The organism is Pantoea sp. Z09, from assembly GCF_022394795.1.
Classification (GTDB): Bacteria; Pseudomonadota; Gammaproteobacteria; order Enterobacterales; family Enterobacteriaceae; genus Pantoea; species Pantoea latae.
The window spans coordinates 1866115-1979079 of the sequence record NZ_CP092373.1 but is presented as its reverse complement, the minus strand read 5'-3'; the positions used below and the strand labels follow the sequence as shown (position 1 = coordinate 1979079).

107 protein-coding genes and 2 pseudogenes (2 of these 109 cut by a window edge) are annotated in these 112965 nt (G+C 60.6%); 57 read left to right on the top strand and 52 right to left on the bottom strand.

Annotated elements, in window-relative coordinates; translation table 11 throughout:
• Nucleotides 1–526, bottom strand: the 5' portion of a protein-coding gene (locus MC269_RS09450; protein ID WP_239952205.1) for an MFS transporter. 794 nt of this gene lie to the left of the window's left edge; the window shows 526 of its 1320 coding nt (coding positions 1–526); it begins with the start codon at nt 524–526; the stop codon falls past the left edge of the window.
• A 433-nt stretch (nt 527–959) separates the two neighbouring features.
• Between MC269_RS09450 and MC269_RS09445 the strand changes: the two are divergent.
• A pseudogene (locus tag MC269_RS09445) lies at nt 960–3315 on the top strand (membrane-bound PQQ-dependent dehydrogenase, glucose/quinate/shikimate family).
• Between the two features lie 145 nt (nt 3316–3460).
• On the opposite strand, the gene MC269_RS09440 reads toward MC269_RS09445, so the two are convergent.
• A complete protein-coding gene (locus MC269_RS09440; protein ID WP_081137571.1) occupies nt 3461–4201 on the bottom strand; it encodes a nitroreductase family protein in 741 nt (246 codons plus the stop codon).
• 285 nt (nt 4202–4486) lie between these two features.
• Here MC269_RS09440 and MC269_RS09435 point away from each other — a divergent pair, with 285 nt between their 5' ends.
• From MC269_RS09435 to MC269_RS09425, 3 genes are all read left to right on the top strand, one after another.
• Nucleotides 4487–5617 (top strand): beta-propeller fold lactonase family protein, encoded by a 1131-nt coding sequence (locus MC269_RS09435; protein WP_239952203.1) that lies wholly within the window; start codon nt 4487–4489, stop codon nt 5615–5617.
• A gap of 118 nt (nt 5618–5735) precedes the next feature.
• Complete coding sequence (locus MC269_RS09430) at nt 5736–6152, top strand: Exc2 family lipoprotein (protein WP_239952202.1); 417 nt, start codon at nt 5736–5738, stop codon at nt 6150–6152.
• A gap of 347 nt (nt 6153–6499) precedes the next feature.
• Nucleotides 6500–7948, top strand: a complete 1449-nt coding sequence (locus tag MC269_RS09425; RefSeq protein ID WP_239952201.1) for an MFS transporter — start codon at nt 6500–6502, stop codon at nt 7946–7948.
• 40 nt (nt 7949–7988) lie between these two features.
• Here MC269_RS09425 and MC269_RS09420 read toward each other — a convergent pair whose 3' ends face one another.
• The 3 genes from MC269_RS09420 to MC269_RS09410 are packed head-to-tail and all read right to left on the bottom strand — an operon-like array spanning nt 7989 to nt 10835.
• Nucleotides 7989–8558, bottom strand: coding sequence for an NTP transferase domain-containing protein (locus MC269_RS09420; protein ID WP_239952200.1), 570 nt, complete (start codon nt 8556–8558; stop codon nt 7989–7991).
• On the bottom strand, nt 8555–9571 hold the full coding sequence (locus tag MC269_RS09415) for an XdhC family protein (RefSeq protein ID WP_239952199.1): 1017 nt from the start codon (nt 9569–9571) through the stop codon (nt 8555–8557). The genes MC269_RS09420 and MC269_RS09415 overlap by 4 nt, the downstream gene beginning before the upstream one ends.
• A 49-nt stretch (nt 9572–9620) precedes the next feature.
• Complete coding sequence (locus tag MC269_RS09410; protein WP_239955042.1) at nt 9621–10835, bottom strand: MFS transporter; 1215 nt, start codon at nt 10833–10835, stop codon at nt 9621–9623.
• Nucleotides 10836–10948: 113 nt separating this feature from the next.
• Here MC269_RS09410 and MC269_RS09405 point away from each other — a divergent pair, with 113 nt between their 5' ends.
• The gene (locus MC269_RS09405; protein WP_239955041.1) at nt 10949–11827 is read left to right on the top strand and encodes a LysR family transcriptional regulator; all 879 of its coding nucleotides are present in this window, start codon (nt 10949–10951) and stop codon (nt 11825–11827) included.
• On the opposite strand, the gene MC269_RS09400 is transcribed toward MC269_RS09405, so the two are convergent.
• A complete protein-coding gene (locus tag MC269_RS09400; RefSeq protein WP_081137591.1) occupies nt 11824–12729 on the bottom strand; it encodes a LysR substrate-binding domain-containing protein in 906 nt (301 codons plus the stop codon). The two genes, MC269_RS09405 and MC269_RS09400, sit on opposite strands and share 4 nt — an antisense overlap.
• A gap of 196 nt (nt 12730–12925) precedes the next feature.
• Here MC269_RS09400 and MC269_RS09395 point away from each other — a divergent pair, with 196 nt between their 5' ends.
• The 7 genes from MC269_RS09395 to MC269_RS09365 all read left to right on the top strand — a co-directional run bounded on the left by MC269_RS09395 (nt 12926) and on the right by MC269_RS09365 (nt 20006).
• Complete coding sequence (locus tag MC269_RS09395) at nt 12926–13675, top strand: SDR family NAD(P)-dependent oxidoreductase (protein ID WP_239955040.1); 750 nt, start codon at nt 12926–12928, stop codon at nt 13673–13675.
• A gap of 54 nt (nt 13676–13729) precedes the next feature.
• Complete coding sequence (locus tag MC269_RS09390) at nt 13730–15028, top strand: MFS transporter (RefSeq protein WP_239955038.1); 1299 nt, start codon at nt 13730–13732, stop codon at nt 15026–15028.
• Nucleotides 15029–15040: 12 nt separating this feature from the next.
• Nucleotides 15041–15874, top strand: coding sequence for a transketolase (locus MC269_RS09385; protein WP_239955037.1), 834 nt, complete (start codon nt 15041–15043; stop codon nt 15872–15874).
• A gap of 1 nt (nt 15875) precedes the next feature.
• Complete coding sequence (locus tag MC269_RS09380) at nt 15876–16892, top strand: transketolase family protein (RefSeq protein ID WP_239955036.1); 1017 nt, start codon at nt 15876–15878, stop codon at nt 16890–16892.
• A 205-nt stretch (nt 16893–17097) separates the two neighbouring features.
• Nucleotides 17098–18168, top strand: a complete 1071-nt coding sequence (locus MC269_RS09375) for an ABC transporter substrate-binding protein (RefSeq protein WP_239955035.1) — start codon at nt 17098–17100, stop codon at nt 18166–18168.
• Nucleotides 18134–18868 (top strand): substrate-binding domain-containing protein, encoded by a 735-nt coding sequence (locus MC269_RS09370; protein ID WP_239955034.1) that lies wholly within the window; start codon nt 18134–18136, stop codon nt 18866–18868. Before MC269_RS09375 ends, MC269_RS09370 begins: the two co-directional genes overlap by 35 nt.
• A gap of 70 nt (nt 18869–18938) precedes the next feature.
• On the top strand, nt 18939–20006 hold the full coding sequence (locus MC269_RS09365) for a nitronate monooxygenase family protein (RefSeq protein WP_239955033.1): 1068 nt from the start codon (nt 18939–18941) through the stop codon (nt 20004–20006).
• On the opposite strand, the gene MC269_RS09360 is transcribed toward MC269_RS09365, so the two are convergent.
• The 3 genes from MC269_RS09360 to MC269_RS09350 all read right to left on the bottom strand — a co-directional run bounded on the left by MC269_RS09360 (nt 20003) and on the right by MC269_RS09350 (nt 21333).
• Nucleotides 20003–20548 carry an NUDIX domain-containing protein gene (locus MC269_RS09360; RefSeq protein WP_239955032.1) on the bottom strand — a complete coding sequence of 182 codons (546 nt, stop codon included), beginning with the start codon at nt 20546–20548 and terminating at the stop codon, nt 20003–20005. The genes MC269_RS09365 and MC269_RS09360 overlap by 4 nt on opposite strands.
• Nucleotides 20549–20578: 30 nt before the next feature.
• Nucleotides 20579–20911, bottom strand: coding sequence for an SMR family transporter (locus tag MC269_RS09355; protein ID WP_239955030.1), 333 nt, complete (start codon nt 20909–20911; stop codon nt 20579–20581).
• Between the two features lie 161 nt (nt 20912–21072).
• Complete coding sequence (locus MC269_RS09350; RefSeq protein WP_081137614.1) at nt 21073–21333, bottom strand: hypothetical protein; 261 nt, start codon at nt 21331–21333, stop codon at nt 21073–21075.
• A gap of 279 nt (nt 21334–21612) precedes the next feature.
• Between MC269_RS09350 and hpxO the strand changes: the two genes are divergently transcribed.
• Complete coding sequence (hpxO, locus tag MC269_RS09345) at nt 21613–22770, top strand: FAD-dependent urate hydroxylase HpxO (RefSeq protein WP_239955029.1); 1158 nt, start codon at nt 21613–21615, stop codon at nt 22768–22770.
• A gap of 28 nt (nt 22771–22798) precedes the next feature.
• Here the strand turns inward: hpxO and dcp are convergent, their stop codons facing one another.
• Nucleotides 22799–24847: a peptidyl-dipeptidase Dcp gene (dcp, locus tag MC269_RS09340; protein ID WP_239955028.1), complete on the bottom strand. Its 2049-nt coding sequence runs from the start codon at nt 24845–24847 to the stop codon at nt 22799–22801.
• A gap of 61 nt (nt 24848–24908) precedes the next feature.
• Nucleotides 24909–26207 carry a guanine deaminase gene (gene guaD / locus MC269_RS09335; protein ID WP_239955027.1) on the bottom strand — a complete coding sequence of 433 codons (1299 nt, stop codon included), beginning with the start codon at nt 26205–26207 and terminating at the stop codon, nt 24909–24911.
• A gap of 357 nt (nt 26208–26564) precedes the next feature.
• Here guaD and ydfG point away from each other — a divergent pair, with 357 nt between their 5' ends.
• A complete protein-coding gene (gene ydfG / locus MC269_RS09330; RefSeq protein ID WP_081137622.1) occupies nt 26565–27311 on the top strand; it encodes a bifunctional NADP-dependent 3-hydroxy acid dehydrogenase/3-hydroxypropionate dehydrogenase YdfG in 747 nt (248 codons plus the stop codon).
• A 31-nt stretch (nt 27312–27342) separates the two neighbouring features.
• Here ydfG and MC269_RS09325 read toward each other — a convergent pair whose 3' ends face one another.
• Nucleotides 27343–27672, bottom strand: coding sequence for a YnfA family protein (locus MC269_RS09325; RefSeq protein ID WP_174580890.1), 330 nt, complete (start codon nt 27670–27672; stop codon nt 27343–27345).
• Nucleotides 27673–27801: 129 nt separating this feature from the next.
• Here MC269_RS09325 and MC269_RS09320 point away from each other — a divergent pair, with 129 nt between their 5' ends.
• Nucleotides 27802–28137: a DUF1283 family protein gene (locus MC269_RS09320; protein ID WP_239955026.1), complete on the top strand. Its 336-nt coding sequence runs from the start codon at nt 27802–27804 to the stop codon at nt 28135–28137.
• Between the two features lie 55 nt (nt 28138–28192).
• On the top strand, nt 28193–28489 hold the full coding sequence (locus MC269_RS09315; protein ID WP_081137626.1) for a DUF1161 domain-containing protein: 297 nt from the start codon (nt 28193–28195) through the stop codon (nt 28487–28489).
• Nucleotides 28490–28517: 28 nt separating this feature from the next.
• Here MC269_RS09315 and MC269_RS09310 read toward each other — a convergent pair whose 3' ends face one another.
• On the bottom strand, nt 28518–29981 hold the full coding sequence (locus MC269_RS09310; RefSeq protein WP_239955025.1) for an MDR family MFS transporter: 1464 nt from the start codon (nt 29979–29981) through the stop codon (nt 28518–28520).
• Between the two features lie 309 nt (nt 29982–30290).
• Here MC269_RS09310 and osmY point away from each other — a divergent pair, with 309 nt between their 5' ends.
• The 4 genes from osmY to osmV are packed head-to-tail and all read left to right on the top strand — an operon-like array spanning nt 30291 to nt 33730.
• Nucleotides 30291–31004, top strand: a complete 714-nt coding sequence (gene osmY, locus MC269_RS09305) for an osmoprotectant ABC transporter permease OsmY (RefSeq protein ID WP_239955024.1) — start codon at nt 30291–30293, stop codon at nt 31002–31004.
• A 21-nt stretch (nt 31005–31025) separates the two neighbouring features.
• A complete protein-coding gene (locus tag MC269_RS09300) occupies nt 31026–31937 on the top strand; it encodes a glycine betaine ABC transporter substrate-binding protein (RefSeq protein ID WP_081137725.1) in 912 nt (303 codons plus the stop codon).
• 9 nt (nt 31938–31946) lie between these two features.
• On the top strand, nt 31947–32594 hold the full coding sequence (osmW, locus tag MC269_RS09295; protein WP_081137632.1) for an osmoprotectant ABC transporter permease OsmW: 648 nt from the start codon (nt 31947–31949) through the stop codon (nt 32592–32594).
• Nucleotides 32594–33730, top strand: a complete 1137-nt coding sequence (osmV, locus tag MC269_RS09290; protein WP_239955022.1) for an osmoprotectant ABC transporter ATP-binding protein OsmV — start codon at nt 32594–32596, stop codon at nt 33728–33730. The genes osmW and osmV overlap by 1 nt, the downstream gene beginning before the upstream one ends.
• Nucleotides 33731–33779: 49 nt before the next feature.
• Here osmV and MC269_RS09285 read toward each other — a convergent pair whose 3' ends face one another.
• The 4 genes from MC269_RS09285 to MC269_RS09270 form a co-directional block, all read right to left on the bottom strand.
• Nucleotides 33780–35156: a nucleobase:cation symporter-2 family protein gene (locus MC269_RS09285; RefSeq protein WP_239955020.1), complete on the bottom strand. Its 1377-nt coding sequence runs from the start codon at nt 35154–35156 to the stop codon at nt 33780–33782.
• A 183-nt stretch (nt 35157–35339) separates the two neighbouring features.
• Complete coding sequence (bioD, locus tag MC269_RS09280; RefSeq protein ID WP_239955019.1) at nt 35340–36038, bottom strand: dethiobiotin synthase; 699 nt, start codon at nt 36036–36038, stop codon at nt 35340–35342.
• 104 nt (nt 36039–36142) lie between these two features.
• A complete protein-coding gene (locus tag MC269_RS09275) occupies nt 36143–37360 on the bottom strand; it encodes an ROK family protein (protein ID WP_239955018.1) in 1218 nt (405 codons plus the stop codon).
• Nucleotides 37361–37496: 136 nt separating this feature from the next.
• Nucleotides 37497–38393 carry a LysR family transcriptional regulator gene (locus tag MC269_RS09270; RefSeq protein ID WP_239955017.1) on the bottom strand — a complete coding sequence of 299 codons (897 nt, stop codon included), beginning with the start codon at nt 38391–38393 and terminating at the stop codon, nt 37497–37499.
• 93 nt (nt 38394–38486) lie between these two features.
• Between MC269_RS09270 and MC269_RS09265 the strand changes: the two genes are divergently transcribed.
• From MC269_RS09265 to MC269_RS09250, 4 genes are all read left to right on the top strand, one after another.
• Entirely contained in the window at nt 38487–39746 is a 1260-nt protein-coding gene (locus MC269_RS09265; protein WP_081137643.1) for an MFS transporter, read from the top strand.
• A gap of 163 nt (nt 39747–39909) precedes the next feature.
• Nucleotides 39910–40167 (top strand): hypothetical protein, encoded by a 258-nt coding sequence (locus MC269_RS09260; protein WP_081137645.1) that lies wholly within the window; start codon nt 39910–39912, stop codon nt 40165–40167.
• 116 nt (nt 40168–40283) lie between these two features.
• Nucleotides 40284–40823 (top strand): cytochrome b561, encoded by a 540-nt coding sequence (gene cybB, locus MC269_RS09255; protein WP_239955016.1) that lies wholly within the window; start codon nt 40284–40286, stop codon nt 40821–40823.
• A gap of 178 nt (nt 40824–41001) precedes the next feature.
• Nucleotides 41002–42186 carry a sugar transporter gene (locus tag MC269_RS09250; protein ID WP_239955014.1) on the top strand — a complete coding sequence of 395 codons (1185 nt, stop codon included), beginning with the start codon at nt 41002–41004 and terminating at the stop codon, nt 42184–42186.
• Nucleotides 42187–42225: 39 nt separating this feature from the next.
• On the opposite strand, the gene MC269_RS09245 is transcribed toward MC269_RS09250, so the two are convergent.
• Both MC269_RS09245 and MC269_RS09240 read right to left on the bottom strand, forming a co-directional pair.
• Nucleotides 42226–42483: a hypothetical protein gene (locus tag MC269_RS09245; protein ID WP_239955012.1), complete on the bottom strand. Its 258-nt coding sequence runs from the start codon at nt 42481–42483 to the stop codon at nt 42226–42228.
• 32 nt (nt 42484–42515) lie between these two features.
• Nucleotides 42516–42773 (bottom strand): DUF1471 domain-containing protein, encoded by a 258-nt coding sequence (locus MC269_RS09240; protein WP_239955010.1) that lies wholly within the window; start codon nt 42771–42773, stop codon nt 42516–42518.
• A 293-nt stretch (nt 42774–43066) separates the two neighbouring features.
• Here MC269_RS09240 and MC269_RS09235 point away from each other — a divergent pair, with 293 nt between their 5' ends.
• Complete coding sequence (locus MC269_RS09235) at nt 43067–43717, top strand: TetR/AcrR family transcriptional regulator (RefSeq protein WP_239955008.1); 651 nt, start codon at nt 43067–43069, stop codon at nt 43715–43717.
• A gap of 63 nt (nt 43718–43780) precedes the next feature.
• Here MC269_RS09235 and rhaM read toward each other — a convergent pair whose 3' ends face one another.
• The 4 genes from rhaM to rhaB are packed head-to-tail and all read right to left on the bottom strand — an operon-like array spanning nt 43781 to nt 47658.
• A complete protein-coding gene (gene rhaM / locus MC269_RS09230; protein ID WP_081137655.1) occupies nt 43781–44095 on the bottom strand; it encodes an L-rhamnose mutarotase in 315 nt (104 codons plus the stop codon).
• Entirely contained in the window at nt 44085–44927 is an 843-nt protein-coding gene (gene rhaD / locus MC269_RS09225) for a rhamnulose-1-phosphate aldolase (RefSeq protein ID WP_081137656.1), read from the bottom strand. Before rhaD ends, rhaM begins: the two co-directional genes overlap by 11 nt.
• Before the next feature lie 9 nt (nt 44928–44936).
• Nucleotides 44937–46193: an L-rhamnose isomerase gene (locus MC269_RS09220; RefSeq protein WP_239955006.1), complete on the bottom strand. Its 1257-nt coding sequence runs from the start codon at nt 46191–46193 to the stop codon at nt 44937–44939.
• Nucleotides 46177–47658 (bottom strand): rhamnulokinase, encoded by a 1482-nt coding sequence (rhaB, locus tag MC269_RS09215; protein ID WP_239955005.1) that lies wholly within the window; start codon nt 47656–47658, stop codon nt 46177–46179. Before rhaB ends, MC269_RS09220 begins: the two co-directional genes overlap by 17 nt.
• Nucleotides 47659–47948: 290 nt before the next feature.
• On the opposite strand from rhaB, the gene rhaS reads away from it, so the two are divergent.
• Both rhaS and rhaR read left to right on the top strand, forming a co-directional pair.
• Nucleotides 47949–48770 carry an HTH-type transcriptional activator RhaS gene (rhaS, locus tag MC269_RS09210; protein WP_239955004.1) on the top strand — a complete coding sequence of 274 codons (822 nt, stop codon included), beginning with the start codon at nt 47949–47951 and terminating at the stop codon, nt 48768–48770.
• Nucleotides 48771–48782: 12 nt separating this feature from the next.
• Nucleotides 48783–49655: an HTH-type transcriptional activator RhaR gene (rhaR, locus tag MC269_RS09205; RefSeq protein ID WP_081137660.1), complete on the top strand. Its 873-nt coding sequence runs from the start codon at nt 48783–48785 to the stop codon at nt 49653–49655.
• Nucleotides 49656–49788: 133 nt separating this feature from the next.
• On the opposite strand, the gene rhaT is transcribed toward rhaR, so the two are convergent.
• Nucleotides 49789–50823 carry an L-rhamnose/proton symporter RhaT gene (gene rhaT, locus MC269_RS09200; protein ID WP_239955003.1) on the bottom strand — a complete coding sequence of 345 codons (1035 nt, stop codon included), beginning with the start codon at nt 50821–50823 and terminating at the stop codon, nt 49789–49791.
• Between the two features lie 65 nt (nt 50824–50888).
• Here rhaT and MC269_RS09195 point away from each other — a divergent pair, with 65 nt between their 5' ends.
• From MC269_RS09195 to MC269_RS09185, 3 genes are read left to right on the top strand one after another with little or no spacing between them, the layout of a single operon-like run.
• A complete protein-coding gene (locus MC269_RS09195; protein WP_239955002.1) occupies nt 50889–51155 on the top strand; it encodes a hypothetical protein in 267 nt (88 codons plus the stop codon).
• Between the two features lie 24 nt (nt 51156–51179).
• The gene (locus MC269_RS09190; protein WP_239955001.1) at nt 51180–51503 is read left to right on the top strand and encodes a hypothetical protein; all 324 of its coding nucleotides are present in this window, start codon (nt 51180–51182) and stop codon (nt 51501–51503) included.
• Between the two features lie 21 nt (nt 51504–51524).
• Entirely contained in the window at nt 51525–51623 is a 99-nt protein-coding gene (locus MC269_RS09185) for a YoaK family small membrane protein (protein ID WP_143806249.1), read from the top strand.
• Nucleotide 51624: 1 nt separating this feature from the next.
• Here MC269_RS09185 and MC269_RS09180 read toward each other — a convergent pair whose 3' ends face one another.
• Complete coding sequence (locus tag MC269_RS09180; RefSeq protein WP_081137663.1) at nt 51625–51891, bottom strand: DksA/TraR family C4-type zinc finger protein; 267 nt, start codon at nt 51889–51891, stop codon at nt 51625–51627.
• A gap of 237 nt (nt 51892–52128) precedes the next feature.
• Between MC269_RS09180 and aldA the strand changes: the two genes are divergently transcribed.
• Together aldA and MC269_RS09170 are read left to right on the top strand one after the other, a co-directional pair.
• Nucleotides 52129–53568 (top strand): aldehyde dehydrogenase, encoded by a 1440-nt coding sequence (gene aldA / locus MC269_RS09175; protein ID WP_239954999.1) that lies wholly within the window; start codon nt 52129–52131, stop codon nt 53566–53568.
• A 755-nt stretch (nt 53569–54323) separates the two neighbouring features.
• A complete protein-coding gene (locus tag MC269_RS09170) occupies nt 54324–54533 on the top strand; it encodes a hypothetical protein (protein ID WP_239954997.1) in 210 nt (69 codons plus the stop codon).
• Nucleotides 54534–54640: 107 nt separating this feature from the next.
• On the opposite strand, the gene MC269_RS09165 is transcribed toward MC269_RS09170, so the two are convergent.
• Nucleotides 54641–55915: an MFS transporter gene (locus MC269_RS09165; RefSeq protein WP_239954996.1), complete on the bottom strand. Its 1275-nt coding sequence runs from the start codon at nt 55913–55915 to the stop codon at nt 54641–54643.
• On the bottom strand, nt 55912–57333 hold the full coding sequence (locus MC269_RS09160) for a M20 family metallopeptidase (protein ID WP_239954995.1): 1422 nt from the start codon (nt 57331–57333) through the stop codon (nt 55912–55914). Before MC269_RS09160 ends, MC269_RS09165 begins: the two co-directional genes overlap by 4 nt.
• A 153-nt stretch (nt 57334–57486) precedes the next feature.
• Here MC269_RS09160 and MC269_RS09155 point away from each other — a divergent pair, with 153 nt between their 5' ends.
• Entirely contained in the window at nt 57487–58395 is a 909-nt protein-coding gene (locus tag MC269_RS09155; protein WP_239954994.1) for a LysR family transcriptional regulator, read from the top strand.
• On the opposite strand, the gene MC269_RS09150 is transcribed toward MC269_RS09155, so the two are convergent.
• The gene (locus MC269_RS09150) at nt 58396–59985 is read right to left on the bottom strand and encodes an ABC transporter substrate-binding protein (protein ID WP_081137727.1); all 1590 of its coding nucleotides are present in this window, start codon (nt 59983–59985) and stop codon (nt 58396–58398) included.
• 122 nt (nt 59986–60107) lie between these two features.
• Here MC269_RS09150 and pepT point away from each other — a divergent pair, with 122 nt between their 5' ends.
• Nucleotides 60108–61334, top strand: coding sequence for a peptidase T (gene pepT / locus MC269_RS09145; RefSeq protein WP_239954993.1), 1227 nt, complete (start codon nt 60108–60110; stop codon nt 61332–61334).
• Here the strand turns inward: pepT and ftrA are convergent.
• The 3 genes from ftrA to MC269_RS09130 all read right to left on the bottom strand — a co-directional run bounded on the left by ftrA (nt 61331) and on the right by MC269_RS09130 (nt 64512).
• Nucleotides 61331–62308: a transcriptional regulator FtrA gene (gene ftrA / locus MC269_RS09140; protein WP_239954992.1), complete on the bottom strand. Its 978-nt coding sequence runs from the start codon at nt 62306–62308 to the stop codon at nt 61331–61333. The two genes, pepT and ftrA, sit on opposite strands and share 4 nt — an antisense overlap.
• Nucleotides 62309–62554: 246 nt before the next feature.
• Nucleotides 62555–63334 (bottom strand): transporter substrate-binding domain-containing protein, encoded by a 780-nt coding sequence (locus MC269_RS09135; protein ID WP_239954991.1) that lies wholly within the window; start codon nt 63332–63334, stop codon nt 62555–62557.
• A 17-nt stretch (nt 63335–63351) separates the two neighbouring features.
• Nucleotides 63352–64512: a methionine aminotransferase gene (locus MC269_RS09130; RefSeq protein WP_239954990.1), complete on the bottom strand. Its 1161-nt coding sequence runs from the start codon at nt 64510–64512 to the stop codon at nt 63352–63354.
• A gap of 130 nt (nt 64513–64642) precedes the next feature.
• Here MC269_RS09130 and MC269_RS09125 point away from each other — a divergent pair, with 130 nt between their 5' ends.
• Nucleotides 64643–65482 carry a LysR substrate-binding domain-containing protein gene (locus MC269_RS09125; protein WP_239954989.1) on the top strand — a complete coding sequence of 280 codons (840 nt, stop codon included), beginning with the start codon at nt 64643–64645 and terminating at the stop codon, nt 65480–65482.
• Here MC269_RS09125 and MC269_RS09120 read toward each other — a convergent pair.
• The 4 genes from MC269_RS09120 to MC269_RS09105 form a co-directional block, all read right to left on the bottom strand.
• Nucleotides 65479–67134: a methyl-accepting chemotaxis protein gene (locus MC269_RS09120; protein WP_239954988.1), complete on the bottom strand. Its 1656-nt coding sequence runs from the start codon at nt 67132–67134 to the stop codon at nt 65479–65481. The two genes, MC269_RS09125 and MC269_RS09120, sit on opposite strands and share 4 nt — an antisense overlap.
• 210 nt (nt 67135–67344) lie before the next feature.
• On the bottom strand, nt 67345–68862 hold the full coding sequence (locus tag MC269_RS09115) for a carboxylesterase/lipase family protein (protein ID WP_239954986.1): 1518 nt from the start codon (nt 68860–68862) through the stop codon (nt 67345–67347).
• 98 nt (nt 68863–68960) lie between these two features.
• Nucleotides 68961–70304: a VOC family protein gene (locus MC269_RS09110; RefSeq protein WP_239954984.1), complete on the bottom strand. Its 1344-nt coding sequence runs from the start codon at nt 70302–70304 to the stop codon at nt 68961–68963.
• A gap of 67 nt (nt 70305–70371) precedes the next feature.
• A complete protein-coding gene (locus MC269_RS09105) occupies nt 70372–71706 on the bottom strand; it encodes an aromatic acid/H+ symport family MFS transporter (protein WP_239954983.1) in 1335 nt (444 codons plus the stop codon).
• A 323-nt stretch (nt 71707–72029) separates the two neighbouring features.
• On the opposite strand from MC269_RS09105, the gene MC269_RS09100 reads away from it, so the two are divergent.
• Nucleotides 72030–72950, top strand: a complete 921-nt coding sequence (locus MC269_RS09100) for a LysR substrate-binding domain-containing protein (protein ID WP_239954982.1) — start codon at nt 72030–72032, stop codon at nt 72948–72950.
• Here MC269_RS09100 and smrA read toward each other — a convergent pair.
• Nucleotides 72947–73513, bottom strand: a complete 567-nt coding sequence (gene smrA, locus MC269_RS09095; RefSeq protein WP_081137691.1) for a DNA endonuclease SmrA — start codon at nt 73511–73513, stop codon at nt 72947–72949. The two genes, MC269_RS09100 and smrA, sit on opposite strands and share 4 nt — an antisense overlap.
• 317 nt (nt 73514–73830) lie before the next feature.
• On the opposite strand from smrA, the gene MC269_RS09090 reads away from it, so the two are divergent.
• Together MC269_RS09090 and uspE are read left to right on the top strand one after the other, a co-directional pair.
• Nucleotides 73831–74583: an FNR family transcription factor gene (locus MC269_RS09090; RefSeq protein WP_081137693.1), complete on the top strand. Its 753-nt coding sequence runs from the start codon at nt 73831–73833 to the stop codon at nt 74581–74583.
• 174 nt (nt 74584–74757) lie between these two features.
• Nucleotides 74758–75720, top strand: coding sequence for a universal stress protein UspE (gene uspE, locus MC269_RS09085; protein ID WP_239954981.1), 963 nt, complete (start codon nt 74758–74760; stop codon nt 75718–75720).
• A 205-nt stretch (nt 75721–75925) separates the two neighbouring features.
• On the opposite strand, the gene pntB is transcribed toward uspE, so the two are convergent.
• A complete protein-coding gene (pntB, locus tag MC269_RS09080) occupies nt 75926–77314 on the bottom strand; it encodes a Re/Si-specific NAD(P)(+) transhydrogenase subunit beta (protein WP_239954980.1) in 1389 nt (462 codons plus the stop codon).
• Nucleotides 77315–77317: 3 nt separating this feature from the next.
• Nucleotides 77318–78850: a Re/Si-specific NAD(P)(+) transhydrogenase subunit alpha gene (pntA, locus tag MC269_RS09075; protein WP_239954979.1), complete on the bottom strand. Its 1533-nt coding sequence runs from the start codon at nt 78848–78850 to the stop codon at nt 77318–77320.
• A gap of 536 nt (nt 78851–79386) precedes the next feature.
• Here pntA and ydgH point away from each other — a divergent pair.
• Nucleotides 79387–80340: a DUF1471 family protein YdgH gene (ydgH, locus tag MC269_RS09070; protein WP_081141286.1), complete on the top strand. Its 954-nt coding sequence runs from the start codon at nt 79387–79389 to the stop codon at nt 80338–80340.
• A 203-nt stretch (nt 80341–80543) separates the two neighbouring features.
• Nucleotides 80544–81935 (top strand): basic amino acid/polyamine antiporter, encoded by a 1392-nt coding sequence (locus tag MC269_RS09065; protein ID WP_239954978.1) that lies wholly within the window; start codon nt 80544–80546, stop codon nt 81933–81935.
• On the opposite strand, the gene MC269_RS09060 is transcribed toward MC269_RS09065, so the two are convergent.
• The gene (locus MC269_RS09060; RefSeq protein ID WP_081141291.1) at nt 81932–82348 is read right to left on the bottom strand and encodes a hypothetical protein; all 417 of its coding nucleotides are present in this window, start codon (nt 82346–82348) and stop codon (nt 81932–81934) included. The genes MC269_RS09065 and MC269_RS09060 overlap by 4 nt on opposite strands.
• Nucleotides 82349–82523: 175 nt before the next feature.
• Here MC269_RS09060 and rstA point away from each other — a divergent pair, with 175 nt between their 5' ends.
• The 5 genes from rstA to MC269_RS09035 all read left to right on the top strand — a co-directional run bounded on the left by rstA (nt 82524) and on the right by MC269_RS09035 (nt 87763).
• A complete protein-coding gene (gene rstA / locus MC269_RS09055; RefSeq protein ID WP_081141294.1) occupies nt 82524–83255 on the top strand; it encodes a two-component system response regulator RstA in 732 nt (243 codons plus the stop codon).
• Entirely contained in the window at nt 83252–84553 is a 1302-nt protein-coding gene (rstB, locus tag MC269_RS09050; RefSeq protein ID WP_239954977.1) for a two-component system sensor histidine kinase RstB, read from the top strand. The genes rstA and rstB overlap by 4 nt, the downstream gene beginning before the upstream one ends.
• 20 nt (nt 84554–84573) lie before the next feature.
• Complete coding sequence (locus MC269_RS09045) at nt 84574–86061, top strand: carboxypeptidase M32 (RefSeq protein WP_239954976.1); 1488 nt, start codon at nt 84574–84576, stop codon at nt 86059–86061.
• Between the two features lie 155 nt (nt 86062–86216).
• Nucleotides 86217–86669 (top strand): acid resistance repetitive basic protein Asr, encoded by a 453-nt coding sequence (gene asr, locus MC269_RS09040; protein ID WP_081141375.1) that lies wholly within the window; start codon nt 86217–86219, stop codon nt 86667–86669.
• Between the two features lie 284 nt (nt 86670–86953).
• Nucleotides 86954–87763, top strand: coding sequence for a serine protease (locus MC269_RS09035; RefSeq protein ID WP_081141303.1), 810 nt, complete (start codon nt 86954–86956; stop codon nt 87761–87763).
• Nucleotides 87764–87843: 80 nt separating this feature from the next.
• On the opposite strand, the gene hrpA is transcribed toward MC269_RS09035, so the two are convergent.
• Nucleotides 87844–91746 (bottom strand): ATP-dependent RNA helicase HrpA, encoded by a 3903-nt coding sequence (gene hrpA / locus MC269_RS09030; protein WP_239954974.1) that lies wholly within the window; start codon nt 91744–91746, stop codon nt 87844–87846.
• A 256-nt stretch (nt 91747–92002) separates the two neighbouring features.
• On the opposite strand from hrpA, the gene MC269_RS09025 reads away from it, so the two are divergent.
• On the top strand, nt 92003–92602 hold the full coding sequence (locus tag MC269_RS09025; RefSeq protein ID WP_081141308.1) for an FMN-dependent NADH-azoreductase: 600 nt from the start codon (nt 92003–92005) through the stop codon (nt 92600–92602).
• A 58-nt stretch (nt 92603–92660) separates the two neighbouring features.
• On the opposite strand, the gene MC269_RS09020 is transcribed toward MC269_RS09025, so the two are convergent.
• From MC269_RS09020 to MC269_RS09010, 3 genes are read right to left on the bottom strand one after another with little or no spacing between them, the layout of a single operon-like run.
• On the bottom strand, nt 92661–92957 hold the full coding sequence (locus MC269_RS09020) for a YdbL family protein (RefSeq protein WP_094078534.1): 297 nt from the start codon (nt 92955–92957) through the stop codon (nt 92661–92663).
• A gap of 32 nt (nt 92958–92989) precedes the next feature.
• The gene (locus tag MC269_RS09015; protein WP_081141311.1) at nt 92990–93178 is read right to left on the bottom strand and encodes a YnbE family lipoprotein; all 189 of its coding nucleotides are present in this window, start codon (nt 93176–93178) and stop codon (nt 92990–92992) included.
• Complete coding sequence (locus MC269_RS09010) at nt 93175–95787, bottom strand: YdbH family protein (protein ID WP_239954972.1); 2613 nt, start codon at nt 95785–95787, stop codon at nt 93175–93177. Before MC269_RS09010 ends, MC269_RS09015 begins: the two co-directional genes overlap by 4 nt.
• A 143-nt stretch (nt 95788–95930) precedes the next feature.
• Between MC269_RS09010 and MC269_RS09005 the strand changes: the two genes are divergently transcribed.
• Nucleotides 95931–96923 (top strand): 2-hydroxyacid dehydrogenase, encoded by a 993-nt coding sequence (locus tag MC269_RS09005; protein WP_239954971.1) that lies wholly within the window; start codon nt 95931–95933, stop codon nt 96921–96923.
• 1 nt (nt 96924) lies between these two features.
• Here the strand turns inward: MC269_RS09005 and MC269_RS09000 are convergent, their stop codons facing one another.
• The 3 genes from MC269_RS09000 to MC269_RS08990 all read right to left on the bottom strand — a co-directional run bounded on the left by MC269_RS09000 (nt 96925) and on the right by MC269_RS08990 (nt 99980).
• Nucleotides 96925–97197, bottom strand: coding sequence for a DUF333 domain-containing protein (locus MC269_RS09000; RefSeq protein ID WP_081141319.1), 273 nt, complete (start codon nt 97195–97197; stop codon nt 96925–96927).
• A gap of 417 nt (nt 97198–97614) precedes the next feature.
• Nucleotides 97615–99741 (bottom strand): Fe(2+) transporter permease subunit FeoB, encoded by a 2127-nt coding sequence (feoB, locus tag MC269_RS08995; protein WP_239954970.1) that lies wholly within the window; start codon nt 99739–99741, stop codon nt 97615–97617.
• Nucleotides 99738–99980, bottom strand: a complete 243-nt coding sequence (locus MC269_RS08990; protein WP_239954969.1) for a FeoA domain-containing protein — start codon at nt 99978–99980, stop codon at nt 99738–99740. The genes feoB and MC269_RS08990 overlap by 4 nt, the downstream gene beginning before the upstream one ends.
• 200 nt (nt 99981–100180) lie before the next feature.
• Between MC269_RS08990 and MC269_RS08985 the strand changes: the two genes are divergently transcribed.
• Nucleotides 100181–100351, top strand: coding sequence for a hypothetical protein (locus MC269_RS08985; RefSeq protein WP_239954968.1), 171 nt, complete (start codon nt 100181–100183; stop codon nt 100349–100351).
• A 7-nt stretch (nt 100352–100358) separates the two neighbouring features.
• Here MC269_RS08985 and MC269_RS08980 read toward each other — a convergent pair whose 3' ends face one another.
• Together MC269_RS08980 and MC269_RS08975 are read right to left on the bottom strand one after the other, a co-directional pair.
• Nucleotides 100359–101315, bottom strand: a complete 957-nt coding sequence (locus MC269_RS08980) for a sensor domain-containing diguanylate cyclase (protein WP_239954967.1) — start codon at nt 101313–101315, stop codon at nt 100359–100361.
• 100 nt (nt 101316–101415) lie between these two features.
• Nucleotides 101416–101712: a hypothetical protein gene (locus MC269_RS08975; protein WP_239954966.1), complete on the bottom strand. Its 297-nt coding sequence runs from the start codon at nt 101710–101712 to the stop codon at nt 101416–101418.
• Between the two features lie 203 nt (nt 101713–101915).
• Here MC269_RS08975 and MC269_RS08970 point away from each other — a divergent pair, with 203 nt between their 5' ends.
• Nucleotides 101916–102455 (top strand): DUF2058 domain-containing protein, encoded by a 540-nt coding sequence (locus MC269_RS08970; protein ID WP_081141323.1) that lies wholly within the window; start codon nt 101916–101918, stop codon nt 102453–102455.
• A 17-nt stretch (nt 102456–102472) separates the two neighbouring features.
• Here the strand turns inward: MC269_RS08970 and MC269_RS08965 are convergent, their stop codons facing one another.
• Nucleotides 102473–103171: an RluA family pseudouridine synthase gene (locus tag MC269_RS08965; protein ID WP_239954965.1), complete on the bottom strand. Its 699-nt coding sequence runs from the start codon at nt 103169–103171 to the stop codon at nt 102473–102475.
• Between the two features lie 154 nt (nt 103172–103325).
• Entirely contained in the window at nt 103326–104645 is a 1320-nt protein-coding gene (locus tag MC269_RS08960; protein WP_239954963.1) for an MFS transporter, read from the bottom strand.
• Between the two features lie 410 nt (nt 104646–105055).
• Between MC269_RS08960 and MC269_RS08955 the strand changes: the two genes are divergently transcribed.
• The 6 genes and pseudogenes from MC269_RS08955 to MC269_RS08930 form a co-directional block, all read left to right on the top strand.
• On the top strand, nt 105056–105946 hold the full coding sequence (locus MC269_RS08955) for an oxidoreductase (RefSeq protein WP_239954962.1): 891 nt from the start codon (nt 105056–105058) through the stop codon (nt 105944–105946).
• A 228-nt stretch (nt 105947–106174) separates the two neighbouring features.
• The gene (gene dgoR / locus MC269_RS08950; RefSeq protein ID WP_081141331.1) at nt 106175–106864 is read left to right on the top strand and encodes a D-galactonate utilization transcriptional regulator DgoR; all 690 of its coding nucleotides are present in this window, start codon (nt 106175–106177) and stop codon (nt 106862–106864) included.
• Nucleotides 106861–107736, top strand: a complete 876-nt coding sequence (locus MC269_RS08945) for a 2-dehydro-3-deoxygalactonokinase (RefSeq protein WP_239954961.1) — start codon at nt 106861–106863, stop codon at nt 107734–107736. Before dgoR ends, MC269_RS08945 begins: the two co-directional genes overlap by 4 nt.
• Nucleotides 107720–108337 carry a 2-dehydro-3-deoxy-6-phosphogalactonate aldolase gene (locus MC269_RS08940; RefSeq protein ID WP_239954960.1) on the top strand — a complete coding sequence of 206 codons (618 nt, stop codon included), beginning with the start codon at nt 107720–107722 and terminating at the stop codon, nt 108335–108337. The genes MC269_RS08945 and MC269_RS08940 overlap by 17 nt, the downstream gene beginning before the upstream one ends.
• Nucleotides 108334–109482: a galactonate dehydratase gene (gene dgoD / locus MC269_RS08935; RefSeq protein ID WP_239954959.1), complete on the top strand. Its 1149-nt coding sequence runs from the start codon at nt 108334–108336 to the stop codon at nt 109480–109482. Before MC269_RS08940 ends, dgoD begins: the two co-directional genes overlap by 4 nt.
• 164 nt (nt 109483–109646) lie before the next feature.
• A pseudogene (locus MC269_RS08930) lies at nt 109647–109799 on the top strand (hypothetical protein); the annotation flags it as partial.
• On the opposite strand, the gene MC269_RS08925 reads toward MC269_RS08930, so the two are convergent.
• Nucleotides 109787–110692, bottom strand: a complete 906-nt coding sequence (locus tag MC269_RS08925) for a LysR family transcriptional regulator (protein WP_239954958.1) — start codon at nt 110690–110692, stop codon at nt 109787–109789. The pseudogene MC269_RS08930 and the gene MC269_RS08925 sit on opposite strands and share 13 nt — an antisense overlap.
• Nucleotides 110693–110801: 109 nt before the next feature.
• Between MC269_RS08925 and MC269_RS08920 the strand changes: the two genes are divergently transcribed.
• On the top strand, nt 110802–111095 hold the full coding sequence (locus tag MC269_RS08920) for a DUF1330 domain-containing protein (protein ID WP_239954957.1): 294 nt from the start codon (nt 110802–110804) through the stop codon (nt 111093–111095).
• 25 nt (nt 111096–111120) lie between these two features.
• On the opposite strand, the gene MC269_RS08915 is transcribed toward MC269_RS08920, so the two are convergent.
• Nucleotides 111121–112548, bottom strand: a complete 1428-nt coding sequence (locus MC269_RS08915) for a trehalose-6-phosphate synthase (protein WP_239954956.1) — start codon at nt 112546–112548, stop codon at nt 111121–111123.
• A 391-nt stretch (nt 112549–112939) separates the two neighbouring features.
• Between MC269_RS08915 and MC269_RS08910 the strand changes: the two genes are divergently transcribed.
• A protein-coding gene (locus MC269_RS08910) for a LysR family transcriptional regulator (protein WP_239954955.1) crosses the window boundary here: on the top strand, nt 112940–112965 show its beginning. 934 nt of this gene lie beyond the right edge of the window; 26 of the gene's 960 nt are visible here — the first part of the coding sequence; the start codon lies at nt 112940–112942; its stop codon lies beyond the right edge, outside the window.

Here is a 112965-nt window from a genome sequence, read left to right as displayed (position 1 = left end):
TCATGCGCCAGTCATGGGTCAGCAGCAGCAGCCCGACCGCAATCGGCGCGGTCAGCAGCGAGCCGACCTGCGTCGACAGCAGACCAATGCTCAGCGCAAAGCCGCGCTCGCGGTCCGGCGCCCAGTGGGCGATCGCCTTGTTCATCAGCGCGTAGGCCGGGCCTTCAGAGACGCCGAACAGAATGCGCAGGGCAGCGAAGCCCATAATCGCCGAGCCGCCAAACAGCGCGACGCCTAAATCGCCCGCCCAGGCGGTGGCGATCTCCAGTAAAGACCAGAGCACGCCCGCCATCAGCCACACCTTTCGGGTGCCGAGACGATCCGCCAGAAAGCCGCCGCACAGCGAACCAAAGAGATAGCCAAAGCCAAAATAGCCCAGCACCGCGCCCAGCTGCACTTTGCTGAAGTGGTACTCCTGCGAGATGGCGTTAGCGGCAAACGACAGCGCGCCGCGATCGATGTAGTTGATCAGCGCGACAAGGAATAACAGTGAAAAAATAACGTAACGATAGCGACTCGGCTGCATACGGCTTCTCCTGCAAGATGATGGTCAGTAACCGAGAAGCAAGAGTGGTGCCAGAAGAGAATAAGGGCGCGTTTAACCGGGCACTGGCCCAACGCATGGCAGAAATAAGCAGGCTAATGGTTCGCCTGCGCATCATTAAGGTGCAGCGGCGCCGGTGAAAGTGACATAAATGTGGCGTCATTGTCGGCGGCTTGAACAAAAGGTGCGGTAAATCAGAGTGATCTATTAGCTGCGGCAGACCATTGCGCGCCGAAATCTTACTCGATGTCGCGCTGCGCAGAGGATTATCCGCGCTGACACCAGCGCTATTCGTTAGCCTGGCTAAAGCCTGGATAGATAATGTGTTTTTACGAAAAATTTACCTAAGTTAAAATAACGTTGAAGTTATGTGTATTTATTTTATTTCGTCCCTTGAATGAGGAAAAGAAGGATCATGGTTAACAAGCTAACCAGTATCGTGATGGCGATTGTCGCCGTGGCGATGCTGTATATGGGCGGAAAGCTTCTGCTGCTGGGGGGGCAGCGCGTTTTATGCGCTGATGGCCGCAGGGTTACTGCTCACCGCGGTACTGCTGTTTCTGAATAAACGCAGCGCCTTAACGCTTTACGCGCTGCTGATGTGGATTACGCTCTTCTGGATAATCTGGGAAGCGGGCTTCGATAAATGGCAGTGGATCCCGCGCGGCGACCTGTTTGGTCTGATTGGCGTGTGGCTGGCGCTGCCCTGGGTGGTGCGCCCGCTTACCCAGCGTAAGTTCCATCCTTTCCTCGGCTCCACGGTGGTCATTATGATCGCCCTAGTGATCGGCCTCTGCTTTTACGATCCGCTGCCGCAGCAGGGCACCATCACCAATGCGCGCACGCAGTCCGCCTCAACCGGCGCCGGCAACGACTGGACGGCCTATGGCGGCTCCACTAACGCGCTGCGCTTCTCCTCGCTGAACCAGATCACCAAAGAGAACGTGAAAGATCTTGAGGTGGCCTGGACCTACCACACCGGCGATCTGCGTAAGAGCGACGACGCCACCGAGTACACCTTCGAGGCGACGCCGCTGAAGGCGAACGGCATGCTCTACTTCTGTACGCCGCATAACGAGGTGCACGCGCTCGATCCGGAAACCGGCGCGGTGAAGTGGAAGTACGCGCCGCCGCAGGATCGCTCCTATATGCAGCAGCATCAGACCTGTCGTGGCGTCAGCTTCTATGACGCCAGCAGCGCAGCGGCGGCCAACAGCGCCTCGCAGCCCGCGCTGTGCCGTAAGCGTATCTTTAACGCCACAACCGATGCGCAGCTAGTGGCGCTGGATGCCGACAGCGGCAAACCCTGCGCCGATTTCGGCCAGAACGGCGTGGTCGATCTCCATGCCAACATGGGCGAAGTCCGTCCGCACGCGCTGATGCAAACCTCTGCGCCGCTGGTGGCGGGCAATCTGGTGATTGTCGGCGGTTCGGTGATGGATAACGGCTTCAACCGCGGCAACCCGTCAGGCGTGATCCGCGCCTATGACGCCGTGACGGGCCGTCTGGTGTGGAACTTCGATCCCGCCACGCCTGACAACACCCAGCCGATTGCGGCGGATGCAACCTATCCGCAGGATACGCCGGTGGCCTGGGCGACGCTGAGCGCCGACCTGAAAAACGGCCTGGTCTACGTGCCGTTCGGCAACGCCTCGCCGGATGAAGTCGGTATCGAGCGCGATCCCAACAGCAACACGGAGAAATTCCGCGATGCGCTGGTGGCGCTGGATCTGAAAACCGGCGCCTTTAAATGGCGTTATCAGAGCGCCAACCACGATCTGTGGGACCGCGATAATCCGTCTCAGCCGTCGCTGGTGGATATCGACTATCAGGGCAACCCGCAGCCGGCGGTGATCCTGCCGACGAAAACCGGCAACCTGTTTGTGCTTAACCGTCTGACCGGTCAGCCGATCTATCCGGTTAACCAGGTTAAGGTGTCGACCGAAGGCGGCGTCGAGGGCGAAAAGTTTGCCGCGACCCAGCCGGTGTCCAGCCTGAACTTTATCCCACAGCCGCTGACGGAAAAATCGATGTGGGGCATTTCACCGTTCGATCAGATGAGCTGCCGTATCGGCTTCCGCGAGCTGCGCTACGACGGCAATCCGTGGACGCCGGCGACGGAGAAGGGCTCGCTGATTTTCCCGGGCAATATCGGCGTCTTTAACTGGGGTTCCGTTGCGGTTGATCCCGAGCGTCAGCTGCTGATCGCCGCGCCGGTGCGTCTGGCCTACAAGTACAACCTGATCAAACGTACGCCGGCCACCGCAACCGAGCGTATGTTCACCAAAGATGGCTCGCCCTACTGGAATGAAAACTTCCACGGCGACTACGCTATCCATATTCAGCAGTTCGCGTCTGAGCTGGGCATACCCTGCATCGCGCCGCCGTGGGGCCGTATGGTCGGCGTCGATCTGAAAACCGGCAAAACCGAATGGCTGCGCCGCGTCGGCACCACGAAAAACCTCAACACCAGCTTCCTGCCTGGCCGTTTCCCACTCGGTTTCCCAATGGGCATGGTGGCGCACGGCGGTCCGCTGGTGACGGCGGGCGATGTGGTGTTCCACGGCGCGACGGCGGATAACTTCTTCCGCGCCTATGACAGCACCACCGGCGCGCTGCTGTGGCAGACCGAGCTGAGCGCGGGCGCGCAGGCCACGCCGTCGACCTTTATGGGTAAAGATGGCAAGCAGTATGTGGTGATCGCTGCGGGCGGCCACGGCTCGCTCGGCACCAAAAGCGGCGACAGCGTGGTGGCGTTCCGCCTGAAATAACGCAAGCATGCGCCTCGCGCAGAAAGGAAAAGATAAAGCGCCCGGTTGGGCGCTTTTTTTTGCCGTGCATGGCGGCTATTCGCCTCCGCACTCTCAACGCGATAGCGAGCGGGCAAATATCTGCGGGCCGTCGCTCAGGCGGAGGTTATTTATCGTTGCCGAAGCCCTGTTTTTTCAGCGCGCCCAGCACGTGCGGGAAGTAGATATTTTGATAATAGCCGCTTACGCTTTCGCTCCAGCTTTCGCCGTCGGAACGGCCGATGTTCTGCCAGTGCTGCACCATCTCCTGATTGTAGGCGGCGATCTTCTCCTCCAGGCCTGCTGTGCGATAGGCCTCTTCGTGACGGAAGGTCTCCAGCGGCAGGCGCGGTTTCTGGTGCGACGGCTCATCGACATAGCCGATAACCACGCCCGCGACCGGGAAGGTATATTCCGGTAGTTCCAGCAGGCTAATCAGCGCCTCAGGATCGCGGCGGATGCCGCCGATCGGCACGATGCCCAGGCCTTCCGCGCGCGCGGCGGCCATCACCGAGCCCAGCGCGATACCCACATCGGTCGAACCGGATACGATGCTCTCAATGCTCTGCTGCGCGATTTGCTCGCGGCCGATCGCTTCCATCGCCACGCGGGATTTATGCATATCCAGCACGAAGGTAAGAAACACCGGCGCTTTGGCGATCCACGGCTGACCACCGGCAATCTGGGAGATTTCCTTGCGCTTTGCCGCGTCGCGCGTAACGACGACGGAAACCTGCTGCGAGTTGACAGAGGTCGGGGCGCGATACGCGGTGCTGATAATGCGATCCAGAATCGCATCGTCAACGGGCTGCTCGGTAAAGCTGCGTTCGCTTTTATGGCTGGTAAAAATATCAATTAGTGAATTCATGGATCCTCCAGATGTGGAGGCTAAGAGTAGCAGGTTAGGGCAGGACCAGATTTAACCGCATTGGTCATTGCTGATAATCTGATGCAGGTCAGCGCGTTAGCGGCGTCCTGCGCAGTGAGCCAGCCCGCATTTCTGCACAAATGATAAAAATAACAACTTTGTAACAATATGAATGCGCAGGCATTTTGGGCAAATCCACAACAGGCCTCAGGCAGCCACACATAACTCCGTCGCGTGCGGCCGCGTATACCTGAAGCGACAACACTTAACTTACTGAGGTAACACATGAATAACTCTCTGGCGCTGCGCCAGTCGATTCTCCTGCTCGGCATGGTTTTCAGCGGGTCGCTGCTGGCCCAGACCTTTGTCTACGTTTCGGCGGCGGAGGATGGCACTATCGCGCGCTACGCCTTAAACGACCAGACCGGCGCGCTGAAGCGGCTGGGCGACACGCCGGCGGGCGGCAAGGTGATGCCGATGGCCATCAGCCCCGATAAAAAAATGCTCTACGCCGCCGTGCGCAGCCAGCCGATGCGGCTGGTGAGCTGGTCCATCAACGGCAAAACCGGGGCGTTAACGCCGGCATCGGAGAGCGCAGCCGCCGCAAGCTATCCCTATATCAGCCTGGACAGGCAAGGGCGCTTTTTGCTGGCGGCGTCCTATGACAGCGGCGTGGTGCATGTTTATCGTTTAGGCGCTCACGGAAAAGTAACGACGCCGTTTGTCGAGGAGATACAGGCGGGGCACGCCGCGCACTCGGTGATTGTCGATGCGACAAATCGCTCCGCTTACGTCGGCGTGCTGGGCACCGATCGCATTCTGCAGCTGGCGCTGCATCAGGATGGTCAACTTACGCCGGTCGGCGATGGTTTCGTCGCGACGGCGGCGAAAAACGGGCCGCGTCACTCGGCGCTGTCGCCGGATAACCGCTTTCTTTATAACGTTGGTGAAATGAGCGGCGCCATCGTGCAGTTCGCGCGGCAGCCGGATGGCACGCTGACACAGATCGCTGACTATCCCAGCGCGGTCGCGCAGAAATATCATCTGCAGCACGGCGTTGAGCGCACCGCCAGCTACAGCGACAGCACGCCGCGCATCTGGGCGGCCGATATCAACATGACGCCTGATGGGCGCTTTCTCTATGTGACGGAGCGGACCAGCAGCACGGTTACGGGCTACCGCGTCAGTCAGCAGGATGGAAAACTGCAGCTGATTAACAGCTGGCCGGTAGAAAAGCAGCCGCGCGGCATCGCGATTACGCCTGACGGGCGCTGGCTGATTGCCAGCGGTGAAAAAAGCGGGGTGATTGGCAGTTACGCGATTGCGCAGGAGAGCGGAGCGCTGCAGCGCGTGGCGGAAGCGCCGGTTGGCCGCGATGCCAACTGGGTGAGTATCGTGAGTGTTAATCAGCCGTAGCGGAGCTTACCTGTTTTAACAGGCGTTTCAATTCTGAAGCGATTAAATTCTGCGCCTGTTTGCCGGGCGCTACACGCAGGGATATAGTTAGCGCTCGGAATGACATAAGGATATGAAAATGAATAAGTTAAAGGTTCCCGTTATGCTTGCGGCCGCGCTGCTGCTGACAGCCTGTGTCGGCCAGCAGACCAGCGTAGAGCGCAATGCCAGCCATACTGCTGCCAGACTCGACAGCATTCACTTTGATCCCAATACGCGTCAGCTCAGGGCGGATAATATTCGCTGGATGAAAACCTTTCTGAAACAGTTCTATGAATTGGGCAAGGCAGACCGTGCGAATGGCCTGACGCAGCAGCAGGCGGAACAGCGTGTGAAAAGGTTTAGCGACTGCGAAAATGGGCCATTTACGCCTGACGCTCAGCGAAGCTTTATCGCGTCACACGAGTACAGTGCCGACCGGCCGGAGCAGCAGAGTCAGATTATGCTGGAGAGCGCCACCGCGACATACTGGGATGGTTATTACGGCCGGCCGTAAAGTGAAGCAAGCGCCGGGCGATAGCGGCGCTTTTTTATTTAAACGTTTAGTTGCAGAAGGGAAGAGAACAGCAGTCAATATAACACCGGCTAGCTATGCCAGATATCTCATTTAACATAATATACATTATATGCACTCACATTATCCTGTTAAACCGGCATCCAGACACCCTGGCATTATCCAGCTCACCACGCAAAAAAACCTGAGTCTGGCCATCGGCATCAATCCTGATACTCACACGTAAAACCCTCTGTTCAAAAATGAACGCTGAACTAACAAAAATGGCAGTTCTCAGACAATCCTGTAAGAACCATCATGACTCTCACTACTTCCACGTGGAGTCTGCTATGACTTTATTAACTGTTACGCAACCCGAACCGCGCCGCTGGCTGATGTTCTCTCTCTTACTGGTTGGCGCATTTCTTCCGCCGCTCGATTTTTTTATTGTGAACGTGGCTTTGCCCTCAATCCAGGGTGAACTGGGCGCGTCCTCCTCAGCCGAACAACTGGTTATCTCATCCTATGCTGCCGTTTATGCGGTGATGTTGATGACTGGCGGTCGGCTGGGCGATCTCTATGGCCGGGGAAAAATGTTTTTTCTGGGGTTAATGGGTTTCGCCTGCGCCTCTCTGTTATGCGGCCTGGCAATTACTCCCGGGATGCTCATTGCAGGACGCATTCTGCAAGGCGCGACTGCCGCCATTATGGCGCCGCAGGCGCTGGCGTCGGTGCAGGCCCTTTTCCCTGAAAAAGAGAAGCCGTTAGCGCTCAGTTTATATGGCGCAGTGTTTGGTCTGGCCGCGGTTGTCGGCCAGGCGCTGGGCGGCACCCTGATCGCCCTGGACCTCTGTCATCTGGGCTGGCGCGCCATTTTCCTTATTAACCTGCCGGTCGCGCTGTTTGTCATTTTGTTTGGCGTGCGGTTATTAAAAGAAACCCGCGCGAAAAATGCCCGAAAACTCGATCCGGGCGGGATGCTGCTGGTGACGGCCACCCTGAGTGCGCTGATTATACCTCTGATTGAATGCCGGGAAACCGGCTGGACCTGGTGGATATGGCTACTCTTTCTCACCGTTCCTTTGCTGGCCTTTATGACGTGGCGCTATGAAACACGGCTGAGCCAGCAAGGCGGCGCGCCGCTGCTCGATCCTGGCGTGCTGGGCGCGCCAGGAATTGGTCTGGGACTGGTTATCGCACTGCTATTCTATTCACTCGCGGCATTCTTTCTCTTGTTTACGGTCTATCTGCAAAAAGCATTACATTTTGACGCGCTCAACGCAGGCCTGGTTTTCCTGCCCTTTGGCGCCGGCTTTCTGACTGGCCCGTTAACCACGCCTTATCTGCGACGCTTTGCCGGTAACTATCTGTGCAGCATCGGGATGGCATGCGAAGCCGCAGGATTAATCGGGCTGGTCGGGTTAATTAGTGCAACCACCGTAGAGGTTATGCCGCCGATGGCGCCAGCAGGCGCGCTGCTGTTTATCATTGGGTTTGGTCAGGGTCTGGCGATGCCAACACTGGTGCGCATGATTACCGGCCGCGTTGCGCCAGAATTTTCAGGCATGATTGCCGGCGTGACGACGTCGACTTTGCAGATCAGCACGGCGCTTGGCGTCGCGGTCATCGGCACCCTTTTCTACAATACGTTGGGAACCAGCGACGCCGAAAAGGATATCACCCACGCCTTTGTTATCGCGACGATGGCGATTGCCTGTTGCCTTGCCCTGGGCGCGGGCCTGAGCATCAGGCTGATTCGACAGCCGTTAGCGTTGAATACGATGGCGAACAGACTTTAAATCCCTTGACGCTCAGCCGGAAACCGCGCCGGCTGAACGGTTATTCAGCGCCCGTGCCACGCTGAAGATCAAGCGGTGTATCGATATCCAGCACGCAGCCCTTGTCCGCCAGTTTCACCCTTTGACAGGGCGCGCTGTTAAGCACCGCGCGGGCGCCGGTGTCGCCGCTCAGGCTGATAAGCGCGGGATAGAAAGCGCGCTGAAATCCTACCGGATGCCCCGGCTTGCCCGCGACTTCCGCACGCGCCAGCGGCGCATAATCCAGCGCACTGGCGACGGCCAGCAGACTTTCGCTGGTTAAAAACGGCATATCGCCCAGCGTAATCAGCCAGCCGTCATACGCCGCGCTGGCGCCTACGCCGGCGGCGATAGAGTCGCCGATGCCCTCGCTGCGGCAGATTACCGCGCGGCCTGCGGGGATAAGCGCCTGTATCGGCGCATCTTCAGGGCGCGTCACCACGAAAAAGTCGAGTCCCGTCGCGGCAACGTGCGCCAGCGTGTGCTGCAACACCGGTTTGCCGTTCAGTAACGCCAGCAGCTTATGCTCGCCGCCGCCTGCTTTAAAACGGCGGCTAAAACCGGCCGCCATCACCAGAACGGCGATCTTCATATCAGACTTCCCTGCTCCCACGCCTCTGCAAGGGGCGGCGCGACCGCCGCTACGCAGCCGTTTTTGTAGCGCACAATGTCCGCCATTACCGACAGCGCGATCTCGGACGGGGTTTTACTGCCGATATCCAGCCCGACCGGCGCGTGAATGCGGCTCACCTGATCAGGCTCGAGGTCGCCATACTGGCCCAGCCGCTCTTTTCTTCTGTGGCTGTTCTTTCTCGACCCCATGGCGCCGATATAGAACGCAGGCAGGTTCACCGCCTCCATCATGGTGAGGTCATCAATGCGCGGATCGTGCGTCAGCGACAGGATCGCCGTGCCGGCATGACACCCTTCCCGCTCCAGATAAACGGCGGGAAACTGCTTTATCAGCCTGACGTTGGCGTCCAGCAAGGCGGCCATGTTCTCCAGCGCCTCTTCCCGATGCTCGCAAACGATGGTTTCGAAACCGAGCGCGACGGCAAAGTTGGCGCAAAAAACCGCCACGCTGGAGAGCCCACCGATCACCAGCCGCGGCGCGGTCGAGAGCGTCAGGGTAATGGCGGCGCCATCGCGGTAGGTGATCGTGCTGTTGGTATAGGCGGCGGGCTCCAGCGCGTGACAGGCATGCGGCAAAATAAGCTTCTTTTTCACCGCCGTGGCGGCGGTCAGCGCATCAATCATTTTTTGCAAATAGGCGCGACTGGTTGCGCCGGGCGACAGCTTCTCCACCAGGATCTCCAGCACGCCGCCGCACGGCAGCGCCCTGTCCGGCTCAAAGCCGCCTTCGCCGTAGCGCACCACCTGGCTGGCGGCCGGAAACGCGTCCTGATTGATGCGTTCGATAAAACTCTCTTCTACGCAGCCACCTGAAAGCGAGCCGCAGTAGTAACCTTGTTGCCTGATGATCATCATCGCCCCTGGCGGACGTGGCGACGATCCATAGGTCGACAGCACCGTACAGAGCCAGACCTCATGCGTGTCAACCCACTGCAATCCCGCGTTCAATACCTGCATATCAAGGTTGTGCATGACCTGATGCCTCCGGCAACGGTTAAGCCAGGGCGTGCCCTGGCGATAATTAAGTCGGCGATGCCTCTGCTGATGCGGCATCGCTGTGAAGATAGCGTCGGCTTGCCAGTACGGCAAACAGCGCCGACAGGATCAGCAGCGCCAGGCCAAAGGCAAACGGACTCCACCAACCCACGGCGTCGAACAGCTCGCCACCCAGCGCGGCACCCAGGGTGATCGCCAGCTGGATCACCGCGACCATCAGGCCGCCGCCCGCCTCCGCGCTCTCCGGCAGCGCGCGGCTTAGCCAGAGTCCCCAGGCCACCGGCGCGGGCGTCGACACCAGTCCCCACGCGGCTAACAGCGCGCCGGTGATAAGCAACGAGTGCCCCTGCCAGATCAGCAGCGCCCCGATCGCCGCCATCGCCAACGGGATCAGGATCAGCCAGCGAAACAGATGGGTTTGCAGCAGCAGGCCGATTGACCAGGTTCCAGCCAGCCCGGCGGCGCCCAACAGCAGCAGAATAAACGAAAGCTCGCTGACGCTGGCGCCGGTTACCGACTCCATAAAGGGCCGCAGATAGGTGAAAATAGCGAACTGCCCCATAAACAGCGCCAGGATCGCCGCCATTCCCGCCGCGACGTGCGACAAGCCCAGCAGACGCAGCGGACTGGCGCGCTGGTTATCGCCCTGCGCCGGCAGCGACGGAAGCGCGCGCCACTGCCAGATAAACGCGGCGACGGCCAGCGGCACGACGATAAAAAACGCCCCACGCCAGCCGATATACTGGCCGAGAAAGCTTCCCAGCGGCGCGGCGATGGTGGCCGCCAGCGCGTTGCCGCCGTTGATCAGCGCCAGCCCTTTCGCCACCGCATGCGGCGGCGCAAGACGCATAATGGTCGCGGTGGACATCGACCAGAATCCGCCAATCGCCACGCCAAGCAGCGCGCGTCCGACAATAAAAATTAGTCCGTCTGGCGCGAATGTGACAGTCAGACCGGAAATTGTCAGCAAAAGCGTAAAGGCGATCAGCACCTTTTTGCGGTCGAAGCGGCCGGTAAGCGGCGTATTCAGCAGGCTGGTCAGCACGGCGAAAAACCCGCTGACGGAGATCGCCTGGCCCGCCTGTCCCTGGCTGATGCCCAGATCCTGCGCCACCGGCGTCAGCAGGCTGACGGGCATAAATTCCGAGGCGATCAGCACCACGACGCCCAGGGCCATCGAGAAGATAGCGCCCCAAGCGGCGTGGTGGCGCGATGCGGTGTGTGTTGAAAGAGTCGTCATAGGTTAATCCATAAGTTTCATGGCTGTAAGAGGCTACCTGAACTGCGGTATTGAATTAACCTGGATACATGGGATGTAATTGTGAATTAAAATCAGCAATCAGGCGGAAAAAGATGAATGACATTCAGGCGTTTATTGCGGTGGCCAGAGCGCAAAGCTTCACCCGCGCGGCGGCGGGTCTGGGCGTGAGTCCGTCGGCGCTCAGCCATACCATTCGCAATCTGGAAGAGCGCATCGGCGTGCGCCTGCTGGCGCGCACCACGCGTAACGTCGCCCCGACAGAGGCGGGCGAACGCCTGTTGCAGTCGGTCGCGCCGTTATTCGAACAGATCAACAGCGAAATCGCGCGTATCGGCGAATTACGCGACACCCCGGCCGGCAATATCCGCATCACCTGTTCCGACGACGCCGCCGAGAGCCTGCTGCGCCCTGCGCTGCCCGCTTTTTTCGCGCAATACCCCGATATCAGCGTGGAAATCTGCATCGACTACGGCTTTACCAATATCATCACCGAGCGTTTTGATGCCGGCATTCGGCTGGGTGAATCGATCAGCCGCGATATGATTGCGGTGCGGCTGGGGCCAGACTGGCGGCTGGCGGTGGTCGGCACGCCAGCCTATTTCCAGGCGCATTCCATTCCCTTGATCCCTCAGGATCTCACGGCGCACCGCTGTATTAATATCCGTCACTCCCCAGGCGGCAGCGTCTATGCGTGGGAATTTGAAAAAGCGGGCCGCAAACTCACTATTCGGGTGAACGGTCCGCTGTTATCCAACAGCATTATTCACGTGATGAACGGCGCGCTGGACGGCATCGGCCTGGCCTGTGTGCCGGAGCATATGGCGCGGCCCCATATCGAGGCAGGCCGCCTGATTGAGGTGTTGGCCGACTGGAGTCCGCTGTTCGAAGGGTTCCACCTCTATTATCCCAACCGACGCAACACCTCTTCCGCCTTTGCCGCCTTTGTCGAAGCGGTTCGATATCGTGGCTAATGCGGCTGCGCGTCCAGCTGTGCCTGGATCCACTGCAGAAAGTAGCTAACGCGTGGAAACTGCGCATAGCCACGCGGATAGACCAGGTGATGGGCGCTGACCGGCAAACTCAGTTCAGCGTCAAACACCTTCACCAGTTTGCCGCTGCGCAGGTAATCGGCGGCCAGCAGTTCGCTTTCGAAAATTAGCCCGTGGCCAAGCATCGCCGCTTCCAGGCTCATATAAGAACGGTCAAAGCGAAACAGCCACTCTTGGGTCGGCTGCGACAATTGCTGCATGGCGAACCACTGCGGCCACTGAATTAACGGCGACTCAGAGAGGATCAGCGCGTGGTTATTTAGCTCGGCCGGTTCACGCAGCGGATATTTCTCCAGATAAGCTGGCGACGCCAGCACCGACATTTTTTCATGACGGATGGTTTTTATTTCAAACGCTTTCCACTCGGGAAATCCATGGCGCACGGCAATATCGATGTTATCGCGGCTAAAGGATAAATTCTCATAGGAGCAGGAGAGCGTTACCTGTATTTCCGGATGAGCGTCGCGAAATTTATGAATGCGCGGCAGCAGCCACAGCAGTCCAAAGCTGGGCGCGCAGTGAATACGCAGCGCGCTGCGATCTTTTTCATCGCGAATACGCGACGTCGCCTGCGTCAGGCCGAGGATCAGCGGGCGGATCTCTTCTAAATAGCGCTCGCCCGCCAGAGTAAGCAGCACCCCTTTCGCTGAACGGTGAAACAAAATGCAGCCCAGCGCTTTTTCCAGTTTCGCCAGCTGGTGGCTCGCCGCTGACGGCGTAATATTTAATTTTTCTGCGGCCCGCGCCACATTTCCTGTTTGCGCCACCTCTTCAAATACGCGCAGCGCTTTTAAAGAAGGCAGTGGACTGACCGGCTTTTCCATACTCTCTCCATTGCTCGGTTTTGTGATTTATATCCGTTTTAACCTGCGAAAAATGTTAACTCCATCAAACCAACAGTTTCATTCAGCATCAAATGATTTTTTTTGCATTGCCACTCTGGCCGGCTTTTCTGATGCTGAGAGGGAACCCTGCCGGTAGCGATACCGAACCCTATAAAAAAAGAATCTGGAGCCACATATGTTGCTGAAAGATAAAGTTGCGATTATTACGGGCGCCGCCTCTGAGCGCGGTATCGGACGCGCCACGGCTGCCTGCTTCGCCCATCACGGCGCTCGCGTGGTGGTGCTCGATCTCGATGAGGCAGCGGCACAGCGCAGCGCGCTGGCGCTGGGATCTGGCCATCTGGGCCTCGCGGCCAACGTCACCGACGCCGAGGCGATTCAGCGCGCCGTCGCGCAGGTCATGAATGAGTATGGCCGTATCGACGTGCTGGTGAATAACGCGGGCATCACGCAGCCGGTTAAAACTCTGGAGATCGCCGCCGAAGATTATAACCGCATCCTCGATGTCAACCTGCGCGGCACGCTGCTGATGTCGCAGGCGGTGATCCCTGTCATGCAGCGTCAGGGCGGCGGCAGCATCGTCTGCCTCTCCTCGGTGTCGGCGCAGCGCGGCGGCGGCATCTTCGGCGGCCCGCACTATAGCGCCGCCAAGGCGGGCGTTCTCGGTCTGACCAAAGCGATGGCGCGCGAGTTCGGCCCGGATCGGATCCGCGTTAACGCGCTGACCCCTGGCCTGATCCAGACCGATATCACCGGCGGGCTGCTGCACGATGAACGGCGCCACGCCATTATCGATTCGATTCCCCTTGGACGCCTCGGCGCGGCTGACGACGTGGCCCACGCCGCGCTGTTTCTTGCCAGCGATCTCTCCAGCTACCTCACCGGCATCACCTTAGACGTGAACGGCGGCATGCTGATCCACTGATCGGCTCCTTTTCTCCAGCAGCCTGGCTGCTGGTTCACTGCAAGGGTGACTATCATGACCACGCTGAATATCAGTGCGGCTGTCGCTGCGCGCGACGGCGCCTATCGCAAAATCGCCTGGCGTCTGATGCCGTTTTTAATGCTGTGCTACCTCTGCGCCTATCTGGATCGCGTTAACGTTGGCTTCGCCAAGCTGCAGATGATGGACGATCTTTCGCTAAGCGAAACCGTCTACGGCCTCGGCGCCGGGATCTTTTTCCTCGGATACTTCTTTTTCGAGGTGCCGAGCAACCTGATCCTGCACCGCGTCGGCGCGCGCCGCTGGATCGCTCGCATTATGATCACCTGGGGGCTGATCTCCGGCGCCTTTGCCTTTGTCGAGAGCGCCTGGCAGTTCTATCTGCTGCGCTTTCTGCTTGGCGTCGCTGAAGCCGGGCTGGCGCCGGGCTTGCTGCTCTATCTCACCTACTGGTTTCCCGCGCATCGCCGGGCGCGCATGACGGTGCTCTGGTTCGTCGCGATTCCGCTCTCCGGCATGATCGGCGGCCCGCTGTCGGGCTGGATTATGGAGACCTTCGCTGGCTGGCACGGCTGGGCGGGCTGGCAGTGGATGTTTATGCTGGAGGCGATCCCGACCCTGGTGATGGGGCTGGTGGTGCTGGTGGTGCTGAAGGATCGCGTCGAACAGGCGAGCTGGCTCGATGAAGGCGAAAAGCGCATGGTGCGCGCCGATCTGGAAGAGGATAACCAGCAGAAGTCCCATCACGGCACCATCAAAGAGTTTGTGGCGGATAAGCGCCTCTGGACGCTGGCGGCGATCTACTTCTGCGTAGTGATGGGCCAGTACGCCCTGACCTTCTGGCTGCCGACGCTGGTGCGAAACGCCGGCATTCGCGAGCCGCTGCATATCGGCCTGCTCACCAGTCTGCCCTACCTCTGCGCCATCGTCTTTATGCTGATGGCGGGCCGCAGCGGCGATCGTCACCGCGAGCGACGCTGGCACCTGATTGTGCCGATGCTGCTCGGCATGGCGGGCCTGACGCTGGCGACCTCGCTGGGCCACAGCGTGGCGCTGTCGCTGTTCTTTCTTTGCCTCGCGGCGGCGGGCATTCTCTCCGCCTCATCGCTGTTCTGGATGCTGCCGACCAATCTGCTGGGCGGTGTCTCCGCCGCCGCCGGTATCGCGGCGGTCAACTGTATCGCCAATCTCGCCGGTTTCTTTTCGCCCTGGCTTATCGGCTCTATTACCACGCTGACCGGCTCGCCCGCGTCGGGCATGTACTTTATCGCTGCGGTTCTGCTGCTCGGCGCGCTCTGCGTGCTGCGCATCCGGGCGGCGGACGTCAATCGTTAATCAGGAGGTTCTATGCATACCCTTACTTCACCGCCGACGCTGCGCCAGCGCGCCACCCATATTCGCCGCCATGCGCTGCTGATGGGCCAGGTGCAGGGCCAGGGCTATATCGGGCAGGCGCTGGGCGCCGCCGATTTGCTCGCGGTCAGCTATTTCCATGCGCTGAACTATCGCGCAGAGGATCCTGAATGGGAAGGCCGCGATCGGTTCTATCTCTCTATCGGCCACTACGCTATCGCCCTTTACGCGGCGCTGCTGGAGGCGGGCGTCATCCCCGAAGCGGAGCGCGAAACCTACGGCAGCGACGAGAGCCGTTTGCCGATGTCAGGCATGGCGGCCTACACGCCCGGCATGGAGATTACCGGCGGCTCGCTCGGCCACGGCCTCGGCATTGCGGTCGGCGCCTGCCTCGGGCTGAAACGCAAGGGTTCAGCCTCGCGGGTCTACAACCTGCTGTCTGACGGCGAGCTGAACGAAGGCTCTACCTGGGAAGCCGCGATGTCGGCGTCGCACTGGCAGCTGGATAACCTGATCGCCATTATCGACGTCAATAATCAGCAGGCGGACGGCCACAGCAGCGAGATCCTGGCGTTCGAGCCAATAGTTGAGCGCTGGCAGGCCTTCGGCTGGTATGCGCAGCGTGTGGACGGCAACGATATTGCGGCACTGGTTGCCGCCTTTGACGCCGCACGCGACTGGCCGCAGCCGCAGCCGCGCGTGATTATTTGCGACACCCGCATGGGCAAAGGCGTGCCTTTCCTTGAAACCCGGGAAAAGACCCACTTTATTCGCGTCGACGCGGATGAATGGAGCAAAGCCCTTACTGCACTGGAACAGGGAGCATAAGATGAACAGTTCAACGCTAAAAAAACGGTTGACCACTTCGGCAATGATCGCCTCGATTGCCGCCGAGGGACAGCCGACGGAATCCGCGCCCTTTGGCCACGCGCTGGTCGAGCTGGCGCGCCAGCGTCAGGATATCGTCGGCCTGACCGCCGATCTGAGCAAATACACTGACCTGCACCTTTTCGCCGACGCCTTCCCCGAACGTTTCTATCAGATGGGCATGGCGGAGCAGCTGCTGATGAGCGCCGCCGCCGGCATGGCGCGCGAGGGATTTACCCCCTTCGTCACCACCTATGCGGTGTTCGCCTCACGCCGCGCCTACGACTTTATCTGCATGGCGATTGCCGAAGAGAACCTCAACGTGAAAATCGCCTGCGCCCTGCCCGGCCTGACCACCGGCTACGGGCCGAGCCATCAGGCGACGGACGATGTGGCGATTTTTCGCGGCATGCCCAACCTGATGATTATCGATCCCTGCGATTCGCGGGAAATCAGCCAGGTGGTGCCGGCTATCGCCGAGCATCAGGGACCGGTCTATATGCGTCTGCTGCGCGGCAAGGTGCCGCTTGTGCTGGATAAGTATGACTACCGCTACCAGCACGGCAAAGCGCAGCGTCTGCGCGCGGGCAAGCATGCGGTGATTATCAGCAGCGGCATAATGACGATGCGCGCGCTGGAGGCGGCGGAACAGCTGGAAAGACGCGGCATTGAGGTCGGCGTGGTGCACTCGCCGGTGATCAAGCCGCTGGACGAGGCGACGATACTGCGCGAAGCCGGTGAAGCGCTGAGCGCGCAACGGCTGGTGATCACGGCGGAAAACCACTCGATTACTGGCGGACTGGGCGAAGCCATTGCAGCGACGCTGCTGCGCCACGGCGTGGCGCCCCGCTTCCGTCAGATTGCCCTGCCCGACGCCTTTCTCGCCGCAGGCGCGCTGCCGACGCTGCACGACCGCTACGGCATCTCCACGCAGGCGATGGTGACGCAGATTACCGCGTGGCTGGAGCGTGGCGTCTGAGTCGCTGAAACTATCCGGAAGTTCTCTGCTTCCGGATCCCTAGGCCAGTCGCCTCTTTATCTGTAGAACCTTGGCTTTTAGCGCGGAGCTGATGTGATTTTTTACAACAAACGCTAAAGGTATGATGTAACTAATAGGCATAACGCTGTCATTGCTTGCTCTCTTCGCTATATAATCCGCGACATATCGAATTATGGAGTCCGTTATGTCCCGCTTCCTGCGTCATTCTTTTCTCGCTGCTCTGCTGACGCTTAGCGCGTTCAGCAGCCAGGCAAGCCGTGTGGTGATCGACCAGCTCGGCCGCCACGTTACCCTTCCCGACCGGGTCGACCGCGTGGTGGTGCTGCAGCATCAAACCCTGAATCTGCTGGTGCAGCTCAACGCCACCGATAAAATCGTTGGCATCCTCGCCAACTGGAAACAGCAGCTTGGCGACGGCTATGCGCAGCTGGCGCCGGAGCTGACGCAGAAAGCGATGCTCGGCGACCTCACCCACGTCGACACCGAACGTCTGGTGGCGCTTCATCCTCAGGTGGTGTTTGTCACTAACTATGCGCCGCAGGAGATGATCGACAGCATCTCCGCGCTGGGCATTCCGGTGATTGCCATTTCCCTGCGTCATGACGACGCGGGCGAGCAGGATAAAATCAATCCGGGCATGCAGGACGAGGAAAAGGCCTACAACCTCGGGCTGAAAGAAGGCATCACGCTGATTGGCGAGGTGGTGAACCGCCCGCAGCAGGCGAAGGCCCTGATTGACGCCGCCTTCGCTGGACGCAAGCTGGTCAGCGATCGCCTCCGCTCCCTGCCCCAGCAGCAGCGCGTGCGCGCCTATATGGCCAATCCGGCGCTGACCACCTATGGATCCGGCAAATATACCGGTCTGATGATGGCCCACGCTGGCGCGCTCAACGTGGCGGCCGCCAGCGTGCAGGGCTTTAAGCAGGTCAGCATGGAGCAGGTTATCGCCTGGAACCCGCAGGTGATATTCGTGCAGGACCGCTATCCCGAGGTGGTGAACGAAATCAAACAGGATGCGCGGTGGCAACCCATCGACGCGGTAAAAAACCATCGCGTCTGGCTGATGCCGGCCTACGCCAAAGCCTGGGGCTATCCGATGCCTGAGGCGACAGGTCTGGGCGAGCTGTGGATGGCGAAAAAGCTCTACCCGGAAAAATTCCGCGATATCGATACTCAGCAGCAGGCTGAACGCTGGTATCAACGCTTCTACCGCACTCACTATGTCGACGATGCTGCGCGTTCTGGCAGCCGGTAGCCTGCGGCCCGTCTGGCCGGCGCTGATGGCGGCGTTTAGTGCGCAAGGCGGCGCAGGCGCGGAAACGCGTTTCGGCCCTGCCGGGCTGCTGCGCCAGCGTATTGAACAGGGCGAGCCGTGCGCCCTCTTCGCCTCCGCCAGTCAGGCGCATGCCGACGCGCTGGTGCAGCAGGGGCTGGCGAGCGAAAGCGGCGCCTTCGCCGCAAACAGTCTCTGCCTGACCGCCAGAGCGGAGATAACAGGCAAAAACGACAGCTGGCTGACGCTGCTGCAGCGCCCGTCGCTGCGGCTGGCGACCTCAACGCCGCGCAGCGATCCCTCGGGCGATTACACCTGGCAGCTGTTTGCCGCGCTGGAGAGACGCTATCCCGGACTGGGCGCCGATCTCCGTCAGCGCGCGCAGAGGCTGGTCGGTGGCGCCGACAGCCTCGCCCTGCCCGACGGCGCGCTGGCGGCGCACTGGCTGCTGAGCAACGGTCACGCCGATCTGTTTATCGGCTACGCCAGCTATGCGCCGCGTCTGGCGGCGATCCCTGCCCTGAAGGTATTTGTCATTCCCGCCGCCGACAACGTGCTGGCTCGCTACGGCTACGCGGTGTGCCAGCCTGCCGCGCAGCCGCTGGCGCGCTTTCTGCACTCGCAGACGGCGCAGACGCTGCTGCGGCAGCATGGATTTTTGCTGCCTGCGCCGCAGAGTTGAGCGCTGGGGTTGTGTTTCAGGCGCGGCGCGGCGATGCTGGCTCTCGTTCTGTCCACCAGCAGGAGAGAAAATGGACAATCCACTCTGCCGCGCGTTATCTGTTGCATTTCCTTTGATTCAGGCGCCGATGGCGGGCGTCTCGACCCCTGAACTGGCCGCGGCGGTCAGCAACGCAGGCGCGCTGGGCTCGATTAGCCTCGGCGCGTCAGATCCCACGCAGGCCCGCGCCCTGCTTAGCCGCCTGCGCGAGCTGACCGCCGCGCCGGTGAATATCAATCTTTTCTGCCATGCGCCGCCGTCCCGCGATGACGAACGCGAGCGCGCCTGGCTGGCGCGCTTTGCGCCGCTGTTCAGACGCTACGGCGCAGCGCCACCGCTGTCGCTGACGGAAATCTACCCCACCTTTAACAGCGACTCTCCGCTGCTGCCGCTGATCCTTGACGCGGCGCCCGCCGCGGTCAGCTTTCATTTCGGCCTGCCAGATAAAGCGGTTATCGACCGGCTGAAAGGTCAGAGTATCGTGACGCTGGCGAGCGCGACCTCGGTTGAGGAGGCGCGTCAGGTCGCCGCCGCAGGTATCGATTTCGTGGTGGCGCAGGGCATTGAGGCGGGCGGTCATCGCGGCATGTTCGACCCTGAACAGCCGGATGCGCAGATGAGTACTCTGACGCTGGTGCAGGCGATCATCAGGCAGTGCGACTGTCCGGTGATTGCCGCAGGCGGCATGATGGACGGCAGCGGCATCGCCGCTATGATGACGCTGGGCGCGGCGGGCGTGCAGCTGGGTACGGCGTTTCTGCTCTGCCCGGAGTCCGCCGCGAACAGCGCTTATCGCGCGGCGCTGAAAAGCGATGCGGCCGCCCACACGGAGCTGACCGCCGCGATTTCCGGACGTCCGGCGCGCGCGCTCAGCAACGCCTTTTGCCATTTCGCACGCACTATCCCGCAGGAGGCGATCCCTGCCTATCCTCTCGCTTATTCGCTGGGCAAAGCGCTGGCCGCCGCGGCCGCCGCGCAGGGCGAAGCGGGTTTTGGCGCGCAGTGGGCGGGCCAGGGCGCAATGCTGGCGCGAGAAATGCCCGCGGCGCAGCTGGTCAGGACGTTAATCAAGGAGTATCACGACGCGCGGCGCGCTTAGCGCGTGGGATCCGCCAGCAGCAGCAGCAGCGGCACCAGCGAGAGCCCGTCGGGCATATCGCCGCTGGCGATCATCTGACGTATCGCGTCCAGCGAAAACCAGCCGGTGTCCATGACCTCATCCTGATCCTCCTCCATGCCGACGAATTCGAGATCGGTGGCCAGAAAGGTGATAAACAGCTGATCGCTGCTGCCGTAGGAGGGATGGTAGCGGATCAGCTCGCGCAGGTGCTTCGCCCGATAGCCGCTCTCCTCCACCAGCTCGCGGCGTGCGGCGCAAAGCGGCGTTTCGTCGGGATCCACGCCGCCCGACGGGATCGCCCAGACCACGCGATCGATCAGATAGCGATACTGTTTGATCAGCAGTATCTTCTCTTCCTGCATGGCGACGATACCGACAGCGGGACGGTCATGATGCACGGCATAGAAGTCGCGGCGCTGCGCTTCCCCCAGATCGATACTTGCCTTCTGCACGCTGAACCAGGGATTGCGGTAGAGCGTTTGTACCTCATCAATATCTGCTTCTTTAAGCGCCTTTTTCACCAGCATCTCCCGTTGATAAAGATAAAGGGGTTAGTGCCCTACCGTTTTAGAGAAAAGATTCACCACCAGCACGCCGGTAATGATCAAGCCGAGTCCGAGGATAGCAGGCAGATCGAGCTTCTGCTTGAACACCACCCAGCCCACGATGGAGATCAGCACGATCCCCACGCCTGACCAGATAGCGTAGGCGATGCCGGTCGGCATGGTGCGCAGCACCAGCGTCAGAAAGTAGAAGGCGATAACGTACCCGACCACGGTGATCACCGCTGGCCAGAGTCGGGTAAAGGATTCAGACGCCTTGAGGCTGCTGGTGGCGATTACTTCCGCCACAATGGCGATAAACAGATAGAGGTAGCTACTCATAACACCCTTAAGAAACACGTCACCGTGCCTGGCAGTAAAGCGGCTTTTGGTGAAGGAAAAATGACTATTCTACGTGATGCGGAAAAACAAAGGGAAACGGCGGCGGGTCAATTTGATCTCCATCATTAAACGGCAAACGTCAGGGTTTGCCGTTCTCTGCCTTATCTGCACTGGCTGGCGCAGTTCTGCACGCAAATTTGCGTCTGGCTGCTACAGGAGCCGTTGCCGCGCGTATTGCAGTGAGAACGCTCTACATAGCAGTTCTGCTGACAGCTGGCGAGATCGCACTTCGCCGCGACCGGCGTCAGCTGAGCGATGGGCGCCCGTCCGCTAAACAGCGCCTGGGATGCAACGGGCTGAGCGAGAGCGCTCTGCCCCAGCAGCAATGCGGTGAGCATCGCTATGATGTAACGCGTTTTCATTTTTACTCTCCCTGGGTTCGACACCGGCTAAGTATGGCTGGAGAACGGGCAAACGTCCTCGCCGCGGGCGTAAAAGCGTCAGGCGGTCACACTTCCGCCGCCGGATTGAAACGAAAGGTTCAGGCCACGTGTAAAGCACCAAAACAATGCATTCTCCCGGCTGAATTGCCTGCTTCTGGCGCGTCCTCGTCGCGCTTTTTCCCTGAGAGGCGCGTCAGACGGGCGCTGCGGGGTTGGTACAAAAGTTGCAGCGCTGTGCCTGTCTACAAGGAGACCTGTATGAAAGCGATTGTAATTGGCGGCGGCATTGGCGGCATGAGCGCGGCACTCGCGCTGGAAAAGGCGGGTATCGCCACTGAAGTCTATGAAGCGGTAAAAGAGATGAAGCCGGTGGGCGCGGCGATCTCGGTCTGGCCGAACGGCGTCAAATGCCTGAATGCGCTGGGGCTGAAGGCGCAGCTGCGCGCGCTGAGCGGCAATATGGCCTTTATGGCCTATCAGGATTTTGCCAGCGGCGCCACCCTGACGCGCTTCAGCATGGCGCCGCTGGTGCGCCAGGTGGGAGAATATCCCTCTCCGGTGGCGCGCGCTGAGCTGCAGGCGATGCTCATTGACGCCTATGGCCGTGAACGCGTCAGCTTCGGCAAGCGCGTGACGGAGGTTGAGCAGCACGAGAGCGGCGTCACCGCTCTCTTTGAAGACGGCACCCGCGCGCAGGGCGATCTGCTGATCGCCGCAGACGGCGCGCACTCGGTGATCCGTCACAGCGTGCTGGGGGAAAAGGTCGAGCGCCGCTACGCCGGCTATGTCAACTGGAACGGTCTGGTGGAGATGGATGCCTCGCTGGCGCCCGCCGATCAGTGGACCACCTTTGTCGGCGAAGGCAAACGCGTCTCCCTGATGCCGGTAAGCGGCAATCGCTTTTACTTCTTTTTTGACGTCCCTTTGCCGAAAGGGCTGGCGGAAGATCGCAGCAGCGTGAAAGCTGACCTGCGCCGCTACTTTCAGGGCTGGGCGCAGCCGGTGCAGCGGCTGATTGACGCTATCGATCCCGCCACCACCAACCGCGTCGAGATCCACGATATCGATCCCTTTAGCCGTTTCGTCAGCGGCCGCGTTGCGCTGCTGGGGGATGCGGCGCACAGCACCACGCCCGATATTGGTCAGGGCGGCTGCGCGGCGATGGAAGACGCGCTGGTGCTGGCCTCCTCGCTCGCCGCCCATTCGCTGGGTATTGAAGATGCGCTGCTGCGCTATGAAGCGCGGCGCGTCGAACGCACCCGCGATCTGGTGCTGAAAGCGCGCAAGCGCTGCGACGTGACGCACGGCAAAGATCCCGCCGCCACCGCCGCCTGGTATCAGGAACTGCGGCAGGAAACCGGGGAGCGCGTGCTGGCGGGTATGTGCGAAACCATCGAGGGTGGCCCGCTGGGATAAAAAAAGCGGGCGTGACGCCCGCTGAGGTTTAATCGGCCAGGCCGCGGTTTTTCAGCATCGGCTCCAGCTGCGGTTCGCCGCCGCGCCAGTTCTCATAGAGCTGCTTCAGGTCGCTGCTGTTGCCGCGCGACAGGATCATCTGCCGGAAGCGGTCGCCGTTCTCGCGTGACAGGCCGCCGTTCTCCACAAACCACTGATAGCCGTCGTCCGCCAGCATCTGCGTCCAGATATAGGCGTAGTAGCCTGCCGCATAGCCGCCGCCCCAGATATGCTGGAAATAGCTGGAGCGATAGCGCGGCGGAACGGCGGCCAGCGCCAGATTATAGCTCTGCAGCGCCTGCTGCTCAAAACCCGCTACCGACTGCGGCGTCTCGTCTGCGCTGATGCTGTGCCAGTGCAGATCCAGCAGCGCGGCGGCCAGTAGCTCGCTCATGTCATAGCCTTTATTAAACCGGCTGGCGCGCACGATCTTCTGATGCAGCGCCTCTGGCATCGCCTCGCCGCTCTGATAGTGGCGCGCGTAGTTGAGGAACACCAGCGGCTCGCTCGCCCAGTGCTCGTTGAACTGCGACGGAAACTCGACGAAGTCGCGCGGCGTGGCGGTGCCGGAAAGGCTCGGATAGCGCTGGGTGGCGAACAACCCGTGCAGCGTATGGCCAAACTCATGGAACAGGGTGATCACTTCGTCCCAGCTCAGCAGCGCCGGTTCGCCTTCCGGCGGTCGGGTATAGTTGCAGACGTTGTAGATCACCGGACGCGTCGCCAGCAGTCGGGACTGGTGAACAAAGTTGCTCATCCACGCGCCGCCGCCTTTGTTGTCGCGCTTGAAATAGTCGGTGTAGAACAGCGCCAGCGGCGCGTCGTCAACGTCGAAGATCTCATACACGCGCACGTCGGGATGGTAAACCGGCAGATCGTGACGCTCGCTGACGCGGATGCCGTAGAGCTGGCTCGCCGCCCAGAACACCCCTTTCTCCAGCACGTTGTTCAGCTCGAAATAGGGCCGGATCTCACCTTCGTCGAGATCGTACTGCGCTTTGCGCACCTGCTCGGCGTAGAAGTTCCAGTCCCATGCCGCCAGCGTAAAGTCGCCCTGCTGCCGATCGATGGTCTGCTGAATGGCGGCCGCCTCGCGTTCGGCGCGCGCCCGCGCGGCCGGCACAATATTGCGCATAAAGGCGAAGGCCGCCTGCGGGGTTTTCGCCATCTGATCCTGTAGCTGCCATTCGGCGAAGCTGGCGAAGCCCAGCAGCCGCGCCTGCTGCGCCCGCAGCTGCGCCAGTTCCAGCACCAGCGCGCGGGTATCGTTGTCGTCGCCCTTCTCGCTGCGCGTGATCGAGGCGGTGAACAGCGCCTCACGCGTGGCGCGCGTACGCAGTGCCTGCAGCGCCGGTTGCTGGGTGGTGTTCTGCAGCACCAGCAGCCAGGCGTTCTCCAGCCCGCGTGCCTGCGCCGCCGCCTGGGCCACGGCGAGATCCGCCGGGCTTAGCCCGGCCAGTGCCTCTGCCTCCTCGACCACCAGCCCGCCCGCTTTGGTGGCGGCGAGCAGCTTATTGGTGAAGCGGGTGCTGAGCCGCGCCGCCTGCTGGTTCAGGGTTTTGAGTTGCTGTTTGGCTTCCTCCGCCAGGCTGGCGCCGGAGAGCTGATAGTGCTGCCAGGTCACCTCTACCAGCCGCAGCGATTCGGGGTCGAGCGCCAGCGTCTGACGCTGCTGATAAACCGCATCCAGCCGCGCGAAGAGCGCGCCGTTCAGCACGATCTCGTCGTTGAGCGCGGTCAGCTGCGGCGCGATCTCTTCGTCGATCTGCTGCAGATAGTCGCTGGTATTGGCGGAGGTAATGGCGCCGAACACCAGATTGACGCGCTCCAGCAGCTCTCCGCTGCGCTCCAGCGCCTCAAAGGTATTGGCAAAGGTGGGCGCCTCCGGGTTCTGCGCAATCGCCTGCACCTCCTGACGCTTCTCCTCTATGCCCGCCAGAAGCGCCGGCAGAAAATCCTCTTCCGCGATCTGGTCAAACGGCGGCGCCTGATAAGGCAAGGTACTGGCCTGGAAAAACGGGTTGCTTCTGCTGTTCATGCCTCGCTCCTGATTGCCCATGCAAAAGAGTATCCTGGCAGGTTGCCGCCTCCGTCACAACTCAGCGCTGCCAGACCGCGCGTCCGTTGACCCAGGTCTGGGCGATATTGCGATCGTCGCCCAGCGTCATCAGCACAAACAGCCGCTCCCAGATATCTTTACTGTTGTCGATGCGCAGCCGCTGCAGCGGCGAGACGGCCGGATCGAGCACCACAAAGTCCGCCTCTTTGCCCGGCGCGAAATTGCCGATGTGGTGATGCAGATCCAGCGCGTGCGCGCCGCCCAGCGTGGCGTGATAAAACGCCTCCGCCGCGCTGAGCCGATACTGCTGCAGTTGCCCGACTTTGTAGGCCTCTCCCATCGTCTGCAGCATATTGAAAGTGGTGCCCGCACCGACGTCAGTACCGATGCCAATCCTCACGCCCTGCTGCCAGCTGCGCTTGAGGTTAAAAAGGCCGCTGCCAAGAAACAGATTCGACGTCGGGCAAAAGGCGATGGCGGAGTCAGTATCGTGCAGGCACTGCCACTCTTTCTCCTCCAGGTGAAGGCAATGGGCGAACAGGCTGCGGCGTCCGGTCAGCTGGTGGCGATGGTAAACGTCGAGATAGCCGTCATGCTGTGGGAACAGCGCTTTTACCCAGGCCACCTCTTCCGGGTTTTCGCTCAGGTGGGTATGCAGCCAGACGTCGGGATAGCGCTGCCGCAGCTGCTGCACCTTTTCCAGCAGCGCCGGAGAGGAGGTCGGCGCAAAGCGCGGCGTCAGCGCGTAGCTGAGCCGGCCGCGTCCGTGCCAGCGTTCAATCAGCGCCTGGGTGTCGGCGTAGCTCTGCTCCGGCGTTTCCAGCAGCGCGTCCGGCGCGTGGCGATCCATCATGACTTTGCCGGCGATCAGCCGCATCTCCAGCGCCTCGGCCGCGCTGAACAGCGCCTCCACCGACTGCGGATGCACGGTGCCGAACACCAGCGCGCTGGTGGTGCCGTTCGCCAGCAGCTGCTGCAGAAAGAAGGCGGACATGGCGGCGGCGTGATCCGCGCAGTGATACTGGCTTTCAACCGGAAAAGTATACTGATCCAGCCACTGCAGCAGCTGCTCGCCGTAGGCGCCGATCATCTCCGTCTGCGGATAGTGGATATGCGTGTCGACAAAGCCTGGCACGATAAGCCTGCCGCGCAGATCGATCACCTCGGCCGGAGGCGACGTCAGCGAGGCCCAGGGGTGCAGCGCGACAATGCGTCCTGCCTCCAGCAGCAGCACGCCATCCTCGATATAGCGCGCCTGCGCCATGATGGCCTCAGGCTGGTGCGCGATATCGCTAAAATCAAAAAAGCTGGCGCGAATCGCCGTTTGGGTCTGTGACATGGTATTTCCTTAACGCCGCGCGCGGAGGCGGATAACGATCAGAGTGAACAGGCAGATTTTGCAACTGCCATGCCACAACAGCGCCACTATTCAATATGTTATGTAAAAACAGCATTACGTCGTAGAGGGAAAAAACGGTATCGTATGCGCAACCGGTTGCTCCGCTTTCCGCCTGCAGCGCGCCGAACGCTGCTGCCCAGGCCGCTGCTCCTTGCTGGTGCAGCGTGCGCCACCATCGCGCAACCGGCCGCCTGCAAAATCCCTTTACAGCCTGAGCGCGCTTTTGCCGCGCAGCGGCGCGAATGAAGTGGTATGGTGAGCAAGGTCTAACCTGAAAATCAGTTAAGGAACAGTGAGATGATTATTTTTGTTACCGGCGCCACCGCTGGTTTTGGTCAAAGTATCACCCGCCGATTCATTGAAACAGGTCACAAAGTGATCGCCAGCGGCCGCCGCGCCGAGCGGTTGCAGGCGCTGAAAGAGGAGCTGGGCGACAACCTCTATACCGTTCAGCTCGACGTGCGCAACCGCGCGGCTATTGAAGAGACGATCGCTTCGCTGCCGGCCGAGTGGCGCAATATCGACGTGCTGGTGAATAACGCCGGACTGGCGCTCGGTATCGAGCCGGCGCACCGCGCCAGCGTCGAAGACTGGGAAAACATGATCGACACCAACAATAAGGGTCTGGTCTATATGACGCGCGCCCTGCTGCCGGATATGGTGGAGCGCAACGTCGGCCACATTATCAATATCGGCTCCGTTGCCGGAAGCTGGCCCTATGCGGGCGGCAACGTTTACGGCGCGACGAAAGCCTTTGTGCGTCAGTTCAGCCTGAACCTGCGCACCGACCTGCACGGCACCGCGCTGCGCGTCACCGACATCGAGCCAGGCCTGGTGGGCGGCACCGAGTTCTCCAACGTGCGCTTCAAAGGCGACGACGATAAAGCAGATAAAGTCTATGAAGGCGCGACCGCGCTGACGGCGGAAGATGTAACCGAGGCGGTCTACTGGGTGGCGACGCTGCCGAAGCACGTCAATATCAATACGCTGGAGATGATGCCGGTAAGCCAGACGCAGGCCGGTCTGAAAGTGCACAAGCCCTGATGCAGCAGGCCAGCCCGTCGGGCTGGCTTTCTCAGGCGCGGCCCCAGCCCGCCACGATAATCAGCATGCCGCAAAAGGCCACCAGCGCCCCGCTCCAGTCCCACGCGCTCAGCTTCACGCCATCCACCACGCGCAGCCACAGCAGCGCGGTCACCACATAGACGCCACCGTAGGCCGCATAGACGCGTCCGCTCGCCGCCGGATGCAGCGTCAGCAGCCAGACAAAGGCCATCAGGCTCAGCGCGGCCGGCAGCAGCAGCCAGGCAGAACCCGCCTTTTTCAGCCACAGCCAGGGCAAAAAACAGCCGACAATCTCCGCGATGGCGGTAAGAAAAAAGAGCAGCGCGGTTTTAAGCAGCATGCAATCCTCTCGCAAAGATAAACAACTTGCCCACGACTGGTGAGCAAAGAAAGCGCGATGATATACTAATCGCCGTCTGCCGCAAGCCGGAACCATCCCCGCGCCAGGCATCAACTGAAGGAAGAGATGATGAAAAAATTATTTCCGACCCTGCTCGCCGCGCTGCTGGCCGGCAGCACGCTGTTGACCGCCGTCCAGGCCAGCGCCAATACCAGCCGCCTGATTATTGAGGACGGCAACAGCGCCGCCAGTAATGAGGCGGCGCGCCAGAGCAAAGAGCAGTGGAATGAGACCCAGCAGCTGCGCCATAAGGTGAACAACCGCGTAGAGAAAGAGTTCGACAAAGCGGATCGCGCCTTTGATACGCGCGACGCCTGCGAAAAGAGCTACAACGTCAACGCCTACTGGGAGTCCAACACCCTGCGCTGTCTCGATCGCCGCACCGGCCGACCGGTCACGCCCTGATATTTTCTGCGGGCTGCTATAGTCAGTAAGGTTTACTACGCAAAAGGAGAAAGTGATGAAGAAACAGACCGGAATGTTAATCGCAACTTTACTGGCGCTGCCCGTGCTGGCGCACGCCTCCTGTGAATCCGTCAAGGCGGATATCAGCCAGAAGATTATCCAGAACGGCGTGCCGGAATCGGGGTTTACGCTGGATATCGTGCCTAACGATCAGGCCGATCAGGCGGGCGGCCAGGTGGTAGGCCACTGCGAAAACGACTCGCAGAAAATCGTCTATAAGCGCACGGGACGCGGCGACGAAGGCAGCGTGCCCGACAGCGCGGGCAGCTCGCAGGACGCGCCCGCACAGTAACCTCTGAGGGCGACGTCGTCGCCCTTTTCTATTCCGCTTCCGGCCGCTGTCGCGGCATCATCCACGCCACGCCCAGCGCCAGCAGCGCGATGGCCAGTGCCACCACAAACACCCAGTGCAGCGAGGCGGCGATCGCCATCGTCATATGGCGCAGCGCGTCGCTGCTGAGCGCGTCGCGCGACGGCGCAGACATGATCTGCTGCACCGGATCCTGCGCCTGCGGCAGCCGCTGCGCCAGGTTCAGGTTCAGCACCGCGCCCATCAGCGCGGTGCCGATAGCCGAGCCTATCATACGGCTGAACATGATCGAGGCGGTGCAGATGCCGCGAATATCGTAGTGCGCATGGTTCTGCACCGACACCAGAAAGGTGGTGCTGGTCATCCCCATCCCCGTGCCGATGACAAACGCGGTGGCCCCTGCCTGCCAGATGGGGCTCTCGGCGCGCAGCAGCAGCAGCAAGGCGCTGCCCGCCACCAGCAGCAGCGCGCCGAGCTGGGCGGTAAAGCGGTATGAGGTGCGCAGCATCAGGCGGCCACTGAGCGTGCTGGCGAGCGGCCAGCCGATGGACATCATCGCCAGCGCGCTGCCCGCCTGAAGCGGCGTGCCGCCGCTAATCCCCTGGATCCAGGTCGGCAGAAAGGCGCTGATGCCCATCATCGCCGCGCCGATAATCAGGTTGCCGGCATTGCCGGCGATAATCAGGCGGCTGCGCCAGATCTCCAGCGGAAACAGCGGCGCGTCGGCGCGCAGCTCATGCTTTTTCAGCTGCCAGCCGGCAAACAGCGCCAGCAGCAGAAACAGGATCAGCCAGGAGCCGAGCCACTCCGCCTGCAGCAGCGCCATCAGCAGCGCGCTGACGCAGAGCATCAGCCAGACGCTGCCGGTGAGGTTAAGCGGCTGCGGCTTCTCTTCGACGCAGTGTGCAGGCAGAAAGCGCGCCAGCATCGCCATGCTGATCAGCCCTATCGGCACGTTGACCCAGAAAATCAGCGACCAGCTGAAGTGCTGCACCAGCCAGGCGCCGGTGAGCGGGCCGACAATCGCCGCCACGCCCCAGACGCTGGAGAGCCAGCCCTGCACGCTGGCGCGCTCGCGCGGCGAGTAGATGTCGGCGACGATGGTCGAACTGAGCGGCATAATCGCGCCGGCGCCGAGCCCCTGAAAGGCGCGAAACAGGATCAGCCACAGCATGCTGTGGGCGAAGCCGCACAGCACCGAGCCAATCAGAAACAGCGAGGTGCCGATAAAAAACATTTTGCGTCGGCCCCACATATCCGCCAGCCGCCCGTAAATCGGCACGCTGACCGCCTGGGTGAGCAGATAGACGGAGAAAACCCAGCCGAACTGCGAAAAGCCGCCTAACTCCGCAATGATGGTGGGCATCGCCGTGGCGACGATGGTCACCTCTATGGCAGCCATAAACATCGCCAGCATACAGGCGAAGAGGATCCAGCCGCGATGGCTGACCTGCAGGTGTGCGCTCTCAGTCATACATCTCCCTTTTGTTATCCAGCAAGGCTAGCCTAAATTTGCCGCGTCGGTGTGCCTGACGTGCGCTGTTGTTGTGACGGCGTCACAGGATAGCGCCAAAAATTGACTAAAGGCGTTAATTAGCGGTGGAAACCAGAGGCCATGCGGCTTTTCCCGCTCTGACGTCCATTTCTATCTGTCTGATTTCGCCGATAAAAAGTGGCAGCGCGGCCAGCAGGCTGCTATAGGCTGTATAGCTTTTTATCCATACCTGAAAAATCGGGCGACGCGAAAGCCGCCCTGACAACACACAACAGGGAGAACTCCTCTATGCAAAATGGTTCGCTGGTCAGGCGCGCCGGACTCGCGCTGCTGGCCATTGTAGTGGTGCTGGCACTGCTGGTCTGGGGGCTGGGTCTGGATACGCTGCGCGCGCGCCGGGTCGACCTGATCTATCTGGGGCAACAGCATCTCTTTTTAGTCTTCTGGTCGATGCTGTTTGCGCTGCTGGTGGGCATTCCCAGCGGTATCTTGCTGAGTCGCCCCTTCGCGCGCCGCTGGGCCGAGTATGTGATGCAGATTTTCAACGTCGGCAACACGCTGCCGCCGCTGGCGGTGCTGGCGCTGGCGATGGTGGTGATCGGCATCGGCGACAAACCGGCGCTGTTCGCCCTGTTTCTCGCCTCGCTGCTGCCCATCGTGCGCAACACCTTTTCCGGCCTGAGCGCCGTACCGCCCTCACTTATTGAAGCCGCTAACGGCATCGGCATGACCAAATTCCAGCGCCTGCGCCAGGTGGAACTGCCTAACGCCTATCCGGTCATGCTGGCGGGTATTCGCATCGCCACCGCCATTAATGTCGGCACCGCACCGCTGGCGTTTTTGATCGGCGCCAGCAGCTACGGCGAACTGATCTTCCCCGGCATCTACCTCAACGATTTTCCTACGCTGATCCTCGGCGCGGCCGCCACGGCGCTGTTCGCCCTGCTGCTGGATATGCTACTGGCGGCGCTGGGCCGCGTTCTCAGCCCGCACGCGGCTTAATCACAAGGAGAAGCCATGATAATGCTGACGCGCTGGATCACACGCACCGCTCTTACCCTCGCCGCCACGCTGGCGCTGAGCCAGGCCGCCCAGGCGGCTACGCCCATCGTTATGGCAACGAAAAGCTTTACCGAGCAGCATATTCTTTCCGCCATGAGCGTGCTGTGGCTGCAGAAAAAAGGCTTCCAGGTCACCCCGAAACGCAATATCGCCACCACTATCAGCCGCAACGCCATGCTGAATAAGCAGGTGGATATGACCTGGGAGTATACCGGCACCTCGCTGATCATCTTTAACCACATCAACAAGCCGATGTCCTCTGACGAGGCGTATCAGACGGTGAAAACGCTCGACGGCAAGCTGGGGCTGATCTGGCTCGACCCGGCGCCGATGAACAACACCTACGCCTTCGCCATGCAGCGTGAGCGCGCCGAGCGGGAAGGCATCAGCACCATGTCGCAGCTGGTCGCCAAAATCGAACAGGTGCGCCAGCACGATCCTGACCATAACTGGCGGCTCGGGCTGGACCTGGAGTTTTCCGGCCGCTCAGACGGCATGAAGCCGCTGCAGGCAACCTATCAGCTGGCGCTGGATCGGCCGCAGATCCGGCAAATGGATCCGGGGCTGGTCTATAACGCGGTGCGCGACGGCTTTGTCGACGCTGGCCTGATCTACACCACTGACGGTCGGGTAAAAGGCTTCGACCTGAAGGTGCTGGAGGATGACAAGCACTTCTTCCCCAGCTACAACGTCACGCCAGTGGTGCGCAAGGATGTACTCGACAGCCATCCAGGGCTGGCCGAGGCGCTGAATCAGCTCTCACCGCTGATCACCAGCGACGCGATTAGCGAACTTAACAAGCGCGTCGATATCGATCATCAGTCGCCGGAACAGGTTGCGCGCGACTTTCTCACAGCCCACAACATGCTGTAAGGCGGCCCTATGGATACCCTTCACTACATTATCAATAACTGGAGCAGCCTGCTGGCGCTCACCTGGCAGCACACCTGGCTGGTGCTGGTGGCGGTCGGCTGCGCCATCGTCGCCGGCGTGCCGCTCGGCATTCTTATCGTGCGCGTCAGATGGCTGGCCGCGCCGGTGCTCGGCATCGCCACCGTGGTGCTGACCATCCCGACCATCGCCCTGTTCGGCCTGATGATCCCGCTGTTTTCGCTGATCGGTCAGGGTATCGGCGCGCTGCCCGCCATTACCGCGGTGTTTCTCTATTCGCTGCTGCCGATTGTGCGCAACACCCACACCGCGCTGGAAAATCTGCCGGACGGCCTGCGCGAAGCGGGACGTGGCATCGGCATGACCTTCTGGCAGCGTCTGCGCTGGGTGGAAATCCCCATGGCGCTGCCGGTAATTTTTGGCGGCATCCGCACCGCCGTGGTGATGAACGTCGGCGTGATGGCCATCGCCGCCGTGATTGGCGCGGGCGGCCTCGGTCTGCTGCTGCTGGACGGCATCAGCGGTAGCGATATTCGCATGCTGATCGCCGGGGCGCTGATGATCTGCCTGCTGGCTATTTTTCTCGACTGGCTGCTGCATCGTCTGCAGTCGGCGCTGACTCCTAAGGGGATTCGATAATGATAAAACTGGAAAACCTGACGAAAACCTTTACCCAGAAAAACGGCACCACCGTCACCGCCGTTGATAACGTCAGCCTGCATGTGCCGCAGGGCGAAATGTGCGTGCTGCTTGGCCCGTCGGGCTGCGGCAAAACCACCACGCTGAAGATGATTAACCGCCTGATCCCCAGCACCAGCGGCAAGATTTTGATTAACGGCGAAGATACCAGCACCCAGGACACCGTGACGCTGCGCCGCAACATCGGCTACGTTATCCAGCAGATTGGTTTGTTTCCCAATATGACCATTGAAGAGAACATTACCGTGGTGCCGCGTATGCTGGGCTGGGACAAAAAACGCTGCCGCGAGCGCGCCACCGAATTGATGAGCATGGTCGCGCTCGATCCCACTAAATTCCTGCACCGCTATCCGCGCGAAATGTCGGGCGGCCAGCAGCAGCGTATCGGGGTGATCCGCGCGCTGGCGGCGGATCCGCCGGTGCTGCTGATGGATGAGCCGTTCGGCGCCGTCGACCCCATTAACCGCGAAGTGATTCAGAACGAGTTTCTCGATATGCAGCGCCAGCTCAGGAAAACGGTGATGCTGGTGAGCCACGACATCGACGAGGCGTTAAAGCTCGGCGACCGCATCGCGGTGTTCGGCCAGGGGAAAATCGTGCAGTGCGCCAGCCCGGACGAGCTGCTGGCCAGCCCGAAAAACGACTTCGTCGGCTCTTTTGTCGGCCAGGACCGCACCCTGAAGCGTCTGCTGCTGGTGCAGGCGGGCGACGTCACCGATCAGCAGCCGACCATTACCGTGAAGCGCACCACGCCGCTGGCGGAGGCGTTCGCCCTGATGGACGAAAACGACATGCGCTCGGTGACCGTGGTAGATAATGACGGTAAGCCGCTCGGTTTTGTGAAGCGTCGCGAGGCGCGCCACGCCAGCGGCAACTGCGACGCCTTGCTGCACACCTTCCGCGTGACCGGCAAGGCGGAAGAGAACCTGCGCGTGGTGCTCTCTAAGCTCTATGAGCACAACACCGTCTGGATGCCGATCGTCGACGAAGAGGGTCGCTACAGCGGCGAGATTTCGCAGGACTACATCGCCGACTATCTCAGCTCCGGCCGCACGCGCCGTCGCCTGAATCCTTAGGTATCCCGCGCGGCACGGGCCAGCAGCGCCCGTGCCGACTTTCTAACCCTTACTGGCCACCCGCGGTCTCGCCCTGCGGCAGCGCCACGGCGCGCGGTTCGCTCGGCAGCACCAGATTGAGCAGGATCGCCAGCACGCCGCCGGTGGTCACCGCATGGCCGAACAGCTGGCTCACCAGCGGCGGGAACTGCTTCAGCACCTCCGGCACCGCTTCGACGCCCAGCCCCAGCCCAAACGACACCGCGACGATCAGCATTTCCCGGCGTCCCAGCGGGGTCTGCGTCATCACGCGGATGCCCGCCGCCACCACGCTGCCGAACATCACCAGCGTTGCGCCGCCCAGCACCGGCGCCGGGATCTGCTGCATCACCGCGCCCACGGCGGGAAACAGCCCGAGCAGCGCCAGCATCGCGCCCATCACCATGCCCACGTAGCGGCTCGCCACGCCGGTCATCTGTATTACGCCGTTATTCTGCGCAAAGGTGGTATTGGGAAAGGCGGAAAACATCGCCGCCAGCACGCAGCTGACCCCGTCGGCGCAGATGCCGCCCTGCAGACGACGCTGAAACTGCGGCCCGCTAATCGGCTGCTGCGAGAGCATGCAGTTTGCGGTCAGGTCGCCTACCGCTTCGATAACGGAAATCACCGAGACCAGCGCAATGGGTAAAAAGATCGTCCAGTCAAAGGCGAAGCCAAAGCGGAAAAAGCCCGGCAGCGCCAGCCAGCCGCTCTCCGGCAGCGGTTTTAGCGTCAGCATGCCGCTCAGCGCCGCGGCGACGCAGCCGACGGCGATACCGGCAATCACCGCCACCAGCCGCGCCCAGCGGTTGCGCATGCGGTTCAGCGCGATAATCACCAGCAGGGTCAGTGCGCCGAGCGCCAGATTGCCGGGCGCGCCGAAGTCGGCGGCGTTATGTCCGCCCGCCCAGTCGGTGATGCTGACTTTGATCAGGCTGATGCCAATCAGCGTGATAACGGTGCCGGTGACCACCGGCGTCAGCACGCGACGCAGCTGAGCGACGCAGCGGCTGATCAGCAGCGGGATCAGCGCGGCGACCAGCGTGCAGCCGAAAATCATCGCCAGGATATCCTCCGGCGAGCCGCCGCGGCCTTTGACCATCATGCCGCCGGAAAGGATCACGCCGAGAAAGGCGAAGCTGGTGCCCTGCAGGCAGATCATGCCCGCGCCGATGCCCGCCACACGCCGCGCCTGCAGAAAGGTGCCCAGGCCGGAAACCAGCAGCGACATGCTGATCAGATAGGGGATATACGCCTGCAGCCCCAGCACGGAGCCGATAATCAGCGGCGGCGTAATAATGCCGACGACGCTGGCCAGCACGTGCTGCAGCGCGGCGAAAAAAGCGGGCGCCGGGCGAATGCGCTCCTCCAGCCCGTAGAGTAATGCTTTCTCTTCTGAATGCGACATAATCGTGCTCCGGCAGACCTGTGATTAAGGTTGTTGATGCATTAATCACGCCATGCGCGCGCGCAGCCGAGTCAGAAAAGGGTAATCCATTGTTTTAGCGCAGGATAAAATGGATAAAGCGCTGCGCCGAACCCTGAAACTATCGGTTCAGCCACAGCCGCTTTGAGGGGAAATGTTTCACCATCAGGCGATCTTTGCACCTGAACCGGGCACGGCGGCCACGCCGAGCGGCGACAGATCGAGGTAGCCGGACAGCTCGCGCTGCTCGGCGCGCGGTAAATAGGGCAGCTCGCCAAGCAGCGGCGCGTCGAGGCTGTCGCTCAGCACGGCAATCAGCTCCGCGTAGTGCGCCAGCCCGGGGTTGATGCGATTCGCCACCCAGCCCGCCAGCGGCAGGCCGTCGCGCTTAATGGCTTCGGCGGTCAGCAGCGCATGGCTCAGACAGCCCTGCTTGATACCTACCACCAGCACCACCGGGATCTGATGCTGCGCCACCCAGCCGGAGAGCGGTTTTGCGTCATGCATCAGGCTGCGCCAGCCGCCCGTGCCCTCCACGATAACGCACTCCGCCTGCTGCTCCAGCTGCTGCAGGCCGCGGCTTAGCAGGGCGTAGTCCACCGGCTCGCGCGGACGCGTGCTGACCTCGTCCTCTTCATAAATTAACGGATTGATGGCGTCGTAGGGCAAGGCGAGCGTCGAGCTGCTTTGTAACACCAGTGCATCTTTACTGCGCAGGCCTTCCGCGCTCTGCACCGCATTTCTGGCGACCGGCTTGAAACCGACAGCGCTCAGGCCAGCGCGAGCGAAATACTGCAGAAGCGCGCGCGAAACCACGGTCTTCCCTACAGCGGTGTCAGTGCCGGTAATAAACAGGTTTTTCACCCCACTCCTCCTTAACGTTACGGTTTTGTTTTACAAAAAAGCAAAACGCATTGTAAAGAACGCAGGAGGCGCGGGGCTTGCGTTAGCGCAAAGTTCAGTCGCACTTAACCTTGCAACAATTTCACTAACAGATAGCCGCTGTAGAGGGCGTCTTTGATCAGCGCCGCCGCGCCCAGGGTGCCAGGCTCGCGAAATTCGGTGGGCGTCAGCTGGATCGCCTCGCTGTAGGCGGGCAGCGCCTGCTGGCGAATGGTGCTGAGCACCGCGGGAAAAAGCACGTCAGCGGCGTCGTTAAGCGGCGAACCGATGAGAATATGCTGCGGATTAAAGATGTTGACCATCATCGCCAGCATCCGGCCAACGTGATGCCCAACGCCGGCGATAGCGTCGCGCGCCAGCCGATCGCCCTGCTGCGCCGCCTGACAGAGCGTCTCCAGCGACAGCGGCTGCTGGTGCAGCACGCTTTCCGGCTGCGCAGGCAGACGCTGCGCCGCCAGCGCCAGCAAGCTGCCGGTGCTGGCGACCGTTTCCAGACAGCCGTGGTTGCCGCAGTAGCACTGCTGGCCGTAGGGGTCGATCTGGGTGTGGCCGATCTCCACCAGCGCGCGGCCGCTTTTGTGCAGCAGCTGGCCGCCGCTGATCACGCCCGCGCCGACGGTATCGTCGATAACAATCTGGATCACGTTCTGCACGCCGCGCGACGCGCCGAACAGCGACTCTGCCAGCGTCCAGGCGGAGATATCGTGCTGCACGAAAACCGGCACGCCGGTGCGCTGCGCCAGAGTATCACCCAGCGGCATCTCCTGCACGTTATAGCCCGGCAGGCGATGCACCACGCCGGAGGCGGCGTTAATCAGGCCGGGCAAGGTGACGGCGATCGCCGTCAGCCGCTCCAGTTTGCGCTGATGGCGCATAAAAAAGGCGTCTACCTCTTCGATCAGCGAGGTAAGCAAAGGCTGCTGCGTTTCGTCAGGCAGCGGCAACGACTCCTCCACCAGCGCGCGGCTGCTGAGATCGCGCAGCGTCAGGGTTAGCGCGCCGTGATGCAGGCGCACCGCAAGATAGTGCCAGGCCAGGGTGTCGAGGATCAGCCCGATGGCCGGGCGGCCGCGCGATCCCGGCTCCTGAAACTCCGTTTCCTGCACCAGATGGGCATCCAGCATTTCACGCACGATCTTGGTGATGCTGGCGGGCGCCAGCTGCGCCAGTCGGGAAAGTTCGATACGCGACACCGGGCCGTGAAGGTCAATCAGGCGATAAACCACGCCTGCATTAGTCTGTTTGATCTGGTCAATATGGCCAGGCTGACTCTCCAGATTCACGCCCTGCTCCCGGATATTTTCGCGCTTCTAAATAAACAGCGACTATGGTGAGGCAGAATCTGCGCTGGCGTCAAATATTTGATTTGAAATGTGATTTACAGCACATAAAAACCGGACTTTACTCCGGGTCAGGCGCTTATTTCGCCGCAGCGGGCTGCAGCAGCTGCATCATATTACGCATCTGCATCGAGGGTTCCCGCTCGCCGGACCAGACCAGCCACACCTCCGACAGCGCATCCTCTTCACGCAGCGGCAGCCAGACCACATCGGCAAGACGCGCGCGCGCGAAAGAGGCGGGCAAAATCGACACCCCGAGGCCGGTCGCCACCAGGCCGAGAATGGTCATCGCCTCGCCCACTTCCTGCATAATGTAGGGTTGAATATGGTAGCGGCGCAGCAGGCCAAGGATTTCGCCGTGCAGCGCGGTGCCGCCCTGAGGATCGAAGAAGATAAACGGCTCGCTGGCCAGCGCGCTGACCGAAATGGTTTCCGCATCGGCCAGCGGATGGGCCCAGTGCACCACGGCGCGCAGCGGTTCGCGCAGCAGCAGCTGATGGCGCAGATCGGCCGGCAGCACGGTGTTGCGCATTACGCCGAGGTCGAGCTGGCCGTCGTGCAGCGGCGCCAGCTGCTGGCGGGTGTTGATCTCCTGCATCTGGATATGCACCTGCGGCCAGCGCTGACGAAACTGATAGAGCGCGTCTGACACCAGCCCGGTAAAAGGAGCGGACGAGGTGAAGCCGATGCGCAGCTCGCCCTCTTCGCCGCGCTGAAGCCGCGCCGCGCGGCTGGCGGCCTGTTCGACCTGCAGCAGAATAGCGCGCGCATCGAGCAGAAACTGATGGCCCGCCGGCGTAAGCTGCACGCTGCGGTTGGTGCGCGTCAGCAGCCTTGCGCCGATCTCCTGCTCCAGCTGCATAATCTGCTGACTCAGCGGCGGCTGAGAGATGTTAAGCCGTTGCGCGGCGCGGCCAAAGTGCAGCTCTTCCGCCACCGCCAGAAAGTAACGCAGATGGCGCAGTTCAATATTCATATTTTAAACGTATCAGTTGAGAGGATTAATATATTAGACGACCTATTACCCCTTTCCTAGAGTAAGCCTATTGTTTTCAGGTGAGGAATTACCGTGCGTCGCTCTTCTCACGCCGTTACGCTCGACGATAACGCGTTGCCCGACTCTCCCACAGTGGCGACGGCGCCCTCTGCCGTCTGGATTAAGCGCGGCACGCCGCAGTTTATGCGCGTGACGCTGGCGTTGTTCTCTGCCGGTCTGGCCACCTTTGCGCTGCTCTACTGCGTGCAGCCGATTCTGCCAGTGCTGTCGGCGCAGTTCGGCGTCTCACCGGCCGAGAGCAGCATTTCGCTTTCGGTGGCCACCGGGCTGATGGCGCTGGGCCTGCTGGTGACGGGGCCGCTCTCCGACGCTATCGGCCGCAAAAATGTTATGGTGACGGCGCTGATGCTGGCGGCGCTCTGCACGTTAATCTCCGCCACCATGAACAGCTGGCAGGGGATTTTGCTGATGCGCGCCCTGACGGGACTGTCGCTCAGCGGCGTCGCGGCCGTGGGCATGACCTATCTGAGCGAGGAGATCCATCCCAGCGTTATCGCCTTTTCGATGGGGCTCTATATCAGCGGCAACTCAATCGGCGGCATGAGCGGCCGTTTGCTGAGCGGCGTGCTGACCGATTTCTTTTCGTGGCGCGTCGCCATCGCCGCCATCGGCTGCTGCGCCCTCGCCTCGGCGCTGATGTTCTGGCGTATCCTGCCGCCTTCGCGTCATTTCCGCCCGGCGTCGCTCAGGCCGCGCAGCCTGATGATTAACTTTCGCCTGCACTGGCGCGATGCCGGACTGCCGCTGCTGTTTGCCGAAGGTTTTCTGCTGATGGGCGCCTTTGTCACGCTGTTTAACTATATCGGCTATCGCCTGCTCGGCGCGCCCTACCACCTTAGCCAGGCGATTGTTGGCCTGCTGTCGGTGGTCTATCTGACGGGATCCTGGAGTTCGCCGAAAGCCGGCGCGCTGACGACGCGTCTGGGACGCGGCCCGGTGCTGCTGGGCGCCACCGCCCTGATGCTGACAGGGCTGCTGATCACCGCTCTCAGCGCGGTGTGGTGGATCTTCCTCGGCATGATGCTGTTTACCGCCGGTTTTTTCGCCGCCCATTCGGTCGCCAGCGGCTGGATAGGCCCGCGCGCGCGTCGCGCCAAAGGCCAGGCGTCGTCGCTCTATCTCTTCAGCTATTATGTCGGCTCCAGCGTGGCCGGCACGCTGGGCGGTCTTTTCTGGCACCGCTTTGGCTGGACGGGCATTACCGCGTTTATCTCGGCGCTTCTGCTTCTCGCCCTGCTGGTGGGATGGCGTTTACAGCAGAAAAAATTGTAGTTCCTCACTCTCTCTGAAGGGCGCCGCGACGCCCTTTTTAGCCTGCTAATCCTGAGCCTGCTTACTAATTAGTGCCAGCTAAAACAAAGCCTTCATTCCCCGCTATAATCCCCTTCACTCCAACAATAAATGTACTTTTATTTTCAGCAATGAGGATGTCCCCATGGGCCATTACTATTACGTTTCTAAACACTCAGGCTACAACAATAACCACGTGGTGCATGCCGCAGGCTGCCAGTATCTTCCTCCGCTTGATGCCAGACTGTTTCTTGGCACCTTTTACACCGCCAACGCGGCGATCCAGCAGGCGCGCAAATATTATCCTGGCTCACTCGGTTGCGAGGCCTGCTGTCCGTTACCGGTAAAAAAAAACCTGACTCAGCAGAATAGCGTGGCACTAAAGCATATCGCCACACTCTGATTATGCTGGCCTGACGGCACGGGGAAAATGGGGCCGCCGCCGTTGCGCCAGTTTGTTAAGATTTTGCCCTGTTTTGCGGTAAGGTAGAGGTTTCCTCTCCTGTGCATGAGCAGACTATGCGTGAAAAATATGCCGCTTCCCAAATTACCCTACACTGGCTGACCTTTCTGTTGGTGGCGCTGGCTTACGCCACTATTGAGCTGCGCGGCTTTGCCCAGCGCGGCTCCTGGCAAGGCTACGCCATGATCGTGACGCACTTTAGCGCCGGCTTTAGCGTGCTGATACTGATGCTGGCGCGCCTGTTTTTACGCCAGCGTCATCGCTCACCAGCTATCGTGCCGCCCATCGCGCGCTGGCAGACGGGTCTGGCGCATCTGGTGCACACGCTGATTTACGCCCTGTTTATTACGCTGCCCGTTCTCGGCCTGACCTCGCGCTATCTGCGCGGGCGTGACTGGTGGCTGTTCGGCATTCCCATGCCGGTGACGAGCGAGCCGAACTTCGATCTCTCTGATACCCTGATTGGCTGGCATGAAACCCTGGCGCCGCTGGGCTACTGGCTGATCGGCCTGCATGCCGTGGGCGCGCTGTTTCATCACTACTTTCTAAAGGACAACACCCTCAGACGCATGATGCCGGGCAAAGCGCCCGATTGATAACCGCCTTTTATCGCCCGCGGGTCGGGCGATAAAAAATTTTCAGGAATAAAACCGCGTTTCAGCGTTCCCCTTACCGTGCAATTCCCTCACAATAGCTAATAATTTGTGACGCAAGTCACTTTCGTGGGTGTGCTGGTCGCATCCGTTTGCTGTTGCCTGGACTGATTTTATCTACATGCAATCAACTACTGTTTCACGTAAAACGGCGTGGCTACGCGTGGTGCTGCTGGCCATCGCCGCCTTTGTCTTCAACACCACCGAGTTCGTGCCCGTCGGCCTGCTGTCGGACATCGGAGCCAGCTTCGACATGACCAGCGCGGATGTCGGCATCATGCTCACCATCTACGCATGGGTGGTGGCGCTGCTTTCGCTGCCGCTGATGCTGCTGACGCGCAATATCGAGCGGCGCATTCTGCTGGCGGTGCTGTTTCTGATCTTTATCGCCAGTCACCTGCTTTCTACCTTTGCCTGGAGTTTTGCCTCGCTGGTGATGTCGCGCATCGGCATTGCGCTGGCGCATGCGGTCTTCTGGTCGATCACCGCGTCGCTGGCGATACGCGTCGCGCCGGCCGGTAAAAAAACCCAGGCGTTAAGTATGCTAGCGACCGGCACCGCGCTGGCGATGGTGCTGGGCGTGCCGATCGGCCGCGTGGTGGGGCAATATCTGGGCTGGCGCACCACCTTCGGCATGATCGGCCTCTCCGCGCTGGTGCTGATGGTGCTGCTGGCGCGTATTCTGCCGCGTTTGCCGAGCGAGCACACCGGCTCGCTCAGCAGCGTGCCGATGCTGTTTCGCCGGCCCGCGCTGGTCAGCATGTATCTGCTGGTGACCCTCGTGGTGACCGCGCACTACACCGCCTACAGCTATATCGAGCCCTTTATGCAGTTCGTGGCGAATGCGGATGAGAACTTCACCACCCTGCTGCTGTTGCTGTTCGGCTCCGCCGGGATTCTGGGCAGCGTACTGTTTAGCTCGCTGGGCAATAAATTCCCGTCTGCGCTGCTGATTGCCGCTATCGCCATCATCACGCTCTGTATGGGGCTGCTGATTTTCGCCGCGGTGCGTCCGGCCGCGATTGCCACACTCTGCGTGCTGTGGGGAATGGCGATGATGATGATCGGGCTGGCGATGCAGGTGCGCGTGCTGTCGCTGGCGCCGGATGCCACCGACGTGGCGATGTCGCTGATGTCAGGAATTTATAATATCGGCATTGGCGCGGGTGCGCTGCTCGGCAACCAGGTCAGCAAGCATCTGAGCATGGCGGACGTCGGCAATATCGGCGGGCTGCTGGGGCTGGTCGCGCTGTTCTGGTGTATTGCGATTTTCCGCAAATATCCGCAGCTGCGCAGCAACGGATAAAAAAAGGGCTTCAGCAGTGCGTTGCTGAAGCCCTTTTCGTTAGTTAAGGCTGGCGGCTGTGCCAGACAGCCCGCTCGCGCCAGAGGTCGAAGTGATGCGGAAAGGCTGGACGCGACTGTTGTCCTGCTTTCCCGCCAACTGCTGCTCCAGAGAAATAAAGCTGCTGCTGCCGCTGACGTTTACCGCTGCGGCGCTGGTCTGCGCATAGGGCGCGACCTCAATATGCTGCGCCGCCGCGCTGGCCAATGAAGCCGTGCCGAGCAGCGCTGCCAGTATGGCGAATGTGACGCTTTTCATCCTCTCTTCTCCTCTTCTCCGACGCCGCTGACTTACTGGTAAATCACCGCCGTGCCGTGCAGGTTGTTCTGGCCTGAGGTCGACGTGATGCGGAACGATTTAGCGCCTGCGGCATCCGCTTTCGCGTTGAGCTGCGCTTCGAGTGAATCCAGGTTTGAACCACCCTGTGCAGAGATGGTACCGACTGCGGTCTGGTGCAGCGGATCGCTGGCAACCTGATCGGCGGCCATTGCGCCAAAAGAAAGGGTGGTAAGGGCCAGAGCGGCCAGGGTCAGTTTGGTGGTTTTCATGATATCGGCTCTCATATTTGGTGTTTGTACAGGTGTCGTTGAATTAATTAACGATCGTTAAATTAATGGTAGTGCATTGTGTGCCTGAACGTCAATGTTTATTTAGCGATCGTTATTTTAATGCGGAAGTGGCGTGATTATGGGCTTTGCCGCCCTTTTACACTTAACCATTAGGGTGAAAAGCGGCTGTCAGAGCACAAAGTGGCAACCCGTCGCCGCCGGGGCGCCAGACGGCTTGCATATTTTATTAATGATCGGTAATTTAATGGGGTGTTTTTCAGACGCGAGGATATATGAGCCAGCAACATGATGAAGCAGTTAAAAAATGTCGTGGTCGGCCAAAAACGTTCGATCGAGACGCGGCGCTGGATAAAGCGCTGACGCTGTTCTGGACCCACGGTTATGAAGGCACCTCCCTTTCCGATCTGGTTGCGGCCACTGGTGCCAAAGCGCCCACACTCTATGCTGAGTTCGTGAATAAAGAAGGTCTGTTCCGCGCGGCGATGGAGCGTTATATCGAGCGTTTCAGCGCTTACCGCAACGCGGCTCTGCATGACGAAAGCAAAACGGTTGCCGACGCGATTGAGGGCTGGTTCCGCGCCACTGCGGCCTGCTTTACCGACTGCGATACGCCGTCTGGCTGCTTTTTTATCTGCACCTCGACCGCGCTCTCTTCCTCATCGGGTGAGATCGCCCAGATGCTGCATCAGCAGCATGAGGCGCAGCAGCAGACGCTGCTCGACTTTCTCTCCGCGCGTCAACAGCGCGGGGATATCCCGCCACAGGTGGATATCATCTCTCTGGCACGCTATCTGGCGTGTCTGCTGCAGGGCATGTCGGTGCGCGCGCGTGAAGGTGCGGCGCAGGCGGATCTCGACAATATAATTGATACGCTGATGGCGATGTGGCCGGTACTGACGGGTCACTGTGTGAAGCAGAAATAAATATTTTTGCGCTATGAAGTAAAACCAGGGCGGGAAATTTCCCGCCCTGGTTGTGATGGCCGCTTATTCGAGGAAGAAGACTGGCTTTAACGGCTGGCTAATGGGGCTGTTGTCCTGATTACTGGGCATCAGATCTTTCATCGACGCCCACCAGCGCTGGCACACCTCTGTTTGCGCTACAGCATTCCAGCGCTCTTCCGACTCGATCTCCACGCTGGCAAAGAGTAAATGGCGTTCGGCATCGAGCCAGATGGCGTAGTTATGCGCGCCATGCGCCTTCAACGTTTCCGCCAGTTCCGGCCAGATGGGCGAATGGCGACGCTCATATTCCGCGTGGCACTCCGCATTCACCTGCATGATAAAGGCTTTACGAAGCATTGGCTGGCCCCACGTCCAGTGCCGCCTGCCATGGCGTGACGTTAAAGCGCTTGCCCAGCGCCACCAGCTGCTCGGTGGTGATGCTCTGGCGAATGCCGCCCATCGACAGCACCTTAACGATCACTTCCGACGATTTCTCGGCGGTGTCGATCAGGCCGAAGGTTTCGTCCAGCGTCGGGCCGGCGCCGAAAATGCCGTGGAACGGCCACATCACCAGGCTGTGGGACGCCATCTTATCGGCGGTCGCCTGGCCGATCTCGTCGGTGCCCGGCACCATCCACGGCAGAATGCCGACGCCGTCGGGGAACACCACCAGACACTCGGTGCTGCCTTCCCACAGCAGGCGCGTAAAGCGCGCCGAATCCAGCTCCACCACGTAGCTTAGCGACATAAAGTTGGTGGCATGGCAGTGCATGATCACGCGGTCGACGCCGTTCGACACCTGTTTGCGCACGCTGTGCGACTGGAAATGCGACGCCAGCTCGGAGGTGGGCAGCCCGCCGTTACTCAGTCCCCAGTAAATTTTGTATGACAGCCCTTGCTCATCGACCTTCAGCAGCGCCAGGCTGTCGGCGGGATCGAGCTGCACGTTGCGGAAAAACTTGCCGGATCCGGTGACAAGGAACCAGCAGTTCGCCAGCTGCGGCGCGGGCTGAGTCAGTTCGACGCAGCGCGGCGCGGCGTAAAAATCGCTGGCAAAAGGCTCAACCTCCTCCTCCAGCAGACGCAGCGACACATTGCCGCCGTTACGTTCGTCCCAGCCCTTCAGCCACATGTCGCTGGTGGCTTTGACCATTCCCTGTACAAACCAGGAAGAAAGAATGCTTTGCATAGTGAACCCTTAACGTTGATTCAGAATTTGTTGTTCGTAATGACGCACATCGCTTAACCAGCTGGCGTCGGCGGGCACGTCGTGGCGCAGACACCAGGCTTCCCATACCGCCTGCCACGGCAGCGATTTTTGCTCTTCCAGCAGGGCCAGACGCGCGGTGTAATCCCCCGCCGCTTCGGTTTGACGCAGGCGCTCGGTGGGTTCCAGCAGCGCGCGCAGCAGCGCTTTTTTGGTGTTGCGCGTGCCGATCACCCAGGCTGCGATGCGGTTGATAGAGGCGTCGAAGAAGTCGAGCCCGATGTGCACCTTGTCAAACAGCTGGTGGCGCACGATTTCGCTGGCGATCGCCTGGGTTTCATCGTCGAGCAGCACCACATGGTCGCTGTCCCAGCGCACCGGGCGGCTGACGTGCAGCAGCAGACGCGGCACATAGAGCATGGCGGTGGAGATCTTGTCAGAGATCACTTCGGTCGGATGGAAATGGCCAGCGTCAAGGGTCAGCGCGGTCTGGCGGCTGGTGGCGTAACCCATAAAGAATTCGTTGGATCCGACGGTATAACTTTCCGCGCCGATGCCGAACAGCTTGCTCTCTACCGCGTCGATATGGTGCTGCGGATTGAGCTTCTCGGCGATCACCTCATCCAGCGCGCTAAGCAGACGCTGACGCGGCGCGAGACGATCGACGGTGAGATCTTTCATGCCGTCCGGCACCCAGATGTTCATCACGGAAGGCGTGCCGAGCTGTTCGCCAAACCAGGCCGAGACGCGGCGGCTCGCTTTGCAGTGGTCAATCCAGAACTGACGGATCGCCGGGTCGGCGTGCGACAGGGTAAATCCGTCGGCGCTCAGCGGATGGGAAAAGCAGCTCGGGTTGAAATCCAGACCCAGCTTCTGCTGCTTCGCCCACTCCACCCAGCTGGCGAAGTGCTTCGGCTCAATGGCGTCGCGATCCACCGGCGACTCGCTTTCCAGATAGATGGCGTGCAGGTTCAGGCGCTTGGGTCCGGGGATCAGCGACATCGCCTTTTCCAGATCGGCGCGCAGCTCCGCTGCGCTGCGCGCTTTGCCCGGGTAGTTGCCGGTCGCCTGGATGCCGCCGGTCAGCGCGCCCTGCGGGTTTTCAAAACCGCGCACGTCGTCGCCCTGCCAGCAGTGCATGGAGATGGGCACGCTATCCAGTCGCGCCATCGCCTGGTCGACATCCACGCCGATATCGGCGTAACGTTGTTTAGCCAGTTCAAAGGCTTGCTCAATCAGCTTTGTCATATGCGAGTTCCTTAGCAGGCTGACTCAACGCCGCGAAGCGTGCCTCACTGGCACGAAAGGCGCTGTTGTTCAGCGGTTCAAATGTCTTAAGAGGGAAATTGGTTGCGACGCAGCGGCGGAAATCCGCTACGTCGGTGAGTTCACCCAGCGCAATCAGCTGACAGCCGACGTTGCCCAGCGTGGAGGCTTCAACCGGCCCGGCCAGCACCGGGATCTGACAGGCGTCGGCGCAGAGCTGGTTGAGGAATTGATTCTGGCTGCCGCCGCCCACCACATGCAGCTGGCGAAAGGCGCTGCCGCGCAGCGTCGCAAGATCCTGAATCACCTCGCGATAGAGCAGCGCCAGACTGTCAAAGATACAGCGCGCCAGCGCGGCGGCCGACTGCGGCACCGGCATATGCTGTTCGGCGCAGGCGTTCTGAATTTCGTTCACCATGCTGTCGGGATTGATAAAGCGCGCGTCGTTGGGGTTGATCAGCGCGCGGCAGGCCGGCTCTTTCTCCGTTTCCGCGATCAGCGCGCAGAGGTCGTCGATGCGTAGCTCGGTGCAGATGCGCTGCAGCAGCCACAGCCCCATGATGTTTTTCAGCACGCGATAGCCTTCCGCGCCGCCCTCGTTGGTGATGTTGGCGCGCAGCGCCTCGGCGGAGGCGTAAGGCAGCAAACTTTCGAAGCCCATTAGCGACCAGGTGCCGGAGCTGAGATAGGCTGCATTCTCCTGCGTCAGCGGCGTGGCGAGCACGGCGCTGGCGGTGTCGTGCGTGGTAACCGCGATAACCGGAATTTCGGCGCCGCCAGCGTTTCGCCAGTGGCCGATCAGATTGCCCGGCGAGGTCGGCTTGCCGAACCACGACGGCGACGCACCCGCCCAGGCGAGCAGTTCCGCGTCCCACTCGCCGCTTTCAATATTCAGCAGCTGCGTGGTGGTGGCGTTGGTATATTCCCAGTTCAGCTTGCCGGTCAGACGATAGTGCAGATAGTCGGGGATCATCAGCGCATGAGCGACCTGCGCTTTCCACTCCGGCTGCTGCTGGCTCAGGGCGCGGAACTGATAGAGCGTGTTAAAGGGCAGAAACTGAATGCCGGTGCGGGCGTAGATGGTCTCTTTGCCCAGCTCGCGCAGCGCCTGCTCCATCACGCCGTGGGTGCGTTTATCGCGATAGCTCACCGCTTCGCCGACCCGGTTGCCTGCCTTGTCCAGCAGCACCATATCGACCCCCCAGGTGTCGATGCCGATGCTGTCCGGCACGATGTTTTCGGCATCCAGCTGCGCCAGCCCGGCGCGAATTTCGCGCTCAAGATGATCGAGATCCCAGCAGTCATAGCCCGCCCGACGTTCGCGAAGGCTGGCGAAACGACGCACCTCGCGCAGGTCGATGTGCTGAGATGCGGCGTCCCACTGGGCGAGCATCACGCGTCCGCTGGATGCGCCCAAATCAACCGCAACGATATTTCGCTTACTCATGGCCCGTTCTTCCTCTGATGTGATGCTGACAGAGTAAAAACGTTACAGGCGCGCCACCTTCCCCGTACTGCCAGCGCCTCTCGCTCGCTGGCAGGTTTGCAAAGATGTTCGTGAGGGAGATCACAGAGGCGCAAGGGCAGCGTATGTGAGCTTCGCCGCAAATCTTTTAACTGGTGGGAATATCTTGAATAAAAAGCAAAATTCCTGCGGCTGGCGGTGCAAAATTCAAGGTAAGCCGCCGCGCGGCCAGGTAGACTCGGTTACGTTTTTGTTAAACAGACGAGGCCATCATGACGATTTTACACAGCGCCGACTTCTTTCCTGAGGGCGATTACGCCATCGCTATCGAACCGCGCGTGCCTCAGGCCGCCTTCCCGGAGCATCACCATGATTTCCACGAAATCGTGCTGGTGGAACAGGGGTCGGGCATTCATGTGTTTAACGGCCAGCCGCAAACCCTGTGCGCCGGCTGCGTCTGCTTCGTGCGCGATCACGATCGTCACCTTTATGAGCAGACCGACAATCTCTGCCTCACCAACGTGCTCTACCGCAGCCCGAGCGCCTTTCGCTTTCTCTCTGGGCTGCAGGCGCTGCTGCCGAATGAAAGCGAGGGCCAGTACGCCTCGCACTGGCGCATAAATAACAAAGTCATGACGCAGGCGCTGGATGTGGTGGCGAAGATGCGGCAGGATGACCGCTGGTCGCTGGAGAAACAGGCGCGGCAGGAGCAGCTCTTTTTGCAGCTGCTGGTGCTGCTGCGCGAGGCGTGCCGCAATGAACAGGCGCAGGATCAAGAGGCCAGGCTGCATCGCCTGCTGGACTGGCTCAACGATCACTACAGCGAAGAGATCGTGTGGGAGGCGCTGGCCGACCGTTTCTCGCTGTCGCTGCGCACGCTGCATCGCCAGATGAAGCAGCAAACCGGCAGCACGCCGCAGCGTTATCTCAACCGGCTGCGGCTGCTGCAGGCGCGCCATCTGCTGCGCCACAGCGATTTGCGCATTACCGATATCGCCTTTCAGTGCGGCTTCGGCGACAGCAACCACTTTTCTACCCTGTTTCGGCGTGAATTTGGCTGCGCCCCGCGAGCGGAGCGCCAGCAGATGATGTAAAAGGAGCTATCGATGTCGCTGATCCTGAGTCGGGAGGACTATTTTCCCGCCCCCAACCTGCCGGTCACCGTGGCTGAACGTATGCCGCAGCCCTCTTTTCCCGCGCACCGGCATGAGTTCAGCGAAATCGTTATCGTCTGGCGCGGTAATGGCCTGCATATTCTTAACGATCGCCCCTGGCTGATTACCTGCGGCGACGTCTTCTATATTCGCGATCAGGATTGCCACAGCTACGACAGCGTTAATGACCTGGTGCTCGACAACATCCTTTACTGCCGCGATCGTTTCGGCCTGGGGCTCGACTGGGCGCAGCTGCTGCCGCCGCAGGGCGAAGATGCGCCGGGCTGCTGGCGTCTGACCACGCGCGGCATGGCGCTGGCGCGCGGCGTCATCAGCCAGCTGGAGCGCGAAAGCCATAAGAGCGATCCTCTCTCTATTCAGCTGTCAGAAGCGCTGTTTTTGCAGCTGGCGCTGATCCTGCGCCGCCACGGCTATGCGGCGGACCGGCCCTGGGCGCTGCCCGAAGGCGAACAGCTTGACCTGCTGATGTCGGCGCTGCAGGGCGCGGTGGCGCGCCCCTTCGATCTGGCGACCTTTTGCCAGCAAAACGCGCTGAACGAGCGCGCCCTGAAGCAGCTGTTCCGCCAGCAGACCGGGATGACGGTCGGTCACTATTTGCGTCAGCTGCAGCTCTGTCAGGCAAAGCATCTGCTGCGCACGCAGGATTGTTTGATAGGCGAAGTGGCGGCGCGCTGCGGATTTGACGACAGCAACTATTTCTCAGTGGTGTTTACGCGCGAAACCGGCCTGACGCCCAGCGCCTGGCGGCAACGGTTTGTGCCGCAGCGGTCGGGAAGCGCGGCGCAGGACAGAGCGCCGTCTTAAACCTGCGGCGGCTGGCAGAAAGGTGACCACGACTCTACGCAGGTGAGATCGCCCGAAAAGCAAAGCGCCCGTGACAGGCGTGTCGCGGGCGCTTTATCTTACATTCAACGCTGATTATCTCTGGTATCGGTACTTACGCCGCCAGCCCAAGGCCCACAATGTTAGCGGCAATAATAATCACCACGCAGCCGAGCGAAAGCACGCTGACCGGACGGCGTCCAGCCGATTTCCACTCTTTCATCAGCAGCCCGACCAGGCCGCCGCACAGCACGTAAAGGCTCATGTGCAGCATCCAGCTGACGTAGTCATACTGCGGCGGGATTTTGGCGTGGCCCCAGGCGTAAAAGAAGAACTGCAGATACCACATGGTGCCGCCCAGCACCGCGAAGGCGATATTGGCAATCAGCAGCGGCTTCGCCACGGAGAGATCGCGACGCAGCGACAGCTCCGGCTTCATCGCCAGGCGGATAAAACAGAACGCCAGGTTGACCAGCGCCCCGCCGCCCATAATCACCACATAGCTTGGCAGCGCGACGTAGAGCGGATCGATGCCCAGTGCTGCCGCCGCTTCATGCATCGGTTTCGCCGCGTCCATGGCGAACGACATGCCCGCCGAAAAGATACCGCACAGCACCGCCAGCACCAGTCCCTTCTTGAGATTGAACTCTTCCGCGTTGATCCCCAGCGCGCGCTCTTTCAGCAGGCCGGCGCGCGAGACGATCGCGACGCCCACCAGCGCCACGGCGACGCCGAGCAGGGTTAACCGGCCGCCGGTTGAGGCGAACAGTTCGCCGAACCGTCCCTGGATCAGCGGCGTCATCAGGGTGCCGACCACCAGCGTGATGCCGATAGCGATGCCGATGCCCATCGACATGCCAAGATAGCGCATCGTCAGACCGTAGTTGATGTTGCCGATGCCCCACATCGCGCCGAACAGAAAGACCGGCAGCAGCTGAGAGAAGCTAAAGCTGCTGTAGTAGGACCAGAAGTTTGGCAGCAGCACCGCGCTGACCGCCCACGGCAGGATCAACCAGGACATAAAGCCACCGACCGACCACATCGTTTCCCATGACCACTTTTTCACCTGTTTAAACGGCGCGTAGAAACACGCGGCACTGGCAGCACCGACGAGATGCCAGAAGATACCTGCAATAATGGCACTGTTCATTGTTATTCCTTGCATAAGGTTGAGGCCTACAGGAAACCCGGTTCCTGGTCAGCAGGCAGTCTACGGTGCGCCTGACGCCTCCAGCCTTTGAATGGCTGCCGATCACAAAGCCGAAATGGCAATATCAGCCGGTTACTCCCTACCGGGATCACAGTTTCGATTTTGTTGGATCTGCAGCGGAGAAATCCTTTAACCTACTCATTATTCAGGTGTTTTTAATAAAATGCTGTGCCGCGCAGCACATTTTCCCGCTGGCTGCCGTTTTTTCAGCGCGCCTGGCAAAAAAACAAAGATGCTTCCCTAATGGCGATGAAGCCCGTATAAAACGGTAAAACGCATCCACGGCAGGAAATAAGATGACGGGAAAATGGTTAACGCTGTTTTTATCGCGTGCGGTAAGCCGCGTCATGCTGGATGACCTGCGCGCCATCCTGCCCGCCAGCGCGGTAAAGATCTTTATCAACGAACTGGAAGAGGCGCGCTATGCGACGCTGGAGTGTCAGCAGGCGGAAGAGAGCTGCGCGCTGATCGCCTCGGCGATGGTGGTGTGGCGCCAGCTGGGCCATATTCACCGCATCACCTATAAAAAGGGCGAGGTCCTGCGCGACGTCAGCGACGCCAGCCAGTTTCAGCTTTTCAGCATGCTAAAAACGCACCGCGCGGTGATGCAGGTCGCCTGACGGGAAGATAACGAGGTTTCTATGAGAGTGGGTATTCTGTTTCCGATCGCCATTATCGTGGCGGGCGTCGGTTTTCTGGCATGGTTCATCGGCAGCGGACTCGCCATGCCAGGTTCCTGAGCTAACGCAGCTGGCTGTCTTTGCTGCCGCGTCGATTATAGAGGGCGCTGCCTTTGAGTTCTTTGTCGTGCGCCTGCTGGCAGGCCAGGCAGAAACGCACGCCGGGCACCGCCTCGCGGCGCGCCTGCGGGATTGGCTCGCCGCATTCGTCGCAATACTCCGCGCTTTCGCCCTTGTTCATGCTGCCGCGCACGCGGGCGATTTCATCATTAACGGTACTTTCAATCTGTTCCTGCACGGCGCCATCTGACGCCCATCCGCTCGCCATAACATCCTCCTCATTACTGAAAGTGTTGGCCCAAATTCCGTTTTGCGCAACGTAGAGAAGATATGGGGGTCACGCATACCCAATGCAAGCTTTTGTCGTCGTCAGCGCCCTGTTCTGCGTTTGTTTGCCAGCGCCGCGCTGTAAATGGCAATCAGGCTAAGGTGTCGTCAGGGGTTTTGTTTCACGCTGCATTTATAAAACATTTTATTAACGTACCCGACATCGGAGATGCAGCAGATGACAACAGAACTAAAACATTATATTAACGGTGAATTTGTCGCGCACAGCCGCGACGCGTGGATCGAGGTAATCAATCCCGCCACCGAAACGCTGCTGGCGCGTATCCCCGAAGGCTGCGCGCAGGAGGCCAGCCGCGCGATTGACGCCGCCGAAGCCGCACAGCCCGCCTGGGAGGCGTTGCCCGCCGTCGCGCGCGGCGGCTGGCTGCGCAAGCTGGCGAACGCCATCCGCCAGCGCGAACCCGAGCTGACCGCCACCATCGTCGCTGAAGGCGGCAAAACGCAAGGCCTGGCGCAGACCGAGGTGCTGTTTACAGCCGACTACCTCGACTATATGGCCGAATGGGCGCGCCGCTATGAAGGCGAGATCGTCAACAGCGATCGCCCCAACGAGAATATCTTCGTGTTTAAAAAGGCGATCGGCGTCACCACCGGCATCCTGCCGTGGAACTTCCCCTTCTTTCTAATCGCGCGTAAAGCCGCGCCCGCGCTGATTACCGGCAATACCATCGTCATCAAGCCCAGCGAACTGACGCCGCTTAACGCCGGCATCTTTGCTGAGATCCTGCATCAGATTGGCCTGCCGCAGGGCGTGATTAACATTGTCTACGGCTACGGCCCGGAGATTGGCCAGGAGCTGGCCGCTAATGCGAAAGTGGGTCTGGTGAGCCTGACCGGCAGCGTCGGCGCAGGCGTCGCCACGATGGCGGCCGCGGCGAAGAACGTCACTAAGGTGTCGCTGGAGCTGGGCGGCAAAGCGCCCGCCATCGTGATGAACGATGCCGACGTCGATTTGGCGGTGAAGGCGATTGTCAGCTCGCGCGTGATCAACAGCGGGCAGGTGTGCAACTGCGCAGAGCGCGTTTATGTGCAGGAAGGCATCTACGACCGCTTTATGACGGCGCTGACCGAGGCGTTTAAGCAGGTAAAATTTGGCGATCCGGCGGAGCAGCGCGACATTGATATGGGACCGCTGATCACCGCCGCCGCGCTGGCGCGCGTGGAGAAAAAAGTGGCGGACGCCGTGGCGGCGGGCGGCAAGGTGGTGCTGGGCGGCAAACGCGCCGGCGATAAAGGCTTCTTTTTTGAGCCGACTATTATCGCCGACGTGCGTCAGGATATGGAGATTATGCGCGAGGAGATCTTTGGGCCGGTGCTGCCGGTGATGACCTTCAAGACACTGGACGAGGCGATTGAGCTGGCCAACGACTGCGAATATGGCCTGACCTCTTCACTCTATACGCGGGATTTAAACACCACCATGGCGGCGCTGCGCAGGCTGAAGTTTGGCGAAACCTACGTTAACCGCGAGAACTTTGAAGCGATGCAGGGCTTCCACGCCGGCTGGCGCAAATCGGGTATCGGCGGCGCCGACGGGCGTCATGGCCTGGAGGAGTATCTGCAGACGCACGTCGCCTATCTGCAGTTTTCGCTGTAAGGCTCAATCTGTCCAGGTTGTAAAACGCCGTCATGTTTGCCAGTTAAGCATGGGGTGATAATGCAGTCTGGGGCCGTTCAGGGGCTGGCGGTCCTCGCGCCGCTGACGCGGTCCCTTCACGTCATTCGTCTGCCTCACGGACCGGTGGGGATGGAACATCCCTGTTCCAGCCCCACCTTTCGCCCGCATCCCTGCGGGCTCTCCTGGCAGACGCATTCTGTTCAGCGCTGCGAAATGCCCGCCCCTGAACGGCCCCAGCCTGCCTGCCAGCTTCCGTGTGCGCTGTTAGAAACAGACGGTAAAGGACACCCGGTCTGAGGCCACTGCGCCTTCTCTGCTGAAGAGGGCTATTCGCAGCGCTGAGGCGGAAACGTTGTGCCCGGAACCTGTCGCAGGGAGGCGACAGGCAGTTCGGGTAGGCCTGGATGGCCGTACCCGAACGGTCCGTCCGGCACGACGTTGCAGCCGAAGGCACCGCGCAGCGGCGCGAGGACGGCCCTGCAGAGGATGAAGCTCTGTGGCCCGCACCAGCATGCTCACACGCGGATAAGAAAAGGCCGCCATTTAGAGAAAATAGCGGCCTTACCTGAACACGCCTGTAACTAACAAGCATTACGCCCAACGTGTGGCTTTTTCGTCCAGAGAAATTGCTGTTTTTGTGAAGCTGAACAAACAAGCAAGATTGCCGCCATTACGATAAAACCTCATATTCACAGTGGGTATCAGCCGATACCTCTTTTGAAAAGGACGACAAAATGGCTTTAAGCGATCATGAATATATAAATTTTTCTGAAGACTATGAGCTTGATTATCATCTGCGCAAGGTGAATAAGCTGCAAACCCAGGCTAATCGTAGCGCCCTCCGCGCCATGGGCGCAGAACTCAAGGCGCGATCTGGTAAAACCTTTCTGACACACGCAGAATTCCATACTTATATCCTGAGCCAACTTCACCGGCTCACCTGAAAGCTGCCGCAATCCCTTCAGGCTGCCGCGTAGGCAGCCTGAAGGGCTTAGCAGGCCTCATTCCTGCACGAAATGCAGAGCACCTGCTAGCTTCGCATCGCTGTTTTTTACGCGATGCGCGACCGGCTGCGCAGCAGCGCCGCGGCGCTCAGCAGCGACACCGCCATCAGATAGTAACCTGGCGCAAGGCTGGTGCCGGTGGCGTTGATCAACAGCGTGCAGATCAGCGGCGCGAAGCCGCCAAAGATGGTCACCGCGACGTTGTAGCTGATCGCCATGCCGCTGGCGCGCGTGCCGAGCGGAAAGAGATCCGCCATCACCGACGGCACGGTAGAGAAGTAGATAGACTTCAGCAGCGCCATCCAGCCCACCAGCAGCATCAACGTCAGCGGCGAGGTGTGATTCGTCATATAGCTGAACGCGGGATAGATGGTCACCAGCAGCAGCAGCAGCGATCCCCACATCAGCGGCACCCGCCCTACGCGCTCGGCGCACAGCCCCATCAGCGGCGTCACCACGGTGAGGATCACTCCCGCCAGCAGCGTGGCGCTAAAAGCGACGCTTCCCGGCAGATGCAGCGTTTTCGTGGCGTAGGTCGGCACGTAGTTGAGCATGTAGTTCACCGCCGTCGAAATCACCATCAGGCCGACTGCCAGCAGCATCAGCTCTTTCTGGCGGCCAAACAGCTGTTTCAACGGCGCCGCGCTTTTCTCCTGCTGCGTGAAGCTGGCCGGCTCATGCACGTGGCGGCGAATGTAGATCCCCAGCGGGCCAATCAGCAGGCCGAAGGCAAACGGGATGCGCCAGCCCCACGACTGAATCTCCGCCTCGCTGAGGATCTGCGTCAGCCCCAGCCCAAAGGCGGAAGCCATCAGCGTGCTCGCGCCCTGCGTGGCAAACTGCCAGCTGGCAATAAAAGCCTTACGCTCGGGAAAATGCTCCACCAGAAACGCCGTGGAGCTGCCGAACTCGCCGCCCGCCGAAAAGCCCTGGATCAGGCGCGCCAGCATAATCAGCAGCGGCGCGGCCAGCCCAATGGTGCCGTACTCTGGCATAAAGGTGATCATCGCGCCGCCCAGCATCATCAGGTTGATAGAGAGCAGCAGCGCCTTTTTACGGCCGTGGCGATCGGCGTAGTTGCCAAGCACCACCGCACCGAGCGGACGGATCAGGAATGATACGCCAAAGCTGCCGAAGGTCAGCAGCAGCGAAACCGAGGCGTCACTGGTGGGAAAGAAGGCGTGCGCGATATAGCTGGCGAAAAAGCCGTAGACCGCAATATCGAACCACTCCAGCGCGTTGCCGATACAGGTGGCGAACAGGGTTTTATGCAGGCTCGGTCTGGTGTGAACCTGCGGCGCCGTTTGCGTCAGACTGCTCATACGCGCGCCTCCTGATACGCCTGCTGCCGCGCCAGCAGCGCCTCGCCCTCTTCGCCCAGCTGCCAGAGCAGCCGGGTCATGATCTGCAACCCTTCGCGCGCCACGGACTTCAGCATATGCTCGTTGACGCCGTGCTGGCCACAGGCGGGATAGGAGTGCGGCACCCACAGCGTCGGCAGGCCCAGGATGTCGGAAAAGACCTCGTTGGGCAGCGAGCCGCCGAGGTTGGGCAGCAGCGCCGGTTTTTTGTTGCTGCTGACGGCCAGGCTCTCCAGCGCCCAGGCGACCAGCGGGCTTTGCGGATCGAGGCGCGTGGCCGGGGAGCCGCGCAGGAAGTCGACCTGTACGTCATCGAATCCGCGCGCGTGCAGATGTGCCTGCACGTGCGCCACCAGGTTTTCCCAGTCGGTGCCGACCACGAAGCGCAGCTGGCATACGGCGGTCGCCGTGCCGGGGATAGCGTTCATTGGACGCGCCGGGCTGCCGGTTTCGAACGCCAGCACCTCCAGCGTGTTCCAGCCATAGAGGCGTTCCGCCGCCGTCAGGCCTGGTTCGCCCCAGTTAGCGTCAAGCGCCGGATCGCCCGGCATGCCGCCCACCTCAATATCGCTGAGAATGGCGCGCACTGCCGCGCTCAGCGAGTCGGGCTTCAGTGCCTCGACCTGCAGCACGCCCTGCGCGTTGACCAGCGAGGCAATAGCGCTTGCCAGCCGGGTGCCGGGATTGCTCAGCAGCCCGCCCCAGTTGCCGGAATGATAGGCGTTATCGCGCGCGTTAATGGTGAGGCGGAAGTTAACCGCGCCGCGCGATCCCAGAAACAGCGTCGGTCGCGGCGCGCTGACGCGCGGGCCATCAGAGGCGATAAAGAGATCGGCGCGCAGCAGCGCCTGCTGCTGCTGGCAGAGTTCGGCCAGGCCCGGCGAGCTGATCTCTTCGCCCATCTCGAACAAAATTTTGCAGTTAAAGCCAAGGCGGCCGCCGCGCGCGTGGTAGACCTGCTCCAGCGCCGCCAGATTAACGCAGTGCTGCCCTTTGTTGTCGGCGCTGCCGCGGCCATACCAGCGATCGCCCTCTTCGGTCAGCAGCCACGGATCCAGCCCGTCGCGCCAGTTTTCATCATCGCCGAACACCACGTCGCCGTGGCCGTAAACCAGCAGCGTCGGCAGGTTTTCCGCTTCGATACGCGTCGCCACCAGAAACGGGCGCTGCGCCGCCACGGGATTATCGATAAAGTGCAGCCTAAAGCCGAGCGCCGCCAGCTGCGGGCCAATTTCGCCGTGTAAATAGTGCCTCAGCTCGCTGTCGCGATCGCCTCGCTGGCTTTCGGTTACGCACGCGATGCGACGCGCCAGAAGCTGCTGAAATTCCCCGCTGTCGAAGTAGCGCATCGCCTGGTCAACTGCCTGTTGTTCCGTCATGTTTGCCCTGTCTTTTTTATTGTGCTGTCACCTATCTTTGCCAGAAGGCCGGCATTGCCACAATTATCAATTTATCGAGCTACCTTTGCTTTTAAAGCAAGGCTACAATGCCCAAAAAAGAAGCACGCCCCGAGGCGGTGCAGAGGCGAAACGATGCAGAGCAGTGAAATCCGTTATTTTCTTGCCGTGGCCAACAGCGGCTCGCTAAGCGCCGCCAGTGAACAGCTGTTTGTGGCGGTCTCCGCCATCAGCCGGCAGATCCAGCGGCTGGAGGCGCAGGTAGGCGCGCCGCTGTTCGAGCGCCACGCGCGCGGCATGGTGCTGAACGAGGCGGGAGAAATCTTTGCCCGTCAGGTGCGGCAAAGCATGCTGGATATGGACTACGCGCTGGCGGAGATCAAAGGGCTGAAGGCGATCCGCCGCACGCTGATCCGCATCGCCTGCACCGATGGGATGGCGTTCAGCCTGCTGCCCGGCCTGCTGGCGGAATTTCGCACGCTCAATCCCGGCGTCTACTTCGCGCTGAAGGTAGAGAGCGCGCAGATGGTGGCGGAGCGGGTGCGCGCCGGCGAGTGTGACGTGGCGCTGCAGTTTAGCCTGCACCCGGAGCGCGGTGTGGAGGTAATGGGCTCCTGGCCCGCGCCGGTGCTGCTGGCGATGCATCGGGATCATCCGCTGGCGCAACGTCCGGTGACGCTGGAGGCGCTCTCCCACTACCCCATGGCGCTGCCGGAGCAGAACACCACGGTGCGCCAGCTGTTTGACCTCGCCTGTCAGATGCGCGGCTGCGTGATTGAGCCGGTGCTGACCTGCGACTATTTCGCCACGCTCTACCAGTTTCTGCTTAATACGCCCGAGGCGATAACCATCAGCAGCGCATTCACCCTGCTTAACGAAACCCAGAGCCGGGATCTGGTGCTGCGCGAGATGGGCGTCGATCAGCTCAGCCAGCGCACGCTGCAGCTGCAGCGCGTGTCGGGGCGACAGCGCAACGCGGCGCTGTCGCCCTTTCTCGCCTTTCTTCAGCAGCGCCTGAACGCCATCGCCACCGGGCTGGCTTAGCTACTCTTTGATATCGACCGGATAGAAGATGTGCTTGCCGAACGGATCGATCTGGTAGCCGTCTACCTCTTTGCGCACCGGCTCGAAGATGGTCGAGTGCGCGATCATCACCGCTGGCATCTGATCGTGCATGATCTGCTGCGCCTGCAGATAGAGCGCGGTGCGTTTGCCCTGATCCGGCTCAGCGCGCGCCTCGGTGATCAGCTTTTCAAACGGCTGATAGCACCACTTCGACGAGTTTGATCCACCCTGGGTCGATTTGCAGCTGTAGAGCGGCCCGAAGAAGTTATCCGGATCGCCGGTGGCGGTGGTCCATCCCATCAGCGCCGCCTGATGTTCGCCGCTGCGCACTCGCTTGAGATATTCACCCCATTCATAGGTGACGATGGTCGCCTTGATGCCGATCTTCGCCCAGTCCGCCTGGATCATCTCCGCCATGCGGCGCGCGTTGGGGTTATAGGGGCGCGACACCGGCATCGCCCAGAGCGCAATTTCGGTGCCGGGCTTGATGCCCGCCTGCTGCAGCAGCGCTTTGGCTTTCTCGGGATCGTAGTCGTAATCTTTCAGGTCTTTGTTTGCGCTCCAGACGCCCGGCGGCAGGATATTCTTTGCCGCGCTGCCGGTGCCTTTAAAAATGGCGTCGATAATCGCGGGCTTGTTGATCGCCATCGCCAGCGCCTGGCGCACCTCGACCTTATCCAGCGGCGCTTTGGTGGTGTTGAAGGCCAGGAAGCCGGTATTCAGCCCCGCTTTTTGCATCAGGTTAATCGCCGGGTTGCTGCGCATCTTCTCCAGGTCAGCGGGATTGGGGAACGGCATCACCTGACACTCGCCCTTCTCCAGCTTGGCCAGCCGAACCGAGGCGTCCGGCGTGATGCTGAACACGATGCGATCCAGCTTCGCCTTGCCCGCCCAGTAGTGCGGAAACGCCTTGTAGAGAATGCGCGAGTCTTTCTGATACTGCACCAGCTGGAACGGGCCTGTGCCGATCGGATCCATATCGACTTTTTCCGGCGTGCCCGCTTTCAGCATTTTGTCGGCGTATTCGGCGGAGTGAATCGAGGCGAAGTACCAGGCGAGATCGGCCAGGAACGGCGACTCCGCGTGGCTCAGGGTAAAGCGTACGGTGTAGTCGTCAACGCGATCGATGCTTTTAATCAGCGTCGCCAGCTCCAGGCTGTCGAAGTTGGCGTAGGTGCCGCCCGAGACGTTGTGATAGGGATTTTTCACATCCATCTGCCGCATAAAAGAGAAAATGACATCGTCGGCATTAAAATTGCGGCTGGGTTTGAAGGCTTTATTCTCCTGAAAAGCGACGTTTTTACGCAGATGGAAGGTGTAGACCTTGCCGTCCGGGCTGATCTCCCAGCTTTCGGCCAGGCTCGGCACCAGCTCCGTGGTGCCATATTTAAAATCCACCAGCCGGTTGAACACCGGCACCGCGCTGGCGTCCACGCTGGTTCCCGAGGTATAAAGCTGCGGATTGAAGTTCTCCGGCGACCCTTCCGCACAGTAAACCAGCGTCTTCGCGCCGGCATTATGCGCCAGGGTTGCGGTTAGCAACGCCAGCATCGCTATCTTCACTTTCATCATTTCCTCACTTTTTATTGACTTCCGTTGGTCAGATTCCCTAAATGATCCAGGCGCTTTATGGATACCACGTTTTCGTAACATAGCGAATGCTGCTGTTGGCAGACAAATAAGGATCAGTGATGACAGCCCTTGCAAATCAGTTAACTCAACGTTTTTTCCGCTATCTGGCGGTCAGCAGCCAGAGCGACGCTAAATCCGCTACCTTGCCGAGCACGCCGAGCCAGCACGCCATGGCGCAGCTGCTGGCGCAGGAGCTGACCGCTCTCGGGCTGGATGAGGTGGTCATCGACAGCAGCGCCACGGTGACCGCCGTAAAGCGCGGCAACCGGCAGGATGCACCGCGCATCGGTTTTATCACCCATATCGACACCGTAGACGTCGGCCTGTCGCCTGACATCCATCCGCAGATCCTCACCTGGCAGGGCGAAGACCTGCTGCTCAACGCGCGCGAAGATATCTGGCTGCGTCGCGACCAACATCCCGAGATCGCGCCCTATCTCGGCGAGGAGATTATCTTTAGCGACGGCACCAGCGTGCTCGGCGCGGATAACAAAGCGGCGGTGACGGTGGTAATGACGCTGATGGAGAATCTACAGGGGGAGCACGGCGATATCGTTGTGGCCTTTGTGCCCGACGAAGAGATTGGCCTGCGCGGCGCGAAGGCGCTGGATCTGGAAACGCGCTTCAACGTCGATTTCGCCTGGACCATCGACTGCTGCGAACTGGGCGAAGTGGTGTATGAGAACTTCAACGGCGCGTCGGCGGAAATCACCTTTACCGGCGTGCCGGCGCACCCGATGTCGGCCAAAGGGGTGTTGGTCAACCCGCTGCTGATGGCGCACGACTTTATCAGCCTGTTCGATCGTCAGGCGACGCCGGAGCATACCGAGGGCCGCGAAGGCTATATCTGGTTTAACGAGCTGCAGGCGGGCGCCAGCCAGGCGACGCTGAAGGCCTCGATCCGCGATTTCGATCTGGCGCAGTTCGCGGCGCGCAAAGCCCAGTTGCAGCAGGCCGTGACGACCATCGCCCAGCGCTACCCCTCCGGCGACGTCGCTATCAGCATCAGCGACATCTACAGCAATATCAGCAATGCCGTGGGCGAGGATCGCCGCGCGATCGATCTGATCTTCACCGCGCTGGCGGATCTCGATATTGAACCGAAGGTGATCCCGATGCGCGGCGGCACTGACGGCGCGGCGCTGTCGGCGAAGGGGCTGCTGACGCCAAACTTCTTTACCGGCGCGCATAATTTCCACTCACGCTTTGAGTTTCTGCCCATCTCTTCGTTTGTGAAGTCCTATCAGGTGGCGGAGCGGCTCTGTTTGCTGGCGGCGCAGAGCTAACTCAGCTCAGCGCGGTTGATTCCGCCAAAGGTTTTGCGATAGGTGGAGAGTGAAATCCCCGCGGATTTACGAAAGGCGGCGCGAAAACTCTCCATCGATCCAAACCCACAGCGCGTCATGATTTGCTCGTTCAGCAGCTGGTTATTTTCCAGCAGCTCGCGCGCCAGGTTCATTCGCGCCTGCAGCAGCCAGGCTTTGGGTGTGGTGCCTGACGCGTTGCTGAATCGACGCAGGAAGGTGCGCTCTGACATCAACGCCTGCTGCGCCATCTGCCTGACAGAGACATTGCGGTGTAAATTTTGCAGCGCCCACTCCAGCACCGGCGCAATCTCATCCCGCGGCTTTTGCGCCACCGGCGCAGGGATAAACTGCGTTTGCCCGCCGCCGCGCTGGGGAGCGATAACTAACCGTCGGGCGACGATATTGGCAATCTGCGTGCCGTAATCACGACTCACCAGATGCAAACAGGCATCAATGCCCGCCGCGCTGCCCGCTGAAGTGATGATTTGACCGCTATCGACATAGAGCACATTCGGGTCCACCTCGATAGCGGGATAGCGGCTCGCCAGCTCATCGGTGTAGCGCCAGTGGGTGGTGGCGCGCAGCCCATTGAGCAAGCCCGCCGCCGCGAGAACAAACACGCCGGAACAGATTGACACCAGCCGTGTGCCGCGCTGGTGGGCTGCGCACAGCGCGTGCAGCAACGCCTGCGGCGGCCTTTCGTCGCGATTACGCCAGCCGGGGATAATAATGGTTTGCGCCTCGCTGAGGGAGTCCAGCCCAAAGGAGGAGACAATCTGGATCCCTTCCGCTACCTGCATCGGCGACGCGTCGACAGAAACGATCCGGTGCTGATACCAGGGAAAATCAAACTCAGGGCGAGGCAGACCAAAAATCTCGACGGCAATACCAAACTCAAAGGTGCACAGCCCTTCATAGGCCAGAACGGCCACTAATCCTGCTTGATTCAACATTGGCGGAAAACGACCGGTTATTATCGGAGCCGCCACTGTACCAGCTGTCTGACGCTTCACACAATCAGCAGGCATTCAGCCAAAAGAGAGAGTCGTCATGCCGCGTTTAATCAGGTTTGCCTGCGAATGCTGACGGGCCGCGGCCCTTTCCAGCCGCGCACACGGAAGCTGGCCAGCAGGCTGGGGCCGCCCCTGAGCGGCTCCAGACTGCGTGATCACCCCGTGCTTAACTGAGCCGCCTTTCTTTTACTTCGTCGCGCTGACGTCAATGCCGGGGAAATATTTCTCCGCCAGCTTTTTCACCGTGCCGTCATCCTGAATCTTGGTGATCGCCGCATCCAGCTCCTGCTTCAGCTTCGCGTCGCCCTTGCGCAGACCGAAACCGATGCCAGAGCCGAGGATGGCGTCATCCTCAACCGCTTTGCCGGCGAAGACGAAGCCTTTACCCTGCGGTTTATCGAGGAAGCCCGACTGACCGGCGGCGGACATCACCAGCGTGCCGTCGAGACGGCCGGCGACCATATCGTTATAGACCTGGTTCTGATCCTGATAGGAGGTGACGGTCACGCCCTGGGTTTCCCAGTGCTTCTTGGCGTAGGTCTCCTGAATTGATCCCTGCAGCACGCCAATGTTCTTGCCTTTCAGCGCCTCGGCGGTCGGCTGCAGCTTCTCGCCCTCTTTGACGATCAGCATGCTGGGAATACGGTAGATCGGTTTGGTGAAGTCGATGCTTTTCGCCCGCGCCTCGGTGATGTTCATCGCCGAGTTAATGGCGTCGAACTTCTTCGCCTGCAGCGCCGGGATCAGCGCGTCGAAGCTGCTCTCCACCCATTGGCAGCTAAAATTGCCGGTGGCGCAAATAGCCTTGCCCAGCTCGATATCGAATCCTTCCAGCTCGCCCTGCGCGTTGCGACTCTCAAACGGCGCATACTGCGACTCCAGACCGTAGCGCAGCGTCTCCGCCGCCAGCGCCTGTACCGAACTCATCATGCCCAGAGCAAGAAAGAGCGCATTCAGTTTTTTCATGTTGTTTTCCCCTGAGATTAACCCTTAACCCGACAGAGCGCTTCTGCGCCGCGCTGCAGGGTGGCGTCGTCTTTTGCAAAAGAGAGACGAATCACGTTGTTATCGGTGCCGTCCATATAAAACGCCGAAAGCGGAATGGTGGCCACGCCGTGTTCAACGATAAGACGTTTTACCATCTCGCTGTCAGGTTCGTCACTGAAATGTCCGTAGCGGGCTAAAACAAAAAACGAACCGGCGCACGGCAGCAGTTCAAACGGCGAATCCTGCAGCAGCGTTACCAGACGATCGCGCTTCTGCTGATAGAACGCCGACAGCGAGAGATAGTTTTCCGCCTGCTGCAGATAGTGCGCGAACCCGACCTGCATCGGCGTATCGGCGGCATACATCATAAACTGATGCACCTTCACCAGCTCCGCCATCAGCTCGGCGGGCGCCAGGCAGTAGCCGACGCGCCAGCCGGTGACGTGAAAGGTTTTGCCGAACGACGAGACGATGATGCTGCGCTGCGCCAGCTCGGGATGCGTCGCCATGCCGCAGTGGGCGCGACCGTCGAATACAATATGCTCATAGACTTCGTCGGAGAGCACCACAATGTCGGTGTTGCGCGTCAGCGCCGCCAGCTGCGCCAGGTCATCGGGCGTCAGTACCTGCGCGCTCGGGTTGTGCGGCGTGTTGATGATGATCATGCGGGTGCGCGGCGTCAGCGCAGCGCGCAGCGCCGTCCAGTCAATGGCGTAGTCCGGGAACGCCAGCTTCAGGCCGATCGGCGTGCCGCCCTGCAGACGCACCACCGGCGCATAGCTGTCGAAGGCGGGTTCGAAGAAGATCACCTCATCGCCGCGGTTCACCAGCGCGGTGATCGCCATATAGATGCCCTGGCTGGCGCTGCCGCTGATCAGCACCTCGCTGGCGGGATCGTAATGCTGCCCGTAGAGCGCTGCGACCTTGGCCGCCAGCGCCTCTCTGAGCGCGGGCAAGCCGGTCATCGGCGCGTACTGGTTATGCCCCTCGCGCATGGCGCGGCTCACCGACTCCACCAGCGCCGGATCGCACGGGAAGTTTGGCGCGCCCTGCGACAGGTTGATGGCGTTGTGGCGCGCGGAGAGCTGTCCGATGACGCTAAATATCGTGGTGCCGACGTCAGGCAATTTTGACGCGACGTTAACGCTGCTTTTCATGGCGACTGGCTCCTGCATGCGTGCATAAAAATGTAAATTTTGCTGGATTCTATTCAACGACCCTCCTCTTGAGCCGACAAGCGAAATGTTGTCATAATAGCCATGACGAAAATGCATAGCTGGAGTCACGATGTCGCGTACTTTGCCGCTCAACGCCATACACGCCTTTCTGGTGACCGCGCGTCATCTCAACCTGACGCGCGCGGCGGGCGAACTCTGTATTACCCAGGGCGCGGTTAGCCGCAAAATCGCCGCCTTTGAACACTATCTGGGGTTTGCGCTGTTTGAACGGCACGCGCGCGGGCTGCGTCTGACGCCGCAGGGCGCCGCGCTGCTGCCAGAGCTGCGGCTCGGGTTTGAGCAGATGATCAGCGCGACGGATAAGGCGTGGCGCCACAACGGCGCGATACGGCTGAAGGCGCCGACCTGCGCGATGCGCTGGCTGGTGCCGCGGCTGGTGGCGCTGGAACAGCGCCAGCCGGAGCTGCATGTCGCGCTCACCACCACGCTGGAGCATAACGCGCAGCTGGAAGGGTTTGATGCCGCCATCATCTACGGCACGCCGCCCACCGGCGCGGTGCACCTGTTCGACGAGGCGATTACGCCGGTGATGGCCGCCGGGATGACGCCGCCCGCCGCGCCAGCGGCGCTGGCCGGCATGACTTTTCTGCATCCCACCGCCGACAACCGCGACTGGCTGCTGTGGCTCGGGGCACAAAACAGCACGCTGACGATGGCGCGCAATCAGCATTTCAGCACCATGGATTTGGCGATTAGCGCGGCGATACAGGGGTTTGGCGTGACGGTGGCGGATATTAATCTGGTAGAGAGCGATCTGGCGAACGGCCGCCTGATCGCGCCGTTCGCCAGCCGGGTGAAAACCGGGGCGAGCTACAGTCTGCTGCAGCGTTCGCCGCAGGATGCGCCGCCCTTCCTGCTGGAACTGGCGGCGTGGCTGTCGCGTGACTAAAAGGTGACCCAGTCGCCGCTGCTGTCGGCCGTGCGGCGAGGCGTGCCGCCTGCGGCTGGCGTGGCGGCGGCGCGCGGCGCGCTGTGCGGCGTCTCCTGCGACGACAAACGGAAGCGAGCCACCGACGCCTCCAGCGATTCGGTCTGACGCGCCAGCGCAGCGGCGGCGGCGGAGACCTCTTCCACCAGCGAGGCGTTTTGCTGGGTGACGCTGTCCATTTCTGTTACGGCGACACCCACCTGCGAGATGCCTTTGCTCTGCTCCTCTGACGCCGAGGCGATCTGCTTCATAATGGCGTCGACGTCCTGCACCGACTTCAAAATGTGGTGCATGGTGGTGCCGGTGTTGCTGACCAGCACCGCGCCTTTATCTACGCGCTGCACCGAATCTTCAATCAGCGCGGCAATCTCTTTCGCGGCGGCCGCGCTGCGCTGCGCCAGGTTGCGCACCTCGCTGGCGACCACGGCGAATCCACGCCCCTGTTCGCCGGCGCGCGCCGCCTCGACGGCCGCGTTCAGCGCCAGAATATTGGTCTGGAAGGCGATGCCGTTGATGACGCTGGTGATCTCGGCGATCTTTTTCGAACTGCCGGAGATGCCCTGCATGGTGGTGACGACGTCGCTCACCAGCTGACCGCCCTGCTGCGCGGTTGAGGACGCGGTCTCCGCCAGCTGGCTCGCCTGACGCGCGTTGTCGGCGTTCAGCTTCACCGTGGCGGTGAGCTGCTCCATACTGGCGGCGGTCTGCTCCAGCGCCGCCGCCTGCTCTTCGGTGCGCGACGAGAGATCGTTATTGCCCGCTGAAATTTCCGCCGCCCCGCGCGAAATATTCTCGGTGCCGCCGCGAATGGCGCTGACCGCCTCGCGCAGGCTCTCCTGCATGGCGCTCAGCAGCGGCACCAGCTTGCCGACGCAGTTGCGCCCGAAAGGTTCGACCGGCTGGCTGAGATCGCCGGTGGCGATCACCGCGAAATGCGCGCGGATGCGATCCAGCGGTTTCACCAGCATCGTCACCAGATAGCGATCGGTGAACAGCAGGATCAGCAGACCGATCACCACCGCCGCTACCAGCGTGATTTTGGTCAGCGCGGTCAGACGATCGACGTTAACCCGGGTTTGATCCAGCTTGACGGCCGCCGCCTGATTGAAGGTTTCGGCGCTGGCGCCAAAGGCGCGGCTCAGCGCCGGCGTCACGCCGTTGGCCTGCTGGCGATAGGCCTCCAGCGTCTCCTGACGCGCTTTCTGTACCTGCGGCGCGACGCCCTCATCCAGCAGCTTTTGCCAGCTGGCGATGGTCTGGTCGACGATCTGCGGATCCATCGGGCCTGGCGCCATCTGCTTAAACTGCGCCAGCTGCTGCGTCATATTATCCAGCGCCTGCTGCACCGGCTTCCACTCCTGCTCCGCAGGCTGGGCGCCGCTGGCTTTGCTCTCCATCACGCGCGACAGCCGCGTAATGACGCGAAAATATTGATCGTTGCCTTTGCTCAGAATGGTCATCTGCGCGACCAGATGACGATCGACGTCATTGCCCGCGCTGAGGGCGCCGAGCGAATGCACGCTGAACCAGCCCACTGCGCACCACAGCAGGCAAAACAGGCCGAGGATCCACAGCATAACGGCGCGAATCGTAAAGTTTTTTAACATACCCATAGCCAAATCCTTGACGGTGAAAACCGAGAGGGGCCCGAAAAAGTCGGGCATACAGGCGTTATCGGCAGGATTTCAGGAAGGTGCAGCGCTTTAGTTAGCAAAAAAATTGCTGAATCCGCACGGGCTGTTTTAGGCCAGGGTGTTCATTTAACGGGATTTCACGCGCTGGCGCGCGTGTGAAATCCCTTCAGCCGCCTTGATAATTAGCTGTCAAAGCTTAACCATGCTTTTCATCATCAGACGAAACAGCCGCAGGCGCGCGCGCATAAAGTTGCGCTTCAGCTGCAATGCCGCTTTGCCGCCGTCGCCGAACGCCAGCGTCATATCCTCTCCAGGATGCCAGGCGGGCCAGCTTACCGCGCCCTCCAGCCGATGGCTGAACTCTCCCGCGTCGCGCGCAAAGGTAAACCAGTAGTCCGCCATGCGCTGCGAAAAGACGTGATCGCCTGCGCTGTAGGGACGATCGCCGTCGCCGGGCTGCATCGTCGCCAGGGTGTTGAAGGCGTAGGGCACCTCGTTGCCGTGCCAGGCGCCGTGCGGATAGAGATCGCGCGACTGCTCGGAAACATAGTCAAACCAGTAGCGCCAGCCGGGCATGCCGATGTTGTGCTGGGCGCGCATCAGGATCCACGGCATCACGCTGAACGCCATATCGCGCGCCGCCGCCCGACCCAGCAGACGATCGTCATGAATGTCGTAGAGCCACTTCAGCAGCCGATAGCTGAGAGGCTTGCCTACGCGCAGCTGGCGCATCATCTCGGCCGTATCGACATCAAAGTATGTGAGCACGCTGGCCTCGTCGCTATTGCTGCCCGCCATCAGCGGAATGCGATGCTGGCGCGCCGCCATAAAGGTGGTCAGCATCGGCTGCGGCAACACGGCGTCGCCGGCAATCGGCACCGGCCCTGGCGACAGAGAGCGATCCAGCCGCCAGAACGCCTCGGCAGGCAGCTCGCGCAGCTGCTGCGCGGTGGCGTTGCGCAGTCCAAAGTGGGCGGCGACCTGCTCGCCCTGCTGCAACGCCGCTTTGCGCGGCTTGTCCGGCAGGCTGTAGGCGCTTTGCACAATACCTTTGTGAAACAAACCCTCCGCCAGCGGCGAGCAGCAGAGCGACAGCACGCTGCGCGCGCCGGAGGATTCGCCGAATAGCGTGACGTTGTCACGATCGCCACCAAAGGTGGGAATATTGCGCTGCACCCACTGCAGTGCGGCAATCTGATCGAGCAAGGCGAAGTTATTCACCACGCCGCCGGCGCGATACTCCGCGTCCAGCGCGGGGTGCGCAAAAAATCCGAGGTGGCCGAGCCGATAGTTTATCGTCACCACCACCGCGCCGCGTGCCGCCAGCGGCTTGCCGCTATAGGGCGGCAGACCGCCGGAGCCCATGGCGAAGCCGCCGCCGTGCAGCCACACCATTACCGGCAGCGGCCGCGACGGCTCGACGTCGGGTGTCCAGACGTTGAGATAAAGACAATCTTCGCTGAGCACGCCAGGATCGCCGCCGCCAGCCACGACGCAGAGTTCGCGGTTCTGCCAGCTGGCGGCGCCAAACGCCGTGGCGTCGCGCACCTCCCGCCACGGCGCGACCGGCTGCGGCGCGCGCCAGCGTAGCGCCCCCACCGGCGCAGCGGCATAGGGGATCCCCTTAAACACAAAGAGATCCTCATCCATACTTCCTCTTAGCTCACCTTCCGCAGTCCTGAGGCGCAGAGGTCGTCTGTTTTTCATTACCTGTTCCCTGATAAAGCGTTAAGGCATTATCTACAGGCGGTTAAGATATTGTCCATGTGTCTGGTGCATTTGCAGAATATGCTGAATCGTCGCCGCTATGCCTCGCTGACACCGCAGCGCGCCAGCGACTGCCGCTGACGCGCCTCATACAGCGCCATTTCATCCTGCACCGGCGCGCCCAGCGCCGCTTCAAAGTCGGCCCGGCTGGCGTTGCCTGCCGAGCGCGCCTGCGCCCTGTCGCCCAGGTTCGACTGGAAAATGCCCGCGGCGCTGACCGGCAAAAAATCTTCATAAATAATCGGATCGGCGATTAGCCGTCCCTGTTCAATCAGCGCCGCAGCCGATTCGCCCGGCTGCGGCGGCTGCGCCGCGCCCTGTTCGCTCAGGCGATAGCTGAACCAGGCGAGCTGCTGCTCGCGCAGGCTGCGCTCGTCGTCGGGAAAGGCACGGAACACCTCGCTCAGCCGCCGCTGATGCTGCTGGTTGTCGGTGCCGGTGCCCGCTTCCGCCAGCAGACGATCGTAGAGCGCGCGCCCTTTCGGCGTCAGCGCCGCGCCGCGCTGCTCAATTTCGCCGAAGCGCGCGGTGTGGGTGCCAGTTTCGCCCTGCTGAAAAATCACCGGCTCCTCCAGCGCCTTGAAGCTGGTCTGGCGCAGCAGGATCGGCACCTCGCGCCGCGGCGGCCCCTCAATAACCGCTTTGGGATCGATGCCGTAGTCAGGCATCAGCGCCTGCACGCGGTCGATATCGAGCGTGCGCGGCGTCAGGTGATTGATATGGCAGCCGGGAAAGCAGACCACGTCGGCGATCAGGCGATGCTGCTGACTGAGCGCCTGATAGTCGGCGCTGTCGACGGAGCTCAGGGCATGCCAGCGAAAGGTCTCCAGCGCCTCGTGAACAAAGGCGTCGGCATCGGCCTCGCTGAGTCCGCCCTGCTGCTGATGCTGCGCCATTAGCGCCCGACAGCGCGGGGTAAAAATGTCGCGCTGCGCCAGAATCCTCGCCGCTTTTTCACGCAGAGGAATATCGTCGATCAGCTCCAGCCGCAGCAGCGAGGTGAAAATGCGAAAGGGATTACGGCGCAGCGCCTCGTCGCTTACCGGGCGAAAGGCGGTGGAGTGCACCGGCACGCCCGCCTGCGAGAGGTCGTAATAGCCGACCGGCGCCATGCCCATCACCGCGAACATCTGCCGCAGCGTCGCCAGCTCCTGCGCGGTGCCAACGCGTATCGCGCCGTGCCGCTCCAGGTTGAGACGGCTGAGTTCGTCAGCCGCCTCCAGTCGGGCGTGCAGCGCCGGGTTGTCCGCGAGGCAGCGCGCGTTGACCTGCTGCACTAGCTCCATCAGCGTGCCGTACTGCGGCACTTCCTGCTGATACATAGCGGACATTGCCTGAGAGAAGCGCGTACGAATAGCGTCCGCGCTGAGGAAGTGCTCCATGTTGCCTCCTGACATCGTTCGGGTTGCTGCTACTGTAGAAGCAACCCGATGTCGGCAGGCGAAAAAGTTATGGATTTGTGATCGGCTTAAAGCCGAAGCGGTTTTTCAGCGCCAGCATCAGGGTGGTAAGCAGCGCCGGGATCGCCAGCAGCACGAAGATCAGGCTAAATGACCAGCCGAGCGACAGCATCTCCGCGCCGACAAAGGCGCTGAGTATCGCGCCAACCCGGCCGACGCCGTGCATCCAGCTGGAGCCGGTCGCGCGCGCGTGGGTAGGATAGTAGCTGGCCGACAGCGCGTTCATCCCGGTATTGGCGCCGTTGAAGCAGAAGCCGCTGCAGAAGGCGATGCTGCTCATTATCCCTACCTCCGCCGGCGAAAAGCCGAGCGCCACGATCGCCAGCCCGCCGCAGAAGTAGATCCCCGCCAGCGCCAGATTGGCGTTAAAGCGATCCATCAGCCAGCCGGCGAACAGCGATCCCAGCGTGCCGCCCGCCTGGTACATGGCGGTAATAATGGCCGCTTCGGTCACCGACATGCCCAGCGTGTTGATCAGCGATGGCAGCCAGCTGCCAATCAGATAGACCAGAAATAGCCCCATAAAATAGCCGCCCCACAGCATCAGGCTGCCAAACAGGTAGCGACGCGACACCACGGTACCGATTGCGCCCTGGGTCGGCGGCAGCGATTCCTGAGCGTGAAAGGCGCTGTCAGGCTGGGTGGCACCGGGCAGCATGCGCTCAAGAATGGCGTGGATGCGCGACGCGGGCGCGCGGCGGCTGATGAGAAAGCGCACCGACTCTGGCAGTCCGCGCACCAGCAGCGGCAAAATCACCAGCGGCAGGATGCCGCCCAGCAGCATCACCGCGTGCCAGCCGTAGCGCGGCAGCAGCCAGGAGGCGGCGAAACCGCCGCTGGCGGCGCCGAAGGTGAAGCCGCAGAACACCACGGTGATAATAAAGGCGCGGCGGCGCTCCGGCGCATACTCGGCCACCAGCGTGCCGACGTTGGGCATTGCCGCGCCCAGCCCTAGCCCGGTCAGAAAGCGAAACAGCATCATCTGTTCGATGTTGTGCGCCAGCGCGGTGGCAAGGGTCCAGAGGCCGAAAAAGAAGACGCTGAGGATAATCATCATGCGGCGCCCGTAGCGATCCGCCAGCGGCCCCGCCAGCATGGCACCGAGCGCCAGCCCAACCAGCGCGGCGCTGATCACGAGACCGAGCTGATGATTGGTGACGCCCCAGCTCGCCTTGAGGGTCGGCGCGATAAAGCCCATCAGCGCGATATCCATGCCGTCAAGGGCGACCACGATAAAGCAGAGTGCAATCAGCCGCTTTTGCCAACGGCTCAGCTCTGACTGGTTGATTAACTGGCGAACGTCTACCGCCTCGACGCTGGTCACTGCGAACTCCTCACTGCGCTCACCGCATGAGACATCAGTTTTGGTAAAAAAAACGGCAGCTATGATAGCCGATCGTTAACAATAAGAGGGGGAATTTTTATATGATATTGAGAATTATTCAACATCTATCAGCTAACCTTTTGATATGACGTGGCGGGTTCATCCCCTTGCTGACAGCAAACAAGTCAGGCAAAACGCTTTTTGCTGGATAATCAATAACACCCCTTGCCCGCACCTGTTTGTTAATTATATTTTGCAGCAAAGTTAACAAAACCCAGCTTTACTAGTTGATGACCCTGCCCAAAACTCATTAAGTTTGTGATATGGACAAAAATATCCTTTTCAATCAGCGCATTCGCCTGCGCCATCTTCATACCTTTGTCGCGGTCGCGCAACAGGGCACGCTGGGCCGCGCCGCGGAAACCCTTAGCCTGAGCCAGCCTGCGCTGTCAAAGACCCTTAACGAGCTAGAGGAACTCACCGGCGTGCGGCTGTTCGAGCGCGGTCGGCTGGGCGCGCAGTTGACCACCATGGGCGAGCAGTTTCTCATTCACGCGGTGAAGGTGCTGGATGCGCTGAATCACGCCGGTCAGAGCTTTAACTTACCGGCGTCAACGCGGCCGGCGATTATCCGTCTCGGCGCGCTGACCACGGCGGCGATGGGGATGCTGCCGCACATCCTCGATCGCTTTCATCAGCAGCAGCCGCACACCACTGTTCAGGTCGCCACGCTGCATAACAACGTGCTGCTGGCGGGACTGCGCGCGGGCGAGTTTGAAATCGGCATCGGCCGCATGGCGGACAGCGAAATGATGACGGGCTTAACCTACGAGCTGCTGTTTCTCGAGTCGCTAAAGCTGGTAGTGCGGCCGGAGCATCCGCTGTTAAGTGACAACGTCACCCTTTCGCGAGCGATGCAGTGGCCGGTGGTGATTTCCCCTGAAGGCACCGCGCCGCGCCGCCTCGCCCAGCAGATGCTGGATGAACAGGGTTGCACCCTGCCCAGCACCTGCGTTGAAACCTCATCGACCTCGCTGGCGCGTCAGCTGGCGCTGCGCTATGACTATGTCTGGTTTGTGCCTTCCGGCGCGATTAAAGAGGATTTGAGCCATAACGCCCTGTGCGCGCTGCCCATTAGCTCTTCAGGCCCTGGCGAGCCGGTGGGCATTATTACCCGCACCGGCTATCCGCTCAGCCTGAGCGCTGAAATTCTGATGGCGACCATACGTAAATCGCCCGCTTAACGGCTGCGCTTTGCATGCCGCTCACGGTTGTCCAGCCGCGCCTTGTCCGTTTTACGCAGGCCGACATAGAGCGCGCCGGCGCCGCCGTGCTGCGGCTGCGAGGCACAAAAGGTCTGCACATCGTCGAACTGACGCAGCCAGCGCGCCAGATAGCTACGCACGATATTGGCATGGGATTCATCATCACGCCCTTTGCCGTGAATGATAAGCAGGTTGCGCAGCCCGTCCTTGCGCGCCTGCTGCATAAAGCTGAACAGCGCCTGACGGCAGGTCTCTACCGGCTGACGCAGCAGATTAAGGCTGGCGTCGAGCTTATATTCTCCTTTGCGCAGCTTATCCAGCACTCCCTGCTGAATGCCGTCAGCTTTATACTCCAGCGGCGTGGTCAGGGGAATAATGTCGAGATAGCCACGCGTCAGAAAGTTCTCTTCGACGGCGTCTGCGTCGGCGCGACGCGGCGCTTTGGTTGAGGGCGATTTCAGCCATAAGGTGCTGGCCGAATCTTTTAATGGTGTGACGTCACCCATGGCATCCCGAAACAGGTCATCATCGTCTAGGTTCATGGACTTTTCTCACGCCAGATAAATAAGGAACAGAGATCATCTTCGCCTCTGTAGAAGCAATAGTAGCAAAGAGAAAAAACCGTGCGCCACTGTTGGATCGTCTCGATAAGCTGGTGAAAAAAACCGCATCCACATCAAAAAAATGGAAAGTTTTCGTGCCAGTTTGCAAAACTGTGACGCGCAGGGCTTGCTACAGCGCGGTTCCGCGCCACGCCTGACATCCCTACACTTTATAGGCCTAAAACTGCTCGGACGAGTTCCCTTCAGCGCGAAAAATGTTAAAATTGACCCCAGTCAATAATCGTCGAGCGTACATTATGATCACTGAAAAACGCACCATTCGCCGTATTCAGTCAGGTGGCTGTGCCATCCACTGTCAGGACTGCAGCATTAGTCAGCTGTGTATACCGTTCACCCTGAACGAGCATGAGCTGGATCAGCTCGACAATATTATCGAGCGCAAAAAACCGATTCAAAAAGGCCAGACGCTGTTTAAAGCGGGCGACGATCTGAAGTCGCTTTACGCTATTCGTTCCGGCACCATCAAAAGCTACACCATCACCGAACAGGGCGACGAGCAGATCACCGGCTTCCACCTGGCGGGCGATCTGGTGGGCTTCGACGCCATTATGAGCGGCAACCATCCCAGCTTCGCTCAGGCGCTGGAAACGGCGATGGTGTGCGAAATTCCCTTCGAAACGCTGGACGATCTGTCAGGCAAAATGCCGGCGCTGCGTCAGCAGATGATGCGTTTGATGAGCGGCGAAATCAAAGGCGATCAGGATATGATCCTGCTGCTGTCGAAGAAAAACGCCGAAGAGCGGCTGGCCGCGTTTATCTGGAATCTTTCCCGTCGTTTTGGCCAGCGCGGCTTCTCCCAGCGTGAATTCCGTCTCACCATGACGCGTGGCGATATCGGCAACTATCTGGGGCTGACCGTCGAAACCATCAGCCGTCTGCTGGGCCGCTTTCAGAAATCGGGCATGCTGGCGGTGAAAGGCAAATATATCACTATTGAAAACCACGACCTGCTTGCCGAACTGGCGGGACAGAGCGTTCAGGCTGCTTAATTAATTGGCTGCCTAATGATTAGCGTTGCAGGCATCAGCGTCACGCGCCTGCAACGCTAATTGTGGCTCACTATTTGTTAGTTTATTGATCCCACTGCAACTTTTCCGCTTCTTCCCGCCGTTAAGTTAGGCTATCTTTAAACCAGTTCGCCCTGGTTTAAGGAGTTTTCCGCTATGTCCCGCTACCAAAATATTCTGGTCGCCATTGATGCGCAGCAAGACGATCAACCTGCGCTGCGGCGCGCGGTTTATCTTAATCAGCGTATCGGCGGCAAAATTAAGGCCTATCTGCCGATCTACGACTTCTCCTATGAGATGACCACGCTGCTGTCGCCTGATGAACGTTCGTCGATGCGTCAGGGAGTGATCAGCCAGCGCACCGAGTGGATCCGCGAGCAGGCGCGCGCCTACCTCGAAGCGGGCGTTGAGATTGAAATTAAAGTGGTGTGGCACAATCGCCCCTATGAGGCGATTATCCAGGAAGTGATGACGCACGGACACGATCTGGTGCTGAAGATGGCGCATCAGCACGATCGCCTTGAGGCGGTGATTTTCACGCCCACCGACTGGCATCTGCTGCGCAAGTGCCCCTGCGCGGTGTGGATGGTGAAAGATCAGCCGTGGCCGGAAGGCGGTAAAGCCATCGTGGCGGTTAACCTCGCCAGCGAGGAGCCGCATCATGACGAGCTGAACCAAAAGCTGATCCGTGAAACCACCCTGCTGGCGGAAATGGTGAATCATACCGAAGTGCATCTGGTCGGCGCCTATCCGATCACGCCCATCAATATCGCTATTGAGCTGCCCGACTTCGATCCCAGCGTCTATAACGACGCCATCCGCGGCCAGCATCTGGTGGCGATGAAGGCGCTGCGGCAGAAATTCTCTATCCGTGAAGAGTTCACCCACGTCGCTAAAGGGTTGCCTGAAGAGGTGATCCCCGATATCGCCGGCCAGCTGAGCGCCGGTATCGTGGTATTAGGCACCATTGGCCGCACCGGCCTGTCGGCGGCGTTTCTTGGCAATACGGCGGAACAGGTGATCGATCATCTGCGCTGCGATCTGCTGGCGATTAAGCCTGATGACTTTAAGTCGCCCGTTACGCTGGATGACGACGACGAAGAGGATGATGACGAATAAGCGTAAGGGCGGCCAGTTGGCCACCCCGATATCGATGACATGTGCTGACGAGGGTGACAAGGCCCGATCGCAAAGACGCAAAAAGCGTCATCCCTGACAGCTCGGCCCGCGCAGTCCCTTGCGCGGGACGCTTTGCTCTTGGAGCCATGTCACCCTCGTATTGAGTTCATGAGCACTAAGGGCGGCCAGCTGGCCGCCCTTTTCATTACAGCGCTTTGAGAATCCCTTCCACGCTCGCTTTGGCGTCGCCAAACAGCATCTGAGTGTTCTCTTTAAAGAACAGCGGGTTCTGCACGCCAGCATAGCCGGTGTTCATCGAGCGTTTAAACACAATGACGTTCTGCGCTTTCCACACTTCCAGCACCGGCATGCCGGCAATCGGGCTGCGCGGATCGTCCTGCGCCGCCGGGTTAACGGTGTCGTTGGCACCGATAACCAGCACGGTGTCGGTATCGGCGAAATCGTCGTTGATCTCGTCCATCTCCAGCACCACGTCGTAGGGCACCTTCGCCTCCGCCAGCAGCACGTTCATATGCCCTGGCAGACGTCCGGCGACTGGATGGATACCGAAGCGCACCTTGATGCCGCGCGCGCGCAGTTTCTCGGTGATCTCCGCCACTGGATACTGCGCCTGCGCCACCGCCATGCCGTAGCCTGGGGTAATAATCACCGAGGAAGAGTGCTTCAAAAGCTCGGCCGTCTCTTCTACGTTGATTTCGCGGTGCTCGCCCGCCTCTTCGCTCTCGCCGCCGACGCTGCTGTCAGTGCCGAAGCCGCCAGCGATCACGCTGATAAAGGAACGGTTCATCGCCTTACACATAATGTAAGAGAGGATGGCGCCCGAGGAGCCGACCAGCGCACCGGTCACGATCAGCAGGTCGTTGCTCAGCATAAAGCCCGCCGCCGCCGCCGCCCAGCCTGAGTAGGAGTTAAGCATCGACACCACCACCGGCATATCCGCGCCGCCGATAGAGGCCACCAGATGCCAGCCGAACGCCAGCGCAATCAGGGTCATCAGCAGCAGCGCAAACACCTGCGCGCCAGTGCTTTCGGTGCGCACAAACCACAGCAGCAGCAGAAAAGAGACCACCAGCGCCAGCAGGTTCAGCTTGTGACGATGCGGCAGCATCAGCGGACGCGACGAAATCTTGCCGCGCAGCTTGCCGAACGCCACCAGCGAGCCGGTAAAGGTCACCGCACCGATAAAGATGCCGAGGAACACTTCGGTCAGGTGAATATTTTCCAGCACCGCCGGCAGGCCCGGCGCATGATCGATAAAGCTGTTAAAGCCCACCAGCACCGCCGCCAGGCCGACGAAGCTGTGCAGGATCGCCACCAGCTCCGGCATTTCGGTCATTTCGACCTTCTGCGCCAGACGCACGCCGATGGCGCCGCCGATGACCATCGCCAGCAAAATCCAGGCGACGTTGCCGCTGTCGGGACCAAAAATGGTCGCCAGCAGCGCCAGCGCCATCCCGCTGATACCGAACAGATTGCCCTGCTTCGAGGTCTCATGCTTCGAGAGCCCCGCCAGGCTAAAAATAAACAGAATCGCGGCAACAATGTATGCCGCAGTCACTAATCCGCCAGACATCAGTTACCCCTTACGAAACATTTTCAGCATGCGCTGGGTGACGGTGAAACCACCGAAAATATTGATGCTGGCGATCAGCACCGCAATAAAGGAAATAAAGGTGACCCAGCCGCCGTGACCCATCTGCAGCACTGCGCCAACCACGATAATGCCGGAGATGGCGTTAGTGACCGACATCAGCGGCGTGTGCAGCGCGTGGCTGACATTCCACACCACGTAGTAGCCCACCACGCAGGCGAGCGCGAACACGGTGAAGTGCGACAGGAACTCGGCCGGCGCGACGTTGGCCAGACAGGCGAACAGCACGATCGCCAGCGCCAGCAGCAGGTATTTGCGCCAGGTCGGCGCCGGTTTCGCCGCTTCCTTAACCACCGGCTGCGCGGTCGCAGGGGCGGCTTTCGGCGCGGCGGAGACCTGAATCGGCGGCGCGGGCCAGGTGACTTCGCCGTCGCGGATCACCGTAACGCCGCGCACCACCACATCCTCAAAGTCGATGGCGATTTCGCCATTTTTCTCTTTACACAGCAGCTTCATCAGGTTCACCAGGTTGGTGCCGTAAAGCTGCGAAGACTGCGTCGGCAGGCGGCTAGGCAGATCGGTATAGCCGATGATCTTCACGCCGTTGTCGGTGACGGTGACGCGGTCGGCCACGGTCAGTTCGCAGTTGCCGCCGGTTTGCGCTGCCAGATCGACAATCACGCTGCCCGGTTTCATGCTGGCCACCATCTCGGCGGTGATCAGCGTCGGCGCCGGCTTGCCTGGGATCAGCGCCGTGGTGACGATAATATCGACCTCTTTCGCCTGCGCGGCGAACAGCGCCATTTCCGCCTTAATAAAGGCGTCCGACATCACCTTCGCATAGCCGTCGCCGCTGCCCGCTTCCTCTTCAAAGTCCAGCTCCAGAAACTCGGCGCCCATGCTCTGCACCTGCTCTTTCACTTCCGGACGGGTGTCGAAGGCGCGCACGATAGCGCCGAGGCTGCCCGCCGCGCCGATTGCCGCCAGACCGGCCACGCCAGCGCCGATCACCATTACCTTCGCCGGCGGCACTTTGCCCGCCGCAGTGATCTGGCCGGTAAAGAAGCGACCAAACTCATGCGCAGCTTCAACAATGGCGCGATAGCCAGCGATATTGGCCATCGAGCTGAGCGCGTCCAGTGACTGCGCGCGCGAAATACGCGGCACGGCGTCCATCGCCATCACGGTGACCTTGCGCGCCGCCAGCTTCTCCAGCAGCGCCGCGTTCTGCGCCGGCCAGACAAAGCTCACCAGCGTGCTGCCGGCGCGCGTCAGCGCGATCTCCTCGTCGTCGGGCGCGTTCACCTTCAGCACGATATCGGACTGCCACACCTGCTGGCTGTCGCACAGCGTGGCGCCCGCGGCGACGAAACTGTCGTCATCGAAACTGGCGCGTTTGCCGGCGTCATGCTCAACGGCAACGCTGAAACCCAGTTTGATAAGCTGCTCAACGGTTTTCGGCGTCGCCGCCACGCGCGCCTCGTTGGACAATCGCTCTTTGGGTATTCCAATTAACATATTCTTCCCTTTCATCGAGTGATGATGGCCTATTGACTGCATAACGACACAGCGCCCGAAACAGGGTTTCAGGCGCTTATGAACGAAATGCACTTGTATCAAAGTATTTATAACCTACTGAAAATATGAATAGCGATCTACAGCCAGAGCCTGTACTTATGACATTCATGCGATTATTCAGCGTCTAAAGAGAAAAGCCGCGCTATGCGACTGGCAATGGGGCTCTTTCACCTATTTTCTGCTGGGCAGAATCGTGTCATGTCGAATATCGCGTTAATAAAAACCTTTATTTAACAATGTATTAACTGTTTAAGAACTATGGGTTACCACATTTTCAGATATTCGGGTTAAAAAAGCGCCTTAACACAGTTGCATGACGACTGAGTGAATTTCGCTATCAATTTCACGCGTTTTGTCGCATAAATTGGCTGCGACAGCCTGTTTATAACATGCAATAATCAGCGGCTAATCTGTTATACATCAAGAGTCCAGCACGTTTTCGTACTCATTTTTGCGTAAGGCGAAGGATCATTTTTATGAAGCTGAAGAACACCATTCTGGCGTCAACCTTGTTATCCCTGCTGACGGCCAACGCGTTTGCCGCGCAGGAACTGACGCCGGAAAAAGCGGCCGAGCTGAAACCATTCGAACGTATTAACGTCACCGGCCGCTTTAACGCTATCGGCGATGCGGCCGATGCCGTCTCGAAACGTGCGGATGAGATGGGCGCGGCCGCCTACTTTATTCAGGGCATTAACGACAGCAACGGCAACAGCGGCAACTGGCGCGTGACGGCCGACCTCTATAAAGCGGACGCGCCGAAAGCCAATGACGAGACCACCTACCGCGTGATGAACGGTGTGAAAGAGCTGCCGAAAGCGGAAGCCTTCCGTCTGGAGCCGTTCGACACCGTGAGCGTCAGCGGTTTCTTCGCCAGCCAGCCGGACGTCAACGACGCCATCAGCAAAGCGGCAAAAGAGAAAGGCGCGGCCTCGTTCTTTATCGTGCGCCAGGTAGACGCCAACAACGGCGGCAACCAGTACGTGACCGCCTATGTCTATAAGGCCGATGCGAAAGAGCGCAAGGTGCAGAGCCCGAACCTGATCCCGGCGGACTCCGAAGCGGGCAAAGCGGCGCTGGCGGCCGGCGGCGAAGCGGCGAAACGCGTGGAAATTCCAGGCGTCGCCTCGTCAGAAACCCCGAGCAACGGCGTGGGTCGCTTCTTTGAAACCCAGAGTTCCACCGGCCAGCGCTATACGGTGAAACTGGCGAACGGCAAGTCGATTCAGGAAGTGAACGCCATTACCGCCGCGCAGATGCAGCCGTTCGACAGCGTGACCTTTACCGGCCACTTCGGTACCCCGACCGAAATCTCCGAAGAAGTGGCGAAACGCGCCGCCGACAAAGGGGCGAAGTACTACCACGTTACCCGTCAGTGGCAGAACCAGAGCGGCGGCAACCTGACCGTCACCGCCGACCTCTTCAAGTAATTTTCTTCAGGGCGGCGCCCGCCGCCCTGCTGTTTGCATTATCCCTTCACAATTTTGCATAACCACGCATTGCCATCCCTTTTCGCACTCCGTAGAATCTGCGCCCTGCTTTTAGCGGAATCCGTCATGTAAAAGCAAAACAGCGCGGTTAAATTCGACGCTCAGAACATAATCCAGCCACTTATGCTAGCGGGAAGGGTATTTTGGAGAAAAAATTAGGTCTCAGCGCGCTTACCGCGCTGGTGCTCAGCTCAATGCTCGGCGCGGGCGTGTTCAGTTTGCCGCAGAATATGGCGGCGGTGGCCGGGCCGGCCGCGCTGCTGATCGGCTGGCTGATCACCGGCGTCGGCATTCTGTTTCTGGCGCTGGCGATGCTGCTGCTGACCCGGCTCAAGCCAGAGCTGGACGGCGGCATTTTTACCTATGCGCGCGCCGGCTTCGGTGAGCTGCTCGGCTTCTGCTCCGCCTGGGGCTACTGGCTGTGTGCGGTGATCGCCAACGTCTCCTACCTGGTGATCGTCTTTTCGGCGCTGAGCTTCTTTACCGACACGCCCGAACGCGTGGTATTCGGCGACGGCAATACCTGGCAGGCGATGCTCGGCGCCTCGGTGCTGCTGTGGATGGTGCATTTTCTGGTGCTGCGCGGCGTGCAGACCGCTGCCAGCATCAATCTGCTGGCGACGCTGGGCAAGCTGGTGCCGCTGCTGCTGTTTGTGGTGCTGGCGGTTGCGGCCTTCAACTATGACCAGTTCCACTTCGACTTTTCCGGCCTCGCACTCGGTAAGCCGCTGTGGGAGCAGGTGAAGCAGACCATGCTGATCACGCTGTGGGTGTTTATCGGCGTTGAGGGCGCGGTGGTGGTCTCCGCGCGGGCGCGGGAGAAAAAGGATGTCGGCCGCGCCACTCTGCTGGCGGTGCTGGCGGCGCTGCTGGTTTATCTGCTGGTCACCCTGCTGTCGCTCGGCATCGTGCCGCGCGCCGAGCTGGCGCAGATGCGTAACCCGTCGATGGCGGGCCTGCTGACGCGTCTGATGGGGCACTGGGGCGATGCGGTGATCGCCGGCGGCCTGATCGTGTCGGTGTGCGGCGCCTACCTGAGCTGGACCATTATGGCGGCGGAAGTGCCTTTTATCGCCGCGCAGCAGGGGGCGTTTCCGCGCAGCATCGCGCGTCAGAACGCGCGCAGCGCGCCGGCCGCCTCGCTGTGGCTGACCAACGGCAGCGTGCAGATCTGTTTGATCCTGATCGCCCTGACCCACGCCGACTACAACACGCTGCTGACCATCGCCTCAGAGATGATCCTGGTGCCCTATTTACTGGTGGGGCTCTATCTGGTGAAGCTGACGCGCGGCAAACAGCAGCCGCTGGCGTTGGCCATCGGCCTGGGCGCCAGCCTGTATGGGCTCTGGCTGCTCTACGCCTCCGGGCCGCTGCATCTGCTGCTGTCGGTGGTGCTCTATGCGCCTGGGCTGCTGCTGTTTCTCTTCGCGCGCCGCGGCGGACGCGGCGACGTCTCGCTCACGCAGCTGGAGCGCATCGCTATCGGCTTGCTGATGGCGGCGTCGCTGCCCGCGGTGTGGCAGCTAACGGTTTAGTGCGGCTGACCGGGGATCACCACGCACAGCAGGTCATCCTGCTGTGTGAGGCTGAGAGGCTTGCGGTATTCCTGATGGATGGCGTCCAGCTGCTGCGCGGAGAGCGGATAAGGCAGTTGGATGTCAAAATGGCTGATGTGCTGCTGTTCGGCCAGGGTGATTAAGCGCGCGATATTGATCTCATCGCTGACCTGGGTTGAAATGATTTGTAATGCTAATTCTTTCAGGTGCTCGTCGCTCGCCTGTACACTGCGAGCCGAGGATTTGCGCGTCACCATGCCGAAGATCGGCATCACGCCGTAAATGGCGTCAACGAAACTCCAGCGTTTTTTGCAGGAGGCGGAGAGAAAATCGCTGTAGTTGAAGCAGATGCGGTCACTGTATATGGCTGAAGCCAGCTCTTTATCAGACACCCTCGCACTCCCCCTGTTTTTCATTACGGTTCAGAACCTTGCTTAAACGCTGTGTCAATGATGGCACATTTTGCCGTGTAGATACCAGTGAAGTAAGGATATTTCGTGCGGTGGCATAGTGCCCAGGACCGGGAAAAGTTATGCTGCTCGCCAGGCTAATTTGTCGCAGTGGATTATGAACAAAATCGTTTTTGTTGAAGACGAGCCGGAAGTCGGTTCGCTGATTGCGGCCTACCTGGGCCGCCATGATATTGAGGTGATTGTCGAGACGCGCGGCGATCGCGCTGAAGCGGTGATTGCGGCAGAGCAGCCGGACCTTGTGATGCTGGATATTATGCTGCCGGGCAAAGACGGCATGACGCTGTGCCGCGATCTGCGCAGCCAGTGGCAGGGGCCGATCGTGCTGCTTACCTCGCTCGACAGCGACATGAACCATATTCTGGCGCTGGAGATGGGCGCGCAGGACTATATCCTGAAAACCACGCCGCCCGCAGTGCTGCTGGCGCGCCTGCGGCTGCATCTACGTCAGGCGCAGCTGGGACAGAGCGACGAAGCGCCCGCGCCCGCCGCCGCGCAAAAACAGCAGAAGCTGCTGCGCTTCGGCTCGCTGACCATCGACGCGCTGAACCGCGAAGTGACGCTGTTCAGCGAGCAGATCGTGCTCTCCACCGCTGATTTCGATCTGCTGTGGGAGCTGGCCAGCCACGCCGGCCAGATCCTCAATCGCGACGCTCTGCTGAAAACCCTGCGCGGCGTCAGCTACGACGGTCTGGATCGCAGCATCGACGTGGCGATCTCCCGGCTGCGTAAAAAGCTGCACGACAGCGCCACCGAGCCTTTCCGCATCAAAACTATTCGCAATAAAGGCTACCTGTTCGCTCCGCAGGCGTGGGACACCCAGGCATGAGAAAACTGTTTATCCAGTTCTACCTGCTGCTGTTTGTCTGCTTTCTGGTGATGGCGCTGCTGGTGGGGCTGGTCTACAAATTTACCGCCGAACGCGCCGGCCGGCAGTCGATGAACGATCTGATGGCGAGTTCGCTCTACCTGATCCGCAGCGAACTGCGCGAAATTCCGCCGCGCGACTGGAACAAGACGATTAAAAGCCTCGATCTCGGGCTGTCGTTCGATCTGCATATCGAGCCGATGAGCAAGTATCAGCTCGACGAGCCCGATATGCGCCGGCTGCGCGCCGGGGAGATCGTGGCGCTGGACGATCAGTACACCTTTTTACAGCATATTCCGCGCAGCCATTACGTGCTCTCGGTCGGTCCGATCCCCTATCTGTTCTACTTGCACCAGATGCGGCTGCTGGATATTGCGCTACTGGTGTTTATCGGCATGTCGCTGGCGCTGCCGGTGTTTATCTGGATGCGGCCGCACTGGAAAGAGATGCAGCGCCTGGAGATTGCGGCGCAGCGCTTCGGCCGCGGCGAACTGGATGTGCGCACCCATTTCGACAATACCTCCAGCCTGTTCCGCCTGGGCATCGCCTTTAACCAGATGGCGGAGAACATCAACACGCTGGTGGCGAGCAAAAAGCAGCTGATCGACGGCATCGCCCACGAGCTGCGCACGCCGCTGGTGCGTCTGCGCTACCGGCTGGAGATGAGCGACAACCTTACCGCCGGGGAGTCCGCCGCGATTAACCGCGACATCGGCCAGCTGGAGAGCCTGATTGAAGAGCTGCTCACCTATGCGCGCCTCGATCGCCCGCGCGTCGATCTCAACCTCACCTCGCTCGACCTGGCGCACTGGCTGCGCGAGCATATCAACGACGTGCGGGCCCTTAATCCGCATACCCAGATCGATCTCGACCTGCCGCAGCGCGAAAACCTCGGCGTCTCCGACACTCGCCTGATGGAGCGGGTGCTGGACAACCTGGTCAACAACGCGCTGCGCTACGCCAGCCAGCGGCTGCGCGTCAGCCTGTGGTTCGACGGCGCGCTCGGCTGCCTACAGGTGGAAGATGACGGCCCCGGCATTCCCGCTGAGGAGCGCGAACGCGTTTTTGAGCCGTTTGTCCGCCTCGATCCGAGCCGCGACCGCGCTACCGGCGGCTGCGGGCTTGGGCTGGCGATCGTTCACTCTATCGCGCAGGCGTTAGGCGGCCGCGTCAGCATCGAAAACAGCCCGCTGGGCGGCGCCAGCGTTCGCTTTTGCTGGCCGGTTGATCTACCCTTGCGCGATGTTTCCGCACGATAACTTTTCACAAGGAGCTTCAGGTGACGACTGCTTATCAACAACTTAGCGCTACTTTTCAGCGCCTCTCCCGCTTCGGCCACCTGATGGCGGTGGCGGGCTGGGACATGCAGACCATGATGCCCGCCGGCGGCAGCCAGGCACGCGGCGAAGCGCTGGCGGAGATGGGCGTGCTGCGCCATGAGATCCTGACCGATGCGCGCGTCGGCGAGCTGATTAAGGCGGCTGAACAGGCGGACCTCAACGACGTCGAGCGCGCCAACCTGCGCGAGATGCAGCGTGCATGGCAGCAGGCGTCCTTGCTGCCCGCCTCGCTGGTGGAAGCGAAATCGCTGGCCGGTTCGCGCTGCGAGCACGCCTGGCGCGAACAGCGCCCGGCCAACGACTGGCAGGGTTTTGCCGCCAACCTGAAAGAGGTGGTGCGCCTGAGCCGCGAAGAGGCACAGCTGCGCGCCGAGGCGAACAATACCTCGCGCTATGACGCTCTGCTCGATCTCTACGAGCCGGGCATGACCAGCGCGAAGCTGGACGCCACCTTCGGCGAGCTGAAAAGCTGGCTGCCCGATCTGCTGCAGCGCGTGGTGGAGAAGCAGGCGCAGGAAAAGGTAGAGCAGCCGCAGGGCCCCTTCGCCCTTGCCGCGCAGCGCGAGCTGGGTTTAAGCGTGATGACGACGCTGGGCTTCGACTTCCGCCACGGTCGGCTCGACGTCAGCGCGCATCCTTTCTGCGGCGGCGTGCCGGAGGATGTGCGTATCACCACGCGCTACAACCAGGATGAGTTTCTCAGCGCGCTGATGGGCGTGATCCATGAAACCGGTCACGCGCGTTATGAGCAGGGTCTGCCGCAGCAGTGGCGCAGCCAGCCGGTTGGCCTGGCGCGCTCCACCGCTATCCACGAATCACAAAGCCTGTTTATGGAGATGCAGCTCGGCCGCAGCCGCGAGTTCCTGCAGCGTATTCTGCCGCAGGTGTGCGACAAGCTCGGCGCGCAGCCAGCGCTGCAGCCGGAAAACTTTGTGCGCCTGACGCAGCGGGTGAAGCCAGGCTTTATTCGCGTCGACGCCGACGAGCTGAGCTATCCGGCGCACGTGATTTTACGCTTTGAGATTGAGCGCGCACTGATTGAAGGCGAGATCGAGGTCGAGGATATTCCGGCACTGTGGGACGAGAAAATGCAGCAGACGTTAGGGCTGGATACGCGCGGCAACTACCGCGACGGCTGTATGCAGGATATTCACTGGACCGACGGCGCCTTCGGCTACTTCCCCACCTACACGCTGGGCGCTATGTACGCGGCGCAGCTGTTCCAGGCGGTAAAGAAAGCCCTGCCCGATTTAGGCGACCGCCTGCAGCATGGCGAGCTTCAGCCGGTGTTCGACTGGCTGCAGCAGAACATCTGGCAGCACGGCAGCCGCTTCCCCACCGAGCAGCTGCTGATCAACGCCACCGGCGAAGCGCTGAACCCGCGCTTTTTCCGTCAGCATCTTGAACAACGTTACCTGAATCGCTAATCTGTGCGGCCTTCGCGGCCGCACTTTTCCCTCTTTGTACAATCCGTTACACGCCGATACCAAACACCCACGGAAACCCCGCCCCTTTTTTTTTATAGTCTTTTCACCGGCCCCGCAGTGGGCTACACATGAAAAAAATGTTCGAGGAATTTGCAATGAAAAAATTGTTTGCACTGGTCATCGCCGCTGCTATGGGTCTCTCTTCTGCTGCTTTCGCTGCTGACACCACCGCTGCGCCGGCTGCTGCCCCTACTGCGACCACCACTACCGCTGCGCCGGCTAAAACCACGCACAAAGTTGCTCACAAAAAACACAAAGCCGCTCAGAAAGCGCAGGCTGCTAAAAAGCATAAAAAAGCTGTGAAGAAAGACGCAGCGCAGAAAGCGCAGGCCGCTAAAAAGCATCACAAAAAAGCAGCTAAGCCAGAAACTGCACAGAAAGCGCAGGCTGCGAAAAAACACCACAAAGTAGCCAAGAAAGCCGCTGCTCCGCAGAAAGCTCAGGCTGCTAAAAAGCACCACAAAGTAGCTAAGAAAGCCGCTGCTCCGCAGAAAGCTCAGGCTGCTAAAAAGCACCACAAAGTTGCCAAGAAAGCCGCTGCTAAATAATTAAGGCTGCGCACCTGCGCCTTAAGAAGCGTTGAATAATAAAAACACCCGGTTCTGCCGGGTGTTTCGTTAGTGGAGTTGCGGAAATGGTGCGTCGCTATCGTTTTGAAATTATTTTGCTGGTGATGATCCTGTGCGGCGTCGTCGCGGCCTTCTTCTTTATTTAGTCGTTGTAGCGTGCTGATTATCCCAATAAATCTCCCTTTTTTACCGCTCACCGGCTATAGTTATTGCGCACGCGTGATGACAATAACCTCTTCTTAAATCTCGCCGTTGAGAGACCTATGCGCCTGGCTATGTTGCTGTTGACTGGATTATTCTGTTTCACCACTCTGGCCCATGCCGATGATGATGACGATGCGCCGAATCCTGATGAAATCAAAACGCTTTTCTTTGGCAAAGATCATCGCAAAGCCATTAGCGACGTCACGGCCGCGCCCTGGGACGCCATCGGGCAGCTGGAAACCGAGAGCGGCAACCTCTGCACCGCCACGCTGATTTCCGCCCATCTGGCGCTGACGGCGGGACACTGTCTGCTGACCCCGCCCGGCAAATTTGATAAGCCGGTGGCGCTGCGCTTTATGGCCAGCGACAGCGGCTGGCGCTATGAAATCCACGATATCGACGCGCGCGTCGAGCCTGCGCTGGCGCGCCGGTTGAAAGCAGACGGCGAAGGCTGGATCGTGCCGACCGACGCCGCGCCCTATGATTACGGCCTGGTGATCCTGCGCAACCCGCCTTCGGCGATTACCCCTATCCCTTTGTTCGACGGATCGCGCAGCGATCTCACCGCCGCGCTGAAAGAGACGGGGCGCAAAGTAACTCAGGCGGGCTATCCCGAGGATCATCTGGATACGCTTTACTCTCACAGCGACTGTTTAATCACCGGCTGGGCGCAGCGCGCCGTGCTGTCGCATCAGTGCGATACGCTACCGGGCGACAGCGGTTCGCCGCTGCTGCTGAAAAATGAGAGCGGCTGGCAGCTGATTGCGGTGCAGAGTTCCGCGCCGGCAGCGAAAGATCGCTATCTTGCCGATAACCGCGCCATCGCCGTGACCTCGTTCCGCGATAAGCTGGAAGCGCTGGCGCAGTAACCCGCGCGACCAGGATGCAAAAAAGGCGCCGCTGGCTATCCAGCGGCGCCTTTTTCATTTCCGCACGCGTCTGCGAACCACTACGCCGCGATCTGCTCCATCGCCTGCAGAATACGCTTGTCGGAAACGGGATAAGGCGTGCCAAGCTGCTGTGCGAAGTAGCTGATGCGCAGCTCCTCAATCATCCAGCGCACCTCGCGCACCTCTTCATCATCCTGGCGCTGCGGCGGCAGCTTATTGCGCCACGCCTGCCAGGCCTGTTCGACCGCCTGCACCTTCAGCATGCGTGCGCGATCGCTGTGCGGATCGGCCGGCAGTTTTTCCAGACGACGCTCGATACCGTGCAGATAGCGCAGCGTGTCGCCGAGTCGCTTCCAGCCGTTGCCGGTGACGAAGCCGCGATAGACCAGCCCGCTCATCTGTGCCTTGATATCCGCCAGCGCCAGCGCCATGGTCATATCGACGCGCCCTTTTAGCCGTTTATTGATGTTGAACACGGCGGTGAGGATCTGCTCGACCTGCTTCGCGATCTCCACCACAGTATCGTTCAGCTCGGCGCGCACTTTCTCATGCAGCTTGTCGAAGTTCTCCTGCTGCCAGGCCGGGCCGCCCGCTTCCGCCATCAGCTTGTCGACGCCGCAGGCGATGCAGTCGTCGATCAGCTCCAGCACTTTGCCGTACGGGTTGAAATAGAGTCCCAGTTTGGCTTTGTTCGGCAGCTTTTCGTGCAGATATTTAATCGGCGACGGAATGTTCAGCAGCAGCAGGCGACGCTGGCCGCGCCACATCATCTTCTGCTGCTCCTGCTCGCTGTCGAACAGGCGGATCGCCACGCTCTCTTTCTCGTCCACCAGCGCCGGCCAGGCTTTCACCTGGTAGCCGCCGCGCTTCTGCTCATAGCTGCGCGGCAGGTCGCCGAAGCTCCAGAGATGCAGGCCGCTCTGCTCCAGGCCATCATCCGCCACTCTGGAGAGCGTCTCCTGCACCTTGCCCTTCAGCTCCGCCTTAAGCGCGCTGAGATCTTTGCCCTCTTTCAGCTTGCGGTTGTGCTCATCCACCACGCGGAAAGTCATTTTCAGATGATCGGGCACCTGTTCCCACTGCCAGTTTTCCCGCTCCAGCGTCACGCCGGTCATGCGGCGGAACTCTTTCGCCAGCGCGTCGAGCAGCGGCAGCTCCATCGCGGTAACGCGGCCTAAAAAGGCGTCGGCGTAGTTGGGCGCCGGCACCAGGTTGCGGCGCAGCGGCTTCGGCAGCGACTTGATCAGCGCGATAATCAGCTCGCGCCGCACGCCGGGGATCTGCCACTCGAAGCCCTGATCCTCGACCTGATTGAGCAGCGGCAGCGGAATATGCACCGTGACGCCGTCGGCGTCGGCGCCCGGCTCGAACTGGTAGCTCAGCTTCAGCTTAAGATTGCCCTGATGCCAGAAGTTGGGGTAGTCGAGCTGGCTGACCTTCTCCGCGCCCTCTTTGATCAGCATCTGCTTGTCAAAGCTGAGCAGATCGGGATTCTCGCGGCTCGCCTGTTTCCACCAGCTATCGAAGTGCCTGGCCGACACCACCTCCTGACCGATGCGGCGATCGTAAAAACCAAACAGCGTTTCATCGTCCACCAGAATGTCGCGACGGCGCGATTTATGCTCCAGATCTTCGACTTCGCTGCGCAGCTTCTGGTTGTTACGGAAAAAGGCGTGGCGCGTCTGCCAGTCGCCTTCCACCAGCGCGTGGCGGATAAACAGCTCGCGGCTCAGCGTCGGATCGATGCTGCCATAGTTAACCTTGCGCGCGGCGACGATCGGCAGGCCATAGAGCGTCACTTTCTCCTGCGCCATCACCGCGCCCTGGCCTTTTTCCCAGTGCGGCTCACTGTAGCTGCGCTTGATCAGGTGCTGCGCCAGCGGCTCGATCCACTCGGGATCGATGCGCGCCGCGATGCGGCCCCATAGCCGACTGGTTTCCACCAGCTCGGCCACCATGGTCCATTTAGGCGGCTTTTTAAACAGCCCGGAGCCGGGGAAAATGGCAAAGCGGGCGTTGCGCGCGCCGGTGAACTCCTGTTTTTCAGCGTCTTTCATGCCGATATGCGACAGCAAACCGGTGAGCAGCGCGCAGTGCACCTCGCGGAAACCGGCCGGCTCGCTGTTGACCGGGATCCCCAGCTCACGCACCACCTGGCGCAGCTGGGTATAGATATCCTGCCATTCGCGCACGCGCAGATAGTTGAGAAACTCCGCTTTGCACTGGCGGCGGAACTGGTTGCCGGAGAGCGCCTTCTGCTGTTCGCCGAGATAGTTCCACAGGTTGACGAAGGCGAGAAAGTCAGACTCTTTGTCGGCGAACCGGCGATGTTTTTCATCGGCGGCCTGCTGTTTCTCCACCGGACGCTCGCGCGGATCCTGAATCGACAGCGCCGAGGCGATAATCATCACCTCGCGCACGCAGCCGAACTTCTGCGCCTCGAGCACCATGCGCGCCAGGCGCGGATCGACCGGCAGCTGCGCCAGCTGACGGCCAGAGGCGGTCAGTTTATAGTGGCCGTTCTCCTCGTTAAGCGTCAGCGCGCCCAGCTCTTCCAACAGGCGCACGCCGTCCTGAATATTGCGTCGGTCGGGCGCCTCGACAAAGGGGAAGGCGGCGATATCACCCAGCCCCAGCGCCGTCATCTGCAGGATGACCGACGCAAGGTTGGTGCGCAGGATCTCAGGATCGGTGAACTCGGGGCGGCTGAGGAAGTCATCTTCCGAGTAAAGACGAATACAGATGCCTTCCGAGACGCGACCGCAGCGCCCTTTGCGCTGATTCGCCGACGCCTGCGAAACCGGCTCGATCGGCAGACGCTGCACCTTGGTGCGGTAGCTATAGCGGCTGATGCGCGCGGTGCCGGGATCGATAACGTATTTAATGCCCGGCACGGTGAGCGAGGTTTCCGCCACGTTGGTCGCCAGCACGATGCGTCGTCCGCTGTGCGCCTGGAACACCCGATTCTGTTCGGCGTTCGACAGGCGCGCGTAGAGCGGCAGAATTTCGGTGTGCGGCAGATCGCGCTTCATCAGGGCGTCGGCGGTGTCGCGGATTTCGCGCTCGCCGCTCATAAAGATCAGAATATCGCCGCGGCTCTCGTTGCCCAGCTCGTCGACCGCGTCGAAGATCGCCTGCAGCTGGTCGCGCTCGCTGTCGTCGGCATCTTCCACCACCGGCCGGTAACGCACTTCGACCGGATAGGTGCGGCCCGACACTTCAATCACCGGCGCATTATGGAAGTGGCGCGAAAAGCGCTGCGGATCGATGGTCGCCGAGGTAATGATGATTTTAAGATCGGGGCGGCGCGGCAGCAGCTCGCGCAGGTAGCCGAGCAGAAAATCGATATTCAGGCTGCGCTCGTGCGCCTCATCGATAATGATGGTGTCGTACTGTAATAGCAGGCGATCCTGCTGGATCTCCGCCAGCAGAATGCCGTCGGTCATCAGCTTGACCTGGGTGGTATCGCTGACCTGATCGTTAAAGCGCACTTTATAGCCGATGCAGCCGCCGAGGGAGGTCTCCAGCTCGTCGGCGATACGGTTGGCGACGGTGCGCGCCGCCAGACGACGCGGCTGGGTATGACCGATCAGCCCTTTCACGCCGCGTCCCAGCGCCAGACAGATTTTCGGCAGCTGGGTGGTTTTACCCGAGCCGGTTTCGCCCGCGACGATCACCACCTGGTGGTCGCGGATCGCCTCGGCAATCGCCTGCTGCTTCTGACTGACGGGCAGATTGTCGGGAAAGGTGATTTTCGGCGTCGCGGCGGCGCGCGCGGCGACGCGCTGCTCCGCCGCGGCGATCTCCTGGCTCAGCTCGTCGGCGATGGCGCGCTGCGCCTCGGGATTGTTGGCCTTGCTGGCGCCGCGCAAACGGCGCTGGAGACGCTGACGGTCGCGCAGCATCAGGTTATCGAGTCGCGACCAGAGCGACGCAAAAGAGGCGGAAACCGGTGATGACATAATATTGAAGCACCTTCTCAGACGGAGCCGCTGCAGCTCGCAGCGTCCGGTAGCCGGGCTAACCGGCTGATTCTAAAAAATAGTATTGGGCAAAGAGTAACACATTTCAGCACAACCGGCTGCGCCATCCATGCCATGCTTATTCAAGAAATTCGAACATAGCTCTCGAAATATTGCGCTTTTACCGCGTCGCTAATGTCCGTAGAGTGTAAATCATTGAGCGGGAAGCCTTCCGCGTAACAAACAGGAAACAGCAATGAGCAAAGTATTAGTTCTGAAATCCAGCATTCTGGCGGGTTACTCACAGTCAAGCCAGCTGGCCGATTTTTACGTTGAAGAAGCCAAAGCGAAAGGCGATCAGGTGACCGTGCGTGACCTGGCGGCAGACCCGATTCCGGTGCTGGATGGCGAACTGGTCGGCGCGCTGCGTCCGTCTGATGCCCCGCTCTCTCCGCGTCAGCAGGAGGCGCTGGATCTCTCTAACGCGCTGATCGACGAGCTGCAGGCGCACGACGTGGTGGTGATCGCCGCGCCGATGTACAACTTCAATATACCGACGCAGCTGAAAAACTATTTTGACCTGGTGGCACGCGCCGGCGTCACCTTCCGCTACACCGAAGCGGGCCCGGAAGGCCTGGTGAAAGGCAAGCGCGCGGTGATCCTCTCCAGCCGCGGTGGCATTCATAAAGATACCCCAAGCGACCTGCTGACGCCGTACGTGAAGCTGTTCCTCGGCTTTATCGGCATCACCGACGTCAACTTTGTCTTTGCCGAAGGCATCGCCTACGGCCCGGAAGTTGCCACTAAAGCGACTGACGAAGCGAAAAGCGCCATCAAACAGATTGTTGCCGCCTAATCATCATCATTATTATTAACTCTGTGTTTCGATTGCCAGGCATGACGCCTGGCTTTTTTTATTTCTGCATCCACAGGCCGTTCAGGCCGCGCACATACTCGCCCGCGCCCGCGCGTTCCACCAGTTTCCCACCGGCAATGCGCGCCACCTGTTCGGTGGTGAGGCTGTTCTGCTGCGCGATGCGCTGATACTCCGCGCTGCGCCCGTCGTTAATGCGCCTGACCAGCGCCAGCGTCTCGCTGTCCTGCTGGCGCGCGGCGATATAGCCGCTAAAGGTTTCGCCCACGCGGCCCTGATGACGCGCCTCATCAAGCGTGAGCGCCAGCGCCGGCTGGGCCGCGCCCAGCAGCAGCATCGTGGCGAGCAGCCGCTGCGTGATGGCGCGCCTCAAAAGAGATCGCTCTGATTTTTCAGCAGCGCCTCCACGTCTTTGTCCACTTTAATATGGATTTCATGTTCGATCTTCACGTTCATATTGATGGTAATCGGCTCTTTCGGCGCCGCCACCTCGATGCGCGGCACGCAGCCCATCAGCGGCAGCCCGGCTGCCAGCACCAGTAACGCCCTCAGGCTCATGGTTGTTGATCCCTTTTGGTCGGCAGAGTGGCGTTCTGTTCCACCCAGGATTGCAAATTATCGCCAAAGCGCAGGCTGCGCCAGAGTTGAAACAGATTCTGCTGATGGCGGTAGTTCAGGTTTACGGTTTGTTCGCGGTTGCTGAAGCGGCTGACGCCCTGCACCTGCGCCTGCATCGTCAGGTTGCCGAGATTGTCGAGATCGAGCGTCGCCCACGAGCGCGAGATCGCCATATAGCGCAGCCAGTCCATCGCCGCGCCCGCCGCGACGTTGCCCGCGGTGATGGCGTCAGCCATATCTTTGTCCATCCGAAAGGTCAGCCCACCACTGTTGGCGATCCAGCCGTTGTGCACCAGCCAGTGCGGATTGTTGACCCATAGCGGCAGCTCGCCGTTGATGTTGCCGGACATGGCGAACTGCTTCGGCTTCAGCGCGGTAACCAGCTTGCTCAGGCTAATATCACGCAGGCTCAGGATCGCAGCGTCGTGCTGCGGCAGGCGCAGCGCGGGCAGCGTGACCTGGCCGCCCAGCAGATCGAGGCTGACATCCTGCAGGGTTAAAGGGTGATCCTCGCGCCACGGATAGTAGCCCTGCAAATCGGCGCGGATATTCTGCATCGCGAACTGATTGGTGACCTCGCCGATGCGCAGCGAAACCGGGCCGCGCACGCCGAACTGCCACTGCTGATCTTTCAGACGGAACGGCAGCGAAAAGTCGACGCCGTTGATCTGGTTATCCGGCGTCCAGAGGCTACCCTGTTTCACTGTCCAGTGGCCACCGGCGCTAAAGCCCTCCTGCGCGGCGGCGGAAAACGCCACCTGCGCGCGCAGCTCGCCCGCGCGGATTTTCATCTTCAGATCCGGCTTCAGCAGCGGCTGAAACACCGTCAGAGACTGGGTCGGCCACCAGGCTTCGCCGCGCAGACGCGCGCCATCCCAGCGTCCGTGCACGCGCAGCGGCCCAATCGCCTGCGCCTGCAGCTGACCGCGCCAGATAAAGTGGCTGGGATCCTGGCCTTTCGCCTCAAAGCGCAGCGAGGAGGCGGGCAGCCGGCCGCCGAAATCGAACAGCGTCTCGCCCGCATCGATGCGGAAGCCGCCGTTAAAGGCGGGCGCCTGCAGATCGCGCTGCCAGTTTACCGGCGCGCTCAGCGTCAGGCGCGGCCGCAACACCTGCGCCATGCCGTACTGCATCTGATTAAAACCGGCATCAAGGCTGTCGAGATGGATAAGGGTGTCGCGCCAGCCGCCCGTGCCTTTCAGCGTCCAAGCGGCGTTGAGCGGCAGCATCTCGCCCGCGCCCCAGTAGCGCCACGTCCACTCGCCTTTATCCGGCCAGAAGTTGGCGGCGCGGCCGTCGAGATGCAGCTGGAACTGACCAAAGCTGGGGTCGTGCGCCTTCAGGATCGCCTGCAGCCGACCATCAACGCCCTGCGAGGCGAGGCGCACGCCCGCCAGCGGCCAGCGCGCCTCGTCCACCTCCAGCGTCGAGAGCAGACGGCCGCGCAGGCGCAGCAGCGCGCCAGGCTGAAATTTCAGCTGCGGATCGAGCAGCGGCCCGCTGAGATTGCCGGGCAGCGCGGCATAAAGCTGCATCGCCGCCAGCTTGCTCTCACCGGTCAGCCGCAGCGGCAGCGCGCTATCGGTCATGCTCAGCTTGCCCGGTCCAATACTTAACACCGCGTTGCCCTTGCCGCCGCGCCCCTGCGTCAGCACGTTGAGCCGCCCGGTAATCTGCGTCTCCTCCAGGCCCTGCTGCCAGTTATCGAGTTTGAGGTCAAGAAAGCCGGAGAGCGTCTGGTCGCCGGTCGGCCAGCGGTAGCGTCCCTGAACAATGCGGATCTGCTGCGGATCCGCCTGCCACGGCAGCGACAGCAGCGGCTGGCCGTCGCCGCGGGTGTAAAGTTCGAGTTTTCCCTGCTGCTGTTGCCAGTCGAGCGTCAGACGCAGCGGCTCGCCGGCGTATTGCAGGTCACCCTCCAGCGTGCCGCTCACCGGCAGGCCATTGGCGAATTCTGGCAGATCGAACGCGCCGTGGAGGGTAACCGGCTGCGGCAGCGCGTTGTGGCGCAGCGTCAACTGCTCGACCTCCAGGTGTTGTCCCTGCAGGCGGGCGTCGACAGAGAGGTTGTCGCCGCGATAGCGCAGCGTCTGCTGCTCGGGAGTCAGGCTGAGATCGAAGCGGCCGGCGTACTGCTGCCAGGGCGCAATCGCGAGGGTATCGAGCTGAATATCGGCGCCGGGCAACAGCTGCTGCCACGCCGCCAGGCTTTTCGGCGCGCCAGCCTGCTCGCCCGCCGGCAGCTGCTGCAGGCAGTCGCTGTCGAGCGTCACCTGATGGGCGTTTAGCCGCCAGCGCCGGTGATGCCAGCCGAGCGAAGCCTGCTCAACGCTCGCCAGCACGCACTCGCCCGCCAGATAGCGCACCGCAGGGAACCACAGCGCCCCGTCGCGCCAGCGCGGCGAGCCGTCCAGCACGATGCGCGTCTGCGCCGGCAGCCAGATGCCAGCCAGGCGCGGCAGCCATTGCGTCAGGGAGAGCATCAGCCCCAACACCAGCAGCGTCAGCGCCAGCAGTGCGGCGAGTAGTCGGCGGAGGCTCCGCGGCATGGCAGCAATTTTCCTTTTCCTTACAGGATCCTGACAGTGATGATGGCACGTAATCGGCCAGAGTTGAAGGCGCGCAGCCAGCGGCAGCAAAATTGGCAATAAAACGTTATGCTGTGTGGATACCCGAATGCAGGAGCGTAACGATGAAAATCGCGGTTTATAGCACGAAACACTATGACCAGAAGTATCTCGATCACGTCAACGAAGGCTACGGTTTCGAACTGGTCTACTTCGACTTTTTACTGACGGAAGCGACGGCAAAGAACGCCGTCGACTGCGACGCCGTCTGCATTTTCGTTAACGATGACGGCAGCCGACCGGTACTGGAAGAGCTGGCGGCGCTGGGGGTGAAGTATATCGCGCTGCGCTGCGCCGGATTTAATAACGTCGACCTTGCGGCGGCGGCCGAGCTGGGCCTGAAGGTGGTGCGCGTGCCCGCCTATTCGCCGGAAGCGGTGGCAGAGCATGCGGTCGGGCTAATGATGACGCTGAACCGCCGCATCCATCGCGCTTATCAGCGCACGCGCGACGCCAACTTTTCCCTCGACGGCCTCACCGGCTTCAATATGCACGGTAAAACCGCGGGCGTGGTCGGCACCGGCAAGATCGGCGTGGCGACGATGCGCATTCTTAAGGGCTTCGGCATGCGCCTGCTGGCGTTCGATCCCTGGCCGAGCGCGCAGGCGCTGGAGCTGGGCGCGGAATATGTCGATCTCAAGACGCTGTTCGCCGAGTCAGACGTGATTACCCTGCACTGCCCGCTGACGCCGGAGAATCATCACCTGCTCAACGCCTCGGCCTTTAGCCAGATGAAAGATGGCGTGATGATCATTAACACCAGCCGCGGCGGGCTGATTGATTCTCAGGCGGCGATTGATGCGTTAAAACAGCAGAAGATCGGCTCGCTCGGCATGGATGTCTACGAGAATGAGCGCGATCTCTTCTTTGAAGATAAGTCTAACGACGTGATTCAGGACGACGTGTTTCGTCGCCTGTCAGCCTGCCACAACGTGCTCTTTACCGGCCATCAGGCGTTTCTCACCGCTGAGGCGCTAACGGCGATCTCCGAAACGACGCTGTCGAATCTCAACCAGCTCGAGCACGGCGAAGCCTGCCCGAATCAGCTGTCGGTCTAAATTAACGGGCGCAGCGGCCGCCGATTAACGCCTGCTCGTCGCAGCGGCGTCCGTTTGCCAGCTGGCACATGCCGACGCGCGTGCCGTCCAGCTGGTGAGAAAAGGCCAGCGTGCCGCCTGCGCCAGCGCAGTTGCTTTCCGCCAGGGAGGACATCACCACGTGCGGCTGGATATGGGCGGCGGTGGCTTGTTGCGGCGGTTCATTATCGCCGTGGCTGCTGCATGCGCTCAGCAGCAGCGCCGCGCCGGCCAGCAAAAAGGAGGCTGCTTTCATCAGTCGGACTCCGAAGGTGTCAGGGTTAGAGGCCGGTCAAGCATAAGACAGGCGTCGCAGCCGGTCGATAGGCGACACAGCTTTTTACAAAATTTTCTCTGCTGCTTTGCAAGCAGAATTATCCTGTTTCATGCCCCGAGGCTGTTCAGCAGCCGCCTTATTCAGGCGCAAAGGCAGAAAGCGATGAAACATGTGACGTTGTCACCTTGAGCAAATCCACAACGCCCTGTTCAGTAACGCTTTGATCTAACGCAAATAACGCCCCCTTGCTGGCAGTCGCCGTTGAGGCGCGGTTAAGCAACGCCGCGCTATGGTGATGGCTGAGGCGGTGCCTCACAACAACAAGTACGGCTGTTGATTCACTTAACCGGCTACTGCGGTAACGCTCCACGACAGGAGCGTTTTTTTATGTGTTTGTTAATGACCGCATCCTTTGCATCCGGCGCAGCCTGCTGCGCTTGCTGCCCGCACGCCGGGCTGCAGGCGGCTGCGCATGCGCCGCAGCAGCGCGACGGCAGCGGCCGCCGCCAGCGCGATAGCCAGCAGACAGCTCAGGCTAAAGCCGGGATGCTGCATAAAGGTGCCGAGCTGATACACCAGGGTGGCGGTGGCGTAGGCCACGGCTGTTCCCCAGATCAGGGCGAACCACATCCAGTTCCGTCCCGCCTCTTTCGCCAGCGCGCCCAGAACTGACACGCACGGCACGTAAAGCAGCACGAAAACCAGATAGCTGTAAGCCGCCAGCGGGCTGCCGAACATGCTCTGCATGACCCCTAACGCATCCTGACTCATCTCACCGTCGCCTTTGCTGGCTTCAACCGGATTAAACAGCGCCTGCGGCGTGAAGGCGTCCTTGAGGTTTTGCCAGGTCTCCTCCAGCGCAGAGAGCATCACCGTCGACAGGCTTTGCGTCGCTGCCTCGTCGCCTGGGTTCTGCGGCTCCGCCAGATAGAGCGCGTTAAGCGTGCCAACCACGCTCTCTTTTGCCATCGCGCCGGTCACCAGGCCAACCGTCGCCTGCCAGTTGTCGGCGCGGATCCCCATCGGCGCGAACAGCGGCGTCACGTAGCGGCTGGCCGATGCCAGCACTGAATCGTCGACACGCCGGGCGACATCGCCCTGCGCCGTCAGGCCAGAGAGCAGGCTGATCGCCACGCAGGCCACGACAATCACCGCCCCGGCGCGAACAACGAAAGCGTGCAGGCGGAACCAGGTTTGCAGCAGCAGGCTGCGCATCACCGGCACATGCCACAGCGGCAGCTCCATAATCGCCTGCGACGAGGCGCCGCTCAGCAAGGTCTGCTTCAGCACCAGACCAGTGACTACCGCCACCGCGATACCCAGCAGATAGAGCGAAAAAGTGAGTGCCGCGCCAGCGCTGCCAAAAAACGCCGTGGCGAACAGCGCGAATATCGCCAGCCGCGCGCCGCAGGACATAAAAGGCGCCATCAGCATCGTCAGTATCCTTTCGCGCTCCGTCTCCAGCGTGCGCGCGCCCATCACCGCCGGCACGTTACAGCCGAAGCCGACGATCAGCGGCACAAAGGATTTGCCCGGCAGCCCGAGCCAGCGCATCAGGCGATCGACCACAAAGGCGGCGCGCGCCATATAGCCCGACTCCTCCAGCACCGTCAAAAAGAAGAACATCAGCGCCAGCTGCGGCACCAGCGGCAGCACGGTGGTGATCCCACCGCCGATCCCCTGCGCCAGAAACGACGTGAGCCAATCGGGAAAATGGAGCGAGGCGCAGAGGCGCGCCGTGCCGTCGATAAACAGCGCGGTGGAGCCATGCTCAAACAGCGGCTGCAGCGCGCCGCCGATATTAATAGAGAGGTAAAACATCAGATACATCACCGCTAAAAACAGGGGAAAGCCGAGCCAGCGGTTGAGAAAAAGCGCGTCCAGCCGGCGCGTCAGTCGATGCGCCTGGTTCGGCTCTCGCTGGCAGGCGGCCTGACAAATCGTCTCTATACGCGCCAGGCGATCCTGCTGGCTGACCTCTGCCCGGTTTAGCCGCAGCGCCGCCGGCGCGTCGGCTGCCACCCGATCGATGGCCGCCAGCAGCTGCGGCACCCCTTCCGCGGTCGATGCTGACATCAGCACCACGGGACAGCCCAGCTGCGCCGCCAGCGTCTCCGCCTCGACTTTCACGCCGCACGCGCTGGCGACGTCAGCCATATTGAGCACCACGATCATCGGCAGATTAAGCTCGCGCAGTTGCAGCGTCAGCCACAGGCCTTTCTCCAGGCTGGAGGCGTCAACTACGTTGATCAACAGGTCCGCCTGGCCGCTCATTACATAGCTGCAGGTGACGCGCTCGTCGGCGGAGAGTCCATCTTCCGCGTGCACCCTCTCCAGCGAGTAAATGCCCGGCAGATCGATCAAGGTTACCGATGAGCGCGGCGTGGCGAACGCGCCCTGCTTGCGCTCAACGGTGACGCCCGGCCAGTTGCCGGTGCGCTGACGCAGGCCCGTCAGCACATTAAACAAGGTGGTTTTGCCGGCGTTTGGGTTGCCGGTGAGGACGGCGTTGAGGCTTTTCATACGCTCGCCTCCTCCGTCACGGCCGCCAGTTGCAGCAGCGCCAGGTCAGCTTTGCGCAGCGCATAGCTGGTGTGACGCACGCGCACCTCTACCGGATCGCCCAGCGGGGCCAGCCTGACGATTTCGATCAGCGCGCCCGGCACCAGGCCCAGCGAGAAAAGTTTTCGGCTAAAGGTTCGCGATACGTCGTCCCGGAACCCTTCAATGCGCCATTTGCTCCCAGGTGTTATCAGCATCATCTCATCTCCGCTATTTCTGTGGCGCCACTATGCAATTGCGAACAATTATCGTTATTGATTTAGATCGCGTTAGGGGCGAGAGCGGCGGGCAAAAATGGGCGGGTTGAGTCAAGGTTGAGGAAGGGAGCCGGGGCGGTTAGCGCGCGGTTGAGGTTGGGAAGATGACAATAGGCGCGACTGTTTTAACGGGAGACCTTTTCATGCTGAAACCTTTCGCGCTCGTGTTCTGCCTGCTGCTCTCTGGCTGCGCCGTGCCGCACCATCCCCAGGCGAAAAACAGCAACCCGCCGCCGGAGTGCGCGTCGCACGGCGATGAAATCGACTGCACCTGGCGCGAGGTGCCTGATAGCCCGGCAGACCAGCCAGGCTAAGGTGCGGCTAGGTTTTTTTTCTGCGCTTTTCCGAATACATCACGCTATCGCTCTCTTTGATCATCTCCAGCAGTGAGGAGAAGTCGCCGTCATCGCTGTTGATCACGCCATAGGAGTAGTTGATGTTATAGGGCTTGCCGGAGCGCTGGTTCCAGCCGTTCAGGCTGTCGCGCAGCCTGGTTTGAAACGCCGCCGCATCGTTGCCGCTGGCAAGCAGCACGGCAAACTCGTCGCCGCCCAGCCGTCCAGTAATATCTTTCGCGCCCGTCAGCTGACGCAGCTGCGCAGCGAACACCTTCAGCACCTCGTCCCCTTCAGCGTGCCCCCACATATCGTTGATCGGCTTGAACTTATCCAGGTCAAAATAGAGGATGCTGAAGGGTTTATTCTGCTGCTGATACTCTTTGAAACGTTTTTCTCCGCTGCGGTAAAAGCCGCGTCGGTTAGGAATAGCGGTCAGGCTGTCGGTCATCGCCATGTTGATGACCTGAAACTCATCTTCCACGATAAAGGCCAGATCTTTCAGGGTGGCGATATCTTCCGGCGTAAAGTCGCGCGGTTCGCTGTTCACCAGGCATAAGGTTCCCACCACCGCGCCATCCGGCAGATGAACCGGATAGCCGACGTAAAAACGAATATAGGGTTCGCCCGTTACCAGTGGGTTATCGTGAAAGCGTTCATCCTGACGCGCGTCGCTGACGATCAGCGGCCCTTGCTGCAGGATGGCGTGGGCGCAGAAGGAGATATCGCGCGACATTTCGCGCCCGCTGAGCCCCTGGCAGGCCAGCGCCCACTGGCGGTCGCGATCCAGCAGATTAATCACCGCGATCGGCACCTGAAACAGTTTCTGGCCGATGCGCGTCAGTCTTTCGAAGCGCTCTTCATCCCTGACATCGAGCAGGTCAATCATATACAGCGACTTCAGTCGCTCCTCTTCATTTTCCGGGATGCCGGGAAACTTCATGTTTACCTCATTAGCGGGCCAGACAGACGTATTGTGGCAAAAGAATTATGCCTGCAAACCGCCGAGCAGAGATAATAAAAACCCGCTTTCGCGGGTTTGATCAGGCTTCATGATCGTTACGCCACGCCTCAACCTGCTGTTTAGAGATCTCTTTTTTGTAGCACACCGGCGCATAGCCCCCCTGCTTGCTCCACGCGCTGCGCCGCCCACAGCTGCTGCCATTGCGCGCTGAGTTAAACGGGCAGGCGCAAACGCCTGGATATGAGGCGACTGAGTCATCGATAATGCGCTGGCGGATTTGGTCATCTGTCTGCTGCGGCGTTTTGGCGTCTGACGCGTCGAACCAGAGCAGACTGATGCCCATAACCAGTGAAACGGCAATAGTATGTCTGTCCATTATCCCTCCTGAGGTAAGAGGGATAACGTAACGCTGTTGGGCAGACGGCAATCGCGCGAAAAAACAGCGATTAATGCGTATTTAACCTGCGCCTGGCCTGGCGCCCTCTCTCAGTCAGCTCTGCTCAGCCGGAAGCAACCCGCTACAGCAGCGTGAATTAGCGGTATACTGCTGCAAATTTTTCAACGGGCTTAGACAGAGAGATGACAAAACTTACCTTACAAGAGCAGATGCTAAAAGCGGGCCTGGTCACCAGCAAGAAACTGGATAAGGTGCAGCGAACGGCGAAAAAATCGCGCGTACAGGCGCGAGAAGCGCGGCAGGCGGTGGAAGAAAATAAAAAAGCGCAGCTCGAACGCGACAAGCAGCTCAATGAGCAGCAGAAGCTGGCGGTGTTATCGAAAGAGTATAAGGCTCAGGTCAAGCAGCTGATTGAGATGAACCGGATCGACATCGCCAGAGGCAATATCGGTTTTAACTTTACCGACAATAACCTGATTAAAAAAATTATGGTGGATAAGACCACGCAGGCGCAGCTGATCAGCGGTCGCCTCGCTATTGCACGCCTCGCGGCGGAAAACGGCGGCGAGAGTCAGTACGCGATCATTCCCGCCAGCGTGGCGGATAAAATTGCCCAGCGCGACGCAGACTCCATTGTGTTGAACAGCGCCCTGAGCGAAGAAGCGCAGGACGAAGACGATCCCTACGCCGACTTCAAAGTGCCCGACGATCTGATGTGGTAAGGCGGATTACCGCCGCTTTAAAACGGGCTGGCGTGACGGATGGCGACGCGCTCTGCACTGACGGGATGCACAAACTGCAGCTCGCTGGCGTGCAGCATCAGCCGCGGCGCCTGTTCCGTGCCGGGCAGCAGACGACCGCCATACAGATCGCAGCCTAAAATCGGATGCCCCAGCAGCTGACAATGAATGCGCAGCTGATGGGTGCGTCCGGTCTCCGGGGTCAGCGCGACCCGCGTTAACGGCAGCATTGGCCCCGCTTCCTGCGCCTGATAAAAACGCTCAACCACACGATAGCGAGAACGTGCCGGTTTGCCATGCTGCGCGCAGATCGTCATGCGCGGAAACAGCATGGGATCTTTGGCAATGGCCGCCTCGATCATCCCTTCATCCGCCTCCAGATGCCCGCAGAGCAGCGCGCTGTAGCCTTTGGTGACGCTGCGCTGACTAAACTGCTGGCACAGCGCGGCGTTAATCGCCTTATTGCGGGCAATCACCATCAGCCCGGAGGTGCCGAAATCGAGGCGATGCACCAGCGTGCAGCCGGGGAAAAGGCGCGCCAGCCGATAATGCACCGAATCGAGATTAAGCGGATTTTTCCCCGACAGGCTAAGCAGCCCGGCGGGTTTATTGATCACCAGCAGATGGTCGTCCTGATAGAGCGTCTCTATCTGTTCAGAGCACGACGGAGCAATAAAAGTATCAATAAGCGTAGACATCGGGCTGCCGGGTAGAAAGAGAGCGCGGAGTGTAGCGGATTTTACCCACGCTGGCGAACCCGTCGACTGGCGGTTATCTGCCGCAGCGATAACCGCCATGCCTTTTCGCGGCTGCCGTCAGCCGAACGCCGCACCCTTCACCGAGGCGATTGCGCTACAGGTTTTGCGCCTGGCCCTCTACCACCGCCGCACGCTTTATCCGGCTGGCGCAGAAGATCGCCAGCAGCGAAATCGCGACGGTGACCAGCAGATAGGCGGCGACCGGCGTCCAGTCACCGTCATATTTCGCCAGCAGCCCGGTGGCGATCAGCGGCGCCGTGCCCCCCGCCAGCGCCGCGCCCAGCTGATAGCCCAGCGTGATGCCGGTATAGCGCACATTAGCGCTAAAAATCTCCGAGCAGAGCGTGCCGAGCACGGCGGTAATCGGCGCCCAGAGAATGCCGAAGGCGATCACCGTTGCCAGCATAATGCCCCATGTCGTGCCGGTGTTGAGCAGTAAAAACCAGGGCACGATAAACAGGCCAAGCGCAAAGACGCTGACCGCGTACATGCGCTGACGACCGATCTTGTCGGAGAGTAATCCCATCAGCGGGATCATCAGGGTAGCGACCAGCGCCGCCAGCGTCACCGCCTCCAGCGCCTGCGACTTTTGATAGCGCAGCGTCGTGGTGGCATAGCTCACAACAAAGGTAGAGAAAATATAGAACGGCGCGGTTTCCACCACCTTCAGCCCGGCGGCGATCAGCACCTCGCGCCAGTGGTGTGTTAACGTGTCGCGCAGCGGCGTTTTCGCCAGCTGCCCCGCCTGCTTAACCTGTTTAAACTCCGGCGTTTCGTCAATATCTTTACGGATCCACAGCCCCAGCAGCACCAGCACCGAACTCAGCAGAAAAGGAATACGCCAGCCCCACGCGAGAAACGCCTCATCGCTGAGCAGCGTCATCAGCGAGACGATAAAGGTCGCCATCAGCATGCCGATAGTGACGCCCGCCTGCGGGATGCTGCCGAAAAAGCCTTTGCGCTTTTCGGGCGCATATTCATAGGCCAGCAGCAGCGCGCCGCCCCACTCTCCGCCAATGCCGATCCCCTGGATCACGCGCATTAAAATCAGCAAAACAGGCGCCCACATGCCAATCATCTGATAAGTGGGCAACAGGCCGATCAGCACCGTCGCGCCGCCCATTAGCGACAGCGTCAGCACCAGGGTTTTCTTGCGCCCGATGCGGTCGCCGATATGGGCGAAGATCACGCCGCCGATGGGACGAATGAAAAATGTCAGCGAGAAAGAGAGATAGGCGAGGATCAGCCCGATAACCGGATCGACCATTGGGAAAAAGAGTTTATTGAATACCAGTGCAGCGGCGGTGCCATAGAGAAAATAGTCGAACCATTCAATCGCGCTTCCCGTCAGACTCGCGATCAACACCTTCCTGTTTTTACGTAACACCGCCATGCTGCTTTCCTGTTGCGTCATAACCTTTGACCTCCTCAGCTGATTAATTACGCGGGTTTCACCCACTCGGAACCGGGTGCAACCTTAATGTTAAAAAGGTTGTTTATTTGTAAATGAACTTATTTGAGGACGTTACAAATAACAAGGCTGCGATGCCGCCAACTGGTCAGATCACGCTCAATTTATCGGCACAAAACCCTCCTCATCAGCCAGTTAATGGCGAAAAACAGGGTCTAATCCCTTTTCTGTGGCGGGTTATTCAGGTGCAACCCGGCGTTTTTTGGATGTTTCTGGTTATTTCACTTTCATGACGAGGCCATCGTATCCGCTCCCGATTTTCTGCACTCGCGCATAGCCTGTCTTTTACCCGGCAATCCACTTATCGTGTCAGGAGCTTTGTTCCCTGAATAATCCACCCAGGAGATCGCATCATGTCAGACTATCCCAGCATTGCGCTGCTTGGCCCAGGCGCTATCGGTACTACCATCGCGGCCGCGCTGCATGAAGCGGGCCGCACGCCGCGCCTGTGCGGACGCAGCGCGCATGCGCAGCTGATTCTGCGTCACGATGAAGGTGAAATTGTGGTGCCGGGCCCGGTGTTAACCGACCCGACGGCGATCGCGCATCCGGTCGATCTGCTGTTTGTTGCGGTGAAAACGACGCAGGTGGCGGATAGCGCCGGCTGGCTCGCCAGGCTGTGCGATGAAAATACGCTGATGTGCGCGTTACAAAACGGCGTTGAGCAGCAAGCCCAGCTGACGCCCTACGTTAATGGTGCCACGGTGCTGCCTTCGGTGGTGTGGTTTCCGGCCCAGCGTGAGCCAGACGCCTCTGTCTGGCTACGGGCCAGCCCGCGCCTGACGCTGCCCGATCTGCCGCAGGCGGCGCGCGTGGTTGAGGCGCTGAGCGGCACGCGCTGCGCGGTGGCGTTATCAGCCGATTTTACCTCTATCGCCTGGCGCAAACTGCTGCAAAACGCGGTCGCGGGGCTAATGGTGCTGGCGAATCGCCGCGCCGGCATCTTCTCACGCGACGATATCACCACGCTGGCGCTGGCCTACCTGCGCGAGTGCCTGAGCGTCGCGCGCGCAGCGGGCGCGCTGCTTGAAGATAAGGTGGCGCAGGAGATTGTTGAGGCTTTTCATCAGGCGCCGGCGGATCTGGGCACCTCTATCCTCGCCGATCGCCAGGCTAACCGGCCCCTAGAGTGGGAGATCCGCAATGGCGTCATACAGCGTTATGGCCGCGACTATGGTATCGCAACGCCCATTAGCGATGTGGTGGTGCCGCTGCTGGCGGCGGGAAGCGAAGGGCCTGGCTGACGCCCTCCGGCAGGAATTTCTTTCTTAAACATCTCTCTGCGCTACGTACGGCGAATGCCGCCGCCTGAAAGGCGATTTTGTGATCCACATTGTAGTACAACTATTATTTATCGTACTACAATGGCACTGCACTGCATCAGTTTACCTCTGACGTTGTACTTCAAAAACGAGGTAAAACCAGGCGCACAGGGTAAAGTAGAGGCGAGCCATCATGCACAAGGAGCCTCTATGACCCTCAACAAAACCGATCGCATCGTTATCACGCTGGGTAAACAAATTGTCAGCGGGAAATATCTTCCCGGCGCGGCGTTGCCGGCGGAAACCGAGCTGTGCGACGAGTTCGACACCTCACGCAATATTATTCGTGAAGTGTTCCGATCGCTCACCGCGAAGCGGCTAATTGAAATCAAGCGTTATCACGGCGCCTTCGTGACGCTGCGCGGTCAGTGGAATTATCTGGATTCGGATGTGCTGCAGTGGGTGCTGGAGCAGGATGACGACCCGCGCCTGATTGCGGCGATGAGCGAAGTGCGCAACCTGGTGGAGCCGGTTATCGCCCGCTGGGCGGCGGAACGCGCCACCTCGCAGGACCTGGCGCAGATTGAGGCGGCGCTGAATGACATGATCGCCCACAACCAAAACCGGGAAGCCTTTAACGAAGCGGATATTCGCTATCACGAGGCGGTATTGCGATCGGTGCACAACCCGGTGCTGGAGCAGCTTAGCGTGGCGATCAGCTCGCTGCAGCGCGCCGTCTTCGAGCGCAGCTGGAAGGGCGACGCGGCCAATATGCCGAAAACGCTCAGCGAACATAAAGCGTTGTTCGACGCCATACGGCTGCAAAACGGCGACGCGGCAGAGCAGGCGGCGTACACCATGATTGCCAGCGCGACACACAGGTTAAAGGAGATTACATGACATCTCGCTACATCGCCGTTGACTGGGGCTCAACCAACCTGCGCGCCTGGCTGATCGAGCAGGATCGCTGTCAGGCGAGCAGGCAGTCAGAGGCGGGTGTCACCCGGCTAAACGGAAAATCGCCGCAGTCGGTGCTCGCGGAGATCACGCACGGCTGGCGCGACAGCGCGACGCCGGTGGTGATGGCCGGGATGGTGGGCAGCAACGTGGGCTGGAAAAACGTGCCCTATCTGACGCTGCCTGTTCGCCTGGACACGATAGGCGAGCAGCTGACGCCGGTCGACGACAACGTTCTGATCGTGCCAGGCCTGTGCGTGCGCCGGGAAGAGAACCACAACGTGATGCGCGGCGAAGAGACGCAGCTGATCGGCGCGCTGGCGCTGGCGCCCGCGTCTCTCTATGTGATGCCGGGCACCCACTGCAAATGGGTGCAGGCCGACAGCGCGCACATTGTCGATTTTCACACCGTCATGACCGGCGAACTTCACGCCGTGCTGCTGCACCACTCGCTGATTGGCGCCGGTTTACCTGAACAGCAGTTGTCGCCGGCCGCCTTTAGCGCAGGGCTTGCGCGCGGTCTGGCGACGCCGGCGCTGCTGCCAGAGCTTTTCACCGTTCGCGCCGCGCACATTTTGGGCAGCCTGGCGCCTGAAGCGGTCAGCGAATTTTTATCCGGTTTGCTGATCGGCGCCGAGGTCGCCACGATGCGCGAACGCTTTAGCCCGCAGCCCATCACCCTCGTCGGCGGAGAAGCGCTGGCGAACCGCTATCAACAGGCGCTGGCCGCCGTCGGCTATCAGGCCACGGTGTTAGCTGGCGACACCGCTTTTCAGGCTGGAATAAGGAGCATCGTGAATGCCATGGCCAACTGAACTCCCCCTTGTCGCCATCCTGCGCGGGGTCACGCCCGATGAGGTGCTGGCGCACGTCGGCGCCGTTATCGACGCGGGCTTCGACGCGGTGGAGATCCCGTTGAACTCGCCGCAGTGGGAAGAGAGCATCCCGCTGATCCTGCAAACCTTTGGTGACAGGGCGCTAACTGGCGCCGGAACGGTGCTGAAAATCGAGCAGGTCGACAGGCTGGCGGAGATGGGCAGCAAGCTTATCGTTACGCCGAATATCCAGCCCGCGCTGATCCGCCACGCCGTCAGCCTCGGCATGTTCGTCTGTCCTGGCTGCGCCACGGCCAGCGAAGCCTTTAACGCGCTGGAGGCGGGCGCGCAGGCGCTGAAGATTTTCCCCTCCTCCGCGTTCGGTCCCGGCTATATCAAGGCGCTGAAAGCGGTGCTGCCCGGCGATGTGCCGGTGCTGGCGGTGGGCGGCGTCACGCCGGAGAATCTGGCGCAATGGATTGAGGCAGGCTGCGCCGGCGCCGGGCTCGGCAGCGATCTCTATCGCGCTGGCCAGCCCGTGGCGCGCACCGCGCAGCAGGCGGCGGCATTTGTTCAGGCATATCGAGAGGCAGTGAAATGAAAATAACCCGACTCACCACGTACCGTTTACCCCCGCGCTGGATGTTTCTCAAAATCGAGACCGACGAAGGAGTGGTTGGCTGGGGAGAGCCCGTGATTGAGGGACGCGCGCGCACCGTTGAAGCCGCCGTGCACGAACTCGGGGACTACCTGACTGGTCAGGATCCGGCGCGCATCAACGACCTGTGGCAGGTGATGTATCGCGCCGGTTTTTACCGCGGCGGCCCGATCCTGATGAGCGCCATCGCCGGCATCGATCAGGCCTTGTGGGATATCAAAGGCAAGGTGCTGGGCGCGCCGGTCTGGCAGCTGATGGGCGGGCTGGTGCGCGACAAAATCAAAGCCTACAGCTGGGTCGGCGGCGATCGCCCGGCGGAGGTTATCAACGGCATCGCCAGCTTGCGGGAGATCGGCTTCGACACCTTCAAGCTCAACGGCTGCGAAGAGCTGGGCGTGATTGACGACTCGCGTAAAATCGACGCGGCGGTCAATACCGTGGCGCAAATCCGCGATGCGTTCGGCTATGACATCGAGTTCGGCCTCGACTTTCACGGTCGCGTCAGCGCGCCGATGGCGAAAATTTTGATCAAGGAGCTTGAGCCCTATCGACCGCTGTTTATCGAGGAGCCGGTGCTGGCGGAGCAGGCTGAATACTATCCTCGCCTGGCGGCGCAGACCTCTGTTCCTATCGCGGCGGGCGAGCGCATGTTCTCGCGTTTTGAGTTCAAGCGCGTGCTGGAGGCGGGCGGACTGGCGATTCTGCAGCCCGATCTGTCGCACGCTGGCGGCATCACCGAATGCGTGAAAATCGCCGCCATGGCGGAAGCGTACGACGTCGCCCTTGCGCCGCACTGCCCGCTCGGCCCGATCGCCCTCGCCGCCTGTCTCCACATCGATTTCGTCTCGCGCAACGCGGTGTTCCAGGAGCAGAGCATGGGCATTCATTACAATCAGGGCGCTGAGCTGCTCGACTTCGTCAAAAATAAAGCGGACTTCAGCATGGAAGGCGGCTTCTTTAAACCCCTGATGAAACCGGGTCTCGGCGTGGAGATCGACGAAGAGCAGGTTATCGAGCGCAGTAAACAGGCGCCTGACTGGCGTAATCCGCTGTGGCGCCATGCGGACGGATCCGTCGCGGAGTGGTGATTTCCGCAACGTAGCACCGCACCTTCATTCATTAAACACAAATAAAAAAACACACCCTCTGTCACTCACAGGGCATGGTGAGCGGCTTCGCTATGCCCAAAATCCAGGAAATATGGCGATGGATATTTCAGTGACTGATGCTGGTGCTGATGGCGCTGGCCTTCTACGGCTTTGGCCCGACGATGATCTATATCGCCGCGGTGGCGCTGATCGGCGCCCTCTCCTCTCTCCTGCTGGTGGGCGAGGTTAAACGCAGCGCCGAGCCTGAAGCAAGCCAGAACAATTTGCGCACGTTAAAGCGCCATCAGTCAAAATAGGGCTTCAGCAGCGCTTCCGTCCAGTGCATAAAGGCTCTGACGCGCGGCGACAGGCTACGCCGGTGCGCCACCACGAAACTGGCGGTCAGCGCGGCGGGACGCAGATCCGGCAGCACCTCCACCAGCGCGCCGGCGGCAAGATGCGGCGCCAGCGCAGAGTAGCCCGCCTGAATTAAGCCCATCCCCGCCAGCCCGGCCTCATGATAGGTTTGCACGCTATTCACCTTCATCATGCCCGGCAACATCAGGGTCTTATACCCTTCCCCGGCCGGATACTCCCATCCGATGGGTTGGGCGCCAAAACGTTGCATGTAGTGCACCATCTGATGTCCCTGACTGACCAGGTCCTCAAGCGTGTGCGGCGTGCCAAAACGGGCGAGGTAGTCAGGGCTGGCCGCATTGATCATGCGCAGCTTGCCCATCGGCCGGGCGATCAGCGTCTCATCCACCACCGGGCCAAGACGGATGACGCAGTCAAACCCTTCCTGCACCAGATCGACGCGGCGATCGGTGCTGGACAGCTCAATCTCCAGCGCCGGATGCGCCGCCATGAGCTGCGGCAAGGCGGGGATCACCACCGACTGCGCCAGCACACCAGGCATGTCGACGCGCAGCCGTCCGCGCAGCGGCACGCCCTTATCGGCGAACATCGACTGTAGTGCTTCCGCCTCCGCCAGCAGATCCCGCGCGCGGGAATAAAATGCGCGCCCATCTTCGGTAAGCTGCACGCTGCGCGTGGTGCGATGCAGCAGCGTAGCGCCCACCTCCGCCTCTAGCTCGCGCACCACGGCCGATACGCGCCCCTTTTGCGTCCCGAGGCTTTCCGCCGCGCGGGTAAAGCTCCTCATTTCCGCCACGCGGGCAAAAACCATCAGCGCATCTAGATTTTTCATTGTTCCGCTTCCCGGTAACAGTACGGTTAAATTTTGCCTGTTTATGCGCAGTTTAATACTCAATAAAGTGGTTTTGCACCCCACCTGTGAACCACTGAAGGAGATCATCATGACGACAAAAGGTTATTTAATCGCTCACGTTACCGTGTCGGACGCAGCGGCTTACGCTGAATACGCTCGCGCAGCCGCAGAGGCGATGCAGGAATTCGACCCAGAGATCGTCGCCTGGTCCGGGCAATATGAAAATCTGGAAGGCGAAGCGCATCAGCGGCATGTGATTTTTGCCTTCGCCTCTTTCGCTGAGGCGAAGCGTTTCTATGAAAGTCCGGCCTATCAGGCCGCGCGTAAACTGCGCGAGGCGGCGGCTACCGGCACTTTCGTGCTGGTGGAAGGAAGCGCCTGATTCCTCGCGCCGCACGGACGCGTCGCTAGTAGCGGATGCGTCCGTAGCGTCCCGTGGCCCGCGCGCCGCTCTCCTGCGGCGCCAGGCTATCTTCTTCGGCATCCTCCGTGAGGCTGGCGAGCATGCTGTCGGCCCACCAGTGACAGTCGAGGCGGCGAATACCTTTCATCAGCTTGGCGTGGCGGTTTTGACGCTCTTGCAGCGGCAGCCGCAGCGCAGTATGAATGGCGTCGGCAATCGCATCGGGATCGTAGGGATTGACGATAATCGCGCCGTCCATATGCTCCGAAGCGCCCGCGAACTGCGACAGGATCAGCACGCCAGGATTGGTGCGATCCTGCAGCGCCACATACATTTTCGCCATCAGGCTCATACCTGCCATCAGCGGCGTCACCAGCGCGACGCGCGCGGCGCGGTAGATGCCCGCCTGCTCCTCGCGGCTGTAGGCGTGCGTCAGACAGCTGACCGGATACCAGCCAAACCTGCCGTGCACGCCGTTGAGTTCGCCGCACAGGCTCTCCAGATGCTGGGCCACCTCTTGCGCGCGGGGAAGATAGCCGGCGTCCGGCGCGGCAAGCTGCAGCAGGCGAATCTCCCCTTCATGCTCGGGATGCGCGCGCAGCAGCACTTCCAGCGCGCTGAGGCGATACGGCAGCCCGGCACTGCTGTCCAGATGGCCGCCGCTGAGCAGCGTCTGCTCCGGCAGCGTTTCGCGGCACTGCTGTTCCGTCTGGCGGCAGCTGTTGCTCTCTTTCAGATACGCCACGTCCTCAAGGTCGATCCCCACTAGAAAGACGCCGGTGGTGATGACGCGGCCATGAATGCGCAGCGTGGTGGCGCTGAGGCGCTCGAGGCGATATTCGCTCTCTATCCACAGCAGGAAATTGTTCCTATCCTGCAGGGTCTGAAAACCGATCAGATCGCAGCAGAGCAGCGACTCCGCCAGCCACTGCCAGTCGGGGATCGCCTCAAACCCCTGGCCGGACGGAAACGGCTGGTGAAAGAAAAAACCGATGCGGTTAAGCAGCCCCGCTTCGCGCACCAGGCTGATACAGGGGATGAGATGGTAATCCTGGATCCACAGCACATCGTCCGGCATCGCATACTCTGTGATGGCCCGGGCATAGGCCTCGTTGATCTTCCTGTAGTGGCGGCGGCCGTTGGCGCCAAAGCGCGCCAGATCCGGGCGCTGATGGAAAACCGGCCAGAGTCCCTGATGCACGTAACCGTGATACCCCTCTTCTGACTCCTGCTGCGTCAGCGGAAACGTCAGGGTGTCGAACCGGCTTCCGTGGCGGAATGAGAGCGCGCGCGGCGTGTCGGGTGCCAGCGTTTCGCATTGCCCGTTCCAGCTGATCCATAGCCCGCCGCGGCGCGACAGGATACTTTCATACAGCGCCGCAAGCGTGGAGCGCCGCGAGTAATTGTGTGACACCAGAATTAAGCCTGACATACGGGGATCCTTAAAGGTTTCCGGCTGCGGTAAGTCGCGCAGATAAAAGGGATGACGCAGTAAAAACTGCATGCAGCCGCTCACAGAGGTGGCCATCGGCGCTGCTGCGCCGCCTGTTCCGTTCTGCTGCTGAAAAAACGCAAATGCGCTACATCGATGCTTTTCATTGGAGGTTTCCTCTTGAGCAGATGCTGACGAGGATTCAATCATCAGGCGTGTAAAAAAGGTGTATTAATGCGCGAGGCGGGAATAAAAATGGCGTAAAGGGCGATATTTTTGATTTTGCTCAGGTTTCACAGCGCACAGTGGCGCATTAGCGCGACTCTCACTATGATGGCATTTTCCAGCCATCTGGTTGGGACCGCTTAAAGACTCAGGAAAACGCCTTGCGATGACCCTTTTAAACGACCTGGATTT

Bases quoted from the DNA above. Each gene is read 5' to 3' on its own strand.
- MC269_RS08985 (WP_239954968.1), top strand. From the start codon at position 100,181: ATGCTGAAACCTTTCGCGCTCGTGTTCTGCCTGCTGCTCTCTGGCTGC.
- MC269_RS09435 (WP_239952203.1), top strand. From the start codon at position 4,487: ATGAATAACTCTCTGGCGCTGCGCCAGTCGATTCTCCTGCTCGGCATG.
- MC269_RS08925 (WP_239954958.1), bottom strand. From the start codon at position 110,692: ATGAAAAATCTAGATGCGCTGATGGTTTTTGCCCGCGTGGCGGAAATG.
- MC269_RS09420 (WP_239952200.1), bottom strand. From the start codon at position 8,558: ATGAAGATCGCCGTTCTGGTGATGGCGGCCGGTTTTAGCCGCCGTTTT.
- smrA (WP_081137691.1), bottom strand. From the start codon at position 73,513: ATGAACCTAGACGATGATGACCTGTTTCGGGATGCCATGGGTGACGTC.
- MC269_RS09150 (WP_081137727.1), bottom strand. From the start codon at position 59,985: ATGAAAGTGAAGATAGCGATGCTGGCGTTGCTAACCGCAACCCTGGCG.
- MC269_RS09415 (WP_239952199.1), bottom strand. From the start codon at position 9,571: ATGCACAACCTTGATATGCAGGTATTGAACGCGGGATTGCAGTGGGTT.
- MC269_RS09375 (WP_239955035.1), top strand. From the start codon at position 17,098: ATGTCCCGCTTCCTGCGTCATTCTTTTCTCGCTGCTCTGCTGACGCTT.
- pepT (WP_239954993.1), top strand. From the start codon at position 60,108: ATGACAGCCCTTGCAAATCAGTTAACTCAACGTTTTTTCCGCTATCTG.
- MC269_RS09190 (WP_239955001.1), top strand. From the start codon at position 51,180: ATGACGGGAAAATGGTTAACGCTGTTTTTATCGCGTGCGGTAAGCCGC.
- MC269_RS09170 (WP_239954997.1), top strand. From the start codon at position 54,324: ATGGCTTTAAGCGATCATGAATATATAAATTTTTCTGAAGACTATGAG.
- guaD (WP_239955027.1), bottom strand. From the start codon at position 26,207: ATGTCACAGACCCAAACGGCGATTCGCGCCAGCTTTTTTGATTTTAGC.
- MC269_RS08955 (WP_239954962.1), top strand. From the start codon at position 105,056: ATGTCAGACTATCCCAGCATTGCGCTGCTTGGCCCAGGCGCTATCGGT.
- MC269_RS08915 (WP_239954956.1), bottom strand. From the start codon at position 112,548: ATGTCAGGCTTAATTCTGGTGTCACACAATTACTCGCGGCGCTCCACG.
- MC269_RS09010 (WP_239954972.1), bottom strand. From the start codon at position 95,787: ATGCCGCGGAGCCTCCGCCGACTACTCGCCGCACTGCTGGCGCTGACG.
- ydgH (WP_081141286.1), top strand. From the start codon at position 79,387: ATGAAGCTGAAGAACACCATTCTGGCGTCAACCTTGTTATCCCTGCTG.
- MC269_RS09035 (WP_081141303.1), top strand. From the start codon at position 86,954: ATGCGCCTGGCTATGTTGCTGTTGACTGGATTATTCTGTTTCACCACT.
- pntB (WP_239954980.1), bottom strand. From the start codon at position 77,314: ATGTCTGGCGGATTAGTGACTGCGGCATACATTGTTGCCGCGATTCTG.
- MC269_RS09440 (WP_081137571.1), bottom strand. From the start codon at position 4,201: ATGAATTCACTAATTGATATTTTTACCAGCCATAAAAGCGAACGCAGC.
- rhaS (WP_239955004.1), top strand. From the start codon at position 47,949: ATGACGATTTTACACAGCGCCGACTTCTTTCCTGAGGGCGATTACGCC.
- MC269_RS09015 (WP_081141311.1), bottom strand. From the start codon at position 93,178: ATGAGCCTGAGGGCGTTACTGGTGCTGGCAGCCGGGCTGCCGCTGATG.
- dcp (WP_239955028.1), bottom strand. From the start codon at position 24,847: ATGAACAGCAGAAGCAACCCGTTTTTCCAGGCCAGTACCTTGCCTTAT.
- MC269_RS09160 (WP_239954995.1), bottom strand. From the start codon at position 57,333: ATGACGGAACAACAGGCAGTTGACCAGGCGATGCGCTACTTCGACAGC.
- MC269_RS09130 (WP_239954990.1), bottom strand. From the start codon at position 64,512: ATGAAAAGCAGCGTTAACGTCGCGTCAAAATTGCCTGACGTCGGCACC.
- MC269_RS08920 (WP_239954957.1), top strand. From the start codon at position 110,802: ATGACGACAAAAGGTTATTTAATCGCTCACGTTACCGTGTCGGACGCA.
- MC269_RS08975 (WP_239954966.1), bottom strand. From the start codon at position 101,712: ATGGACAGACATACTATTGCCGTTTCACTGGTTATGGGCATCAGTCTG.
- MC269_RS09100 (WP_239954982.1), top strand. From the start codon at position 72,030: ATGGACAAAAATATCCTTTTCAATCAGCGCATTCGCCTGCGCCATCTT.
- ftrA (WP_239954992.1), bottom strand. From the start codon at position 62,308: ATGTTGAATCAAGCAGGATTAGTGGCCGTTCTGGCCTATGAAGGGCTG.
- MC269_RS09400 (WP_081137591.1), bottom strand. From the start codon at position 12,729: ATGGAAAAGCCGGTCAGTCCACTGCCTTCTTTAAAAGCGCTGCGCGTA.
- MC269_RS09320 (WP_239955026.1), top strand. From the start codon at position 27,802: ATGAAAAAATTATTTCCGACCCTGCTCGCCGCGCTGCTGGCCGGCAGC.
- MC269_RS08990 (WP_239954969.1), bottom strand. From the start codon at position 99,980: ATGATGCTGATAACACCTGGGAGCAAATGGCGCATTGAAGGGTTCCGG.
- uspE (WP_239954981.1), top strand. From the start codon at position 74,758: ATGTCCCGCTACCAAAATATTCTGGTCGCCATTGATGCGCAGCAAGAC.
- MC269_RS09370 (WP_239955034.1), top strand. From the start codon at position 18,134: ATGTCGACGATGCTGCGCGTTCTGGCAGCCGGTAGCCTGCGGCCCGTC.
- hpxO (WP_239955029.1), top strand. From the start codon at position 21,613: ATGAAAGCGATTGTAATTGGCGGCGGCATTGGCGGCATGAGCGCGGCA.
- MC269_RS09385 (WP_239955037.1), top strand. From the start codon at position 15,041: ATGCATACCCTTACTTCACCGCCGACGCTGCGCCAGCGCGCCACCCAT.
- MC269_RS09025 (WP_081141308.1), top strand. From the start codon at position 92,003: ATGAGCAAAGTATTAGTTCTGAAATCCAGCATTCTGGCGGGTTACTCA.
- MC269_RS09350 (WP_081137614.1), bottom strand. From the start codon at position 21,333: ATGAAAACGCGTTACATCATAGCGATGCTCACCGCATTGCTGCTGGGG.
- hrpA (WP_239954974.1), bottom strand. From the start codon at position 91,746: ATGTCATCACCGGTTTCCGCCTCTTTTGCGTCGCTCTGGTCGCGACTC.
- osmV (WP_239955022.1), top strand. From the start codon at position 32,594: ATGATAAAACTGGAAAACCTGACGAAAACCTTTACCCAGAAAAACGGC.
- MC269_RS09180 (WP_081137663.1), bottom strand. From the start codon at position 51,891: ATGGCGAGCGGATGGGCGTCAGATGGCGCCGTGCAGGAACAGATTGAA.
- cybB (WP_239955016.1), top strand. From the start codon at position 40,284: ATGCGTGAAAAATATGCCGCTTCCCAAATTACCCTACACTGGCTGACC.
- MC269_RS09365 (WP_239955033.1), top strand. From the start codon at position 18,939: ATGGACAATCCACTCTGCCGCGCGTTATCTGTTGCATTTCCTTTGATT.
- MC269_RS09310 (WP_239955025.1), bottom strand. From the start codon at position 29,981: ATGACTGAGAGCGCACACCTGCAGGTCAGCCATCGCGGCTGGATCCTC.
- MC269_RS09285 (WP_239955020.1), bottom strand. From the start codon at position 35,156: ATGTCGCATTCAGAAGAGAAAGCATTACTCTACGGGCTGGAGGAGCGC.
- dgoR (WP_081141331.1), top strand. From the start codon at position 106,175: ATGACCCTCAACAAAACCGATCGCATCGTTATCACGCTGGGTAAACAA.
- MC269_RS09240 (WP_239955010.1), bottom strand. From the start codon at position 42,773: ATGAAAACCACCAAACTGACCCTGGCCGCTCTGGCCCTTACCACCCTT.
- aldA (WP_239954999.1), top strand. From the start codon at position 52,129: ATGACAACAGAACTAAAACATTATATTAACGGTGAATTTGTCGCGCAC.
- MC269_RS09250 (WP_239955014.1), top strand. From the start codon at position 41,002: ATGCAATCAACTACTGTTTCACGTAAAACGGCGTGGCTACGCGTGGTG.
- MC269_RS09425 (WP_239952201.1), top strand. From the start codon at position 6,500: ATGACTTTATTAACTGTTACGCAACCCGAACCGCGCCGCTGGCTGATG.
- MC269_RS08940 (WP_239954960.1), top strand. From the start codon at position 107,720: ATGCCATGGCCAACTGAACTCCCCCTTGTCGCCATCCTGCGCGGGGTC.
- MC269_RS09125 (WP_239954989.1), top strand. From the start codon at position 64,643: ATGTCGCGTACTTTGCCGCTCAACGCCATACACGCCTTTCTGGTGACC.
- MC269_RS09270 (WP_239955017.1), bottom strand. From the start codon at position 38,393: ATGAATATTGAACTGCGCCATCTGCGTTACTTTCTGGCGGTGGCGGAA.
- MC269_RS09430 (WP_239952202.1), top strand. From the start codon at position 5,736: ATGAATAAGTTAAAGGTTCCCGTTATGCTTGCGGCCGCGCTGCTGCTG.
- MC269_RS09300 (WP_081137725.1), top strand. From the start codon at position 31,026: ATGCTGACGCGCTGGATCACACGCACCGCTCTTACCCTCGCCGCCACG.
- MC269_RS09405 (WP_239955041.1), top strand. From the start codon at position 10,949: ATGAATGACATTCAGGCGTTTATTGCGGTGGCCAGAGCGCAAAGCTTC.
- MC269_RS09120 (WP_239954988.1), bottom strand. From the start codon at position 67,134: ATGGGTATGTTAAAAAACTTTACGATTCGCGCCGTTATGCTGTGGATC.
- rhaR (WP_081137660.1), top strand. From the start codon at position 48,783: ATGTCGCTGATCCTGAGTCGGGAGGACTATTTTCCCGCCCCCAACCTG.
- MC269_RS09005 (WP_239954971.1), top strand. From the start codon at position 95,931: ATGAAAATCGCGGTTTATAGCACGAAACACTATGACCAGAAGTATCTC.
- MC269_RS09110 (WP_239954984.1), bottom strand. From the start codon at position 70,304: ATGGAGCACTTCCTCAGCGCGGACGCTATTCGTACGCGCTTCTCTCAG.
- MC269_RS08945 (WP_239954961.1), top strand. From the start codon at position 106,861: ATGACATCTCGCTACATCGCCGTTGACTGGGGCTCAACCAACCTGCGC.
- rstA (WP_081141294.1), top strand. From the start codon at position 82,524: ATGAACAAAATCGTTTTTGTTGAAGACGAGCCGGAAGTCGGTTCGCTG.
- dgoD (WP_239954959.1), top strand. From the start codon at position 108,334: ATGAAAATAACCCGACTCACCACGTACCGTTTACCCCCGCGCTGGATG.
- rhaD (WP_081137656.1), bottom strand. From the start codon at position 44,927: ATGCAAAGCATTCTTTCTTCCTGGTTTGTACAGGGAATGGTCAAAGCC.
- MC269_RS09395 (WP_239955040.1), top strand. From the start codon at position 12,926: ATGTTGCTGAAAGATAAAGTTGCGATTATTACGGGCGCCGCCTCTGAG.
- MC269_RS08965 (WP_239954965.1), bottom strand. From the start codon at position 103,171: ATGTCTACGCTTATTGATACTTTTATTGCTCCGTCGTGCTCTGAACAG.
- MC269_RS09000 (WP_081141319.1), bottom strand. From the start codon at position 97,197: ATGAAAGCAGCCTCCTTTTTGCTGGCCGGCGCGGCGCTGCTGCTGAGC.
- osmY (WP_239955024.1), top strand. From the start codon at position 30,291: ATGCAAAATGGTTCGCTGGTCAGGCGCGCCGGACTCGCGCTGCTGGCC.
- MC269_RS09020 (WP_094078534.1), bottom strand. From the start codon at position 92,957: ATGCTGCTGCTGGGCGCGGCCCAGCCGGCGCTGGCGCTCACGCTTGAT.
- rhaB (WP_239955005.1), bottom strand. From the start codon at position 47,658: ATGAGTAAGCGAAATATCGTTGCGGTTGATTTGGGCGCATCCAGCGGA.
- MC269_RS09155 (WP_239954994.1), top strand. From the start codon at position 57,487: ATGCAGAGCAGTGAAATCCGTTATTTTCTTGCCGTGGCCAACAGCGGC.
- MC269_RS08970 (WP_081141323.1), top strand. From the start codon at position 101,916: ATGACAAAACTTACCTTACAAGAGCAGATGCTAAAAGCGGGCCTGGTC.
- MC269_RS09115 (WP_239954986.1), bottom strand. From the start codon at position 68,862: ATGAAAAACAGACGACCTCTGCGCCTCAGGACTGCGGAAGGTGAGCTA.
- MC269_RS08960 (WP_239954963.1), bottom strand. From the start codon at position 104,645: ATGACGCAACAGGAAAGCAGCATGGCGGTGTTACGTAAAAACAGGAAG.
- ydfG (WP_081137622.1), top strand. From the start codon at position 26,565: ATGATTATTTTTGTTACCGGCGCCACCGCTGGTTTTGGTCAAAGTATC.
- rhaM (WP_081137655.1), bottom strand. From the start codon at position 44,095: ATGCTTCGTAAAGCCTTTATCATGCAGGTGAATGCGGAGTGCCACGCG.
- MC269_RS09245 (WP_239955012.1), bottom strand. From the start codon at position 42,483: ATGAAAAGCGTCACATTCGCCATACTGGCAGCGCTGCTCGGCACGGCT.
- MC269_RS09390 (WP_239955038.1), top strand. From the start codon at position 13,730: ATGACCACGCTGAATATCAGTGCGGCTGTCGCTGCGCGCGACGGCGCC.
- MC269_RS09410 (WP_239955042.1), bottom strand. From the start codon at position 10,835: ATGACGACTCTTTCAACACACACCGCATCGCGCCACCACGCCGCTTGG.
- rstB (WP_239954977.1), top strand. From the start codon at position 83,252: ATGAGAAAACTGTTTATCCAGTTCTACCTGCTGCTGTTTGTCTGCTTT.
- MC269_RS09185 (WP_143806249.1), top strand. From the start codon at position 51,525: ATGAGAGTGGGTATTCTGTTTCCGATCGCCATTATCGTGGCGGGCGTC.
- MC269_RS09380 (WP_239955036.1), top strand. From the start codon at position 15,876: ATGAACAGTTCAACGCTAAAAAAACGGTTGACCACTTCGGCAATGATC.
- MC269_RS09165 (WP_239954996.1), bottom strand. From the start codon at position 55,915: ATGAGCAGTCTGACGCAAACGGCGCCGCAGGTTCACACCAGACCGAGC.
- MC269_RS09355 (WP_239955030.1), bottom strand. From the start codon at position 20,911: ATGAGTAGCTACCTCTATCTGTTTATCGCCATTGTGGCGGAAGTAATC.
- asr (WP_081141375.1), top strand. From the start codon at position 86,217: ATGAAAAAATTGTTTGCACTGGTCATCGCCGCTGCTATGGGTCTCTCT.
- MC269_RS09260 (WP_081137645.1), top strand. From the start codon at position 39,910: ATGGGCCATTACTATTACGTTTCTAAACACTCAGGCTACAACAATAAC.
- MC269_RS09235 (WP_239955008.1), top strand. From the start codon at position 43,067: ATGAGCCAGCAACATGATGAAGCAGTTAAAAAATGTCGTGGTCGGCCA.
- rhaT (WP_239955003.1), bottom strand. From the start codon at position 50,823: ATGAACAGTGCCATTATTGCAGGTATCTTCTGGCATCTCGTCGGTGCT.
- MC269_RS09135 (WP_239954991.1), bottom strand. From the start codon at position 63,334: ATGAAAAAACTGAATGCGCTCTTTCTTGCTCTGGGCATGATGAGTTCG.
- MC269_RS09220 (WP_239955006.1), bottom strand. From the start codon at position 46,193: ATGACAAAGCTGATTGAGCAAGCCTTTGAACTGGCTAAACAACGTTAC.
- MC269_RS09325 (WP_174580890.1), bottom strand. From the start codon at position 27,672: ATGCTGCTTAAAACCGCGCTGCTCTTTTTTCTTACCGCCATCGCGGAG.
- MC269_RS08980 (WP_239954967.1), bottom strand. From the start codon at position 101,315: ATGAAGTTTCCCGGCATCCCGGAAAATGAAGAGGAGCGACTGAAGTCG.
- osmW (WP_081137632.1), top strand. From the start codon at position 31,947: ATGGATACCCTTCACTACATTATCAATAACTGGAGCAGCCTGCTGGCG.
- MC269_RS09315 (WP_081137626.1), top strand. From the start codon at position 28,193: ATGAAGAAACAGACCGGAATGTTAATCGCAACTTTACTGGCGCTGCCC.
- MC269_RS09090 (WP_081137693.1), top strand. From the start codon at position 73,831: ATGATCACTGAAAAACGCACCATTCGCCGTATTCAGTCAGGTGGCTGT.
- feoB (WP_239954970.1), bottom strand. From the start codon at position 99,741: ATGAAAAGCCTCAACGCCGTCCTCACCGGCAACCCAAACGCCGGCAAA.
- pntA (WP_239954979.1), bottom strand. From the start codon at position 78,850: ATGTTAATTGGAATACCCAAAGAGCGATTGTCCAACGAGGCGCGCGTG.